The following is a 112,415-nucleotide window of genomic DNA, read 5'->3' as shown; positions in this document are numbered from 1 at the left end:
ATGAATAGTGCGGGGGAGGTCGTCGCCGTGGACATCGAAGTAACGCTCGATCGCGCCGACTGCAGCCTTGCGCAGTTGTTCGCGCAGCGCTGGATAGGCGTAAGGGGTGTTGAGGTGGCGGTCGACCAACTCCAGGGCACTGTCGCGTTCGAGCAGCTCTCCTGCGAGTGCTCGCTTGTGCATCTCGGCGAGTGCGTCGTGGAGCCCCTTCCCGTATCCCAGTGCTTCGTGAATGGGCGGGTTGAACCCGTACATGAAACGCAGCTTGAACTGGTACGGACAATCAAAGAGGTACTTGAGCTCCGAAAACGAGATGGTCACCTGAGGCGTCTCGTGGCGCGGAGTGGGCGTCAACCGTTCGAGGTTAACTGGTAGTCCCTGGTCCGCCGTAGAGACCCAGGATGACCTTGTGAGGTGGTCAAAGAATTCCGAGCGCCGTCTACTCCGCGCTGAATCTCCGGGGGAGAACGTCGCATACAGATACTTCTTTGCGCGGGTGACCGCGACATAGAAGAGGCGGGTTTCCTCAGACAGTCCGCCACGGTAGCGAGAGCCGTGTGGCACTGCCGAGACGGGTACGACGTGAAAAACATTCAACCCGCCAGAAGCGGATGAAGGAAATCGGTTCCGCCGCAAACATGGCACGAATACCGCCGGCCATTGCATCCCCTTCGCCCGATGGACTGTGGAGATGGTCACCGCATCGGGGGCTGCATACCCGTTGTCCTCGTCCGATTCTTCGTAGTAGCTCGGCGCCTGGTACTCGAGAAAGCCGACGAATGATTCGTACTTCGAGCGCGGTGCCGATGAGAAGTAGATTGCCTCGAAATCGGAGATGACTTGGCTGAACTTGCCGAGCTGATACATCACGAGCTCAGCACGCTCAGGCGATCCCGGTATGGAATCTTCGCGAATCCCTAGCGCCTCAAGCACTTCCAGGTAGAGCCGCTGGATGTTGTAGATGCCCCATCGCTCGCCACTATCAAAACGCTTACCTGCGTCTAGCAACGCAGTCGCCTTAGCGAAGCGGTCGAGATACGGCAGGATGTCCGCCTGCTCCCATAGTGCTCTAAGCGACGCGGAGTCGATCTGACCCATCATGTATCGGAACAACCCGACGACCGCGATGATCTCCGGCGCTTCGAAGAGACGCGCGAGGCCCTTGATTAGATACGGAATACCGCGCCGACGGAACTCCTCAACCAAGGGTCCCGCGTCCTTCACTGATCGGAAGAGGACGGCCGCATCGGACCACGACAGACCCCGCGGTGAATCACCCGGATTGTCAATGAACGGAATACCACGCAAGGCTTCAATTCGATCGGTGATCCACACTGCTTCGGCCTCTGGATCCGAAAACTCGAGAGCGAGCAGGTCGTCGCGTTCCCATTGCTGGTGAGAGGCATACACCATCCCCTTGCTGAGCCGTTCGTCGGCAGGGATACGCTCTGCGATGCTCCTGCCGAGCTCGATAATTCCCTTGCTAGACCGAAAGTTATCCGAAAGTTCGATTATCCGCGCTCCCGGATGGCGGTCGGGAAACGTCAGGATGTTGTTGACTTCGCTCCCGCGCCACTGGTAGATCGTTTGATCATCGTCGCCAACGACGCAGAGATTGGCCCCGAATCGCACCAAGGCTGCGACCAGACGTTCCTGCAATGGATTGACATCCTGGTATTCATCAACGACCACGTACTTCACGTCGATCCGGAGGTGTTCGAGAACTGCAGACTCGGCGGGGTCGAGATTCTCGGCGGGGTCGGTTTCAAGGAAGTCAACGGCGGTGGCGATCATGCTGGTGTAGTCAAAGTAGCTGTGTTTGCTCAGCAGCGTGACGTACGACTGCAGGCTCGAACCCACAGCGTCGGGCACTTGCTCGAAGTCGACATCGTCTTCCTGCAGGATCGACAGGACCTGCATGTAGAGCTTCGAGTGGATGTACCGGCGGAGCCGGGGTGTTCCGGTCGAAGAGGTGGTGCAGGTCGTCAGCCCCGATTCGCGGCTGTTGCGGTCGATCAGGAGCCGTTGTGTGATCTCCGTGAGCACGTTGAACTTGAAAGCTTCAGGAACGTAGGTCTGGAGGAGGTCCAGGCCGTAGCCGTGCATGGTGCCAATGTACATCTCGGCGAGACCGATCACCTCGCCATGCTCCTGCTGCACAAGCGAGTAGATGCGGTCCTTGAGCTCTGCAGCAGCTTTTTCGGTGAATGTGAACGCAACGATGTTACGAGGCTCTATGCCGGGTTGGGCGAGAATGTGCGAAATTCTCTGTGAGATGACCTGGGTCTTACCTGAACCAGCGCAAGCAATGAGCTGCAGTGGGAACGTGAGCTCGTCGATTGCTTGCTGTTGTTCTTCGGTGTACTGCGTCATTTCGGATCCGCCACCCAATCGTTCAGCTGACTTCGAAGACCTTCATGACCTCGTCGCCATAGTCGTTGATGACTTTGATCGCGATCTTTCCGGTGGTCGGTCGATCAAAAGGCGTGGAAACCGTGCGATTAAGCGTCGCCCACGCGTCGGGGTTGATGTCGGCTTTGAGCGCGCTCTTGAGCTTCTTGTATGGATTGTTGCCGCCAGTGAAGTAGCAGTGCCGCACGAAGAACGACTCCTCGTTGTAGTCGGTGTCGATCATCCAGAGTGCGATTCGATCAGTTTGGCGGCTACGAACTTCACCCGTGGTTGGGTCATAGACGTCGACTCCACGCAACTCGACTTCGAGCTTGCCGTCGTCAGTGTCCCGGATGTCAATGTCTGGTTCGCCGAAGACGGTGAAGAGGTTGCCGGCTCCAGTCTTTTTAAGGTCCTCGCCCATGAGCAGGTCGGCGTTCATTCGTACTAGCAGTACCTTGATGCGGCCCAGCTTGCGTTCACTTTCGACGTTGGCGAACCCGTCGTCGCCAGCAATGATCGTCACCCCATCGTCTTCAGTCACGCCGGTTGCCTGTGGATCAAAGGCGAACCCAAGGACACACAGCAAATCAACGGATGCGTCGGCGATTGCCTCCTTTGCCGCGCTCTTAACGAAGCCCGGGCTTACTGTGCCATATTGCGGACCAATTGCGACAGCCACCCGATTGGCAGTGTTCAAATCATTCTCATCGTCGTACTTGCGCTCGCCGATGGCTTGCACATAGCTGCCTGCATGGTAGTCGAGAGTCGCGAACTCGATTCGCTCATCGCGTCGCCCGTTCTGAATGCCGGCTCGTTGCAGGTTCAGTAGGATCGACTGCTCGAAGCTTGGTCGCTCGGCGTCGGTGACATCGCCGCGTTCGCTGATTGACTCACGCGCACTGGTCTCTTTCGCGTCGTCGAAGCTCAGCGAACGGTGCGGCGAGAGGCTTTCGACCGTAAACGGCCCTGAAACTCGCACGCTTTTCTTGTCTTCGAACGGCTTGTCGTAGAGGTATTCGAATTCAGCGTGACGCTTGATCGCTGTGTCGATCTCCTCCCGGCTCATTCCTTCCCGGATGTCGGGGTTATTTGTAATTGAGCCCAACGTTATGTGTGGGACGCGTTGGTAAACGAATCCGTGGCGTACGTCGTTCGCTACTGTCACGGATGGCATCGCTTTGCCTGAAAGCTCCTGCTCTTTGCGACGTCCCTCCACCGAGTCCGCTAACAGGAAGAACGGATACTGTGAGCCCATTAGCCGTTGTCGGGCCAGGGCGAGCGCGACCCGCGAAGAATCGATTGTGATCCAGCGTCTGCCCCAGTTTTCACTGACATAGGCAGTCGTACCTGATCCGCAGGTTGGATCCAGTACAAGGTCGCCAGGGTCAGTCGCCATTAATACACAACGCTCAATAACCCGATGGCTTGTCTGCACCACGTATGTGCGGTCGAGAGCCCCTTGAGTGTCAGTCCAAACATTGTCAAGTTCTTCCACCGGATAGTCGTCCGCGAAGAAGACGTAGTTAGGCATCTTTGCAGGAGCCTCGATTCTGTTTGCGGCGATCAGCTTCGAAATTCCAGCTGGATTGGTCTTCCAACTCTTACTTCCCGACGGGTAGAACGTCTTGCCTCCAAACCCAAACTCAAAGACGCACGATTCTGTACGTCCTGCCGAAACTAGGTCGGTAAGGCGATATGTTCGACCGACGCCATCGACGTTTTCAATGTCTTGGAGCTCCGGCCTTGTTAGCTTCCTTCGGGTACCGTCCGATTCCTCGACATTCGTGAATTGTGATCCAACTCCGGAGCGGCGCCGCTTAAAAAGCCTCCGAAATTTGATGTCCTCGACGGAACGTCCGTACCAGAGAACGTGATCGTAAATCGCGGGTACAAGGGTCGTTCTGAGTGGAATTTTCGTTCTGAATGCGAACTGTCCAGCGAAGTTCTGATTACCGAAAACCTCGTCGAGCAGAGCGCGGACAAGGTGCACATTCTCGTCACCGATCTGGACGAAGACGCTTCCGCTTTCGGTTAGAAGGTCGCGCGCAACGACAAGTCGGTCACGCAAATACGAAAGGTAGGAATGGATTCCGAGTTCCCATGTGTCGCGGAATGCCTTTATCTGTTCAGCTTCCCTCGCAACGTCCTCGAGGCGCCCATCTTTCACTGTGCGTTCTCTGGCGGAAGTCTGCCAATTGGAGCCAAAATTAATACCGTACGGCGGGTCGACATAGATCATCTGAACCTTGCCGCGCAGCTGCTCCCGCTCGGCCAACGACCCCATGACCTGAAGCGAGTCGCCGAGGATCATGCGGTTCGCCCAGTTTGCCTCGTGCTGATAGAACTCCACCTGCGAGAGTTCGTCGAGCCCGTCGAAGTCATCGAACAGCGTTAGCTCCGGTTCGCTCTCGCCTTTCTTCGCGGTCTTGCGGAGGTTCTCGATCAACACACGTGGATCGATTTTCTCCTGGATGTAAATCGGTGGAGCGTCCACCACGAGGTCCGCCTTATCTTGCTCATCTTTGCCGCGCCAGACAAGCTGAGGGTCAAGGCTCGTGTCACGTGGGTATAGCAATGGAGGCAAAGAGGAGCCGTTCTCGTCGAAGAACGTACCAGCAGCATCCGCGGTTGGAATGTTTGTGCGCTTCTCGCTGTGGGTAATCGACTCGACCGGAGTCGGGCCAGATGTACTGGGCTTACGCGCCATTAGTGTGCCTCCATTGTGGACAAGACAAAATCTTCGAGCAGATCCGGGTCTCCAATGATGGCTTCATCACGGAGCAAGCTATTGATCGCATCCCGCAGAACGGACTGGGCATTATCGACTTCTGCCCTATGCATTTCGATGTAGCCCCAGCGGCCGAACCCGCGATGGTTGTTGACGGCGACACACCAGCTGTCGCGCGCCGTTCTGGCCTTCTCCTTTGTCGGGCCTGGGCTCTTCTGTGAGCCGGAAACCTCCACGATGAGCGTGCGCACGAAGTCTTCGTGAGGCTGTTGCGGAAGGCGAAGCAGGAAGTCAGGAACATAGGAGTGGCTGCGACCATTGTGCACGTAGGGGATGAGGAACCCAAGCTGATCATTCTTGACGAATGAGGTGATCTTTCCGTCGAAAGCTAACGAGTCGCAAACCTTGGCAACCTTTTCCTCCCACGAGTTTCCATCCTTGCCATCGAGGGTGACCCGGTTGACGTGAGAGTTCTCGACCTCAACGCACTGCTTACGTGTGTCGAAGAGAACGGAGTCGGTGGAGCCAACGGGATCGAACTGTCGCAACATGGGGCGAAGTCGAGGCCGTCGCGCCTCGTGGGCCTCGCGGCGAATGATGGCGTTGTACACCGTTTCGGCCGCCTTCTGCTGGGGTTCTGCCAGGGAGAGGTATCCGATGCTGTAGCCATGTTCGATATCGACACAGTTGTCGAGCCATTGTCTAGAGATACGAACGAGCTGGGGGAACAGCCAGGGTTTACGGTCTTCGCCCGTATTGAAGAAAGTGTGCAGAATACGGTCTGCAATCTCGAACGCGAGCTGCTGCGGACGAGTGGCCAGCAACTCCTCGATGCGTTCAGCTTCGCCAACGATCCCCTCGGACTGCACCCAGCTCGGCACGTTGGACGCGCCGATCTCCATTCGGTCGGAGTCGTCCGGATCGAATTCGAGTGGTTGATCAGGCAACTCCACTCGGTACCCGGTGAGGATCGGGAACTCAATGCGGAGATCGGCGCGCTCTGAAAGAGCTTGGACGCGGAGAGCCGGTTGAGTGGGTTTGGTACCGGTGATTTCACGATCGGAGGGGATGAAGGCGAACGGGATCCCATAAACATTTGCATACTCTGGTTCAAAGAATCCCTCGTCGTTAGCAACATAGAAGCGACGACGGAGCCCGCGGCCAACAACTTGTTCGCAAAGAAGCTGGGAACCGAACGCGCGAATTCCGAGGATGTGGGTGACCGTATTCGCGTCCCAACCCTCGGTGAGCATTGCGACGCTTACGACGGCATGTACGCCCTCGCCGAGCTTGCCTTTCTTTCCCACCGTGTTCATGACCTCGCGCAGAAGATCCTCATCGGTGAGTTTGTCGACATCCGCACCAGGATTCTCGCGACGATACTGCGCCTTGAACGCTTCAATCTCTGAACTGGCCGCGTCCTTGAACTCTTTCTTCATCGCCTCCCCAGACTCGAGTTGCCTCGAGTCGACGATGATGGTCTTCGGTTTGGAGAGCAGTTTTCCGTCGACCACATTGCTGAAGAGCGCCAGCTTTCCTGGAACGTGAACTGTGGTGTCGCCGATGATCTTGTCGTAACCTGCGATCCAGTCGTACATCAGCTTCGAGACGATGGTATTCGGAGCAACGACGATCATGACGGGAGGCGGCTCGCCGAGGTCTCTAAGCTCCTTCTCCCACCGGGAAAAGGACCGCTCGTAGCTGCTGTACAGGCTGCGGAGGGCGCCCTCGAGCGCCGCGGGCATGATCCACGTACCAGGTTCGCCGACAGCAGATGTTGCTCTCTTTGGGAGGTCATCCTTGATCTGGTCCCACAGGTGTAGGTAGCTGACCTGATCGCCCTCGGCATTGTCGTCAACGGGGAGCCGCGGTACTTTGACGATTCCCGATTCGATCGCATCCATGAGGGAAAAATCGCTCACAGTCCATGGGAAGATGAGACCTTCGCCCCAGCCCGAACCCTTGAGATAGAACGGCGTTGCGGAGAGGTCGTAGATCGCCTTGACACCTACGTGCTTACGAATGGCAGCGAGCCCCTTAAACCAGACGCGGGCATCCTCGTTTGCCTCCTTCGATTCCGCGTCGATCTTCTCGTCGAGGTCGCGGGGTTGGTAGCAGTGGTGAGCTTCGTCGTTGAGGACGATGATCTCGCCCTTGCCTGCACCGAGGTTGCGTAGGAGTCTCGAGACGACTGCCTTCTCGGATTCTTTGAAGGGGTCGGCCTTGCCCGCTAGAAGGATCTTGCGTGTAGTTGCGCTGACCCCTTTAATTTCTTTGGCGTCACGCTTGAGGAACTGGTGATAGTTCGCGATGACGATATTGGCCTTGCCGAGCAGGCCACGGAGGTCAGCGGGGATGAGGCCTCGCAGGTCGTAGTAGTTGTCGTCGTCCGACGGTTGCAGCACTTTGAGTCGGTCACGGATGGTGATTCCTGGGGTGACGATCAGGAACCGCCTGACGAAACGACTGTCGTTGGGGCTAGCAATCTTGTTGAGTGTTTGCCATGCGATGAGCATTGCCATGACGATCGTCTTGCCAGACCCGGTAGCCATCTTGAGAGCAATGCGGGGGAGCCCGGAATTGTGCTCGGCGTTTGCACCATCGAGGCGTCGGCGCCAGTTCGCACTCGTGGTTCTTGACGGAATGAAGTCTCTGCGCCCCGCAACTTCAGAGAGAAAGATGGCCGTCTCAGCAGCTTCGCGCTGGGCAAAGAGAATCGGGTTGTCTCGGTCTGGGGCGGACCAATGCTCGAGCAGCTTGCGCGAGATTGGAGTTACCCGCGGGAAGGCCTGCGCGCGCCAATCGGCGACCTCGAGCCGCAACATTTCGACCAGGTCGTTGCGTTCACTTCGTTCTTTGGTGCCCTCGAGGTCGAACTCGAGCTGTTCGTGATTGGCGCCCTTCTTGCCTTTCTTTGCGAGCGGAATCGGCATGAAAAACTCGCTGGGGCGGCGCTTCTCGGCGATCTCGCCCGTCGGCCCTTGCTTTCCAACTACGAAGTGCCGTTTGGGCACCCTGTAGGGCGAATTAAGGATCGGGTTCGCCAACGGGTCTGTCAACGGTGCTCCTGTCTGCGGTCTCTAGCGACTCATTTGCCGGCACTGTGTTGCCGATGGATAGGTTCGCTTGGTCGGCTACTGTCATGTTGCCATGAATGTGAACTTGTACGGGGCGGGGCTGTTGCAGTTGCCTCGCTTTGGGGGCAATTGGTGCGTAGAGCTACGACGCGATCGATACGCCGCGCGCTTCTTGTGTAACACGAGTCAAGTTCAAGAAAGGGAACGGCGTCGCATACGACGGCGCCCATGCATTAGCTTCGCCCGCATATCGCGACGCACTGCGCATTCTGCCAGGCAGGCTCGGTTGACCGAGCGAGCGACTTGAGCGCAGGCGGTTTTGGGTCGACGGCACGATCACAAACGTAGGTATCCGTCACCGAACGGCGCTTGCCCTCCTCAATGGGGGTACTGCCGACGCGGACGTACGCGTTTGGCAGATGACTTCCTGAACGCTGAAGATGACACCGCGCGCGGCCCGGGAAGGTACCTGCCAGAGCGATAGACACAGGGGACCAAAGGGGCCCGGATCATGTGACCCACGCATCTGGCTACGGCCCGCGCATTGACGCCGAGTTTCTGTGGCTGTTCCGCTTCTGAGTGTTCCTGCGTATGTACGGAAGTACAGCGCTCGCCTCGCCTGCCGCATGAGTGTGACTAAAGCCGGAAGTGCTTTGCGTATGCCTCGGGGCGCGAAGAAGGTCCATACAGGTCGCCACGCGCTCACCAAAATCGGAGGACAGCTCCGAATTGATCGCCTGCCCAGTGACTTCGAAACAGGGGAAGGCCACCGCTGACGATCGCCCGACCTTCATCTGCTCGAAGTGGCCAACCACGCTTCCGCCACTACGACAACTCAATGACGCGCGTCGGGATTTTGCGCACGTGCAACGAGATCTATGGAATCCGGGTCAACAACACGTAGGTGATGAGCAACGCACCAGCTCCCATGGTGAGCCAGATTGACCAGTTGACGGCAACGTGCTTCTTCCAGGCGATGTCCGCTGTCGCTGTGATCTGGCGTGACAGTTGGGGCAGCAGATCATCTGTACGCAGGCGCTTCTCTAGGTCAACCGCTTTCCAATGACGGGCATGACCAAAGTAGATGTAGTTGGTCTTCGACAGCTTCTTGGCTCCTTTAGCCTTCAGCCTCGGGGCTACTCCAATTGAAGCTGCCACGATCCCCGCTAATAGACCCAAGCCACCCAAAGTGAAGAGCGCGGTCAGCCACCAGTGATCGAAATGAGAGAACACCTTACCGGTCGACACGAGAATGGCTACAGCGGCTACAGCGGCTGAGTCGATTCCAAAGGCGAACGCCGCTTTGGCGTCGGCCTTGGCTGTCCAGTCCAGTTGAGCATTGTGGACGTGCCAGGCGGCATCAACCGCCTGTGGGCGGCCCTTCTCTTTCACGCTGTCCTTCTCCACGTGGACTTGTAGACCTTCACAGTGTGAGGCCCAGCAAGAGTCGTGTGCGGTCCCGACCACATGTTCTTATTATCAGTACCTCCGAACTTCGACGAATCGGCAAGGCGGCTATACACCGCCTCAGTGATGACGAGCGGGCCGGCTTCAGCGCCGCGCAGTCCACTGAGTTTGGCAGCGATGTTAGGTGCCTCGCCAACAGATATCAGATCATTGTGGTTGTGTTCACCGCTTCTGTTATTGACGCCGGCACGAACGATAAAGGCGGGTCCGACGTCGATTCCAATGCCGTGCTCAAGAATCCAGTAACTTCCGGTATCGCTTCGATGTGCCTGCAATAACGGGTTGATCGCCTTGGCTACCAGCCAGTTGATCTTTAGCGCTGCGTCGGCTGCATCTGTTCGCTTGCTATCACCGATGAAGACCCCCATCACGCGGTCACCGTCAAAGCTCTTGATGCTGCCGCCGCAGTCGCGAATGATGTCGCAAGCCCCACGCAGATACATCCGGATTACTTTGGCGGCGAATTCGGGTTTATAGGCCTTCTGAAGCAGCGTGGAGTCCGCCAGGTCTGCGTATAGATATGCGGCTTCGATCTTGACTGCGCCATTCTTGAGAGCAACGCTGTCGGTCGCAGGAACAACAGTCCCGTTTCGGATGTCCCAGGCTTCGTTCAATACCGCTGCCATGGATTTTTCGATCATCTCTGCAAGCGCGCTCATCGTGGCTCCTTGAATATAGATACTTCACTGCGCTTAAGGCTACTCAGGAGCACTGACGCCAGATTCTCGGTTACCGCACCTTGTCGGCCGTCGCGGTCGAACACAGGCAACTGCCCGGACGTGCACGACGCAATTCGCCTGATCCGGTGCCTGCGGTGCTGCTCGGAAGACTCGCCGTCGATCGCACGGCACAGGGTTCTGGCCTCGGCAGACTCCTCGTGCGCGATGCTCTGCTCTCGACACTCGCGGCGGCGGACCGCGTTGGTGTTCGCCTCCTCATCGTTCACGCGCTCCACGAGAAAGCCGCAGCCTTCTACACGGCACTCGGCTTCAAGCCCTCCCCAACCGACCCGCTCCACCTCTACGTGTTGCTCGACGATATCCGCGCATCCCTCGACGTCTGAGGTGCCGCGCAGTATCGGCGACCCGACGCACCCGCGCCTCGGCATCGCCAGCATGGACGGATGCCCGCCCAAGAGCACCGCTCGGCTTCCACCCCCAACCCACTGGACTGCATGCGGCCGCCGAGGCGAGCACGGCTTGCGGGAGTGGGCGTGTCGATCGGCGGCCTGTTCACTCGTCATTGTGACATCGCCGGTCAGGCGAAACCACAGAGGAGGAATCATGGCAACAATCAGCGTTTTTCAGAGCATCACCCTCGACGGAGTCATGCAGGGTCCCGGGCGGCCCGGCGAGGACACCCGCGGCGGCTTCACCCAGAGCGGCTGGGCCGACGGATACCAAGACGAGGTGTCGATGCAGTTCGCCGGCGAAGGCATGTCCCGCACCGGCGCCCTGTTGTTCGGACACCGCACCTACGACGACCTGCTCCACCACTGGACCACGACACCCGAGCCGAATCCCTTCGCCGACGTGCTGGTCGGCAGCCCGAAATACGTCGTCTCTCGCTCTGCCGACACCGAGCTGACGTACGCGAACTCGACCCTGCTCGCCGGGGATGCCGTCGATCGCGTCCGCACGCTGAAAGGCCAGGTGGATGGCACGCTCATGATCATGGGCAGCGGAGAGCTGATTCGTTCCTTGCACGGTGCAGGGCTGATCGACGAGTACATCCTGCAGATCTTCCCGATCGTGCTCGGCTCCGGAACAACACTCTTCGGCGCAGGCAGCCCCACCAACCTCACGCTCACGCGATCGCTCGCCACGACCACCGGCGTGATCGTCGCCCAATACACGACTCACTGACCGGGGTTGAGGGGGTGCGGCAGACGCGTTCGGTCGTGGCGCACGCGCGACCGCGGCGCATCCGGTGTCGGGTTGGTTTGCTCCCGCCGTAGAGACAGTTCAACCCACGAGAAGCACGAGCTTGCCGCGCACGGTTCCGGCTTCGCCGACGCGGTGGGCTTCGGCCACCTCGGCCAAAGGAAAGGTCTGGCCGACCGTGACGGAGAATCGCCCCGCTTCGACCATGCGAGCGACCTGGGCCAGCGCGTACGTTGCGCGACCGGCGTCGCCGGAACTGAAGCGGATGCCTGTTTGCCGCGCCCCGAGGAAGTCGGCGACCGTAATCACGTGCTCGGGTGCGCCGGCGAGTTCCGCGAGTTCTGGAAGCACGCCGTTTCCGGCAACGTCCAAGGCGAAATCGACCCCCGACGGCATGATTGCGCGGACTCGTTCGGGCATGCCCTCACCGTATGCAACAGGCTCGGCTCCGAGCGAGCGGAGGCTGTCGTGAGTGCGCGGGCTACCCGTGCCGATCACGCGTGCGCCGCGCTCCGCGGCGAGTTGAACAGCAGCACTTCCGACGCTGCCGGACGCCCCATTGATGAGCACGGTGCTGCCCGCTGTGACGCCGAGCTGGTCGAGTGACCGTGCCGCGGTCTCGGCCGCCGCAGGGATCGCTGCAAACCTCGCAAAGTCGAGCGAATTCGTCATGGATGCCCAACCGGACAGCACGGCCAGCTCTGCTTGGGCGGCCCCGTAGGGTGAGACTCCGAAGACCCGGTCGCCCGCCGCGGCGGCGGAGACATCGTCACCGATCTCGCCGACGATGCCTGCGGCCTCGTACCCCAGGGTCTGCGGCAGTTCCTGGTCCAGCAGGCCCTGACGCTTCTTCCAGTCGCTGGCATTGATCCCCGCGGCGCGCACTGTGATGCGTATCTCTCCGCTGCCGGGATGAGGATCGGGGAGACTGACGACCTCGAGAACCTCGCGGCCGCCGAACCGGCTGAACTGTACTGCCGTCATGACGCACGCCTTCCACTTCTTTGGAAGAAGTGGCGGATCGGTCGATGCCGCGTGTGCGCGCGCCCTGCTTGGGTTTGCCGTTGGCATCCGGGGCGCGTTTCTACTCCGATGGGACGATCCTATGCTGGCGTACGCCGTCAATGGCGTGCTCCAGCAGTGCACTTGACGAGGGCTTCCGTAGTGCGCTCACCTCGGCGGTGACCCCGACGGAACTATTTCACCAGTGGCTGCCTCGTCAGGCGATGGCGTCGAAATGGAGCTTGAGACCGAGGGCCTTAGTGACCTTGACGATGGTGGCGAAGCTCGGGTTGCCGTCGGCTGAAAGGGCTTTGTAGAGTCCCTCGCGGCTCATGTTGACGCGACGAGCCAGCTCGCCGAGGTTACCGAAGCGAGCGTCGGGATCGCGAGTGAGAGCATCCGCCACAGTTCTACCGGATGTCTGGGGGCCGAGAAAGACATCCGCCGGCAGTCCGGGCACGGCGAGCACAGATGTGAACACATGCCGAGCTCGGCGCTGATGTCGCCGACATCGAGTGCCTCAGAATCGGCGGATGCCCGCGGGCTGGTTCGGCTGTCGGTGGCCCGTTATAGCCTCGGCATGCGCTCGTGCCGGAGCGGAGAGAGACAATGGAAATACTCGTGGCAACCGCCCGCACTCAAGGTGCGCGTGGGAATGACTATCACTGGTGCATCGAAGGCGAGTTGCTGTGGATTCAAGAGCCGTGCGCCAGCGGACGCCGCAGCCCGGATGAAGGCTGTGGGTGCGGTCGCGGATTTGCGGGAATGAACTCGCATCGCGCCACGACAACCGCCGCGGTGGCGGATCTGCCCGACCTGGACCGCAACGATTTCGTGACCGCATTACGGTCGAGCCTGGGAGATCAAGGCTGGCCAACGTTCTGGACGGAGGAGCTTGCGGACGGCTTGCTCGCCCTCGCAGACCACTGGCCCGTCGGCACGGTGATCGAGCGCCGTCTTGATGAGTTCGGGCCGCGTGAAATCGCGTTGGATGCGTCACCGTGAACGTTTGTTGGTGTGCGTACGACGGCGTGAAGCAGGGGCACTTTAGGGGAATTGGAGGACAATTGTTGAGTATTACTGGCAGTAGTAAGAACTACACTAGGTACATGCGCATTACGTCGAAGGGACAGGTCACGATCCCGCAATGGGTGCGGGAGCGCTACGGTTTCATGCCGGAAACAGACGTCGAGTTCGTCGAGCGGGACGGAGCGGTGACTCTCACGTCGGTGGGTGCTGCTTCGAAACCAGACAGGGCGGATCAGCTTCTCGAGGCCTTGCGTGGTGCAGCGGGGCGATCCCGAGAGCAGTTGTCGACCGACGAGATCATGCGGCTCACGCGCGCGTACGACGACGATGAGTAAGAGTGAAACGGTCGGCTATTTGATCGATTCGAACGTGTTGCTCGACGTCATCACAGACGATCCTGCGTGGTCGGCGTGGTCGACGCTTGCGTTGGCGAACGCCGTTCGGTCCAGTGTCGCGTTCATCAACCCGATCGTGTACTCGGAAGTGTCACTGGCGTTCGATTCGATCGAGGCGTTGGATGCGGCGTTACCTGCTGACTGGATTCGACGCGAGCAGTTGCCCTGGTCTGCCGGATTCCTGGCAGCACGCGCACATCGCGCGTATCGACGGCGCGGTGGCACTCGCGTTTCGACGCTGCCCGATTTCTACATCGGCGCACATGCGGTCGTGCGAAGGCTCACCTTGGTAACCCGCGATGCCCAGCGCTATCGGACGGCATTCCCCGGCCTGGTGGTCGTCGCCCCGGACGGTGTCGACGCTCGATGAAGACGGCTCCTGCTGATGAGCATCCTGAACGGGTACCGCAAACCACCCACACGGGGGATGCTCACCAGTGAGCGCAGGCGAATACGCTCGGATGTGTAGCCGACGCGCTCGCCCTGAGCGCAGCATCCGCAGTTTGCCGTTTGCAATGCTTCGGGCGTCGTCGTGAAGGGTTTGCGATGAAGATGTTCCGGTATCGTGCGCCGTCGATGAAGACCGTGTTGGGCGTGACCGCGGCGAAACGGCGGGTCAAGCGTTCGCTGGGCATCTCGCAGGTGCAGGCGTGGACGAAGCCAAGCCGCATCAAGCAGAAGGCGAAGCAGGAGGTCGGACTGTACTCGCCGGCGGCGCGCGTCGTTCGGGAGACGAGCAAGGGTCGGTTCCCGACGTTCCTGGGGTTGTTCGGCCGCTCGCGGCGCATCCGAAAATAGTGTGTTCGCTCAGGAGCGAAGTTTGGTCTCCATCCCGGGCTGCGATTCCCGCGAGAACCGCGAGCGCACCCAGGATGTTGGTTCTCGACTCGATGCCGGCAGCCTCGCCGAGCGATTCAATCAGTTCCGCAGCCGTCAGAAAAGCACGAGCGTGGGTCGCGCGAGTTGAAACATCTATCGCGGACATGCGTTGCATCCGCGCACTCACGGCGCAGCCTCCCGAATAAGCCGCTTAAGGTCGGCGCCCGCGACGGTTCTTGCATCGGCCAGCCATGAGTCGAGGAGCGGGTCATTCCTGGCAACCATGGCCTCGAGTTCTTTCACAGAGAGGTCGACAAGCTCGACTCGATTACCTGTTGCCCTTTGGACGTGTTCCGTGAGCGCGTCCACGAGTTGCCAACGATCTGCCTGATCGGTGCGGTCGTCCCACACGACGACGAGGTCGACATCGCTTTCGGAATCGGCGTCGCCACGCGCCGTGGACCCGTACAGGGCGACTGTTGCGTGCACGTCGGCCACGTTTCGCGCAGCCTCTCCAATCTCCTCCTCAAGTCGGGCCGGAGCGGCGAGCATGTCTTCGATCGGCTTCCACATCACGTGCGCACGGTTGAGAGAGTACAGGCGTGAGCGGCCTGCGGGAAGGGAGTCAACCAAGCCGATACCCTCGAGGTCTGCGAGCACTCGTTGAGTAGTGGCGTGTGCCACGTCGGAGAGTTGGGCGATGTGTCGCCCGGTGAGTCCCTCGCTCACGCGCGCCAGGCTGCGCAGTACGCAGGCGCGAGGTCGCCCCAGAAGCTCGGCAGCGGGGTGTGACAGATTCATGACTCAATTGTAAGCCATATGGACAGAATATGAGCCATATGGACCAGAAATGAGCCAGCACGACCGTAGTGACGCGCTCTGCTCTCATCACCTATGTCGTCACTGGATGGGCCCGACCTCGTGCGTGTCGGCAAGCTGCCGCACCCAGTCTTCGGCATCGCCGGCATCGGCTAGCGGCCCGGCCACCAGCACACGCTCGCTCACGCCGAGCGCCGCGAGTTCGCTTGGGTCGACCGGATCCGGGCCCACATCGACGGCAATGTCCAACGTGCGTACGTCGCGACCGCGACGCTCGCAGCAGGAGGCGGGCACACGCATCCGCTCGGGGAGGTCAGTCAGGGCAACGTTGAAGCCGTACCATCCGTCACCATATTCGGCGACACGGTCGAGCGCGGCATCGCTCGTGCCGCCGAGGATGAGCGGCACCCGCCCGCGCTGTGGCTTCGGGTAGCTGCGCACGCCGGCGAAGCGCACGGTGTCGCCGGTGTAGCTGGAGGTCTGTGTGCTCCACAGTTCGCGCATCGCCTCGGCATACTCGCGCATCCGGGTCGCGCGGCCGGCGAACGGCACGCCGAGTGCGTCGAACTCCGCGCGGGACCAACCGATGCCGATCCCCAGATCCAGCCGCCCGCGGGAGAGTCGGTCGAGGCTGGCCGCCTGCTTCGCCACGATCAGCGGATTGTGCTCGGCCAGTAGCAGCACCCCAGTCGCCACGCGGATGCTCGTGGTCGCCGCCGCCGCGAACGCGAGCGTTGCGAACGGGTCGAGCCAGTCGGCATCCGTCGGTATGGCGATGCGACCGTCCTGTGCGTACGGGTAGCGTTCGTCCGGCCCGTCGACCATGACGATGTGTTCGCCAGCCCAGAGCCGCGCGAACCCGGCGCGTTCGGCCGCGCGGGCGACGGCGACGATCACGTCGGGGTCGGCGCCCGGGCCGATGCCGAGCGCGTGCAACGAGTAGCGCATGTCGCCATTGTTGCATTGGGGGTGTTGTGTTGCGGGTGTGGTACTGGTGCGAGCCCGGTGAGGTGCGGACATTTGTCGGTATCCCGGCGCGTAGAGCGACAGAAGTCCGCACCTCGGGGGAGAGCGTGAGCGGCGCCACTGCACTCCCACCAGCGGTCAGGCATCGGGTGCAGCAGGAAGCGCATCAACCCTGAACCCTTGCTTCTGCATGACTCGGCTACGTTTCAGGTGCATCTGGTCGAGCATCAGCACCTGCGCGTCACGATAGTCGTGCACGACCGATGCGCCGTCGCCGCCTCGAGTGACCCGTCCGAGTTGCTGCACCACACGGCCCTTGAACGAGATCGGCACGGCGAGAAAGAGCGTGTCAAGGGCAGGCAGGTCGAGCCCCTCCCCGGCGATCTTGTCGATGGCAACAAGGACGAACGGCGATTTGGATGCCGCGGCAAGCGCCGCTCTTGTCTCCGCTCGCTCGAGGCGCGGCATGCGCCCGTGCAAAACGTGAACCGGCTCGATCGACGCCCGCAGCGCGCGTGCGAGCGCATCGACGTGATCGACGCGACTACTGAGCACCAGACAGGTGCGCCCAGCGCGGAAAGCCGCGGTGACATCGGCGACGATCTGCGCGTTGCGCGCGGTATCGGCCACGAGCTCCGTGTAGATCGCCTGAATCGATACGCCGCCGATGCCCGACTCATCCGTTTGAAACTCCGTCTTGTGCACCAGGAGACGATGGGCCGCATCGCCGCCCGACGTCATGCGGCTGAATCTGATCGGACCGCACTGCATGGTGATCAGCCCATCCATCTTGTCCGCTCGATAGGGAGTCGCAGTCAGCCCCAGCCAGTACCGCGCATTGACCAGCCGGATGGCCGCTTCCGTTGCGGGTGCTCCGATCGAATGGCACTCATCGACGATGATCTGCCCATATTCGCTGAGAATGGTGGGGTCTGCCGTGCGGTGGCTGATGCTCTGCAGCAAGACGATGTCGACTGCTCCCTTGCGCTTGCGGCGGCCCGCGCCGAGTTGGCCGATGGCATCCGGAGCAATGCCGAGGTGTTGCGACAACTGCTCGCGCCACTGACTGGCGAGTTCGGCGCGGTTGACAAGCACTGCGGTTGCGACCCCGCGAGCTGCGATGATCGCGCAAGCAGTGACCGTCTTACCGAACCCGGGCTCCGCTGCGATGACCCCGGCGTCGTGCTCTAGCATGTGCGCGACGGCTTCGGATTGCTCGGGCCGCAGTTTGCCCGTGAATGTGAGATTGATTGCCTGCGGGACAGGATGCGCGTCGGCACGTGTAACGGAAAGCCCCGTGCGCGAAAGGAGGACGGATGCCGGCAACCCCGCCGTCGGGATCGAAACCATTTCGGCGAGCCGCAACTCGACGGTTCCAGACAGGCGCGGACGGCGAGATTCGCCGCGCCGCAGCGGCGGTGTCGTCAGTGCACCAGCCGTATCCGCCGGACCGACGCGCATGGTACCGATGCGGCCGACCCGCTCCTCGACATCCGCCGGAGTCAGTGCCTCAACAGTCGAAAGATACGCGAACTGATCATCGTAAATCTGCCAGCTGGTCGGGTCGGCGAAGACGGTCGCGTTCCGTTTGCGGCACGCACCCTGGAGCGGCAGTGCGATGAGATTGCCGAGGCGGAACCGTCCTGGCGCGCGTGTGGGCAGCAGGTCTTGCGACGGAAAGAAGCGGTCGTAACTGCTCAGACTTATCTCATCGCGGGTCGATATCGCCTGCCGCAATAGCGAGGCGCCGAGTGCTCGCGCGACCGAGGCGGGGATCGGCTGGGTGAAGAAGATCCACACGTGTGCGCCGGCGCCGGAACGGGAGATTTCCACGGCACATGGGATTCGACTGCGGTCGCAGGCGCTGGCCTATGCGGCGGCATCTGCCCGCCATCCACCTTCGTCGGGCTCGTTGCTGTCAAAGTCACTGCCGTCAAAGTCGCTGCCGTCAAAATCACAGACCAGTAGCTGGCAGGTGTCGTCTGGGAGCATCGGATACAGTCCGGCATGAAAGTCCGAGCCGTTGCGGAATGATCCTGTGAGCGGTGACCCCGTGGACACTGACCCCGTGAGATGCTGCGCGATGACCTCGTCCGTCAGCGGTAGTAAGTCGCGGTCCGTCGTCGCGTCAGTGTAGAAGCCACCAACGACTGCGGGACTCCACCCTGATTTTCCGGTGCGGGTGCTGGTCCATCGCTTCGCATATGCGTCGGTGCGTCCGGCGAACAGGCGACGGAAGAGCGCGATCTTCTGCGCACCGGACGAGTTTTTGTCGACGGCGCGCGCCGCGTTCGCCGGCGTGGCAGTGGTGTCCGCTTGTGAGGCTTGTGAGGCTTGTGAGGCTTGTGCAGCTTGTGCAGCGGCGGGCACCGCAGCCTCGAGATTCGCCAATTGCGCACGCAAATGCTGCAGTTCGCCTTCGAGACGGTGGATGTCCCCGCGCAATTGTTGCGCCCGATCGGCGTGTGTGAAGTCGTCCATCGACCGCCAGCGTCACATACTCGCCTGAGAATGTGGTGGTGACGCCCGTGAGATTTGCAGATCAATAGAAATTGATTTCTGGTAGCCTCTAGATATTGATTTACAGTATTTACCAAAAAGTGGAGTCAATATGAAGGTCAACGAAATCGTTCGACGGACCCTCGCCGACGCGGCTCTTCGTGGCGATCGCCGCTGGGCAAACCTCGCTGATATCGCACACGCATCCAAATGCTCGGTCGCATCGGCGCATGTGGCGACGCGTCACCTCGTGCAAATCGGCGCGATGCAGACCTACGGTCGGGGAGGCCTCAGTGTGCTCGATCCTGAGCGTGTCACGACAGTTCTCGCGGTCGAACGCAATCTTCGACGGGACACGCTCACGACGACAACACGAGCCGGAGCCGAAGCTCTGATTGCCGGACTCGAAATCTACGCACTTGGCGGCACGACCGCGGCTGTGCACTATCTCGGAGGCCGGAACACCGTTGCCGATCTGGGGCAGCGACTTGTTTACGCGCCCGCGGAAGAGGACCTGAGCGAACTTCCGACTGGCGATGATGTGCGCGTAGTCTCGATGGATGCCGTGGCCCGGTCAGACTGGCGCGACGGATACTCCAGTCTGGCGCAGACATACGCTGACTTGTTTGCACAACCCGGCTGGCAAGCATCCGAATTTCGACGTGCACTCTGGCGAAAGCTGTTCGACATTGACGATTGGTCGCGGGCGGAGCAAGACATTGCCTAGCATTCCGCTGGATGAGGAGGGCCATCTACATGAGCTGATCGATCATCTTGGCCATGAACTTGATCCGTCGATTCTGATCGGCGGGTGGGCCACGTTCGAGCTCGTGGGTGGTGAGATCAGCAAAGACATCGACCTCATCATCTTCTCCGATGAGGTGCGAGGCAAGATCGAGGCGCGAGTGTCGGATCTCAGCAAAAGCGATCACCATCAAGGTCGCAAATGGCGAGGGCTTGTCGATGGGGTCCATGTCGACATCTATCTGCCGTACGAGTCGCAGCTCGGCAATAAGCTTCGTCTTCGCGTTGAGGTACTCGCCGAACACGTCGAGTCTGGGTCGCACAAGGGGTGGAAGCTGCTCACGATTGAGGCCCACACCATCACCAAGATGGCCGCACTTCTCGATCGGCCCGATAGCGAAAAGGGCGGCAAAGACGCGGGTGAGCTTCTTCGCTTGCTGAAGCGCGGGGTTGACCCGAGTGGCGCCTGCGCCATTCTCGCGGCCGCCACGGCAGGACCGTTGGACGTCCTGCCGGGATACGTCGAGACCGCATTCCGATTCATCGCTGAAAAGAGCGGCGCGAACAAAACGGATCGGCGATTTCTCGACCGCCTGCGTCGAGAATGGGGCGATGCCATTCAGCTTGCGGTCGACCCAGCTCGCGCCCATCGAGGCCGGCCAACCCTCACGTGACGGGATGCCGTGACGTGCCCAAAGGTGTGGGAGCGAGCAGCTCACCAAGACGAGGATTTGCCAAACTACGTGGGTGACCCAAACCACTTTGTGAGCGCCGCTTCCAAACCGCTTGGCGCCCCGGCGTTCCCTGAAAGCCGCGCGCCCACCCAGCACACATAGCCGTCTGGGCGAATCAGAACCGCAGACGGTGCCGTGACCGCACCGAGCACGGGGAGCTCCCATTCGCCGTCGTAGTCCACATCGAGCAGGCGCACTCGATCCGCCCATGGCTTGAGGTCGCGATCGAGGCTGTGGGGTTCGCCGAAGTTGAGCAGGAGCGGCCTCGCGTTGCGAAGCAACTCGAACACGCGTCGATGGCCATCGGCGGTGAGAAGGGCGAGGTCGGGCATCCGTCGGCCGATGAGGGGGTGCGCCGCAGCGTCGGCCTCGTCGCCGGATGCTTCGCTCGCCGCGTCGCCTGCGTCGCCCACGCCGTAGCCCGAACCGTCCTCCACCCCAAGGTCGTAGTGGATGCCGAGCCCGGACATCCGCCCGGCGAACACGCGACGCGGTTCATCCAGCGCCAGCAGCTCGCTGATGACGTCGGCGACGGCCTTCGTCCGGTCGTCGGTGCGGCGAAGCGCGACCTGCGCCATCGTGTCGCGCAGCACACCCGCAGCGATCGGATGCCGCTCAGCCTGATAGCTGTCAAGCAGACTGTCGGGCGAGACTCCTTTCACCACCTGCGCGAGCTTCCAGCCGAGGTTGACGGCATCCTGCACGCCGAGGTTCAGACCCTGCCCGCCAACCGGATAGTGGATGTGCGCCGCATCGCCCGCGAGCAAAATGCGACCGGCGCGGTAGGTCTTCGCCTGGCGCGCCGCGTCGGTGAACCGAGAAATCCAGACAGGGTTGCGCGCACCGAAATCGCTGCCCCAAACCTCGACCATCGCCTCGCGCAACTCCTCGAGACCCGGTTCTCGTGACGTGTGAAGCTGCCGCTCGGTGACCAAGACACTCATTCGCTTGCCGTCGTCGATCGGGCTCAACGCGTGGATGCCGAACTCGTCACGACGCAACCCCCACTCGGGGCCGCCGCCCGTGTCCGGCTCGGCGGGCCCAGTCTGGTCGAACTCGACCTCGAACTCGACCTCGGCGAGCAGGTTGCTGACAGACGCAGCCGACCCGCCGAACTCGATGCCCGCGCTCTTGCGCACGAGACTGCGCCCTCCGTCGCAGCCGACGAGATACTGCGCTCGCAGCTGCTCCCCATCAGCCAGGCGGATGCTCACCCCCGCGTCATCCTGCACCACCCCGACGACCTCGTGACCGGGCTCGATCTTCACGCCGAGTTCGTCGAGCCAGTCGGCCATGATCTGCTCGGTGAGCTTCTGCCACAGCCCCAGGCCGTAAGGGTGCGGCGTCGGGAAGTCGCTGATGTCCAGTCGCACCGAATTGAATGCGGCGACCTGCGCGATGGTGCCGGCTGACAGCATCCGCTCGGCGATGCCGCGCTGGTCGAAGACCTCGATCGTGCGGGCGTGCAGACCGCCGGCGCGCGACCCAGCACGCTCTTGGCTTGTGCGTAGCTCGATGATCGGGGCGTCAATTCCGGCCAGTTTGAGTTCGGCCGCCAGCATCATGCCGGTCGGCCCGCCGCCGACGATCACCACGGGGTATTCGGTCATGTGTGGCTCCTCATGCAGTTCTTGCGTTGTGCCTCAGGTAGTAATTTTCGAACCAGACCTGCGATTCTGACAGACGTTGGGGGGCTTGCCGCAAGGCCCCCACCCGGACTTAAACTGGAAGTGGCAGGGATGTCGGCGCCCAGCTGCACAAGACCCACGCGGACATCTTGACACGAGCAAGACCTTATCTCCGTGCACCGTCGTCGGCCATGCACCGTCGTCGGCCGGGCAGCGGCATAAACATCGCTCCGCGGACGCGTTGCGTGGCATAGCGTTGAAACCATGACGACGGTGCGACGCGCTTTCGGCGCCGATGCGAACGATGTGGCCAGGCTGCTGCGCGACTTCAATGCGGAATTCGACGATGTCGTCCCCGAGCGCGGTGAGTTGTCGGCGCGCATGAAAGCGCTCATCGACAGTGGCGAAACCGTCGTGTTGCTTGTCGGGAACGGCCCCGACGGACTCGCCGTGCTGCGCTTTCGGCAGGCGATCTGGGCTGCAGGAGCGGAGAGTCAACTGGCGGAGCTCTACGTCGTGCCGCGCCAGCGGGGGCACGGGTTAGGCCGAGCGCTGATGGATGCTGCAATCGAGCAGGCTCGTGCGCGAGGCGCGGTCTGGATGGATCTTGGTACGAGTGAGGCAGATGTCGCCGCCCGCAAACTCTACGAAAGCGTAGGCTTCACGAATCGAGAGGTCGGGAGCGGCGCGGTTCAGTACTTCTACGGGCGCGAACTGTAGGTTGCGTTCGGCGCGCCGCGAAGCGGTTGGGGTGCGGACATTTGTCGCCTTAATCAGCGAGCAAGCGACCGATGTCCGCACCCCAGCGCTGAGTGAGCGGATGCCGCGCTAGCGCTGAGCGAGCGGATGCCGCGCTATGCCTCGAGAGCGCGAGTCGCGGCATCCACTCGGCTTGTGTTCGCGCTCGCCTGGTGTAAGCGAGCGCGGGCGGCATCCACTGGGGTCGTGTTCTGCTGCTCCCACGCGAGAGCCCGTTCGGCATGTGCAACCGCCTGCGAACGCAGTGCCCGCATCTGGTCGGCGTGCAGCGCGGCCTGCCGCACGGCGACGGCGAACTGGCGTACTCGTTGCCCGTCGTCCGGGTTGCACGTGATCAGTGTCGCGAACGAGTCGCTGGCGATCAGCAAGTAAAGCTCGCGGGTGTCGTGCATGTTCGTCTTCTTTGCCACGCCGCCGACGATCACGCCGACCGGCCCGAAAAGAATCCCGCCCGCAGCGATGCGGGTGAGGGTGGAGCGGCTGCTTGTCGCAAGATTGCCCGCCGTGTCGACTGTCGCGTTCACCGCTGCGGTGAGCGGGAACGCGCCCTGCGGAACCTGGATGTCGCTTTGCGTAACGCGTGCCGAACCGTCCCTTCCGCGGTATTGCGCGACAGCGGCGCTGCCCAGCGTGTGCGCATCGGCGAGCACCTTCTCGGCGGCCTTGAGCCGCGTTGCACGCGAGCGCGATTCGGCGTCGAGCTCTTTCTGTGCGAGCACGAGGCCCGCACGGTATTCAACGACCGCATCGTGCTGTTCGCGTTCCGCGGGCGACATGGCGGCGATGCGGGATTTCTCGCGCCGGCGCATCCGCCACCAGATGATCAGCGTCGTCACGCCGGCCGCGAGCACCAGGAACACGACGATCGCGCCAACAATCGCGCCGGCCGCGCTTGGAGAAGCCGCACTCGCGGCCGCACCGCTCGAGGAAATCTCAGTGCTGAGCCGCACCGGCGGGAGGTAAGAATTCAGGATCAGGTTCGGATCTGGCATGGTATTGCATTCCTTGACGCAAGGCCCCGTTGCATGGGCCGGAAGTTAGTCGCGAATTGCGGCGCGGCATCCGCAGGGTGGCGAACGTTCCAGACTGCAGGGAGCCACTGACATTCGTGCGTACGGCGGACTGCGAATTGCGGACTGCGCGCTGCGGATTGCGCGCTGCGGATTGCGCGCTGCGGATTGCGCGCTGCGGATTGCGGATGCGCGCGCGGATGCGTTCCCTCCGTTCATAGTGCGCGAAATGCTGGATTGACCGGCCAAAACAGCAGATTGCGCACTATGAACGGAGGGGCGCGGGCGCGGGTGGCTGAGGGCGCGTGGAGGTGCGGCGGTGCGCGGCGCATCACGCTGCATTGGTCGAGCAACTGGATGCGCGCGCAACGTCGTCAAGGCGGGCTCCTGCCCCACCATCCCGCTCAGAACGGCAGCAGCCCCGCCAATCCGCTCAGAACAACAGCAGCCCCGCGAGATAGCTGATGCCGAGGGTGCCGATCCCGACGGTCAGCGTGCGGATTAGGGTACCTATCACCGTGATATGGCCGCTGCGCGCGCCGATGATCGACGTGAAGGTGAGCGAGAGCACGACCGCGAGCAGGATCGCCCAGGTCTCGATTTGCACAGGCACCAGCACGGTGATCAGCAGTGGAATGACCGCGCCCACCATGAACGCGATGCTCGCCGAAACGCCCGCCCAGACGGGTGCCGATCGCGACATCACCTCGCGGATGCCGTGCTCGGCTTCGAGCTGTGCCGCGAGAGCGTCGCGCGCGGTGAGCTGCTCGGCGACCAGTGCTGCCACCTCCGGCGAGACCCCGCGCCCCTCGTAGTACCCGGCGAGTTCGCTCATCTCATCCTCGGGGCTCGTTGCGAGTTGTTCCGCTTCTTCCGCGGCCAGACGCAATTGCGCCTCGCGCTCGGCAGCCTCCTCGGACCATTTCGCCCCGCCGAGGCTCAGCCCGCCCGCAATGGCAGCCACGATCGCCGCCGTGATCAGGACCATTTCGCTTGCCCCCGCGCCGGCGAACCCTTCCAAGATTCCTGCGGTCGCGATGATGCCGTCGTTGGTGTCGACCGTCCACGATCGAAGTGAGGACTCGTTGGCGAGCGCAGCGCGCAGGCGGGCGACCGGGTTGGACATGGCTCATGGTCTCATGACTCCGCACGTCGAGGCATGCGGCGACGCCGGCGGGGGCACGTGCGGCCGTGGCTGTCGCATGCCCGACGACAGACCACGCGCGAGCGCACGCTTCCAGCCACCACCGTTTGGATGCCTAGCTACCTCGCCGACTTGACCGGCACCTCGGAAATCGCCACAGCATCCGGGTCGTCGTCTGGGTTCCAGGGCTGCGGCATCCCAATCGGATTCGGGTACGGAAAAAACGTGCCGCACGCGTGTGCGATCGGCGCGATCAGGCGCGCGATGCCGGTGAGACCGGTGTCGTCGAGCGCGCTCCACGGCCGCTGGGCGAGCCGGTTCGTGAGGTGCTCGGCGTTGTCGATGGCCGCCGATCCCGCGGGTGTGATCGCACGATCTGCAGTAAGCAAACCGCGCGCGATCAACTCGTCGGCCTGCGCGTCCCACTCGGCCTCGCTCCAGCCGCGAGCCCGTTTCATCGTCGTCGACTCGATGTCGATGGCGCTCCGCAGCACAATTGCGGCGAGCCCGGCGATGCCTTCGCTCAGCAGTGATGTCACGTGCCCGTCACCGCGATGCTCGCGCAGGATCGTCGCCGCCCGCCACAACTGGCGATACGGGTCGGACTCCTCGGGCAGAGCACGGTTCGCGGCGGCCAGCGGTCGGCCCGCAACATCGATCCGTTGCGCGACCGGTGTGAGGGCGGACGCGGCTTCGGCGACGAGTGACTCGTCCGCGACGACCGACCGTAGCGCTGCGGCTGCGCCGCGGGAGCGGGCATCCAACACCTCGTCGACGGATGCGACGCCCCAGGCGGCGGGCAGCGCACGCCCGACCAGAAACGGGGAGAAGCCGTTGAAGATCGCGACGACGGGTGCAGCGGGCACGGGCCCGAGTGGTGCGGCGCGGCCGGCGAAGTAGCCGTCCCAGTAGCGAGTGAGACCGATGTCAGCGAAGGCCTCGCGAGCGTGTGGTGCGAAATAGCTCACAGCGTGGATCGGCTCGAAGAGCGTCCACATGGCGCGAACGGCGTGCTCTCGTGCGGCGTGTTCTCCAGCGGTCATCGTGCCTCCCTGCCGCCCGAACTGCGGCGCGCAGCGCCACCACGGTCGGGGCGCAGCTCGATGAGTTTGCCTCCGATGCGGGTGCCGGTCAGTCGGGAGAGCACCTCATCCGGCAGATGCGCCGGCAACTCGACGAGCGAGAAGTCCGGGCGGATGTCGATCGCCCCGAAATCCTGCCGGCTCAGCCCGCCCTCGTTCGCGAGTGCGCCGACGATCTGGCGAGGCTCCACCTTCTGGCGCTTGCCGACCGCGATGCGGTACATCGCCATCGGGCCGGATCCCGGGCGCGCGCGCCGCTCCGGCCCCGAACCGCGATCGCTGCGATCGCTGCGATCGCCGCGGTCACTTCGGTCGTTGCGCGCGGCGCGTTCACCCCACGTGCCGCGCTCGCCGCGCTCGCCGCGGCTGTCTCGGTCGCCGCGGCTGTCCCGGTGATCCCGACTGTCGCGCCCACGACTGTCTCTACCTTCTCGGCTATCCCGCCCGGCACGGGCTGGTCGATCGCCGCGTGCCTCCCGGTCGCGTTCGCGCTGCTCCCGTTGTTCGCGCTGCTCGCGGCGCACATCCTCCTCCGACAGCAGCAGGGGAGTGTCACCCTGGGCGACCACGGCCAAGGCTGCGGCGACATCGCCTTCCGGCACGTCGTGGTGTTCGACATAGTGGCCGACGATGTCCCGGAACGCTGCGATGCGTGCTTCTTGCTCCAACGCAGCCGTGATGGCGTCGTCGAAGCGGCTGAGCCGCGTCGCGTTCACATTCTCGACACTGGGCAGCTGCATCTGCGTGAGCGGTTGGCGGGTCGCCTTCTCGATGGCGGTGAGCATCCGTCGTTCGCGGGGGGTGACGAAGCTGATCGCATCGCCGGTGCGCCCGGCACGGCCGGTGCGGCCGATGCGGTGCACGTACGACTCGGTGTCGATCGGAATGTCGAAATTGACCACATGGCTGATGCGGTCGACGTCGAGGCCGCGGGCGGCGACATCCGTTGCGACGAGAATGTCCAGCTTGCCGCTCTTAAGCTGGTTCACGGTGCGTTCGCGTTGCGCCTGAGCGACATCGCCGCTGATCGCCGCCGCCGAATAGCCGCGCGCGCGTAGTTTCTCGGCAAGCGTCTCCGTCTCGCTCTTGGTGCGCACGAAGACGATCATGCCCTCGAAATTCTCCACCTCGAGGATGCGCGTGAGCGCGTCGACCTTCTGCGGATACGACACGATCAGGTAGCGCTGCGTGGTGTTCGCCGAGGTCGTCGTCTTGCGCTTGATCGTGATCTCTTCGGCGTCGTGCAGGTATTTCGCCGAGATGCGGCGGATCTGCGCCGGCATCGTCGCCGAGAACAGGGCTACCTGCTTGTCGTCTGGGGTTCCGGAGAGGATGGTTTCGACATCCTCCGCGAAGCCCATCTTGAGCATCTCGTCGGCCTCGTCGAGCACGAGGTATTTCAGCTCGCTCAGGTCGAGGGTGCCTTTGTCGAGGTGGTCCATGATGCGACCGGGCGTGCCGACCACGACCTGCACGCCGCGCCGCAACGCCGACAACTGGATGCCGTATCCCTGACCCCCGTAGATCGGCAACATGCGCACGCCGTGCAGGTGCGCTGCGTACGACTCGAACGCCTCGCAGACCTGGAGGGCGAGTTCGCGGGTGGGGGAGAGCACGAGCGCCTGCACGCTCTTCTGGGCCGGATCGAGGCGGGAGAGGATCGGCAGGGCGAACGCGGCCGTCTTGCCAGTGCCGGTCTGAGCGAGGCCGATGACGTCGCGGCCGGCCATCAACGGTGGAATCGTCGCAGCCTGGATCGCCGATGGGGTTTCGTAGCCGATGTCCTTCACGGCCTTCAGTACGGCGTCGTCGAGGCCGAGGTCGGAGAACGTGATGTCGGGTTGTGCGTCTGCGGCTGTTGCAGTCGCGGTGTCAGATTCTGGCGGCGTCATACGCTAACGGTAGTCGTTGCCGGCTGTGCACAGCGGGCGAGTGCGGCGATCTCTCCACAGATTGACGGTTCTGGGCTCGAGCAGGTCGGTGTGACCCATAGCGTTGTGACATGATCCTCGATCGACGGTGTATGCATGACTAGACTTAGTCTATTGGAGTTAGTCCAGTCAGTTTCATCCGTATCGCCAATCGGTTCTGCCGGGGATCGTCGTATGCGCACAGTAAATATTCATGACGCGAAGACTCATTTTTCGCGGCTTGTGGACGATGCATCGAGGGGCGAAACTATCGTCATCGCGAAGGCCGGGCGGCCGATTGCCAAACTCACTCGACTGGATGCGCCGGCGAAACCACCACCGCGTCTGGGCTTTCTCGCCGGAATGGCGAGCATCCCTGACGACTTCGACGCGTGGGCGTCCGATGAGATCAGCATGCTTTTCGACGGTTCGGTTGATCCGGAATGAACCTGCTGCTAGACACGCACATCCTGCTATGGGCCGCGTATTCTCCCCATCGGCTGAGCCAGCGCGCGCGGCAGCTGCTTGAAGATGCCGAAAACCGGCTGGTGTTTAGCGCCGCCTCGATATGGGAGGTAGCGATCAAGACGTCGCTGGGCAAGCCAGGATTCTCCGTAGCGCCAGCGGTGCTTCGCCGCGGGCTCGTCGAATCGGGTTACTTCGAACTGGATGTGACGAGCGCACATGCGGCGGCGGTCGTTGACGTGTCGCCAAGCCACACAGACCCTTTCGATCGCATTCTCGTCGCCCAGGCCCGCGTGGAGGGGCTCACCCTGCTCACCTCGGATTTGCGGCTTGTTGCCTATGGCGCCGAGATCATGTTGGTGTGAGAGTGGCTGCCTCGACGGGTGCGGCAGCCGCTGACGGGCTGGGCTTCGATGGGCTGAGCTTGATGGGCTGAGCTTTGACGAGCCGGGCTTCGGCGCGCTGAGCTTCGACGAGCCGAGCTTCGACGTTCTGGGCTTCGGCGTTCCGCAACTACGGCTATTCGATCGGAGCACGCAACATCAGTCGGCCGAACGCGCGACCGTGTTCTGTGGCCTCGCCGTGCCTCCACACGGTCTGCTCGAAGACATCGAGCGGGTCGAGCTGGCGGATCATCTGATGCAGTGAACTCGAAATCATCTCGTCGGTCAGCGGCCCTCCGCCCGGCCCACCCCAACCGAGCACTTCAAGCCCGTACAGGATGCTGCTCGATTCGTACCCGAATCCCGACGGCACCTGCGTTGTGTGCCCGGTTGCCAGATCCAACGCGACGAGCACGGTGATGTCGCGCTCGATGTCGGACCGGGCGCGGCGCAGGATGGCGCCCGCAAGCATCCGTAAGAGCGCGCCCGGGTCGTCGAGCAATTTGCGGGCGGCAGCGGTGGCGTGCAGCACACCCTTGCTCTTGCGCAGCAAGCCGAACCGAACGGCATCTGCGCGCAAATTGGCGATCGGCGGAGTGCGCTCCTCGCGGTTCATCATGCCGATCCAACGGTTCTTCCAACCGAGCTCGCGAATTGCGTCAGAGACAACTGCCGGCGGCAGCCAACCCGCCTGCGTCAACCGGATGCCATCAGCCCCCGCTTTGCGCACAAACCAGAGGAACGGCTCCACCATGGCCGCGGCCGTCGCCGAGTCGATGTTCGCGGGCGCCAGCGCGCCGGAACGGCGCAGCAGACCGCGCAACTCGATGCGCGCCGAAACCGGTATTCGTGTCAGGAGATCGACGATTGCGGCGTCGTCCAGCAGCGGGGGCGTGGCAGCGAGCGCGGCTTCCGCGGCAGTCAGCCCGGCGCTGGCCGATGCAGAGGAGCCGGGGAAAGCATCCGTCGGCAATCCCGACATGCCGAGACCACCGTCGAATCGAATTGCGAGCTCTTGATTGATGTGGTCGAATTCGACTAATTCGGGGTCGAATGGCGTCCAAGCGCCGCTGACCCAGTGGACCCAGTCGGCGATGAAATCGTGCTCCGGATGCTTCGGGTCGGCGAGGATTTCCAGCTTCTCTTCGTAGCCACCGATGCCGCCGGAGTCGTCGAGCGGGCCGCGCCGCTCGCCGCGCAGCAGCAGCGCCTTGGGCGCATCCGGAGCATCCGCGATGCGCTCGACGAGTTCGATCTGATGATTCCAGCCATCGCCGAAGTCGTATTCGTAGTAGAGCGGGCCGTCGAAACCGTCGAAGACCTGGGTGAGGGTCCAGTCGCGTTCGGACAGTTGGCCGTCAACCGGCTCGACGTAGGGCTCGTCGGAGGCCCACACGCGCGGCTTGCGACCGATCCGTGGTAGCTGATTCTGCGGCAGGTACTGCTCATGGTCGGCGAAATTGTGCAGGTGGGAATCGCGCCAGCCGAACGCGAGTTGCAGCACATCGTGCAGTTCGGCGAGGCTCAGCCCGGCGTCGACTTCGAGCAGTCGCCAGATCTCGGGCTCGCTTTCTGCCAGAGAGACGCGCAGTCTCAGCAGTGGGCGCGGCGGGCGGATGGTGCGAGTCGGGTGGGCGGTGCGAGACATCCGTCTATCTTGCCAAAGTCGATCGTGCTTGGCGCGCACGCTGCCGCTCGCTCCCGTTCCCGCTCGGGCTCGTTCCCGCTCACTCCACTTCCCGCTCGCTGCCGCTCCCGCTCGCTTCCGCTCCCGCTCGCTCCACTTTCATAGTGCGCGAAGTGTCGGAATGGTTCGACAATCGAGCACTTCGCGCACTATGAACGAGGGTCTGCATCCGGCCACCGCCCTCAGTCGCGCCAGCCGCGCTCGATGAGTGCGGCGCGCACTCGCCGCACGAGCTCTGCCGGATGATCGAACAGAAGCACCGAAGAAACCTGGATGACGATCCATCCCTCCGCGCGCATCCGTTCGACGCGTTCGATGTCGCGTGCGTACTGAGCGGCATGGTGCTGCCCCTGGTACTCGATTGCAATCTTGAGCGCGGGGTAGGCGAGGTCGACGCACGCAAGAAAATCGCCGTAGCGGTCGTACTGGTCACGATTGAGAACAGGCTCGGGGAGTCCGGCATCCGTGAGTGTCAGGCGGGTCCAGGTCTCCGGACGCGACCACGCGTCTGTGCGGATCAACGGAAGCGCCGCACGCAACGAACGGATGCCCGTGCGCCGGCCCTCCTCGACCGCCGCGCTCAATTGTGCCAGGCTTGCCAACGGCGGCATTCCGGGATTGACGCGGTAAAAGCCCTCCTTCCTCCACACGCGCGCGAAGTAGTCTCCGACAGCGACGAGGTCGTACAGCGGGAGATGGCTGAGCGTCACCCAGGTGAGCGCCGGCGAGGCAACCCTCATGCCGTCGTGCAGCTGCAGGTGCGACGGATCGCCAGCCAGTCGATGCCCATGGACGCCGCGTGCCCGCGGCGCCGAATCACCGTAGAGCACGCTCACGTGAGGCACGGGATCGTGGCCGAACCGCACCGGCGGGCCGTTGTGGTTCTTGCGGCTCTTCCCGGCTGTGTCGATCCCGTCGGCCGTGTCGACCCTGCCGGCCAGATCGATCCCGTCGGCCGTGTCGACCAGATCGATCCCGTCGGCCGTGTCGATCCTGTGCGTGGCACGAAGTGGCGCTCTCCAGATGAGGCCAGCGGTCTCATGACTGAAGAATTCGCACTCGCGCATCCGGTGCGAGTACGCCCGCGCCGGTTTCAGTGCCTCGAGGCGGCGCTCCTCCTCAGGGTCGATGGACGACTTGGTTTGCTCAGCTGTTTTCTCGTGCGTCTCAGACCGTTGCGGCTCCAGTGTGCGGACACCGCGGAATGGCTTGGCGAGATCGCGGCCACGTAGCCGCCCGGGAGTGGTTCCCACCGCACGAGCCGCACCGACCGAGAACGCCTGCCCGAGCTCGGGCGGCAGTTGACCATTTGTGCGCATGCCGACACGATGCCACGGCTCGGCGTCGGCCCGCAGAAGTTATCCACAGGCCCAGACCGTGTGCGCCGGCATGGACCGCGCGCATGCAAGGTTTGCGCCTGGGCAATCAGTTCATAGTGCGCGAAGTGTCGAAATGGTTCGGCAAACGAGCACTTCGCGCACTATGAACGGAGCGCGGCCGGGCGCGGCCAGGCTGGCCTTAGGTGCGGCCTTAGGTGCGGCCTTAGGTGCGGCCTACGCGTGGGCCGCGAGTGCAGCGAGTTTGGCGCGCAACTGCGCATCCGTCGGCTCGACGAAGTGGGTGTTGTCGGGAAACACGATCACGGGGATGCTCGTGCGGCCGCTGATCGCGTGCGCTCGGTCCGCCCCGTCCTCGACGGCTTCCAGGTCGACATAGTCATAGTCGACGCTGAGACCATCCAGCACGGCCTTGGAGCGACGGCAGTCGCCGCACCATGCTGCGCCGAACATGGTGATGCGGTCGAACGACTCGCTCGACGCCGATGGCAGGCCAGACGTAGCGGCAGGTGCAGCCGCAGCACGATCGGCATCGGCAACGGAATCGGATGCAGCAGCCGGAACGGATGCAACGGGGTTGGTCATGTTTCCAGCTTACGAGTCTTTGCAATTTTGCGTCCGGCCGATGCCGTCCGATGCTGCCCGTCGGGCCTACACGGGCGACCCCGAGCAATCCGGTCACCACGGCGCCCGAAACCCACGTAACGTTAAGACGGCGGAGACCGCGACCGACGCACCGCGCCGGGCGGCGGCATCCGTAAGAGAGGTTGGTTTTGAGCGTCGACGAGTGCATCCACGGAATGGTGGGCACCCAGTGTGCCATCTGCTATCCGAAACCGGCTCCGGTTGCTCCACCGAAGGCGCCGGCAAGCCGCACCTCGCGCGCGAACCGCTCGACCGTAACGGCGCGCACGCCCGTCACCCGCCGTGCTGCAGGCGCGCCAGCCAAGGGCACGTCGACCGCCGCTTCACGCGCCGCGGAAGCCGCCCGCACCAAGGACATCGGCGAGCAGCGCATCTACCACGTCACCCACATCAATAATCTGCCGCTGATCCTCGACGCCGGTCGACTGCTCGCGGACGCCTCCGATGACTGGAAGACGCGTCCGGATGTCGACATCTCCTCCGCGGACAACCGCTCGTCTCGCCGCCGCATCCCGGTCGCCGGGCGCAGCGAGCTCACGGTCGCACACTACGTGCCCTTCTTCCTCTCGCCGAACGCATTCGTGTGGGAGAGCATCCGGTCGCAGCACGCGGACCCGCGGTTGTCGAACGAGGCGCGCCGAGCATCCGCCTATGACTTCGTCATCCTCGTGACCACGGTCAAGCAGGTCGCCGGCAGCGAGACGGACGACGCCGACACGCCGACCATCGTGGCAACCGATGGGGATGCCGTCGCCGCCTTGACCAGGTTCGGCGCGGCGCGCGAAACCTGCGCACGCATGTTGCGCACGATGCTGACCGATGATGAGTCTGACGCAACTCTACGCGCGGAATTGCTTGTGCACCAGGCGGTGCCGTTCGACCAGGTCAGCCTCATCGGCGTTGCCAACGACAAGGTGCGTCAATCGGTCAAGACGATCCTCGGAAAAGCCCCGCATCGGCCCAAGGTGGCCGTGTATCCGCCGTGGTTCCAATCAGGAGAGTGACCGGCAGAGCGGCTGTCCAAACAGCAGGCAAAGTTGCGGCGGGCAATATTGCGGTTCAGCGCTCGAGCACGCCGGTGCGGTCTGGGTGTGCTTCGAACCACTCCGCGACGTACCAGCACATCGGTAAGATCCTGTAGGTCGTTGTGGTCTCGATGTCGTTGACGGCGTATTCGACCAATTGCCCGGCGTAGCCGTTGCCGCGCTGTGCCGGCTGCGTGTAGGTGCGGGTCAGGGAGATCGCGTTGTTGTGGATGCGGTAGTCGAGAATGCACACCAACTGCGTGCCAAAGTCCATCGCGTAGCGGCGTGCATCCGGCTCATGTGTGAATTCGGGGTGCATATCTTCAGCGTATGCGCTCATTCCAGTGCGGAACGGATATCGGTGTGGGCAAAGTCCGTTCCCTTGTAGAGGAGTGCCTCGTCACGATCCACCGCGAGCGCGTAGCTGAGGCAATCGCCGAAGTCGAGGCCGGCGGCGTGCCCACTGCCCTTGCCGAAATCACGGTACGCATCTCGCGCGATGCGCGCGTGATTTGCCGTGACCGCTTCAACTTGGATGCCTGCCACTCGGATCAGCTCGTCAACCCGCCTGCTGGCCAGCGGGCTGCGAGCGTGGTCGATCACGACGCCGACCTCGAGGTAGCTGGCAGCGCTCATGGCCACTCGGGCCCGTGAAGCGATCGCCTCGGCGAAAGCTGCGGCGTCCGGCTCGTCGCGGAGGATTGCAACGAGCGCCGATGTATCGACGATCATCGAGGAAGCCCCTCCGCGTCGTACAGCAATTCGCCGTGGTCCAGCGTTCGCGTGGCTGCATCCAAATGTCGTGCACAATCCCGACCGATCTGCAGTAGTCGTGTTCCAACAGACTCAGCGGGCGCCGATCGCAACCGTTCAAGGCTCGCTTGCACCGCCGTCGCAACCGCTCGAGTTTGGCTCTCGCCGGTGAGAGCAGCGAGTTCGCGGACCAGTGCATGCACCGCTTCGTCCTTGATGTTCAACGCCATGGTAGATAATCTACCATGCTTGTCTACCTCTCTACCATCACTTGTCATGCCTCGATCTTGGCATGAAGCGCAGCGTTGGATCGGGCGCGCCTGCAATCCGTGCACAACGTCAATTGAGTGGCGCCTGTGGGGCCAAGGCGGCCTCGGTCGCGCAGGCTGAATCCTGCGCACTCGTAGGATGAGAATCATGCTGAGCCAGCGGCATCCGCAATGAGTCGCCCGACATCGCCGGGCCGGGCCGCGCCACAGCCGGGCCAAAAGCCAGCCGGCCGGAAGACAACACGCGCGAAGGCATCGCAGAACATCGAAGCTGGGCTCGCCGGCGCTAGCGCTGCCGTCAGCGAAGCCCCGCACCGCGACGACCTGCACAGCGCCGACAAGCACAGCGACGACAAGCACAGCGACGACAAGCACAGCGCCGACAAGCACAGCACCGACAAGCACAGCGAAGCCCCGCACAGCGAAGCCCCGCACAGCGACGACAAGCACAGCGACGACCCGCACAGCGCCGGCCGGCACAGCGATGTGCGCGAGGCCGTGCGTGAAGACGTCAGGGCGGCCGCGCGTCGCGCGAACGAGAGCGCAGTGGTGCGCTGGCTGGCGCGCGCCGGACTCGTCTCGAACGGGCTCGTTCACATCATCATCGGCGCGATCGCGATCGGTGTGGCGTTCGGTCTCGCCGGGCACGCAGATCAATCCGGTGCTCTCAGCGCGATCGCGAATACGCCGGGCGGTGTACTGCTGCTCTGGATTGCCGCGGTCTCACTGTTCGGCCTCGCCTTCTGGCAACTGACGGATGCCGCGTGGGTCACCGCCCCGCGCCGACGCACCCTCTTGATGCGAAGGCTCACGGACTTCGGAAAGGCCATCGGATTCGCCGGTGTCGGCTTGGTGACGCTGATCTTCGCACTTGGTGCGCACGAAAGCCCGAATACAGCATCGAAGCTGAGCGCAATGCTGCTGCAGCGCCCCGGTGGGACCGTCGTGCTCATCGGTGTCGCCCTCGTGAGTGGCGGCATCGGAACCGCTCACCTGATCCGGGGCGTGACGCTGCGGTTCCGGGAAGAGAATCAACCCCTCACCGGCGCAGCGCGCGTGATCGTCGCCGCGCTGGGCCTGATCGGCCACGTCGCCAAGGGCGTCGCATTCTTGATCATCGCGGGTCTTGCGCTCGTCGCCGCGCTGTTCACCGATGCCACCAAATTCACCGGGCTCGACGGCGCCCTGCGCTACCTCACCACGCTGCCGTCCGGCGCACTGCTGCTCATTCTCATCGCAATCGGATTCGTTGCATATGGCCTGTATTTGATCGCGCGGGCGCGCTTCCTCCGGCGCTGAACCGCGAGCGGCTGCGTGTCGCGCTGCAACGAACGGATGTTCGTGATCGAATGTCGGTGGTGTGAGGGAAGATTCGAACATGAGTCAAATACGACCACACATCGATGAAATTCTTTCCGCATTCTTCCAAGGGCAGCTCGAGGGCAAGTTCGGGTTGCGTCGACGACGAATCGAGGGTGCGCAGGATCGCCTGCGTGCCTGTCTCGAGTCGGACGGCGAGCGCGTGCTCATACACAGCGATTGCACGCTGTTGGCGGCCGAACGCGAGTTCCATCCGACCGACGCGTTCGTGCGCACGATGCACGCGGACGACTTGATCTGCGCGCTGGGTTCGTTCGTTTCCGACGAGTGGATGCCCGCTGATCCTGTCGACCGGCGCGTTCAACTGCGGATTACGGATGCCTTGGCGGGCTTCATCGTTGGCCGTCGGCTGATCGACGCCCAAGGCATGATGTGCTCACTTCTGGAACTTCGCTCTGGAATCGACAGCAGCCTGCGCGCGCTCAAGCAGCCGGCGTGAGACGGCTGATGGCAATGAGGCCTCTGCCCGCCATGAGACGGCTGGCGGCGATCAGCGTCTGGCGGTGCTCAAGCAGCCGGCGTGACCGAGTCCAGCGACGATTCGATGAGGCCGACGATCTCGGGCGCATCCGGGCGGGTGCGCGGGCTGAACCGGTGCACTTCTCCTGCGGGCGTGATCACGAATTTCTCGAAGTTCCAGGTAATCCGTCCGGTCTTGCCGGCGGCATCCGGGGTCTTGGTCAGCCGCGTGTAGAGCGGATGCTGGTGGCGTCCGTTCACGTGGATTGTCTCGAACATGGGGAAGGTCACCCCCCAGGTCGTCGAGCAGTAAGCCTTGATCGCTTCGGTACTGCTGAGTTCTTGCAGGAACTGGTTGCTGGGGAACCCGAGCACGGTGAAGCCGCGATCGCCATACGTCTTCTGCAGCTCTTCGAGTTGCTCATACTGCGGCGCGAGGCCGCAGCGTGAAGCGACGTTGACAATCAGCAGGACCTCGCCGGCCCACGCGGCCAGGGTGGTGGGGTCTCCATCGATCGTCTTGAGCGGGATGTCTGTGAGCGGCAACTCTCCGGGATTGCGCTGATCGGACGCAGGACTGTTCTCGTCAGAAGCGGGTATGCGGTCATCAGAGTGGGATTCGGCCGGATTCGGGTCGGGATTTGTAAGGGCCATAACCCGAGCGTACGGCGGAATCAACCAGAAGCGCACGAAAACTTTGCCCGTTCCAAGCGAAGTGTGAGGCGAAGATAAGGCATCTGCCCGATCCGCCGGACCCGCCTTAGAAACGAGCATAGAAGACGTAGGAAGCAGGAAGCAGCAGCGCAGGAAGTAGCGGCGCAGGAAATCGCGGAGACAGAGGAATCAGCATCATGTTCATCGACACATACGCGGCACAGCGATTGCACGAGCAGCAGGCAGATCGCGAGGCGTACTACCGGTCGATCGCACAACGCAGCATTGGCGATCCACGAGCGAAGTTCTCGCGCCCTGGGATGGTCGACCGGCTCATCGCACGGGTTCGGGCGCACGGTCGCGCGACGGCATCGGCCGACGCAATTCCAGGAGTGCGGCTGACAGAGCGGTTCGTGCAGGATGCCGCGGTGCGCGAGGCGGATCTTCCGCGAGGGCGCGCAGAAAGCGCGGCGACGCTGTGTGCGCCTGCAGCGGGCGCACGGGTGCAGTCCGGCGAGTGCGTGGTGGTTTGATGGGAGCATGACCGTTGCCCCTGCCTCCATCGACGATCTCGGTGCGTTCATTTCGGCGTCGCCCACGTCCTATCATGCTGCGGCGGAAGTCGGCCGCCGTCTCGACGCCGCTGGATTTGTCGCTTTGGACGAAACTGAGCACTGGGAGTTGGGTGCCGGCGGACACTACGTGCTGCGAGACGGCGCGATCGTTGCATGGCTTCAACCCACTGGTGCGACACCGACCATGCCGTTTCGCATCCTCGGCGCGCACACGGATTCTCCCGCGTTCAAGCTGAAACCGAAGCCGACCATCGGGGCATACGGTTGGTTGCAGGCCGGCGTTGAAGTGTATGGTGGGCCGCTCTTGAACTCCTGGCTTGACCGTGAACTCGAACTTGCCGGGCGCATTGTGACAACGGATGGCGCTACTCGGCTCGTGCGCACGGGCCCCTTCCTGCGCATCCCGCAGCTGGCAATACACCTGGACCGCGAGGCCAACACCGCGCTCACCCTCGACCGTCAACGTCAGCTCACTCCCGTCTTCGGCGTCGGTGATGTCGCCCACGCAGACCTCATCGCCCACCTGGCCGGCCTTGCCGGCGTGGCTGCAGCGGATGTCGCCGGTTACGACCTCCTGACCGCCGACACCCAGGCGCCACGCCGGTTCGGTCTTGACGGCGAGCTGTTCGCGGCGGGCAGGCTCGACAACCTCTCGTCCGTCTATGCCGGTCTTGCGGCTCTGATCGCTTCGGCCGACGCGGGCGCCGAGGCCAGCGCCGGCGTCGGCGCACCGCAGATCAACGTGCTCGCGGCCTTCGACCACGAGGAACTCGGTTCGGAATCACGGTCCGGCGCGAACGGTCCGCTGCTGGAAGACATCCTGACGCGCATTGCTGCGTCGGCCGGTGCAAGCGCTGCCGATCGACTGCGTGCGTTTGCGGCATCCTGGTGTGTGTCTGCGGATGCCGGCCACGCGATCCACCCGAACTATCCCGAGCGACACGACCCAGTGAATCGGCCTATCGCCGGCGGTGGCCCATTGCTGAAGATCAACGCCAACCAACGCTACGCAACGGATGCGCACGGCGCCGCCCTGTGGGCGCGGTTGTGTGGGCGAGCCGGCGTTCCGTATCAGGAGTTCGTGTCGAACAACACGGTGCCGTGCGGCACGACGATCGGCCCCTTGACGGCGACGCGACTCGGGATCCGCACCGTTGATGTCGGCGTTCCGCTGCTGTCGATGCACTCCGCCCGCGAGTTGTGTCACGTCGACGACCCATTGTTCTTGACGGCGGCGATCACCGAGTTCTTCGTGCCGACCGCAACGGGCGTTGCCTGAGCGGAGTTGAGCGGCTCGCTGCGCCACTTCGTGCCCTGTGCGCCAGTTCACGGGGCGCATAGCAGCGGAAGTGGCGCACCTGCAGCGCTAGCCGCGAATCTCGAAATCGATCGTGACGGCGCCGTCCGCGGCACCTTCGTCAGCACCTTCCTCGACCACCTCGACTGCGCGAACGTGCGCCCACGGCGGGCCGGTGCGCATCCATTCGACGAGAGCAGCGACATCCGTTTCAGCACCTTCGAAGAGCGCCTCGACGGCGCCGTCCGGTCGGTTGCGTACCCAGCCGCCGACGTTGTGCGCTTGCGCTTCAATGGCGCACGAGTAACGGAATCCGACGCCCTGAACGCGCCCGTGAACGAGCACCCGTCGTCGAATCATGCAACTATTCTTGCCCCACCGCCGCGCACGCTGGCGCACACGCAACGAAACGTCGAAGATGGGAGAGCACGGTCAGTACGGGCAATGATGCCACGAACGCATGAAGGCAGGGCAGGCGAGCGATGGGCACGCACGAGGTCATCAATCAGGTTCCGCCGCGATCCGGTCTCGACGAGTTCGCGCTGAATGCGCCGCTGGTCGAAGCGGTCGCGCACTACGACGCCGGGTGGGCGATCCCGCAGCTGCACCGCGTCGGGCGCATTGTCGGCACCGCAGAATTCCAGCAGGACGCCGAGCGCGCCAACACGCTGAGGCCGGTGCTGCACACCCATGACCGCTACGGTCACCGCATCGACGAGGTCGAATACGACCCGTCGTATCACCGCATTCTCGCCTCGGCGGTCGCGCACGGTGCGCACACGTCGGCGTGGGCGCAGCCTCGGCCCGGCGCGAACGTAGCGCGGGCTGCCACGTTCATGCTCTACGCGCAGGTTGAGCCGGGGCACGCGTGCCCGGTCTCGATGACGCACGCAGCGGTGCCCGCGCTGCAGACCACTCCGGAACTCGCAGAGCGCTGGCTGCCGCGGCTGCTCAGCCGCGAGTACGATCCGAATCTGCGTGCGGGGGCGTCGTGGGGAACGCCATCCGCTCTGTTCGGAATGGTCATGACCGAGAAGCAGGGCGGGTCGGATGTGCGCGCCGGCACAACCCGTGCGATTCGCGCCAGCAACGCAGACGACAACGGTTGGCGGCTCACCGGCCACAAGTGGTTCTGCAGCGCACCGATGTCCGACGGCTTTCTGGTGCTCGCGCAGGCGCCCGCCGGGCTGAGCTGTTTTCTCGTGCCCCGTGTGCTGGGCGACGGGATGCGAAACGTGTTCCGCATCCAACGGCTCAAGGACAAGCTCGGCAACCGGTCCAATGCATCCTGCGAGGTCGAGTTCGAGGGCACGGTCGGGCAGCTCGTCGGTGAGGAAGGCCGCGGAGTGCGCACGATCATCGAGATGGTGGCCCGCACCCGGCTGGACTGCGTGCTGGGCACAGCCGCCGGAATGCGCCAGGCGGTGGCAGAAGCGACCTGGCACGCCCGGCATCGGCGCGCATTCGGAGCCGAGTTGATCGACCAGCCGGCGATGGCATCCGTTCTGGCCGACCTGGCGCTGGAGTCGGAAGCGGCGACGGCAACAGCGTTGCGCCTGGCACGCGCGCACGACGCGGATGCGAGCGATCAGGAGCGGGCGTTTCGCCGCCTCGCCACGTCGGTGTCGAAGTACTGGATCTGCAAGCGCGGGCCGGAACACGCTTACGAAGCACTCGAATGTCTCGGCGGCAACGGCTATATCGAGGAGTTCCCGCTCGCGCGTCGCTATCGCGAACAGCCGGTGATGGCCATTTGGGAAGGCTCAGGCAACGTGATCGCCCTCGACGTGCTGCGGGCGCTGAACCGCGAGCCCGACACGGCGGATGCGTTCGACCTCGAGGTCTCCCTGGCCGCCGGTGCACATCCGGTGCTTGACGCACACCTGCGGCAGACCCGGCGGATTCTGCACGAGGTCGCCCAAGCGGATGCCGTCGGTGCGGCCCTCGCCGCCCGTCGACTTGTTGAGGCGATGGCCCTCGCACTTCAGGCATCGCTGCTGGTGCGCTCGGCTCCCTCTGCCGTCTCGGACGCATTCATCCACGCACGGCTTGGACCTGATCGTGGCAGGCTCTACGGCACGCTGCCTCTCGGCGTCGATACGTCGGCGATCCTCGCCCGCGCCTGAGCGGCGCCATGTTGGTCGAGTAGCGCCCGAGCGCAGCGAGGACGCGTATCGAGACCGGACTGTGTTCTGCAGATGGCCCTTGGTCTCGATACGCTCGCTCGCTGGCGCTCGCGGGCTACTCGACCAGCGGGGAGGTGCTCGCTCGCTGGCGCTCGCGGGCTACTCGACCACCGAAGAGGTGCTCGCTCGCTGGCGCTCGCGGGCTATTCGACCAACGGGCTTAACGGTCTCGAGTCACTCGACCGGCGAGGTGCGCGCGCGGCGCTCTGCATCGCGGGCGTTCACCCGCGCGTTCTCGGCGCGCACGGCAGCCTGCGTCGCACGTTCCGTGACCAGCCACGCGGGTGGCGCCGCCAGAAGTTCCTGGATTTGTGCGGTGGTCAGCGCATCCGTCACGCCCGCGCGTGCGAGGCCCGACACCGAGACGCCGAGCTTGCGCGCCACGACGTCGCGCGGGTGCGGGCCGTTCAGGCGCAGTTCGATGAGCCAGGCTGGCGGTTCCGCTTGCAATGCCGCGAACGCCGAGCGGCTGATCGGCTCGTTCTGGAAAGCCTCCGGGCAGGCCGGCAGACAAAGCCCCAGCTTCTTGGCTGCTGTCGCCGGCTTCATCAGTTGTGACTGCTGCGGCCGTTTCGTGGCCGGCTGTGCAGCGTTCGGCGTCTCGTTGCTCATCGCTCCAGCGTATCCTGACAGAAGTCACGCAGCAGGCGGGCGCCGCAGACAGGGGAGATGACGATGGCCGCGGATTCACACACCCGACCGAGACGCGAGCCTGTCGAGCCGTTCCGCGTCGGCTATGTGCGCGGTGTCACGCCGGCGAAATGGGCCCGAATCTGGGGGCAGCGCCGGCCCGATCGTCCCCTCGAACTGGTGCGCACCGACACGGACCAGACGGATGTCTTACGCGACGGCCGCGCGCAGATGGCGTTCGTGCGGCTGCCGATCGACCGCGACGGACTCAATGTCATTCCGCTCTACACTGAGCTCGCGGTCGTGGTCGTTCCCAAGGATCACGCCATTGCCGCCGTCGACGAGATCAGTCGTGCCGACCTGCGCGACGAAACGGTGCACGACGCTTCGGGAGACATCGAAGAGACGATCGCAGTCGTCGCGGCCGGCGCCGGTGTCGTGATCGTGCCGCAGTCCATCGCCCGGCTGCACGCCCGGCGTGACGTGACCTATCGTCCGGTGACGGATGCGCCGTCCACCGACATTGCGTTGGCCTGGCCCGCGCACACCGCCGATTTCCACCGTCCGGATGCCGACAGCGTCGCCGTCGACGATTTCATCGGGGTCGTCCGCGGGCGCACCGCGCACAGCTCACGCAGTGTCACAGCCCGGCCGGCCAGCGCGGCGCAGAAAAAGGCGAACGCGAAGGCGGCCAAGGCTGCGAAAGGCGCCGGTGCTGCGAAAGGCGCCGGGCCCACCAAAGGCACCGGGTCTGCGAAAGGCGCCGGTGCGGCGAAAACCGCCAAAGCGGGCAAGCAAAGCGCTGTAGGCAAAGCTGGCAAGAAGAGTTCGGCGGCCAAGCGACCGAAACGAAAGTCATGACGACGATCGCGCTCACTGGTTCCACTGGACACATCGGCGGGATCGTGGCCCGCACACTGGCGTTGGATGCCGCGCATCGAGGTCGACTTGTGGAGGTGGTAGGGCGGCCGTCGCTGCGGCTCGTGGCCCGAGAGTTGTCGCGGGTGCCGCGCTTGGACGGCGTCGAACTGGCTCGAGCGGACTACGCGGATGCCGCCGCCGTTCGGCAGGCGCTCGCCGAGGTCGACATCGTATTCATGGTGTCTGCGACCGAGAGCGCTGATCGATTGGCGGCGCATCGAAGCTTCATTCAGGCTGCCGCGCAAGCCGGCGTGCGGCACCTGGTCTACACTTCCTTCGTCGGCGCGGGCAACGCTGCGGGTTTCACGCTCGCCCACGATCATGGTCTCACCGAGCAGGCGATCCGCGAGAGCGGCATGACATTCACGTTCCTGCGCGACAATTTCTATCTGGATCTCTTGCCGTTCTTCGCGGATGAGGCCGGAGTTATCCGCGGGCCCGCCGGTGAGGGGCGCGCCGCTGCGGTGGCCCGAGCAGACGTCGCGGACGCGGTCGTCGCCATCCTGAACGAACCGGCTGCGCACGAGAATGCCGTGTATGAACTGACGGGGCGCGAGGCGCTTACGTTCGCTGAGCTGGCCTGTCGGGTGAGTGCGGCGACCGGTCGCTCGGTCACGTTCCACAACGAGACCGTGGCTGAGGCGTATGCGTCGAGGCAGGCGACGTATCCGGATGCCGAGCAGTGGCAGTTGGACGCGTGGGTCAGCACCTACACCGCTATCGCCGACGGCGAGCTCGAGCGCGTGACCGGCGATGTCCAGGCGCTCACCGGGCATCAGCCGCGACTGCTCGAGGACGTGCTGTAACCGGTGCCAGTAGAAGAAACGACTGCCGTGGCCGCTGCGGACGACGCTCGCCCGTCGTTGTTGACCATGATCGCGGATGCCGGCGGTGCGGGCACCACGATCGCGCGCGCGCCCGGCGTTGCGACCGCCCCGAGCCCGGATGACGTCTTCGACGCGTTCAGCGCGTGGGTGAGCGCGGGCGGGCTCACGCTGTACCCGGCGCAGGAAGAGGCGCTGATCGGTGTGGTGTCCGGCTCGAACGTGATCCTGAGCACTCCGACCGGCACCGGCAAATCACTCGTGGCGGTTGGAGCGCACGCCGCCGCTCTCGCGGACGGGCGCCGCACGTTCTACACGGCACCGATCAAGGCCCTGGTCTCTGAGAAGTTCTTCGCCCTCGTCGACACGTTCGGAGCCGAGAACGTCGGCATGATGACGGGCGATTCGTCGGTCAATGCGGATGCGCCGATCATCTGCTGCACCGCCGAAATCCTGGCGAATCTCGCCCTGCGAATGGGACCGGCGACCCCGGTCGGTCAAGTTGTCATGGACGAATTCCACTTCTACGGCGACCCCGATCGCGGCTGGGCATGGCAGGTGCCGTTGCTCACCTTGCCGAACGTGCAATTCATTCTGATGTCGGCGACGCTCGGCGACGTGACCGGCCTCGCGAAAGATCTCAGCCGGCGCACCGGGCGGGAGACCGCAGTCGTCACGGGTGTCGAGCGGCCAGTGCCGTTGCACTATTCGTATGCCCTCACGCCCACGCACGAGACCATCGAAGAGCTGCTCGAGACCCACCAAGCGCCGATCTACGTCGTGCACTTCTCACAGTTGGCCGCGCTGGAACGTGCGCAGGCTTTGGCGAGCGCCCGCGTCGCATCCCGAGAGCAACGCGATGAGATCGCCGAAGCGATCGGTGATTTCCGCTTCGCGACCGGTTTCGGCAAGACCCTGTCGCGGCTGCTGCGCCTCGGCATCGGCGTGCACCACGCCGGCATGCTGCCGAAGTACCGCCGCCTCGTCGAGCAGCTGGCTCAACGCGGGCTGCTACGCGTGATCTGCGGCACCGACACGCTCGGCGTCGGCATCAACGTGCCGATTCGCACGGTACTTCTGACCGCGCTGACCAAATATGACGGTGTGCGGATGCGTCAACTCAACGCTCGCGAATTCCATCAGATCGCGGGGCGAGCGGGCCGCGCGGGCTACGACACCGCTGGAACCGTCGTTGCCCAGGCGCCCGAGCATGAGACCGAGAACCTCAAAGCGATAGAGAAGGCCGGCGACGACCCGAAGAAGCGCCGCAAGATCGTGCGCAAGAAGGCGCCGGAAGGGTTCGTCTCGTGGGGCGAGCCGTCGTTCCGCAAGCTCATCGCGGCCGAACCGGAGACGCTGCGCTCCAGCATGCAGATGACCAGCGCAATGCTGATCAACGTGATCGGACGCGGAGGAGACGTGTACGAGCACGTGCATCAGCTCATCTTCGACAACCACGAACCGTGGAAGAATCAGCTCGCACTCGCGCGCCGCGCGCTGGGCATCTACCGCACCCTGGTCGCAGCAGGCATCGTCGAGCAGCTGCCCGCCGCGGGTCTCGATACGGGTCTCGATACGCTCGCTGGCGCTCGCTACTCGACCACCGGTAGCGCTGGGCGAGTAGCGAGTGACGGTAGCGCTGGTCGAGTAGCGAGTGACGGTAGCGCTGGTCGAGTAGCGAGGAACGAGCGTATCGAGACCTCCGCCGCACCCGCCGTCCAGATCCGGCTGACGGTCGACCTGCAACCGAACTTCGCGCTCAACCAACCTTTGTCGCCGTTTGCGCTTGCCGCGTTCGAGTTGCTCGAGCCGGAGACGTCTGCGACAGGCACGACCGGCATCGGCACCGGCAACTACGCGCTTGATCTGATCTCAGTCCTGGAGTCGACACTCGATGATCCGCGCCCGGTGTTGTCCGCGCAACAGTTCTTGGCGCGCGGCGAAGCCGTTGCAGCGATGAAGGCAGAAGGCATCGAGTACGACCAGCGGATGGAACTGCTCGAACAGGTCACTCACCCGCAGCCCCTGGCTGAACTCCTGGCGCAGTCTTTCGAGACGTACAGTGCTCATCAGCCGTGGGTGCGCGACTTCGAGTTGAGCCCGAAATCAGTCGTTCGTGACATGTACGAACGAGCTATGTCGTTTGCGGAATATATCTCGTTCTACAAGCTGCCCCGCTCAGAAGGAGTCGTGCTCCGCTACCTGTCGGATGCCTATCGTGCGGCCAGGCAGACGATTCCGGACGACTTGAAGAACGAGGAACTGCTCGACCTCATCGAGTGGCTCGGCGAGCTCGTGCGACAGGTCGACTCGAGCCTGCTCGATGAGTGGGAAGAACTCATCCACCCCGACGCCCTGCTGCTTGACGCGCACGCACGCGCTCGCGGCGAGACGCCGATCGTGCCGCCCGCGCCGCGCAACGTCACGACGAATCGCCGCGCATTCACGGTGCTGGTGCGCAACGAGTTGTTCCGGCGGGTTCAGCTGGCCGCGCTCGAACACTACGAAGAGCTCGGAGCTCTGCGCGATGACTACCCGGCGGGTGCCTGGGCAAGCGATCTCGACGCATACTTCGCTGAGCATACGCAGATTCTCACCGACGCGGACGCCCGCAACCCGATGATGCTCGTCATCGACGACAGCGCAGCGGCAACCGATCACGTTTGGCGCGTGCGCCAGGTGTTGGCTGATCCGGCGGGCGATCACGACTGGGGGATCGACGCGGTCGTGGATCTGGCCGAATCGGCAGAAGAAGGTACCGCCGTCGTGCGGGTGAGTGGCGTCACCCTGCTCTAGTCCGTTGGCTCGGGTTTTCGCTGGTCGAGTAGCCTGCGAGCGCCAGCGAGTGGGCGTATCGAGACCTCCGTGGCTTGCATTACCAGGTCTCGATACGCGTATTCGCTGCGCTCATGCGCTACTCGACCACCGGTGGTTGCGCTCATGCGCTACTCGACCACCGGTGGTTGCGCTCATGCGCTACTCGACCACCGACGGTGGCGCTCGCTACTCGATTGCCGGCACACATCAGCGCGGGAGGCGAGCGCAGTCGATGCAGAGTTCGGCGGCGGGGCGCGCCCGCAATCGAGCGGCACCGATCGGGTTGCCGCAGCGGGTGCAGCATCCGAAGCTGTTGTCGTCGATGCGTGCGAGCGCTGCGTCGATGGCGGCCCTGTCGATTTCGGCCGACGTCACGAGCCCGTCGAGGCTCGACCACTCCTGCGACATCGTCGGGCCCTCGGGATCGTGTTCGTCATCGGCCGATCCGTCGGAACGCGCCAGTCGCACTTCGGTCATCGAGTCGGTGAGGCGCGCGAGGTGCTGGGCGGCATCCGCTCTGCTTGCCTGCAGGATCGCGCGGAAGCGCCGCAGCTGCGCAGGGGACAATCCGCTCGAATTCATATGATCAGCATGTCAACTCAGCCGATGAAACGTCTGAGGAGCGGCAATTCAGGCGGTCGGCGCTTAGGCTGTGGTGACCAACGGCGCGTCTTCGTCGAGCACCCACTCGTTGAGGGAACCATCGTAGATCGCGACATCGGAATGCCCCAGTCGAACGAAGGCGAGTGCGGCGGCCGCGGCGGCAAGCCCGCCGCTGCAATAGGTGACGATCTTGCGGTCGGGGGCGTAGGCATCCGCTAAGAAGGTACGCAGTCCGTCGAGCGGCAGAAGTTCGTTCGTGTTCCGGTTGATCAGGAACGTTGCGGGTGCGCTGAAACTGCCGGGGATATGCCCGGCGCGAGCTCGATACACGACCTGCCCCGTGAACTCGTGGCGGGGGAGCGCGCAGACAAGCACGGCATCCGCGTCGCCGTCGACAATCGCGCGCACGAATGCTTTGTCGACCCAGAACTGTGGCCGTTCCTCGGCGATGAAAGAGCCGACCTGACGCGGCGCCACATAGCCCAGGTCGATCGGCCGTTGCTCCGCGCGCCACTTGCGGAAGCCGCCGTCGAGCACGGCAACGTTGTCGTGCCCGAACGCGCGGAACAGCCACCAGAGGCGGGCAGCGCAGTGCCCGACGGAATTGTCGTAGACGACGACTCTCGTGTTGTTGTCCACACCGACGGATGCCGCAGCCCAAGCGAATCGCTTTGCCGTCGGCTTGTCGAGCCCCAGCCGGCCGTCTGGATCGCTGAAGTCGGTGAGGAGATCTGCAAACACCGCGCCTGGAACGTGCCCGTGCACCAGGTACTCCTCATCCCCATTGACATAAGCTGGCTTCTCGCCGGGTCCACCGAGTTGCAAAACTGTGGCGTCGATGATGACGAGGTCGTCGGACCCGATGTGATCGGCCAGCCACTGCGTCGACACGGTCGGTCCGACCAGTGCCCGACGGCTGCTCGCCGGCGTGCCGCCGTTGTCGGGCGCGAAGACAGTGGTGATGGTGCTGGTCACGCGCACAACGCTAGACGAGGCTGTGCACGCATGCACTGGTCACCGAAACACGCGGTAATACGCGCGTCAAACCCAGGATGGATAGCCCAGCGCCCGGCGCCCAGCGCCCAGCACCCAGCGCTTGGCGCGCGGGCGCCTCAGCAGTCGGGCACGCTGACGGCCAGGCCGCCCTCGCTCGTCTCTTTGTACTTCGTCGACATGTCGAGCCCGGTGCGCCGCATCGTTTCGATGACCGTGTCGAGCGAAACCAGGTGGGTGCCATCACCGTGCAATGCAAGGCGAGCGGCTGAAACGGCGGTCGAGGAAGCGATGGCGTTGCGTTCGATGCACGGCACTTGCACGAGCCCGCCGACGGGGTCGCAGGTGAGCCCGAGGTGGTGCTCCATCGCGATTTCGGCCGCATTCTCCACCTGCCGCGTCGTTCCACCGAGCACAGCGCACAGCCCGCCCGCCGCCATCGCGCAAGCGGAACCGACCTCGCCCTGACAGCCGGCCTCTGCGCCTGAGATCGACGCATTCGCCTTGAAGAGCGAGCCGATCGCCGTGGCCGTCAGCAGGTAACGGTGAATGCCGTCGCGGGACGCACCGCGCACGAATCGAAGGTAGTAGTGGCCGACCGCCGGAATGATGCCGGCCGCCCCGTTGGTCGGCGCTGTCACAACGCGCCCGCCCGATGCGTTCTCTTCGTTGACGGCAAGCGCGAACGCATGCAACCACTCGATCGACGTGTCGCGGCCCGGGTCAGCCGCGCAGGCCTCCAACTGCTCGCGTACCGCAGCCGCACGACGCTTGACGCCGAGGCCGCCGGGGAGGATGCCGCTGCCGCCCAGTCCAGCGGTGACGCTTGCGGCCATCGCATCCCAGATCGCGTCGAGGCCGCTTGTGATCGCGTCTTTGCCATGCAGCTCCACCTCGTTGCGCAGAGCGATCTGGTCGATGGTCAGGTCGTTTTCGTCGCACAGCTCGAGCAGGTGCGCTGAGGTCGCAAACGGATACGGATGCGCCGCGTTCTCCCCGAGGCGCGACGTCTCGCCGTCACGCTTGATGAATCCGCCGCCGATCGAGTAGTACGTGCGCTCGGCAATCGGCGCCGAGTCGTGGTCGTTCCATGCGGTGAGCGTCAGCGCATTCGGATGACCCGGCAAACGGGTGCGCGGCTCGAACACGATGTCGCCTTGCTCCATGTCGATCGGATGCGTGCCGTTCAGCAGCACTCGCCCGTCGCCTGAGCTTTTCGCGTTCCCTGAGCTTGCCGCGTTCCCTGAGCTTGCCGCGTTCCCTGAGCTTGTCGCGTTCCCTGAGCTTGCCGAAGGGCGACCGTCTCCAAGGGAAGGCCCGCTCTCCGCTGCTCGAGCTGTTCCGGCAGCACTCGCGGAGTCACGTGTCTCCCCGATCCGCGACAACCGCACCACAGGCAGCGTCGCGTTCGATCGGCCCGGCAGACTCGTCCAGGATCCACGAACATGCTCAGGTTCGCATGTTTCGGGGCTAGCGCCGGCGAGCCCGGCGATCACAGCATCCGGAGTTCCGTGGCCGATCCCGGTTGAGCCGAGCGAACCGTAGAGCGTGCAGCGCACACGATTGACAGACTCGAGGACCCCGTCTTCCGCGAGGAAGTCGGCGAATGCCCGTGCGGCCCGCATCGGTCCGACCGTATGCGAACTGGAGGGCCCGATCCCGATTGTGAAAAGGTCGAGGGCTGAGACGTACGCTGTCACACACCCCAGCGTACGGCGGATGCCGCGCAAGAGTCTTGTGATTCGTCGCACGTTCCTGCGTTGTGCTGCTTCGCGCACGCGAGTCGACGTTCCGTCCGCTGGTCGAGTAACGAGCGCCAGCGAGTGTATCGAGACCGGAGAGCCGGACTGCTGGGGGCGGGGTCTCGATACGCCTGCTCGCTGCGCTCGCGGGCTACTCGACCAGCGGGGAGCGCTCGCGGGCTACCCTCCGAGACGGCTGCCCTTCGGCAAGCTCAGGGACCGGGCCTCCTCAGGGCATCGCTCGACCACGGGTCAGGCAGTCGGGCCGTCGTCCTCGCCTACCAACTCGTGTGAACGGACGGCATCCCAGCGGCTGATCCGGAGTTCGCTTTTCTCGCCGAGACGCTGCACGATCGGCACGACGAGCAACTCCGTCAGCATGAGCGCGCCCACCAGGGTGTAAAACGGCGACGGCGCATCCACCGAAATCGGCAAGACGACGTCGGCGGAGCCGGCCGCTGGGGAGAGCCGCTCGTCCGTGACGAGCACGACGGTCGAGCCGTGCAGCTTCGCAAGGGCGGCTAAGCGCACGGCACTGGCCTGATAACGATGGAAGTCGAAAACGAGGCAGACCGACTTCGGGGTCAGGTCGATGAGCTGGCCGAGATCTTCGCCGAACGGGTCAAGTAGCAGCCGCACGTGCTCGCGCACCTGTTCAATGCTGGTTGCCAGGTGCCGGGCGAGCACCCCACTGAACCGTCCTCCGAAGATGACCAACGGCCTGCCTGGCGTCGAGAGCAGCTCAATCGCACGTTCGAGTTCAGTCGGTGGAATCGCCGCAAGCGAGTCGAGTGCCCGGGTCGCCACCGTGCGAGCGCGACGCACCAGCAGCTCCGATTCGGAGCCCGGCTCCGCGTTCCACGGCATCTTCGCCAGCGGTCCGTGGTTATGCAGCCGCAGTTCGTTGCGCAACGCTGCCTGGAACTCGCGAAAGCTCTCGAACCCGAGCGCTACGCAGAAGCGCACGACGCTGGGTGCACTGACGCCGGAGTCGGCGGCAAGGGCCGCGACCGTGCGCAGCCCGGCACTCGGGTAGTCGGCAAGCAGCGCGCGAGCCACCCGTCGTTCAGCAGGACTCAACTCGGTCAGGCGTTCGGCGATAATTTCGGAAACGCGAGACCCGGCATCCGACGCCAGGCCGGTAGCCGCAGCCGCAGCCGCAGCATCTGCGCTCTCCGCGCCGGCGTGCCCAGCATCCGGACCTACAGCATCCGGACCCGCCGGATCTGGACCCGCCGCATCCGTACCCCGAGCAACCGTATCCCGAGCATCCGGACCTGCCGCCGCGATCATGCGCTGCTGCGCCCTGCATCGATCGCGCGCGGCCCGTCGGTGATTGCCCGAGTCTCCGTTTGCAGTGTTCGCAGGTCGATCGCGACGATCGTTTCGGGTGCGAGCGGTTCCCAGCCGACGATGTCAAGGCCGGACGATGCGAAGATGATGGTGCCGTCATCGAGGCGCTTCTGCCGCATCAGGTAATACGCGGTGCGATGATCCATCGGGAGTTCCGTGTCGCTCAGTCCGCTCGCGTCGAATTCTTCGTTCGGGATCTTCGCTCCCTGGCTAGCGTGGATCGCGATCAGATGCGTGGGCGAGAGAAGCAGTGCATTCATGCTCGCGTGCGGGAACAGCGGCCGTAGCTCGTGCACGGCAGAGTGGACGGCATCGACGATGCTCTGCCCGGATGCGATAGCACTGCGGATTACGGCGAAGTAGCGTTCGCTGTCGGTGTCGCCCTTCAGCTGCGCGACGATCTCGGGAGCGATGCGCTCCTCGAGCAGTTCGAGTGGGGCCAGACCTCCGTTGTGGGCGAAGGCGAGTCCATCCTCAATAAACGGATGCGTGTTCTGCGGCTCGCAGGCCATCCCGTCGCTCGCCATGCGCAGGTGGGTGATCTGTGCCCGCGACGCCTGCTTGGTGAGCACATCGGTCAACTGCTCATCGTGGATGCCGGATTCGGGGGAGCGCACGGCTTTCAGCGTCGGCGGTCGGGTGCTGTCGTCCAGACGCGCATTGCCCCAACCGTCCTTGTGGAGCACGGCCATGTCTTGAAACACAGCGCTCTGCGTGCCGCCGAGGATCGACTCCGTCGTGCGGGAATGCGCCGACGCGTATCCGAGAAGTCTGCACATGGGATGCCTTTCCGGCCGGGTCGTCTTGCTCGGCAACACGTTGTAATAAAAGGAACATATCAAGCAAAAATTTTAGAATCGTAATGACGTCGACACAATTATCTGCCACGATATCGCTATGTCGACTCCCGAAGCGCTTCCCGTTCACCCGACCGAGGAAATCGCCGAACTGCGCGATCAGCTGGCAGGCGAAGGCGTCGAACTGGTGATCGGCTCCATCTGCAACTCCGCAGGCATTGCACTGGCGAAGAGCGTTCCGCTGGAACGGCTCGGCACATTTCATGCGGCCGGGCTCGGTGCGTCGCCCACCTGGAACGTCTTCTGCATCGACGGAGTCATCGCGTTCACGGACAACGTCGGCGTCGTCGGCGACCTGCGGTTGCGGCTCGACACGGATGCTCTCCGCGTGCTCGACGACGGCCTTGCCTGGGCTCCGGTCGAGATCTTCGATCAGGACGGCAGCCCGTCGCCGACCTGCTCCCGCGGCCTCCTGCGCGAGGTCCAGTCCCGGCTGGAAGCAGCGGGCATTCAGGCTCGTGTCGGGCATGAGCTGGAATTCACTCTGACCGCGGCCGACGGAGCCCCGTTCTCCCGCGCCCACTGGACCCCATACGGATTCGGCCCCCTCCTGGATCATGAGGCCTATGTTCGCGACCTGCTCGCCGCAGCCGAAGCGGCAGGGCTCGGCATCGAACAGTTTCACGCCGAGTACGCCGCCGGCCAGTTCGAGTTCTCGTTGCCGCCCGCCAGCCCACTCGACGCAGCGGATGCCGTCATGCTGGCCCGCCTGCTCGTCTCGCGGGTCGCGCGCCGGCACGGGCTCCTCGCATCATTCTCGCCGTTCCCGTTCGCCGGCGGTGGCGGAAACGGGGCACATCTGCACTTCTCGTTCGCCCGTGGCGGCACTCCGTTGTTCTCCGGCGGCGACGGCCCGCACGGCATCACCGCCGACGGCGGTGCCGCGATCGGCGGCGTGATCGAGGCGCTTCCGCACATCGAAGCGGTGCTCACCGGGTCCGTCCTTTCTGGCTCGCGCTTGCAGCCTGGTTACTGGTCAGGTGCGTTCGCCTGCTGGGGGATGGAGAACCGGGAAGCCGCGGTTCGGTTCCTCGCCGCGGGCGACGCCAATCCGCGCGGTGCCAACGTTGAGGTCAAGAGCATCGACCCGTCGGCGAACCCCTATCTGTCATCTGCGACCGTGCTCGGGGGCGCACTGCGTGGAATCACTCGCGGTACGCCGCTGCCTCCTGAAATCGAGGTCAACCCGCTCGAGCTGACCGACGCGCAGAAGGCGGCGGCCGGAGTGAGCCAGCTCGCATCCGTTCAGAGCGAGATCATTGACGCGTTTGCGGCATCTCCGCTGGCCGTCGAACTGTTGGGCGCCGACATCGTGGACAACGTGATCGCTGTGCGCCGGCACGAGATCGACGCCTACAGCTCCGCGCCAGCCGAGGTGCTGACCGAGGCATTCCGATTCGCCTGGTCCATCTGATGGGTGTGGCCGACGAGGTTCGCAACCTGATCGAACGGGTTCCGCTCGTCGACCATCACGTGCACGGCGCGTTCCGTCACGACGGCCCGCGCGCACGACTCGAGAACGCGCTCAACGAGGCCAGCACCGATCCGTTGCCCGACTGGATGGCACCGTTCGATACGCAACTCGGCTTCGCGGTGCGCCGTTGGTGCGCGCCGCTGCTCGACCTTCCGAAGCACGCGCAACCGGATGCCTACTGGGCGCGTCGAAACGACCTCGGCGAGACGGAGGTCACGCGGCGTTTCCTCAGTGCGGCGGGTGTCAGCACCTGGATCGTCGATACCGGTTTCGGGGGTGACGAGATTCTCGGGCTCGCCGACATCACGGCACTGTCGGGAGGGGTGCCGAGTCGGGAGATCGTGCGACTGGAGACGATCGCAGAGGCGCTTGTTGTCGCATCCGCTGGTGCAGCCGACTTCCCCGAACGTTACCGAGCGGCGTTGGCCGCGAGGGTGGCAGCGCACGGTGCAATTCCTGGCGCGACCCCCGGCGCCGTCGGCGTCAAGAGCGTGATCGCGTACCGCGCCGGCTTCGACATCGATTGGTCGCGCCCCACCGACGCCGCCGTGCAGCGAGCCGCTGACGGGTGGCATGCTGCCTGGCACGCCGCGTCGGCGGTGTCGGCATCGGGGCAGGCGTCGCCTCGTCTCGTGGACCCGACACTGCTCGCGTTCATCATCTACACAGCGGTCGAACAGTCGCTGCCGTTGCAGTTGCACGTCGGATTCGGCGATCGCGACCTCGACTTGCATCGCACCAATCCGCTTCTCCTGCTCGACTTTCTGCGGATGCCGCAGGTGCAGCGCGTTCCGGTGTTTCTCCTGCACTGCTATCCGTTCGAGCGTGAGGCAGGCTACCTGGCGCAGGCGTTCGCGAACGTCTATCTCGATATCGGGCTCGCTCTGAACTATCTCGGTGCCGCGTCGACGTCACTTGTCGCGCGGTCGTTCGAAATGGCGCCGTTCTCGAAGATCCTCTACTCATCGGATGCCTGGGGCCCCGCAGAACTGCACTACCTCGGCGCTCGGCTGTGGCGGAATGCCATGCAGAAGGTTGTCGGCGACTGGGTCGAAGACGACCAGTGGTCGGCGCCCGACGCACTACGCGTAGTCGAAGCCGTCACAACCGGCAATGCGCGACGGGCCTACGGATTATGAACCGTATCCACGACAGGTTGATGCACCACCTTCTGATCCGCAACACCCTGATCCGCAACACCTTGATCCGCAACACCCTGATCCGCAACCCCCTGATCCGCAACACCCTGATCCACAACACCCAGATCCACAACAATCTCATCCGCAACAACAGAGTAAGGAACGCGCATGGATGATCTGCCCCTGGTGCAGTCGGAGCAAGAACGCTCTGACGCACCGAAGTTGCGCCGCAATCTCAGCATCTGGGAGGCGATCGGCGTCTCGGTGGCGCTCATGGCGCCGTCGATGGCCGTGAACATCAACCCGCAGGGCACCGCTCTGCTGGTCGGGCGAGCTGTGCCGCTCACGTTCGCGCTCGCGACGTTCGGTGTGCTGCTGATTGCATACACCTTCGTGCGACTATGCCAGCGGTTCAACCACTCCGGATCGGTCTACGGCTTCGTCGGTGCGACCCTCGGCCCGCGGGCCGGAGCGTTCAGCGGCTGGGCGATGGCCGGCACCTACATGTTCTTCGGCTGCGTGACGACGATGGCCGCCGGCATCTTCTTGACCAACGAGATCAGCACGCTCGGCATTTGGAGGGGCGCCCCGCTCTGGCTCGGCTTCCTGATCGGCGGGGTGCTGCTGGCGCTCGTCTGGTTCCTCGCGACCCAGCCGGCAAAGGGCGGCACCCGTCTGCTGCTGATCATCGAGTCCGTGACAGTCGCGTTGATTCTGATCGTGACGATCGTGATCCTGGTGAAGTTGCTCAACGGCACTGCACCGCAGGGGCGCAGCTTCGATCTGAGCGTCTTCGCGGTCGCACCCGGCACCGACATTTCGGATGTCTTCCTCGGCGTCGTCTTCGGCTTCCTGTCGTTCGCGGGATTCGAAGCCGCCGCGACGCTCGGTGAGGAGGCCAGGCAACCGCGCAAGGACATTCCGCGTGCGATCCTTGGCACCGCGATCTTCGGCGGCGTCTACTTCGTCGTCGTCACCGCGGTCGAGGTGATGGGTTTCGGGGCCGGACCCGCCGGAATCAAAGCGTTCACCACCTCGGGGTCGCTGGTGGGGGACCTCAGCACCGAATATGTGGCAGCCTGGTTGGGCCATGTGATCACGCTCGGCGCGACGATCAGCGCCGTGGCGTGCGCGCTGGCATCCGTCGTCGGAGCGTCGCGACTGGTGTTTGCGCTGTCGCGGGATGGGCTCGGCCCGGCATCGCTGAAGGCGGTCTCGGTCAAGCACGGCGTGCCCAGCAGGGCGGTCGGAGCGGTGTCGATTGCGATCTACATTGCGATTGCCATCACCTGGTTCGGTGTGCGCGGCAATCCAAGTGACCTGTTCATCGCGTCGGGTACGGCGGGAACGTTGATCCTGTTGGTCGCGTACGTGCTGGCGACGATCGGCGCGATCAAGTTGCTGTTCTTCAGTGGCGAGCGGCATGTGCGCGTGTGGGAGATTGTGATCCCGATTCTGGGCCTGATCGTGCTGGGCTACACGCTGCTGCGAAACATCTATCCCTTCCCGGAGGGTGCGGCGTGGTGGGGTCCTGGGCTGGCGATCGGCTGGCTCGTGGTGAACATCATCGTGGTGCTCGCCCGTCCGGGTGCTGCTCAGCGTGCTGGTGAGTTGCTCACACACTCCGAGGGTCTTGCGGAGGCGCCGCCAGCGAGCGCAGATGTGCGGTAGCCGGCGGTTGATTCTGCTGGCTGATTCGGCTGGCTGACGATGCTAGCTGATTCGGCTGGCTGACGCTGCTGGCTGACGCTGCTGGCTGATTCGGCTGGCTGACGCTGCTGGCTGGCCGGCCTGGGTGTTTGTGGCTGTGTGACTGGTGTTCAGCTTGCTTTGCTGGTGCCTTGCCACCAAGCTCCCTTGCGGTGGAGTCGGATCTGTGCGCGAGAGTCGCCGGCCGGTGGCACGAGCCAATAGACGGAGCCCTCTCGTCGAATCCTCCAGTGCTGATTGTGCAAGAGCATGTGGTGGAAACGGCAGAGCAAAATCCCGTCGGCGATATCCGTTCGGCCGTGGTGTTCGTGCCAGTGGTCGATGTGGTGCGCTTCTGAATAGGAGGGCGGTCGGTCGCAGTCGGGGTGCATGCAGCCGCCGTCTCGGATGGCGAGGGCGACTCTCTGTTTGGCGGTGAAAAGGCGCTGTTCGCGTCCGACATCGAGCGGGCAGCCGTCTTCGTCGACGGTGATGGGGCGTGTGCCTGTGTCGCAGAGCAGCCGTTCAATCGTTTCCGCCGGAACCACCTCGCCGGTGTCCTCGTAGTGTCCGGTACCGATGAGGTTGCCCTCACTGTCGCGCTTGTCAAGGTTTTCCTGGGTGATGACTACTCGTACACCCGGTTGCCTGCTGCCGTAGACCGTGGCAGGGTCGGCGAGTGCTCCGGTGCGCATCGCATCAATGAGTAGGTCGAAGACCAATTGTTCGTCTGTGCGCGGGTCGGTGCGCAGTTTTTCGGCGCGCTCGGCTTCATCCTTGTCGACGAAGCGGGGCCCACCACGGCGTGGCCGCATCCCGGAGTTGACTATCGAGTCCAGCCAGGCACCGGAGTCGTCGTCGAATTCCATCCACAATGTGCGCGCGCCCGCACTGTTCGTGCCCACCCGCGCCTTTCGCGCTTCAAAATGGGCGCGGGCGCGTTCGGCGACACCGACCTGGTCGAGGCGGTCGCGCATCCATCGGGCTCGCTTTGCAAGCTCATCTGCGTTCACGCCGGCCGCGTTGGCCAGGAGCTCTTCCGCAGCCTCGCGCAGCACCTCACTGTCGCAGTCCTCAGTCGGCTGGCCGAGACCGCCTAGCAGTGCGGACGCCCCAGCCGGTGTCAGTGTGTGCTCGGCCACTGCCAGGGTGATCGGATCATGCCACGGCCGTTGCGCGGCCGCGGCCCGTGGCGGCAGACCCGATTCATCGGCCGCACCGTCAGGTGCTGAACCGGTCGCCACGCGCGTCGGTTCTTCCGCACCGGTCGGCCCTTCCGCACCGGTCGGGGCCACGCCGCCGGCTGGGTCGGCGGTTTCGCTTGCTTGAGTCGCGGCATCGGCCTGAGCCATCGCCTCGCCGAGGCGCACCTGCCGCCATGCTTCGGCCCTCGTCGAGCCGGTGACCGATTGCAGCACCCCGGCGGTGGATCGTTGGCCGCGGCGCGCGGCCAAGCCCTGATAGCCGAGCTGCCGGTTGGAGCGTTCCGAGACGATCCCGGCTCCGGCGGTGATCACCAGTTCGAACTGTGCCCGGGCGGTCGCCGCGTCGGCCAGCAGCGCCAACAAGGCGTCGTCATCCAGCCCCGCAAGAAGTCGGGGCAGACCACCCGGCGTGCCGACCGGCTCCAGCGCGGCCAGAGAGTCGGACACCTTCAGGGCGTCTTCTCTGATCTGCTGAGAGATCGACTGCTGGGGGATCGGGACCATGCTTCATGGTACCACAAAATAGTGAGAATGTTCTATATAAATCTGAACATATCCGAATAACATCCGAAGATAAGTACTAACACCCGTGCGAACGTCCAACCCTCGATGTAACGTGCGCAAGGCTAATTGCGGAGCGCGCCGCGACGTCAAGCGAAGAAGCCTTTGACACCGAGTCGACGCACTGCTCAAAGATTCATTCATCGCGTTCGCTTGGTGCGCACGTCATCGCGCCGAGCGCTTCGATCGCCTGCACGGTGACCAGCAGGTCGTCCTCACCCAGAACCCGCAACTGGGCGCAGGCCACTTCACCGGCAAGGTGACCGGTGACCCGGGTGGGACATCCAGCGGGTTGCTCATACCCGTATCATCTCAGTGACTACCGACATTCCGACCGCGAAAATAGGCCAGATCAGATAAGAGTTCTGAACTCTTCTCGCTGTGGAAGCCGACCCCAAATCACTATCTGTGGAGGACAAGTGCAGGCCGCCGGACCCTCGGCCAAAGCGACTGCCGCTTCCGCACACGAAAACTCGCACTTGACAGCGGCCGCTCAACCTGGTTGGTTAGTTACATAAGTAATGAACCAATCAACCGGGAGAATGTCCTGTGATCGAAGAGGGCAAGCCGATTTTCGTTCAGATCGCTGAGCAGATCGAGAACGACATCATCGACGGGCGCCTCGCGGAAGAGACGCAGGTTCCTTCGACGAATGAGTTTGCCGTCTTCCATCGCATCAACCCCGCGACGGCGGGCAAGGGCGTCAATCTCTTGGTCGACGACGGCATTCTCTACAAAAGACGGGGGATCGGCATGTTCGTCCAGAGCGGAGCGCGCGAACGGTTGATCGCCAAACGCACAACGGCTTTTCGGCAGGAATATCTGCAGCCGCTGCTGTTCGAAGCGGCAAAACTCGGGATCGGCGCTGACCAGCTCGCAGACATGATTCAGAAGGACATGATCCAGGCCGATATGACCCAGAAAGGCATGACCCAGAAAGGCATGACCCAGGCCGATATGACCCAGGCCGACATGATCCAGAAAGACATGACCCAGAAGGAGACAGTCGCACCATGACACGCACCATCACCGACACGACGACCGTCGTCGAGGTTTCCGGGCTCACCAAGAGATTCGGGAGTCTGACTGCCATCGATGACGTCAGCTTCACCGTCGAAAAGAACAAGATCTACGGGCTTCTCGGCCGCAACGGCGCCGGCAAGACCACCATCATGCAGCTTCTGAGCGGCCAGGACTTCGCCACGAACGGCGAGGTGCGGGTGTTCGGGCAGCGACCGGCCGAAAATGCGCGCGTGCTTCAGAACATCTCGTTCATCAAGGAAAGCCAGAAGTATCCGGACGATTTCAAACCCAAGCATGTCTTCGCAAGCGCGCCCTGGTTCTTCAAGAACTGGGATGCTGACTTTGCAGCAGCGCTGGTGGACGAATTCGAACTGCCGACCAACCGCAGGATCAAGAAGCTCTCGCGCGGCCAGCTCTCCGCAGTCGGCGTCATCGTGGGGCTCGCGAGCCGCGCGCCGCTCACCTTCTTCGACGAGCCCTATCTGGGGCTGGATGCCGTTGCCCGGCAGATCTTCTACGATCGTCTTCTTGCAGACTACGCTGAGCATCCGCGCACTGTTGTGCTGTCGACCCACCTGATCGACGAGGTCGCGAATCTGCTCGAACACGTGATCGCCATCGACAAGGGCAGAATCATCATCGACCAGGATGCCGAGAGCCTACGCGATTCTGCCACGACCGTCATCGGCCCGCGCACGGACGTCGACACGTTCACCGCGAGGCGCGAGGTCCTGCATCGGGAGGGTGTCGGGAGTTTCGCATCCGTCACCATAGCCGGGCTCACCACGGCAGAACGCGGGGCGGCAAGCGCAGCCGGCCTCGAGGTCGCGCCGGTGTCACTGCAGCAACTCGTCGTGCGCAGGACCCACGGGTCGGGCGCTGAATTCGGAGGATCAAAATGACCATCGTCGCAGCACGAGCGGATGGTGTGATGCCGCTCACCGGCGTAGCGGGAGCGCCGAGGCGCATCTGGAACGTTGTGCGCCTTCAATTCGCCAACCGCTGGAACATGCTGGCTATCCCGTGGCTCATCATCGCGTTTGTCTTCCTGGTGAATTACGCCATCTGGGCGATCATCACTGCCGCGTCGAACGGCGAGGCGTCGCTGGACGGCACGCAATACAGTGGCTCGACCCTGTGGCTGTTCGCGTATCTCATGATTGCCGCGATCCAGGCGATGACCCTGACGTTTCCGTTCGCGCTGGGCTTCTCTGTCACGCGTCGTGACTACTACCTGGGCACCACGCTGGCATTCGTCGTGCAGTCTGCGGCGTTCACCGCTACGTACGTCATCCTGTCGTACATTGAAGACTGGACGAACGGATGGGGCCTCGGCGGTCACATGTTCTCCGCGATCTACTTCGGGCAGGGTCCGCTTGCTCAGCGCATCTTCACGGTGTTCGCCACCTTCTTGATCTGCTTCGCCATCGGCCTGTTCGCGGCCACCGTCTTCGTGCGTTGGAAGTCCAACGGGCTCATCTTGGCGGGTGCGTGCTTGACGATCGTGCTGCTCGCAGGCGCCGCGCTGATCACGTTCACCCAGAGCTGGTTGTCGGTGTGGGCGTGGTTCGGAGATGTCGGCTCAACCGGGGTCGTCGCCTGGATTCTTGTTCCGGCTGCGCTGCTCGGCGTCGCAGGGTTCTACATCTTGCGGCGCGCGACTCCCAAGAGCTGAGTTGCGTGAGGCCGTCATGGCTGCAGGGGCGCTGAGGCCATGACGGCCTCGATTGCTTTCTGGATGCCGCCGTTCCACGGCGCGCCGTGCCCCGGCAGCACCCAGGTCGCTTGAAGGTCTTCGAGACGGCGCAGTGACGCGAGCGCCTGCGCAGGATCATCGGTGAACGGCGCTGGCTGCGGGCCGACCTGCCCGGTGAGAACGTGGCGAGTGGTGAGCCCGTCTCCGACGAAGATCGCGTCGGCGACGGGAACGTGCACGGCGATGCTTCCCGGCGAATGGCCCGGCAGCCCGATGACGCGCGGGGCGCCTGGCAGCTCCTCGAGCACCTGATCGTCGTGCACCGTGACCACCTCTGTCAGGTAGGTCGGGCGCATCCCGCCCTTCCGCATCGCATAAGCCAGGAAGCGGCTTATCGCGCCGAGTTTCCACGGCCCCCACGCTGTCTTGGACTTGACTTCCCCGCGCGCCCGGGCGGCATCCGCTTCGTGAACATAAATCGGCACGCCGTGGTCCCTTCGCAGACGTTCGGCGTACCCGATGTGGTCGCTGTCGCCGTGGGTGAGGATCACAGCGCGGATGTCATCGACCGACCGGCCCATGCCGGCCAGCTCGGTCGTGAGATCGCGCCACTGCCCTGCCAGACCGGCATCGACCAGGAGCACCCCCTCCGGGGTATCGACCAGATACGCGGCGACGATGTCGTTGCCGACGCGGTACAGAGCTGGAGCCAGCTTCATGACGGTGACCTTTCGAACTGCTATCGTGATGCTGATGGCAATGGTAAGTAGCTATCATGGCTACTGTCAATAGCCGATATTTCTTTTTGGACTCAGATCGCGAATGGAGCTGTCTCGAATGCCAACACCCGATCGCACATCACTTGGAGCCATCATCCGAGCCGGTCGCGAGATTCTCGAATCCCAGGGCATTGCCCGTCTTACGATGCAAGCGGTCGCCGAGCGCGTCGGCGTGCGCGCGCCGTCACTCTACAAACGGGTTCGCAATCGTGAGGCACTGATCGGCCTGATCGCGGCTGACGCGGTCGAGGATCTTGGCGAGCAGCTCGATGAGGTAGCTTCGCACAGTGCGGATGCCCGCGGCCGGTTGCGCGAATTGGCATACGCCTTTCGCGCATTCGCTCACGCGAATCCCGCAGGGTTTCGCCTGATCTTCGCGGGCTCCGACGCGACGCGACCGGATCCCGCATTGCTCGCCACGGCGGCCGCCCCATTGCTGCGTGCCACAAGAGAATTGGCCGGCCCGGATGAAGCGCTCGAGGCCGCACGCACGCTGACCGCCTGGGCATCCGGGTTCGTCAGCATGGAGTTGGCGAATGGCTTCCGGTTGGGCGGAGACGTGGAGCGTGCCTTCGAATTCGGAGCGACGCGACTGGTGGACGCGCTCGCGCTGTGACGGGCGGATGCGATCGCTGCGAACCTTTGAGATTGTCGTTAATAAGCAACTTGAGTTGACAACGCGGGAATAAGCAACTTATGTTGCTTACATGACTCCGATTTCACCACCACCGACAGGCGGCGCCGCAGACGGCCTCGCCGCCGTCGTGGCCCTACGCGAACTCGCCGACCGCATGGAAGACGCAGAAGTCGAGCGTGCCATGCGCGCCGGCTGGAGCTGGGGCGAGGTCGCACAGGCGCTGGGTGTGACCCGTCAAGCCGTGCACAAGAAGCACCTGCGTCGCCTGGTCGACGCAGGAATCGAACTCAGGAGACGCCATGCGTGATGACCCGAACCCCGGAACACCGGACAACGAAGCACCGAAGAACGGGCGCGGCAACGATCGCGCGAGCGGCGGCGACGCCGTTGAGGCTCAATTGTTCCGTCGGCTGCACCCTGTATTCATCCGAGCGGTCGACGAGGCGACACGACGCGGCTCCGCAACAGTCGAGGCCGAACACCTGCTGCTCGCAGTCACCCTGGAAGGTCGCGGCGCGGTGTCCGAAGCACTCGGCGAAAGCGGCTTGAACTACGACATGCTCGATGCTGCGTTACGTGATGAGCGCGCGCGCAGCCTTGCCGTCGCCGGTGTGACAGCACCGGATGTGACACTGCTGACGGCGACACCGCGCCGGAATCGGCCGGGCTGGGGTGCATCCGCTCGAGAGGCGTTGCGGCGGGGGCACGCGGGCGCGCAGAGAAATGCGACCGGGCACGGCGCGGTCGGCCACCGGGCATCCGGTCGTGGCGCAGCCGGCCAGGCGACGGCAGGTCACGGCATTGGAGGCCACGATCGACGACGCCGGATGGCCGAGGTCGACATTCTCGTCGGCATCCTGCGAGCAGAGCTCGGCACCGTTCCGCGAGCGCTCGCGTTCGCCGGCGTCGACCGCGACGCACTCATCGACCGCTTGCAGCAGCTCTAGTTGCTGTAGGAGCACACGCTTGACTCAGAGCATCTTTGACACTGGGAGCATGAGATGAACACCGGCCAACCCACCGTCGCTCGATTGGTTCAGGAACCCACCGGCGTTCCCTCCACGCGGGCGATCGCGTTCTGGGCCTGGAACGCGATCGTCGGGTGGGTGGTGTTCGTGTTGATCCAGCTGGCCTGGATGCTGTTCGCTAACGCGTGGACGTCGCCACCGCATCTCGTCGGGCTGGCCGCCACGTTTGTCGTCGCGGTCGTGCATGTCAGCGTGATGCCCCGCTGGAGATATCGCATCCATCGATGGGAGATTACGGACGACGCGGTCTTCGTGCGAAGCGGCTGGCTCACTCAGGAGACCCGCGTTGCGCCGATCGCCCGACTGCAGACCGTGGATTCACGACGCGGAGTTTTGCACCGCATTTACGGGCTGACCACGGTCATCGTCACGACTGCATCGTCGGCGGGTGCACTGAGCATTCACGCGCTGGACGACTCGGTTGCCCGTGAGATCGTCGCGACCCTCGCCGAAGCCGCTCAGCAGAGTAGAGAAGACGCGACATGAGCAGTGACACCCCCATCCCTGAGCTCGCCCCGATCCCTGAGCCCGCCCCCGGTCATGATGCAGCTCCCTGGCACCGACTGAACCCGCGGATGCTGTTGGTGCACCCGATCAGGGAGCTGATCAGATATCTGCCCCTGCTGGTGATCGCGCTTGTGGCAGGCAGCGTCGGCGGTGAACCCTGGTGGACCTACGTGATCTCGGGATTGGGCATTGTCGTCGGCATTCTGCGCTGGTTCACGACGACGTTCCGCATCACCAGCACGCATGTCGAGGTGCGGCGCGGTCTGCTCAACCGCCGCACGCTTTCGGTGCCGCGCGATCGCATCCGCAGCGTCGACGTTGATGCCACCCTGCTGCACAGGCTGTTCGGCGTCGCGATCGTGAAGGTCGGCACCAGCGCCTCCCACGGGCAGGACGGCCTTGATTTCGATGCTGTCGCTGCAACGGACGTTCCCGCGTTGCGGGCGGAGCTGCTGCGGATGTCTGCTTTGCAGTCTGGCGGTACGGATGCCCCGCCCCGGCCCGCCAACCTCAGTCACTGGCGCCTGTCGTGGGCGCGCTACGCGCCGTTCACACTCGTCGGTGTCGGCTCGCTCATTGCCGTCGCAGTCTTTGCGCTGCAGATCCAATTCTTCGACGGCGGGCTGCCGCTGCGCGTGCCCGTCATCCGCGACGGTGTCAACACACTCGCACGCGTTCCGACACTGCCGCTTGTGCTCTGGGGAGCGTTGGTGCTCATTGTCGCGGCATCGGTGGTAGCCCTCGTGCGTTACGTGCTCAGCTATTCCGGCTTCGCCCTGACCCGCTCCGATTCGCGCACCCTGCACATCGGTCACGGCCTGTTGCGCACCCGGCAGGCGACCCTCGACGAACGCCGCTTGCGTGGAGTCTCCATCGGGCAACCGCTGTCGCTGCGGTTGGTTGGCGCCGCATCCGCACATGCGATCATGACCGGGCTCGGCCGGGAGCGCGGAGGGGAGGCGATCATCGAACCGCCCGGGCCGTCGGAGGAGGCCTTCCGGGTCGCCGATGCCGTGCTCGGTACGGATGCCCCGCTTCGCGCCGAACTGGCAGCCCATGGACCCCGCGCCCACTGGCGCCGCTACACGCGCGCAGCGTCGGCGCTGGCGATCCTCGCCGCCGCTGTCGCTGTGGCGCAACTGCTCGGCTACGTGCTGACACCGGTCTGGTGGCTGTTCGTTGTGCTCGCCCCGTTCTTCGCATACCTGGCGGCTGATCGCTTTCGCGGGCTCGGACACGCCGTGCTCCCGGGCTGGCTCGTGACACGCAGCGGTTCGCTCGCCCGCAAACATGTGGTGCTGGAGACCGCCGGCATCATCGGCTGGACGGTTCGTCGCAGCATCTTCCAGCGTCGTGCGGGGCTCGCCACGTTAATCGCGACGACTGCAGCCGGCAAACACAAGTACGAGATCCCCGATCTGCCGATGGATCAGGTATGGCCGCTGATCGAGTCGATCTCGGTCACGCCGGCGGAGCACTGACCCCTTCGCTGAGGTGCGGACTTCGGTCGCCCCCGACCCGGGCGAAGCGACATAAGTCCGCACCTCAGCGAAGGGTTTGGCGAGTCAGCCAGCTGATGCCAGCGTTTGCGCGGCCTGCAGCAACTGGTGGGCTTGCGCGAGTTGAGCGCCCGCGCGCTGCTCGTTGATCTGCTTTCCGCCGAACGCGGCACCGAGCAACTGGCTGCCGATCTGATCGGCGAGCTGATCGCGTTGGCTGCCCAACTGGGCAAGGGCGGCTTCGGTCGCCTGATATTGACCGTCGCTGGCAGTGCTGCCGCTTGCCAGGCCCTTCGTCGAAGCAGCCAGCGTGTCCTCCGCGAACTGGCCGTCTGCGCCGAGCAGTTGCTTGTACGCCTCGCCGAGCTGAAGCACCGAGTTGTGGTGGGCACGCAGTGCCTGCGGCAACGCGTTCGGTGCGGCGATCTCGACCAGCACCCGACCGTCATCTGCGTAGTCGTCGCGCAGCCCGGTCAATGCGAGCGTCGTCGGCCGAACGTCGACCTGGTCAGTCCACACGCTGGTGTTGATGCCACGCGCAGAGATACCCGGTCCCACGTAACCTGCCCAGATGTTCTGCATATCCGGCCAGATCCCGCCGTGGTTCCACGCGAAGCCGTTCGACGTGTACACACACGAGAGGCTGCAGTTCGCCGCGCCACCGCCGATGTACTCGTCTTCTCCAGAGAACAGGGTCAGGCTCGGAGTTCGTGGGGCGTCCGAACTGACGAAGTGCAGGATCTTCTCTTCGACCGGGTCGGCCATGAACGTGGCCACTTTGTCCGTCGCGCCGGTCAGCGGGTTGGCGATCGAAAGCCCGCTGATATCGCGAGCGAGCGTGCGCACCGCCGGGTCGGCCGGGGCCGGATTGCCTTGCAGCCACAGGGCCGGGGCCGGGTCGGAGTGGATCGCGTACGGCGTCGTGTTGGACTTCTGCGTGGCCAACAGGCCGCGCAGGTTGACATTCACCTCCGACCGGGTGGTGTAGCTGCAGTAATTGCCGTTCAGTCCCGTGCAGCCTGCCGGGGTGGCGGCGCTACCTGAGAAGTGGTCGCCCTCGTCGGTGGTCACGGCGAACAAGGTGTTCTTCGGCGTGATTCCGTCGTTGGCGAGTCGGGTCAGGAACTGGCCGAATGCGGTGTTGTAGTCGCTCAACTGCTGCTCGTATGTCTGCGAGCCGGGGCCGAGGTCGCCGGTGCTCGCGCTGGTGTGGTCGCTGTGCAGGTCGGACAGGTACACGTTCGCCACTTGCACTCCGTTCTCCAGCATCTGCGCGGCGTAGCCGAGCGAGTTTGTCGCCGTCTCCGAATCGAAGCCGGGGAACCCGGCGTTGCCCTTCGCATCGGTGATCGGCGTGCCGTTCAGTGCAGTGACCGGCCCTGAGGGACTGATCTGAGGCTGAATCTCGGCATTTCCGAACAGGGCCTTGTAGCCGGTGTAACCCCCGGGCTCGTCTGGAAGTGCGTCTGTCTGACCGTTCGCGCACGTCGAAGACGCCGCAGAACAGTGCACTGCGTAGCCGACGAAATCGGCCGTTGCCTTGGTCGGATTTGCGGTGGCCTCTGCCTGTTGCGGCGAGTTAACACCGAACACGGTCGGGATGTCCGTGGCGATGTTCTCGAGCACCGTGTTGCTCATGCCGATCTCGCCGACGTTGCAGCCGGCACGCGTGTATGGAACCCACGGCGCAGGCACGTTGACATTGCTCGAGTTCGGCACGTTGGAACGGTCCGCCGTGTATTGCAGGTTGTAGTTGGTGTCGGCGTTCGCGCCGGTGTAGTCGTACACCGGGGCTGTCCAATACGCGAACGAAACACCGGGATGCGTGTTGCCGGCCGAGTCGTAGTAGTTGAACGAATTCGACTGCGTGATGGCCGTGCGGTCCGGATACAAGCCGGTCTGGTTCGAGATGAAGTTCGTCGCCGTGTGCACCAGGACATCGTGGGCGTTCGCCATCACCACGCCGTTCTGCTGCAAGAAGTTGTAGAGGTTGGGCATCTGCTCCAGATCGCTTGGGATACCCGCGGCGTCCCTGGTGAGGTGCACATTGTCGAACTGCAGGTTGATCACGTGGGTGATGCCATTGGCGAGCTGGCAGCTGTTCGATTGTTGCGCGCCGACAGAAGCGCTGACGAGCGGATGCTCGGGCGCGGCACTCGCCGGTGGGCCGGCCAATGCCATCCCGCCGACCACGGCCGCGATCGCGGCCACGCCCGTTGTCAATTTTCGCGCGAAGCTGTACATGACAAATCTTCTTTCCTACTGAGGGGTGTTTCCTTCTGAGGGGTGTCGCGTGGGGCAGCCGGCATGTGCCGCCCCACGCGGCGCGTCGTACTGGTTGGTGAGTTCAGTGCTTGCCTGAGATCAGTGCTTGCCCGAGATCAGTGGCCACATCGGCTGCACCTGTGCGGCATCACTTGCAAAGCCCAGCGTGCTCAAGCCGAAGCCCTGCTCGATCGTCGACAGCATCGAATAGTGGTTGTAGGGAGTTGGATCAGAGACGTGAGTCGGCCCGTTCCTGCTGATCACGATCATCGGCACAAGGCCGCCGCCATAGACCCCGCCCGGCCAGTTCGGGCTGATCTCGGGATCGCCGGCAGGAAGCAACGGCGAGTCGCAGCATCCAGCCGCGCTCGCGTACTGGCCGATCGATGCGTTGGCCGCGTCGAAGTCGTTTTCATCCGCAGTCACGAAGATGACACTGTTGCCCGTCCAGGCCTTGCTGCTCATGATGGTTTGAACTGCGGTCTTCAGGAACGAGTCGGCCTTCGCCTTCAGCGCTTGGTCCAACGGGTCGCCGATCGCGTCTGAATACGGACACGGTGTCTCTGGGTGGCCGGGGATTGTCGAGTAGATACCGCCGTGCATGTCATTGCACAGGTTGGGGCTGATCCACACGTACTTTGGAACGTTCTTGCCGTTCAAATCGGACGCCATGTCGGTGTAAGGCTTGATATTCGCGGTGCGCGCAGGATCGAGCCGCACATCCTGGTACAGGATGAACGGGTTGTGCTTGCTGACGTACAAACCGTCGGGAGACTTGTCGGGCAGGTAGCCCGCCGAGGGCATCGAGTCCATGTACGCGGCCCACGGAATGTGGTTCGCCTCCAGCTGGTCGACGATGTTCGTGTGGTCGTACTGGTTGGCAGGAAGCGCGACGCCGTTCTCGGTACTACCGGCTTCCCAGCCGTTGTCGTTGTTGACACCCCAGTTGCTTCCACTGGTCGCAGCGATGTAGTTGGGCTCGCTCGTGTGTGTCACGCCATAGTAGGTTGTCGCGACGTTGTAGGTGTCCGCGAGGGAGTTGAGGAACGGCATGCTCTTCGCGTCGCCGATGGTGCCGTCGGCTGCGTGGTTCTCCTCCATGATGATGAAGACGTGGTTCAAATGCCGCACTGTGCTTTGCGGGTTCGCTGACTGCTGGACGGAGCTCGCCGGCTCGCCGACCGCGGTCGTTGCAGATGCAACAGTAAGACCCACCGCGAGTATCGCCGCTCCGGCGATGAATCGCTTGTTGAGATATTTCATAATTGACAACCTCACTGACGTTCGTTCAACTATCGATACGCAATGGCTGTGTGGGCCGGCAGCACAGTCGTTGTGACTCGTCGGCGCGGTCAGCTCTGGCTCCGCCTTTCGCAATCGACCGTCGTGCAGAACGAGCAAATCGACCGTATACCCGCGTTTGGGGGGCGTGCAAGGGTTTCTCAATGATCGGCTGCGGCACCTTCCGCGCACCGCCTAGCCTTGAGGGGTGAGCAGTCCGTCCCCGATCAAGCCGCGCCTCGGCCGAGACGTGGTCGTGCTCGGCATCGTCGCCTTCTTCGTGATGGTCGGCTTCGGCGTCGTCGTGCCGGTGCTGCCCGTCTTCGTCAAGAGCTTCGGAGTCGGCTACCTCGAGATCGGCGCGGTCGTTTCGGCATTCGCGCTGATGCGTTTGGTGTCGAGCCCGTTCTGCGGCTGGCTGATCAACAAGGGCGGCGAACGCACCATTCTGGCGATCGGCATCGGCATCGTTGCGGTCTCAAGCGCCCTGGTCGGGGTTGCGCAGAATTACCCGCAGGTGCTCATTCTGCGGGGTGCAGGCGGCATCGGTTCCGCCATGTTCTCGGTGTCGGCGATGACACTCCTGCTCGGCTCAACCGTGCCGGAAATCCGCGGCCGCGCCGTCGGCTTCTACCAGGGCGGCTTTCTGATCGGAGGCATGGCCGGGCCGGCGCTCGGCGGTCTTCTGGCACTCGTGTCGTTGCGGGCGCCGTTCTTCTTCTACGCCGGAACCCTGGCGGTCGCCGGGCTGATCGGGCTGTTCATGCTGAAGCCGGCGTCCAAGACCGAAGCGGATGCCGCCGCCGAACCACCGAAACCGTTCCGTGAGGTGTTGCGCGATCGCCGCTACCGCGCCGCGTGCTTGGCCAACTTTGCGCAGGGCTGGGCCGCACTCGGTGTGCGCAGCGCCCTCGTGCCCGTGCTCATCGTCGAAGCGTTGCACTACACCCCGACCTGGACCGGCATAGCCTTCGCAATCGCCGCCGTCGCGCAAACACTCGCGCTCGGGCCGGCGGGCACGTTCGTCGACAAGGTCGGTAGAAAGCCCGCCATCATCGGGGCGTACTCCGTAGGTGCGGTCGCGCTGTTCGCTGTGCCGTTCGCCGGCAATATGTGGCTGCTGATTGCGTTGCTGTGTGTTTATGGAGTCGCCGCAGCGTTCATGGGCACGGCGCCGGCGGCATCCGTCGGCGACGCTGCCGGTGCTCGAAGCGGCACACCGGTCGCCGTGTTCTCGATGTTCTCGGATTTCGGCGCCATCATCGGCCCGATCGTCGCGGGTTGGCTCGTGGATGTCTGGTCGTTCCAGGCAGCGTTCGGCGTGGCAGCCGCGCTCATGCTCATCGCGTCTGCCTACGCACTACGGATGCCGCGCGCCGGCTCTCTCAGGCGAGCGCAGCCGGCGGCGTCGCATCCGGAACCGGCGATAACGCCGGATCTGCAGCATCCGCAGTCGTCGGGCGAGCTTCAGCCTGGGCTTCCAGACGCGCCAGATAGTGCATGACACCGTTCACGTGTTCGGCGGCCTGCGGGTCGTCGTTCTTCAGCAGCCACCAGGCCTGAGCGCCGAGCCGTGCGGCCTCCTGCGGTTGACCGGCGTCGCCGAGACGTCGGAGCGCCTTGATGAAGAGGGAGACGAGATCGCGGTCGGTGCGGGCCTCGCCCATGGCTAGTTCCTTCGGTCAGCGGATGGTCTTGCGCGCCGTGATCTGACCGGTGTCGAAGCCGAGCAGATGCAGCCCGCCGTTGAAGCGGGCGTGCTCGATTTTGATGCAACGGTCCATCACAACGGTGAGACCCTTCTCTTCACCGTAGTACGCGGCATCCTGATTCCAGATTCCGAGTTGCACCCAGATCGTCGGTGAACCGACCGCGACGACTTCGTCGATCACGCTCGGAATGTCGCTGCCGCGACGGAAGACATCCACGATGTCCGGCACCTCAGGGAGCGACGCCAGGCTCGGGTACGCTTTCTGACCGAGGATGGTGTCGGCGTTCGGATTCACGAAATACAAGCGGTAGTCGCTGGATTGCTGCAGATAGGTTTCGACGAAGTAGCTCGCGCGCGAGAAGTTAGCGGATGCGCCGACGATCGCCACGGACTTTGCCGCCCGGAGCAGCTTGAGCCGGGCCTTCGCATCCGGGCCGACCCAGGTGCGTTGGGAGCGCAGCAGCTTCGCCAGCGGTGAATCCGCGGGCACCTCGCAACTCAGGCCATTGGCCAGGTGCACTGTTGCCGAATCGACATCGCTTGACGCGTTCCCCGAGCTTGCGCCGTTCCCTACGCCCGCAGCGTTCCCGGAGCCCGCCGCGTTCCCTCCGCCCGGCGCGTTCCCTGAGCCCGCAGCGTTCCCTGAGCTTGCCGCGTTCCCTGAGCTTGCCGAAGGGTCAAGCGTCGTACTCGTACCGATGTCGGTCATGCCGCTGCCTCCACTGCCTGTGCGAGTGCCTGGTCCAGATCGTAGATGATGTCATCGACATCCTCGATGCCGACGCTGATGCGCACCAGCCCGGGCAGAACGCCGGCATCTTCCAACTGCCGCTCGGTGAGCTGACCGTGCGTTGTCGATGCCGGGTGGATGACGAGTGTCTTCGTGTCGCCGATGTTCGCCAGGTGGCTGGCCAGGTTGAGCGACTCGATGAACCGGCGACCAGCATCGCGCCCGCCCGCAACAGTGAAACTGAACACGGAACCGGCGCCGCCCGGCAGATATTTCTGAGCGCGATCGTGATGCGGATGCGCCGGCAGCCCGGCCCAGAACACCTGGTCGATGCGCGGGTCGGCGTCAAGCCATTCGGCGACAGCGCGCGCGTTGTCGACGTGCGCCTTCATCCGAAAGGGCAGCGTCTCGACACCCTGCGCGAGAAGGAATGCCGAGTGCGGCGCCAGCGTGGGGCCGATGTCGCGGAGCTGCTCGGCGCGCAGCCGGGTGAGGAATGCATACTCGCCGAAATTGTCCGACCAACGCAGGTTGCCGTAGGTGTGCACCGGCTCGGAGAACAGCGGAAACCTGTCACTGTGCCACTCGAACCGGCCGCTTTCAACGACAACACCGCCCATCGTCGTGCCGTGCCCGCCGAGGAACTTCGTGGCGGAGTGGATGACGACGTCGGCACCCCACTCGAACGGACGGTTGAGAAATGGCGTCGCCAGCGTCGAGTCGATGATGAGCGGCAGGCCGGCGGCGTGCGCAACGGCGGCAAGACCCTCGATGTCGGCGATCTCACCGCTCGGGTTACCGATGATCTCGGCGAAGATCAGCTTGGTCTTGTCCGTGATTGCGTCCGCATAATCCTCGGGATCCGCACTGTGTACGAACGTCGTCTCGATGCCGAAGCGGCGCAGCGTCACGTCCAACTGGGTGATCGACCCGCCGTACAGATTCGCGGATGCGACGATGTGGTCGCCTGCACCGGCCAGCGATGCGAACGTGATGTACTGGGCGCTCAATCCCGAGGACGTTGCGACGGCGCCGAGCCCGCCCTCGAGGCTGGCGATGCGCTCCTCGAAGCTCGCAACCGTGGGGTTGGCGAGACGCGAGTAGATGTTTCCGTACTTTTGAAGGGCGAAGCGGGCGGCGGCATCCGCGGTGTCGTCGAAGACGAAGGCTGTGCTCTGGTAGATCGGCAGCGCCCGCGCACCGGTGACCTGGTCGGGGATGTTACCCGCGTGAATCGCACGCGTGCGGAAGCCGTATTCGCGATCTGCCATGCGTGCAACCGTACCGGAGCGCGTGTGCTGAATTTGGTGTGTGCGTAACAGACCGCAACGCGGCGCCTCCGTCGTGCACAACCGCCGCACGCGGCGCCCGGCGTACCTCGCCCTTCACGCAAGACCGGACTTTGTGCGCCAACCCGGATTGACAAGCGGTTGCACGTCCGGGCTAGCGCCAAATCTCCGGGCGATCGTTCGCGCGGTCGGGCTCAGGAGGCCCAGTATCCGACAGCGCAGAGCAGCTGCGTCTCGTCGTCGGCATCGGCCGGCGGATCGATCGCGGGAGGGAACACCCCGAAGGCGCGCCACTCGTCCGCGTGAGCCACGACGTGCTCGTTCATCCCGGCGATGATCTCCGGCGAGAGGTGGAATGGAATGTTGAGGTGCTTTGCAATCAGCCACGCCTGGAACGCGCGATAGAGCGCCAGATGCACAAACCCCTCTTCTGCCGGGTAGCCGCCGTACTGGAAGCGGAATATCGAGCCAGGGGCGACGCCCTCGCGCACGGCGGCTGTCGCGGTGTCGTTCAGCGCGTCGTAGGCGGCGATCGGATCATCGCCGAGCAGGTCGCGGTCACGCAGGTCGTCGCCATCAGCGATCGAGGCGCCGGCGAGGACACCGGGAATCCAGGCCTCGTCGTAGGCATGCGCTCTCAGGATGTCTCGGATAGTGGGGTCGGGAGCGCGCGACCATTCGGCCGGAACGCTCTTGTCAAAGTCGTCAGGCGTGATGCGGTCGATGACGCTGCGAAGAGCGGCATCTGAGGCGAGGAACAGCTGATCAGTTTCCATGTGGGGAGTGTAATCTCTGCGTGCGACATTTCCATTGGCCGCGTGACTGCAAGGCGACCGTGCGGGCCACGTAGGTCTCGACGCCTGCTCGCTGCGCTCGCTGGCTGCCCCTCGAGACGGCCGCGGCCGGCCTCCTCAGGGCATTGCTCGATCAGCGAACCGGGTGGTCAATCCGCGGTTTGCGGTTCACAATTCAGGCTGGAGTGGCACCCCACGACGCCCTGAACGGCGTGCCAGCCGGTGCAACCTGAATCATGCACAGGTCCGCCCGACTACTGTATCGAGGCGGCCACGCATCCACCCAAATCTGGTCCCGCACGCGAGACGGATGCCCGCAGCGGCACCGAACTGGCGATCCACACTTCACGATCGCCCAAGCGTCCCCTCGACAAAGGGCAAGCGTATGCCGAACGTCATGCGTTGACTTTGGCCGACTCCGGCGAGTTGGCCGAGTCGGCCATGACAGCGATCGGCACTGAAGCGGATTCCAGGCTACCGAGGGATGCGCCCTCGATATCGACGTGGGGAATGACGCGTCGAAGCCAGTTCGGGATCCACCACGACGCCCGGCCAAACATCAGCATCACGGCGGGAACCAGCGTCATCCGCACGACGAACGCGTCCACCAGCACTCCGAAGGCCAGGGCGAAGGCGATCGGGCGAAGGCCCTGGGTTCCGCTGAAGATTCCGCTGCCGAACACACTGACCATGATGAGGGCTGCCGCTGCGACGACCTTTGCGCCCTGACTGAAGCCCAGCACGACCGATTGCTGTGGTCCGGCGTTTTTGGCGTCGTGTTGCTCGTGCATTCCGGAGATGAGGAACATCTCATAGTCCATCGACAGCCCGAAGAGCACCGCGATGACAATGATCGGCAGGAGGCTCAGGAGTGGCGCGGCGGGGTCTACTCCGAACACGGTGCCGAGCCAGCCCCACTGATACACGGCAACGGTGCAGCCCAGAGTAGCCCCGAGGCTGAGGAGGAATCCGACGGCCGCTTTGAGTGGGATGAGCACGGAACGGAAGACGACGAGCAAGAGGATGAAGGCGAACCCCGCGACGATGGCGAGGTAGAGCGGGAGGACTCCGAGGAGGTCTTGCGAGATGTCGATCTGCACGGCGGTTTCCCCGGTGACCTGCAGGCTCGGTTGTCCACTGATCGTCGAGGTCGAGAGGTGTCGCAGCGCATTCACGAGTGCCACGGTGGCGTCGTCCGATGGACCGCTCGAAGGGAGGACTGTCAACAGAACGTCGCTGTCATGCGCGGCGACCGGGATGACTCGCGAAACGTCACGGGTGTGCTCCAGCGTGGTCGTCAGTGCGGCGACGCCGCCAGGCGACACCGTCGTGCTGGGAAAGTGCGCCGAGACGAGAATCGGGCCGTTGACTCCCGTGCCGAACCCTTCTGACATGAGCTGGAATTCGGTGCGTTCGGAAGACCCGGAAGGTTGGGTGCCGCCATTGGCCAGCCCCAGTCGCATGCTGAATACCGGCACCGCAAGGATTGCCAACAGCGCGAGCCCCGCGACCGTGAATAAGGCGGGGTGGCGACCGATCGCACGCATCCAACGCTGTGACGCGCGCCCTGTCCGTGGAGTGGTTCCGGTCGCGACTCTGCGGCGGGCGCGTCGACTGAGTGCGAACCTTCCGATGAGATCGAGCAGCGCTGGTGTGAGGGTGAGGGCCACGAGCATGGCGATCGCAACACCCGCCGCCGCGGCGACACCCATGTCCGTCAGGAAATCGATGTTGGCGACCGACAGCCCTACAAGCGCGACGATCACGGTGGCGGCGGCGAAGAACACCGCGGTTCCCGCTGTGCCGGTCGCCCGGACAATAGAGGTGCGTCTGTCCATTCCGGCACGGAGCTGGGTGCTGTGCCGATTGACGATGAAGAGCGAGTAGTCGATGCCGACGGCCAGGGCGAGCAGCTGTGCAAGCGCGGGCGTGATGGAGTTGAGACTGACGAACGCCGTGGCCATCGAGATTCCGGCCAGACTGATGACGAGCCCCAGGAGCGCGGCCAGCAGAGGAAGACCCGCTGCCATGAACGATCCGAACGTGATGAGCAGGATGATCAGCGCCAGAATGATGCCGACCAGCTGGCTGCTCCCGGCCGGCGGCGCCGTCGCATCCGATGTCGCGACCTGCAACTGTGCGCTATTCGCATGCTGTACCGCGTTCGTGATGCCGTTGATCGTCGCGCTGCTGGGCGTGCTCCCGGTCGCAGCCACCGGAATGTAACCGACTCGGCCATCCGGAGAGAGTGTCTTAACTGCGGAAGCGAACGGATCGGGAGCACTCTTCACGCCCGGCAGCGTTTTCAGTGCAGAGCTGAGTTGAGCGATCGTCCTCTGGTCGGCAGCAGTGAGCCGCTGGCCGGATGGCGCCGCAAATGCGACGGTGACGCCGTTGGTGCTCCCGAAGCCGTTGAATTCGTGCTCAACCTGGTGGAGGGTGCGCACCGACTGGAGAGAATTGACCGTGAACGTCGTCGTCATCGGCTGCGAGAGTGCGGATTCGCCGGCGATGGAAACGAACAGAATCACAACCCAAGCCCCGATGACCCACCATTTGTGTCGTGCGCTGAAGCCGCCCAGTCGAGCTAACAATCCAGACATATTCTCTTCCTTCCGTGTTCGCTAACATCCGTGTCCGTCAACAACTGCTTCGAGTGCTGACTCTGCAACCTGGCGTCGTTGTCGTCCATTACGCCGGGGGTCATCGCCCGCGTCGTTGTGCAGATGCAGGCGAGGGTGTGGGAATTCACAGAGCGAGCTTTTCAACGCGGCGCTGGGGGCGCATCCGCCGACCGGCTTGTGATTCACCACCGATCGGCTAGAACATCCGACTCAGCGCATGACCTCACGGGTAATCGCGTCGTGCGCCGATGTGTGAACTACTGATCAATCAACCGATGCGAAGAGGAGCCTCCGATGAGAAGAGGAAACGACACTCAGGCCACACCAACTCAGGCCACAACAGCGTGGTCGCACGGGACCGGCGACGGGAACGTGCCGAGTCGAGCAGGCTGGGCAACGCTCATGATCGTGCTATGCGCGACGTTCGTCACCACGCTCGACTTCTTCATCGTCAATGTTGCAGTGCCGTCCATGACGTCCAGCCTTCATGCCGACCCGGCACAGGTGCAGTGGATCATTGCGGGATTCGCGGTCGCGATCGCCTGCGGCGTCATCACGGCCGGTCGAATGGGCGATCTCTACGGCAGGCGCCGACTGTTCGTCATCGGGCTGGTTGCGTTCGTCGTCACATCGGCGGCCTGCGGGTTATCGCCGAACGCGGACTTGCTTGTCGCTTCCAGCGTATTCCAAGGCGTGGCTGCTGCCGTGATGGCCCCGCAAGTGCTCGCCATCATCGCCGCAACGTACACCGGCAGGGATCGCGTTCACGCCTTCACGGGTTACGGGCTGGCATTGGGCGTTGCCGCCGTTTTCGGCCAGCTGATCGGGGGAGTCCTGATTCAGGCAGACCTGTTCGGCTGGGGATGGCGCAGTTGCTTCCTCGTCAACATTCCGCTCGGCGTTGTCGCGGTCGCGTTCGCCATGCGGGTGATTCGAGAAGGCCGCCCAGTTCTCGTCAGCACTGAACAGCGGTCGCATTTGGACTTCGCGGGAGTCGCCGTCATCGCCGTCGCACTCTTCGCACTGGTGCTGCCGCTGATCAATGGCAGACAGGCTGGGTGGCCGACTTGGACGTGGATCTCACTCACCGTCAGCGGAGCGCTTTTGTGGAGTTTCGTGCTGCTGATGAGACGGAAGGCGGCACTGGGCCGCACGCCGTTGGTCGATCCGGTCCTGTTCGCCGACCGCGCGTTTACAAGCGGATCGGTCGCACTGCTCTTTTCGTGGATCGGACAAGCGTCATTCTTTCTCGTCCTGGCGATCTATCTGCAGGATGGATTGGAGTTCACGGCAATCGGCTCGGGCGAGGTCTTCGCCACGTTGGGGGCTGCGTACCTGATCGCTTTGCTGCTCTCGCCCACGGTGGGGCGACGACTGGGAAAGCAGACGATCGCAGCAGGCGCCGCTCTGATGGCGATCGGCCTCGCAGTACTGCTGTGGTCGACGCACACAGCACCGTTCCCACTCCTGTTCGTGGGTCTGGCAATCGATGGCGCCGGAATGGGATTCGTTCTCGCTCCCATGGTCTCGCTCGTGCTCGCCGAAGTCGAGCCGCACGTGCTCGGATCAGCATCCGGAGTCTTCTCGGCAATCAATCAAGTCGGCGGGGCGCTCGGCGTCACGCTCGTCGGAATCGTTTTCTACGGAACGAGCAACGTGGCCACCGGCTTCGAGCACAGCCTGGAACTGCTCGCGGCGTTCGCGGTTGCTGTCGTATTCTCGATTCAGTTTCTCCCGCACTCGAAACGAGGTGTGTCTGCATGAACGCGGCGTCGGAGCCCCTCGAAGATCCGGATGAATCGGTCGGCAGCCTGCTACGGCTCTGGCGACAACGACGGACCCTCACCCAACTGGAACTGGCAAATCAGGCGGAAGTTTCGACGAGACACCTCAGCTTCGTCGAGACGGGTCGCTCTCAGCCGAGCCGTGCCGTCCTCGCCCGATTGAGCGATGAACTCGACCTCCCTCTTCGGGAACGCAACCAATTGCTGCTGGTGGCCGGCTACGCCCCGGAATACCGCGAAACGCCGATGGCGTCGACCCGGCTTGCTCCGGCACTGACGGCGCTGCGCGCGACACTGGACGCGCACAGCCCCTACCCAGCGGTGCTCATCGATCGGCACTGGAACCTGATCGACGCAAACGCGGCAGTCGCTTTGTTCCTGGAAGGCGTCGCGCCAGACCTGCTTGAACCGCCAGCCAACGTTTTGAAGCTCACACTCGATCCGCGCGGGATGGCACCCCGAATTCCCAACTTCGATGAGTGGTGCGAGCACCTTCTTCACCGGTTGAGTCGCCAGATTGCGGTCTCGGCAGACATCGAACTCGTGCGCCTGCAGAAGGAGCTGCTCGAGATTCCGCATCGGGCCGGAGGAACGGTGCGGCATCGCTCGACAAGTGGTGTGGTCGTGCCCCTGCTCTACCACACAGCCGATCGCGTGCTGTCGTTTATCTCGACCACGATGGTCCTCGGGGCGCCGATCGATGTGACGACAGATGAACTCGCTGTCGAGTGCTTCTACCCGGCCGACACGGATACCGCCGACTACCTTCGCCAGATTGCCCAGGTTGCTCAAACTGCCCAGATTGTCCAGACAGCCCAGTCTGCCCAGACTGTCCAGTCGGAAGGGTCATGACATGGGCACGAGTCGGCATGCCCGAAGCGATGAGCGCGAACTGAAGATTTGCACGATCGAGCCCGAGGATTGGCGGCGAGCACGGTCGCTGAGAATGCGCGCTCTTGCCGACGCGCCGGAGGCGTTCGCGTCCACACTCGAACGAGAAGCAAGCCTCACACCGCAAGAATGGCGTGCCCGCCTCACGCAGAGTCACTGGCTTGTCGCAAGCTGCCAGGGTCAGGACATCGGTCTGGCTGCCGGCATCGTCAGCGATCGAGCCGGAGCGCTTGAGCTTGTCGGTATGTGGGTCGATCCTGCCGCCCGTGGATCGGGGGTGGCGCGCGAGCTCATCTCGTGCGTCGCGTCGTGGGCGGCTGCCTACGGCGCACACGTGCTGACCCTCTGGGTTGTGGAAAGCAACGCGGCCGCAATCGCGGCATACACAAGAACCGGCTTCGAACGCACCGGGGCGCGGGAATTCATCGATGGTGTCGACGGCAACGGTGTCGGCGGCGTCGCACAAATCGAGATGACGAGGCCGGTCAGTCAGGGATGATGACGATGCGCCCAGCGCCCTCATCCGCCGTCCAGGCCTCTACGATCTGTGACAGCGGCAAGGTGCGTGTGGGCACCTCGACGCCGCCCCCGGCGCTCAGCCGAATCTACGTATGAAGCTGATTCAGATCTCCGTCATCGATGCTCGGCCGTCACCCAATCGGAACGCGGTCCAGGAACCCTGTGACGTGTTCGATCCGACCGTCCTCGGTGAAGCTTGCGACGTCGAAACCGATGATCGGTGCATCTTCAGGTGTACTTGTTGCATCAGGACCAAGTGCCCAACGGAACCGCGCATAGGTGTTGTGCGCGTCCGTCTCGCCGAGTTGCCGGAACGTCCAGCCGGGAAACTGGCCGCGCACGGCAGCGACCGTCTGTGCGATGTTCTCGGCCCCAACCGCCGCGACAACTGGATCAACGTATGCGGCATCGGCCGTGAACAACTCCTGTGCCATGCGAGTTCGGGCGTCATCATCTCCCTCGTTCCAAATCGCGAGGTAGGCCTGTAGAGCGGTATCGAATGTTGTCATTTGCTTTGTCCTTTCGATAGTGAACGGTGCGTTGTATAGAGATAGTGCCTCGTGGTCTTCGTGGCCGTCGATTACGTGCCAGGTCATGCGAACTCAATCCGTGTTGCGCAGTTGACCGTCTGTCCGCACAGGCCGCGGATTGCGTTGAAACGGCGGTGGCTAGCACGTCCCACGAAGCGATCCGGCTGCGTAGCACCCGAGTGGTTGGCCGGAAATGGCCGGTTGGCCGATGTGCTCAGCGGGTCGCGGTGGTGAGATGTGTGCGACAGCTTCTTTGGCTTGGTCCGGCTCCCGTCTTCCGCAAGTGGTACGGGGCAGCCGGATTTCAGCGATTTCGAGGGGTGCCAGGTGAATCGTCGTGAATGGCCGCGTTGAGGCTCGCGCTCGGGCAGTAGTGCTCGCCTGGGCGGCGTTTGTGATCGGTATCACCTACGCCGCTATCAGCGTCTATTGGGCAGTCGGCGGCACGTGGCTACTCAGCACCGTCGGTGTCGGATTGGCCCGGGCCGATGCCTCCGGCCAGGTTGCGCTCGTTGTTGCGGTTTGGTTCGCAGTCGTCGTCAAAGGCGTGGCCGCGGTCCTTCCCGTTGTGGCTGTTCAGGCATCGAGAGAGTCACTTGTGCGTAAGGGCGCGCGTGTTCTCACCTGGGCAGAGGCCGCGATCCTGAGCGCATACGGACTCGTCCTGACCGTGGTCGGCGTCTTGGTGCAGCTTAATGTGATCGGTGTTCCTCCGAGCGCCGACCACCTCGCGCTTCGTTGGCACGCCTACCTGTGGGATCCGCGGTTTCTGGTGTGGGGAATCGTCATTGGTGCGGCAATGATCGTGAGTCGCATCGGGTCGAAAGCGCATCGCGCCGGTTTCCCCGATCGTTGATCAGGAAGTGCCGGCTCTGGCCGAATGGTGCCTCGGGTATAGCCGATTGGTCGATGTGCCCGCCCGGCGCCAGCTGTGATCCTGAGGAGAACCTCACGTATGCAAGACGTGTCACGTGAGGTTCCCGGGCCGCTTCAGTCGGCGGCCGCGTGGCAACGCCATCGACGCACTGGAACAGGAGAACGACAATGAACATTCGAGAGGTCGCACGAGAAAACTTGAACCGGTCGGGTGCGCCCACCACATTGGGCTGGCTTCTCACGCTCGCGTGGGGATACGTGGCGGTGAGCGTCGTGACATTCGTTGCGATCGTGCTGACGCGAGGCGATACGTCAGTCGTGAACACGGCGGTCTGGATTCGTGGCACGATCGTGGCGGCGACATCCGTGCTGCTGCTGATTTACGCACTGCAAGCTCGGTCGGGCAGCCCCCGAGGGTTGCTTCGCACCAGGATTGTCTCGGCGATCGTGCTCGTTGCGATCGTGGCCATCCTGGTCATCCCGTTACCTTTCCCGCGGTGGATGAGGCTTGAGCAGGCACTGTGTGGACTCATCCTCTTCGGAATCGTCATCCTCGCGAATCGTAAATCCCTGCGGTCCGCGTTCCGCGCTCTCGAAGCAGCAAGCGCACAATAGACGGTGTGCGTTTTCCGGTGAACGCGGGGGAGACGGGGTCCGCGATCGCAGCGTCACGGCCGCGATCGCGATTGGCCCGCGGGTCGGACCTGTATCCGTTGCTCGCGGTCGGTCCGTACGTGATCCTGGCCGCGGTGGTTGCGTATACCCTCGTGAGCGCACACACCGTCGATGCCGCAGTGATCACCCAACTGGCCACCTGCGCGCTGGCCGCGGCCTGGATGCTGGGAGTGTTCACACTCCGGCCTCGTTGGCAGGATCGCCCGGTCGTGATGGGTGTGTTTGTGGGCGGCTTGATTCTGATCATGGCAGTTCTCGTGCTCCAGGCCCCATGGTTCGGATTCCTTGTGATTGCCGGATATCTGTACGTTTTCGCACTCATTCGCTGGCCGTGGCAGCTCATCGCGATTGTGGCGTTGGGAGTTATCGGCGCCACTGCGCAAACGAGCGGCATCGACAAGAACACGGGGCAAGGTCTGCTTGCCTACCTTGCGGTGATCGTCGTCAACGTCGTGGTGATGGCGGGTTTCTCCTGGATCAACTGGAGCAACCAGGCGCTGGGCCATCAGCGCCAGCTCATGCTCGCAAGCGTGCGCGAGTCGAACCGGCGTCTGGAAATCGCGCTCGCCGAAAACGCTGTCTTGCACGACCAGCTGGTCGAACACGCTCGGCAGGCCGGCGTGCTGGAGGAGCGCCAGCGAATGGCGCGCGAAATCCATGACACGCTCGCGCAAGGACTGATTGGGATCATCACCCAACTCCAGGCTGCAGAACAAGCCGGCTCAGACGCTGCGGCGCGGCGCAAGCATCTGGAAGCGGCGGACCGGCTGGCGAGGGAGAGCCTGACCGACGCACGGCGCTCGGTGCAGGCGCTCCTGCCCGAACCGCTTCGAGCACAACACCTGGATGCTGCGCTTCGGGACGTTTGCGAACAATGGTCCGCGCTGCAACTGACGCCCGTCGAACTGACGATCACCGGCACGGCAACAACACTCGCCCCAAGCACTGAGACTGCGCTGTTGCGAACCGCGCAGGAAGCGCTCGCCAACGTCGCCAAGCATGCCCACGCATCCAGAATCGGTCTGACACTGTCGTATCTCGACCACGAAGTCGTTCTCGACATTCGGGATGACGGCATCGGATTCGACCCCGCCTCGCCTGCCGCCGGGTACGAGTCGAAAGCCGCGCCAGAGCCGAATCTCTACACGCGGGGAGGCTTCGGACTGGGCGCCATGCGTGAGCGGGTGGAGGAACTGGCGGGCGAACTCGACATCGAATCCGCGCCCGGTGAAGGCACTGCCGTCTCCGCGCGCATCCCGCTGGCGGATCAAACAGCATGAGACAGGTGGGAACACAATGAGTGAACCGAGTCAGGCCGCACCGATCCGGCTGTTGCTTGTTGACGACCACCCCGTCGTACGCGACGGCCTGTCTGGCATGTTCGCCTCCGAGCCGGACATCGAGATCGTCGGGCAGGCCGGTAACGGAAGCGACGCCGTGCGAATCGCGACCGACCGTAATCCCGACGTGATTCTGATGGATCTGCGCATGCCCGGCATGAGCGGTGTCGACGCAATCGCCGAACTGTCGCGCCTCAACAATCCCGCACGAATACTGGTGTTGACCACATATGAAACGGATACCGAAATCATCTCCGCGATCGACGCCGGCGCGACCGGCTACCTTCTCAAGGACACGCCTCGTGCCGGCCTCCTGGATGCCGTTCGGGCGGTCGCCCTCGGACGGCCCGCGCTCTCTGCCCAGGCGGCGTCGCGTCTCATCGCCCGTATTCGCAACCCTGGCTCGCAGCTGCTCAGCGACCGCGAACTCCGCGTACTGGAGCTTGTCGCAGCCGGGAACACCAACCGCGAAGCCGCGGCAAAACTCTTCGTCAGTGAAGCGACGATCAAGACCTACCTGCTGAACATCTACGCCAAACTGGGCGTCGGTGACCGAGCCGCAGCCGTTGCCCAGGGATACGATCGCGGACTACTCCATCCGAAGCAGATTTGACCGTGGCCGGCTGTTGCGCGCAGGTCCATGCGCACAGGTCCATGTGCGCGATCTGTTGACCGCACTACCTCCTCGGGTTCACGGAGTTTTGGGCGCGGTGTGCGGATACGGCGCGCCGGTGGCGCAGGTGAGCGAGTTCTTCCGCACGATGCTCGCCTCGGGTGCCAGCATAAGCTCGTTGCGTTCGTACGGGCTGGCATTGTTGCGGTGGTGGCGGTTCCTGGCCGCTGTCGACGTGCCGTGGGAGCGAGCGTCTCATATTGAGGCGCGGGACTTTGTACTGTGGATGCGGCTGGTTGGCCCAGCAGGCAGGTCAGCCGGGTATGCGCCGGCGACGATCAACCACGCTCTGGCGGTTATGAAGACGTTCTACGCCGGCCGCGCCACCGCCGGCGAGGGGCCGCTGGTCAACCCTGTCCCGGATGCCGGGCACCGCGTCGGGCGGCGGCTTCAGGCCCATCACAATCCGATGCACCCGTTCGCGGCCGGGGCGCGGGGGCCGTTGCGGCAGAAGCTGCCCGCGCGGCTGCCGCGAAGTCTGCCGGGCCACTTGTTCGATGCGTTGTTCGCGGTGATGGGCTCGGATCGGGATCGGACGCTGTTGGCGTCTTACGTCTCGACCGGAGCGCGCGCTTCGGAGCTGCTGGGCGTCACGGTGGATCGGGTGGACCCCGGCGAGCAGCGGATCGGGGTGCGCCGCAAGGGCTCGGGCCGGTTGCAGTGGCTGCCGGCGTCGGCCGACGCGTTCGTGTGGTCGCGGCGGTGTATAGCGTCGGACCTTTGTATTCGACAATTGCGGAGCCGGGGTCGATGTGTCCGTGCGGCTTCAGGTCTTGGAGTTGTTCCGTTGAGAGGGCGTAGACGACCGATCCGATTCCGGCGCGGGCTATGACGTTGGTGCACATTAGGCATGGTTGGCAGCTGGTGTACATAGTGAAGGTACGACAAAGTTCAGGCTCGAAGGTCTGGGCTGCCCATCTCGCCAGCTTGAGTTCTGGATGTGCGGTTATGTCCCGCGCGCTGGTAGTGGTATTTCGCTCGCTTCGGATTACGGCTCCGTCCGTATTGACGAGGACAGAACCGAAGGGTGGATCGCCGGCTGCCCTGGAACGCTTGGCAAGTTCGATCGCCTTCAGGAGATATCGTTCGCTCAGAGGATCGGCCGGGTAAATCAAGGATGCCTCATTCATAGGTGGAGAACTCCGTCTGCCACGACGACACCGGAGCCGCTGACCCGAACGTCTGTCCCGTTCACGGTGACGCGGATTCGACTCGGCCGCCCCAGCAAATAGCCCTGCTCAATGATGGCTGTGATTCCGCCGAGGGCTTGTCCTCGTGAGATGAGGAGGGCGACCAGGGGACCTGCTGCAGTACCGGTGGCCGGATCTTCCGAGATGCCCATGATGGGGTTGAAGAACCGAGCGTATGCGAGGGCATCCGCGCTGTTCGGGTCGAGACTGTAGAGGAGGCAACCTTCACCACCGACTTCTTCAAGAATCGCCGTGAGCTTTCTCGCGTCAGGAACCGCGCCGTCAACTGCCGTTTTGTCGATGAGGGGCACGAGGAGGTGGCCGGCACCGGTGGAGACTACTTGGGCATCGAAACCTGCACTGATTGCGGAGCGACCGAGCCCCAGCGAGCCGGCGAGCCGGCTCCGATCGGTGAACTTCTTGCCGAACGTCGGCGCGGATTGTGACATCGAGACCGCGGTCTGGCCGCCTGGTTCCCTGGTTACCTCAACAGGGAGGATCTCATCGCCTATCTGCTGTGCGAATCCTCCGGCTGGGGCTTCATGTCCGAGCTTTGTCTCGATGAGCCACAACCATGTGCCTAAGGCGTTGTGCCCCGCGCCGAAAACTTCGGCACCGTTTGGAGTGAACGATCTGAGCCGCACTGTTGCGGCTGATTCCGTTGGTGTGAGGATGAACGTGGTTTCGGACTGGTTGAACTCCCGAGCAATCGCCCGCATTGTCGCGTCATCGAGATTGTCAGCGTCATCGACCAGCGACACGGGATTACCGCGGAGTGGACCATCCGCAAATACGTCGACGAAGTGAAATGGAATCGTTATTGGCATCGTAATCTCTGTCTTCTTTCTGTAACCGGAGCGCACACACTGCGGTCACTACGACGCTACGGAGCAGCTGGTGCGAAGAAAATAGCCATCTGTTCGAATTCGGGAACCCATACCGCAAAAATTGCGGCACAGTTAGGGGGTGACTGGCCCTCGACTGCAGACTCCCCTCGATTCAACAGATCGTCATATTGTGACGGCGGTTCAAAACGACGGACGCATCTCCCTCACCAACCTGGCAGAGGCCGTGCACCTCGGCATTTCGGCAACCCGGATCCGAATGCAGACATTGGAGCAACGAGGCGTTATCACGTCCTACACCGCCAGAGTCAACGCTGCCCGTCTCGGGCTCGCCCTTCGCGCGGTCGTCAGGCTCAGGGTCGAAGGCGTCCAAGACTCAATGGTGTTCGAGATCCTTGAACGTGAGCATCGGATTGTCCGGTGCCTTCGAGTTACTGGCGAGATCTGTTTTATGCTCGAGATCGTCGCAACCGACATGGCCGAACTGGAACGGATCACACTCCAACTTGCGGAACTCGGCACCGTGACCACCGACCTCATTTACGAGCTGATCCTCGAACGCCCGATCCCGGCTGAGTGAGGTCAAAGCGTCTCGTTAGACGGACGCTGATCGCGGCGTGATCGGCTAGACCGGAGGAGCCGGCAGTCTCTGGCGGCAGATGCACGTATGACCAGAACGATATTAAGCCCGGTGACGGGGGTCCAACTGCAACACTGACGGGATGGATGGAATCAAGATCGGTTACACCCGTGTTGCCACCGACGAACACGACCTCCCGGCGGAACGAAAGGCTCTGTTAGGCCTCGGTGTTGAGCCCAACCGTCTCTTCATCGATCGTGGTCTGACCGATGCGAACCGGCCTCGTCCTGGGCTTCGGGAAGCGATGGCCGCAAGCCGGGCCGATGACATCCTGGTGGTGACCAAGCTTCACCGGCTTGCCCGCTCGATATCCGACGCGGCAGACATCGGCAACACGCTCGCGGCCAAACGGATCTCACTCAGCCTGAGTGGGACGCTCTACGACCCGGCCGACCGAACCGGGCGGATCTTCTTCGACACACTGGAGTTGGCGGCCGAGTTCGAGGGCGACATGATGCGGATGCGCACTCGCGAAGGCCTGGCCCTGGCCAAAGCAAAGGGTCGCCTGCGCGGCGGACAACCTCAGCTCACCGCACTGCAACAACGACACCTTCTCGAGCTTCATGACGCCGGCGAGCACAATCAGGCTGAAATAGCGCACCTGCTCGGCATATCCAGGACAACGGTCTACGGGACCATCCAACGACGCGGGCCGGACACGGTGTCCCCGGCCTCATCTCACTGATCATGACGGCCGTTGGCGATGACCGATCCGCAAGATTTGGACAAGTCGGGTGACGCAGATCGAGACCTTCGGAGATGACGACAGTCTGACAAACGCCCGATCAGACGACACCGATGCCAAGGGACAGCTCACGCCAGGATCAACAACCTTGCAATGAAAAACATCGAGCTTCAGGTTCGGGCAAGAGGATCAACCCAATTGGAATTTGACGTGAACGCCATGAACATTCACCGACGAACGCTCGACCTGGCTTAGTGCAGAAAAAGATCCATGTGCACAGGTCCTGATCAGGGCCCCCTTGTAGCCTGGCCGCAGGCCGCGTGAGGCGGCCCCGGACGACGGATCAGTACCCGGAACGCGACAAGACTGGCCACGGGAGTGACTGAACGTGTCGTGGATCATCCTCATTGCCTCCGGCGTGCTCGAAGCGGTCTGGGCGACCGCACTCGGCAAATCCGAGGGCTTCACCAAGCTCTGGCCATCCGTCGTCTTCGGTGCAGCCCTTATTGTCAGCATGGGCGGTCTTGCAATCGCCATGCGCGAGATTTCAACGGGCACCGCTTACGCAGTCTGGGTCGGCATCGGGGCGTCGTTGACCGTGCTTTACGCGATGATTTTCGGCGGCGAGCCGTTGTCAGTCGTCAAGATTCTGCTGATCCTCGGACTGGTCGGCTGCGTCATCGGCCTCAAGCTCGTCAGCTGAGCACGGGCAGCAGCGCCGTGCCGACCGGCACGCCGAGGCCGGTGCAGGCATCCCAGCCGGGCCTTGCGGCGAATGCACCGTTATTGCCCTGTGTCACGTCGCGAAACCCCGGCGCGACGGTGCCGGCCGGCACGGTGCCGTAAAGCGCCGGTTGCACAAACCCTGGCGGACGCCCGGTTGCTTGCGCGATGCGGGTGATCAGCGCGGCCCAGAGCGGCGCCACCGCGCTGGTGCCGCCGATCACGAGGTCCGTTCCGTCGACCCGCACCTGATAGCCGGTCTGCGGGTCAGCGTTCGCTGAGACGTCGGGAACTCCGCGACCGCCGCCCGTGCTTCCGGCTGGCACGCCGGCATCCGCCTGCCAGGTGGGAAGCGGGAACACGTCGCTGACACCGCCGCCGGTGGCGCCGCGCCCGACCCCATTGTTCCAGACTGTCTCGCTGGTCACGACACTAGTCGTCGCATTCGCCTGCAGTCGCGTGCCGCCGCAGGCCACAGCGTGCGGGCTCGACGCGGGAAAGTCCACGTGTGCGCCGCCGCCAGCCACGCGATCCGTGCTGCCGTCATCGCCCGCAGCGACCGTCACCGTCGCACCGAGCGCGACGGCGTCGACGAACGCCTGGTCGAGTGCGTTGCGGGCTTGCGCGGTCCAGCTGTCTTCGCTTTGGCCCCAGCTGATGCTGATCGCGGTCGGTGTCGGGGTCGCGTGCGCGGCCGTTGCGACGGCATCCACGAAGCCCGCGTCAGTGTTCGGCGCGAAGTAGACCACGATCTTCGCGGCAGGGGCGAGCGCCCCGACGACCTCGATGTCGAGCAGCACCTCGCCGTCCGCCCCGTTCGGGTCACCGCCCGGCACGTTGACCGCGCCGTCAACGCCCACCGCCGTGACCGATGGGGTCGCGATGCCCAGCCCGGCGAAGTACACGTCGAGGTCGGATGCCGCGAACCCGCCGCCCAGCTCGATGATCGCCACCGTGTGGCCGGCTCCGTCCGTGGCTGCCGGAAACGCGTAGATCTCGCCGAGTTGAGGCGGCGTGTAACTGGTCAGGACCGTTGCGGCGGACGCGATTCGAAAGTTCGCGCGTGCTTGCGGGCGGTCGTCGAGGCCCAAAACCGCCGTTACTCGACCAGCCATCGCGGCTGGCACATGCAACGGCCCTGTGCGCTCGCGGTGCGCAATCGCGGCGCCTCTGTGGTCGGGGCTGGACACCCACGAGAGTGAGGTGCCGAATGCGTCCGCGAGCACATCGGCCGGACCCGCAATGCGCAGGTGCCGCGATGCGAGATCGGTCGACACGACGCGCGCACCGATGGCTCGAACGGCATCCTCCACTGTCACGGCATCCGCTGGATCGGCGCCGTAGCGTTCCGCGAACTCCGCAGGGGTCATCCGCTCACCGAAGGAGTTTTCGGCAAGCAAGGCCTCCGGCACCGGCGCCTTCCGACGTAGGATCAGTGTGATCTCGACGTCGCCTGCACCGACGGGCGGTTCGATCGAAACGGTGTGCGGCGCCGGCATCCGCTCGCTGCCCTGCAGTGGCGTTCGGTCCTCATGTTGACTGCTCATACCTCAGGAGTAGCACGGAGCGGCGACAAAGCATGCGAATTTCGTCTACTCGTTCAGACCCAGCTCGGCAGCCACATGTGGATCTGCCAAAACCAGAACGGAATCTGCTGGCCGCTCCAGATCGGATAGAAGAACACGCTCACCAGCGTGGCGACGCCGAGGAACACCGCCACAACGGCGATGCCGCGCACTCTTCGCCACCGTGGATCGCTGCGTTTGCCGAGGATCAGCCCGATCACGAGGGCGAGCGCCATGATCGTGTACGGCTCGAATGCGATCGAATAGAACGTGAAGATCGTTCGGTTGATGTACAGCATCCACGGCAGGTAGCCGGCGGCCAAGCCGGTCAGGATCAGGCCGACCCGCCACTCGCGGTAGCGGATCAGCCGATACACCAGATAGAACACAGCTGCAGCGGCTGCCCACCAGATCAACGGGTTCGCCAGATCGGTGATCGCCGACGAGCAGGCACTGGAGGTGCACCCGTTCTGGCCGATGCTGGATCCTTGGTAGTACATGCTCGTCGGCCGGGTCATGAACAACCAGGTCAGCGGGTTCGACTGGTACGGATGCGAGACGTGCAGGTTGATGCTGTAGTTGTACATCGCTGTCTGGTACTGCCACAGGTTCTGCACCCAGTGCGGCATCCAGCTGAGTGCGCCGGTCCACGCGTTGCCGGTCGTCTGCACGAAATTGCGATAGTAGCCGCCGCTCGTCAGCAGCCAGCCCGACCAGGTGGCGATATAACTGGCCAGCGCGATCGGAACCATCAGCACGAACGTCGCGGGCGCCTGCTTGAGAACGCTCGCGCTGATCCAGAACGGCAGGCCGACGCGGCGGCGATTCAGCGCATCCGTTAGGACGATGTAGACGGCGAAGAACGCGAGAAAGTAGAAGCCGGACCATTTGACGCCCGCATCCAGGCCGAACAGGATGCCTGCGCCGATCAGCCACGGCCGCCACCACAGCGTCGGCCCCCAGCTCGGCTCGATTCCGGATGCGCGTGCTCGCGCCATCCACGCGGCCAACCGCTTCTCCTGCCAGTCGCGATCGAGAAGGATGCAACCGAAGCCGAGCAGCGCCACGAACATGACCGAGTTGTCGAGGATGGCAACGCGGCTCATCACGATGGCGTTGCCGTCGATCGCCATCAGAAAGCCGGCGATCACGGCGATCAGCGTCGAGCGGAACATTTTGCGCGTCAGAAGCATCACAACGACAACGGCGAGGATGCCGACCACCGCGGTGCTGACTCGCCAGCCGAAGCTGTTCTGGGCGCCGAACACGGCCAGACCCAGTGAGATGATCCATTTGCCGAGCGGAGGATGGGCGACGAACTCCGGGTCGCTCGTGAAGATGTTGACGTCGCCGGCGTTGAAATGCTTGTCGGCGCCGGTCGGCCAGGAGCCCTCGTAGCCGAGGTGCATGATCGTCCAGGAGTCCTTTACATAGAAGGTCTCATCGAACACGAGTGAATGCGGGTTGCCGAGGTCCCAGAGCCGCAGGATCGCGGCGAGTATCGCGACCACCAACGGCCCGCCCCAGTACCACAGCCGGCGTCGGGTGGGCGTGCTGACCAGCCGTAGCCACCAATCGTCGAGTCGACTGCCGGTCGGCTCGTCGTCATCGCTCGGTTCCTGGACCGCGCGGGCGCCTGATGCGTGCGCAGCGGGTCGATCGGTCACCTGCCCATGTTAGGGGGTGGATGCGTCCCAACCCTATGAACGAGCTTCGATACCGAGCAGCGGCAGAACGCGCTCCATGATCGAAACGGCGGGCTCCCGCACAACGTAGCGGGTGATTCCGAATTGCTCGGCCTGGCGCGTCAGCTGGGCGGCCATTTCATGAACGGTGCCCACGAGCAGGAATGGAGTCGACGCGAGGTCGCTCGCGGCGGCATCCGTCAGGTCCTTACCCAACTCTGCGAGGGCGTTAGACCTACTATCGGTCTCTGTCACCATTTGGATGAGCGCCTCGATCTCAGGTGCGGTGCCACGCCGCTCGCTCGCCTCGCGAATCACCTCGAGCTGCCCGCGCAGGTCAGCGGGCCCCCAGCGGACCTCGTGACGGTGACCATCCGGCTTCGTGCGCCCGAGCCCGCTGAGCGCGACGACATCAGCACGCTCCGCCGCCACGCGCAGGATCTCGCGATGGCCGCCGCCGACTACGAGTTTGACGCGGTCAGCACCGACCGGAAGGCCCTCGAGCCGTGCATTGACCAATCGCAGGTGACGAGACTCGACGGTGACAGACTCCCCGGAAAGCAAACGCGCAACGGCGTCGACGTAGTAAACCAAACGAGCCGCTCGATCGGTCGGCGATGGCCGCTGCCGCCCCGTCACCTCCCACTCCCGATAAGTGTGCCCGGCGCCGAGCCCGAACAGCACCCGTCCGGGCGCGAGAATGTCGAGAGTCGCTGCATCCGCAGCCGCCTGAACGGGGTCTCTGACGCCGGCCTGCAGCACGTAAGTGCCCAGGTTCAGCGTTTCGGTTACCGCGGCGGCGGCGCCGAGTGCGGGCCACGGAGACGCGCCGTTGCCCGGATGGTCGCTCACCACGAGCGAATGGAAGTTCGCACGCTCGAGCCGACGCGCGAGCGCCAGCCACGAGTCGAGGTCATGCGGCTCAGCCTGCACTCCGATTGTGATTGCTGCCATACGCTCACTGTGATGCACCGGGGCCGCCATCGCTCACACGTTCGCTGACAGCCGATCTCGCGATCAGGCGTCCTGGTGCTGACGGAACCAGCCAACCAAAGCATTCGCGTGACCGTGGCCGATGTTGAACTCTTTCTTGAGATAGGCGACCATCTCCATGTGCTTGAGGTTGCTCACCTTTTCAAGTTCCTGCATCCAGTGCTCGATCGGTTGCCCGTATTTCTGAACGACCGATGGGAAGTACGACGCGGGCCCTGTGACTTTCTCATCCATGCAATCAGTCTGGGCGACCGACGACGATAAAGCGACTCTTTCGGCCGGCGCATACCAGGAGGAGAATCGCACCACGTCGAGGTTCTCGACCGTCCTTGGGTGACGCACGCGTCGCGTGCGTGTGAAGAAGAGAGGTGCCGCGATGGCACAATTCATGGACGTGCACGACGGATTCGTCGGAGTCACGGAGGATCAGTTGGCTGAAGCCCATGCCGCGGACCTTGCGGTGGAAGGTGAGGAGGGCGTGCACTTCGAGCGGGCCTGGCTGGACCCCGAATCGGGCAAAGTCTTCTGCCTTTCGACCGGGCCATCGAAGGACGCGGTCATGCGCGTGCACGAGAAAGCCGGTCACCCGACCGAGCAGGTGTACGAACTCTCCGTCGAGGTGTAAGCACCGCTCCAGCGCAGGCCGGCGGGGCCGGTGGGGCGTGCGGCGCAGACGCGAGCGGCGCACAGGCGCGCGACGGGGCAGACTGGAGCCATGATCATCCTGGCCGCAACCCCGATCGGCAACCTCGGGGATGCATCCGCTCGCCTCGTGCAGGCACTGAGCACCGTGCCGATCGTGGCATCCGAAGACACGCGCGTGACACAGCGGTTGCTCGCCGGGCTGCACATCGACGCGCGGCCGCGGCTGATCAGCATGCACGACCACAATGAACGCGATAAGGCGGCCGAACTGGTTGAGCTCGCGCGGGACGATGACGTCTTGGTGCTCAGTGACGCCGGCATGCCGACCGTCTCCGACCCCGGCTTCCACTTGGTCGAGGCGGCTGCTGCCGCAGGGGTGACCGTGACGGTTTTGCCCGGTCCGTCGGCTGTGCTCGCAGCGCTCGCCGTCTCGGGCCTGCCGACCGACCGTTTCAGCTTCGAGGGCTTTCTCCCCCGCAAGCAAGGCGAGCGGATGTCCACCCTGCGCGCCCTTTCCGGCGAGCGTCGCACGATGGTCTTCTTCGAGTCGCCGAACCGATTGGCCGCGTCGTTGGTCGATCTCGCCGACGCGTTCGGCGCCGATCGTCGCGTCGTCGTCTGCCGTGAACTGACCAAACTGCACGAGGAGGTGCGTCGCGGCACTGCGGCCGAATTGGCCGGATGGGCGGCCGAGGGCGTGCGCGGTGAGATCTGCCTTGTCGTCGACGGTGCACCGGTACGAACGGTCGATCTCGCTGAGGGTGTGAGCGAGGTGCTGCTGCTCACGGCCGCGGGGGAGCGGCTGAAGGATTCCGTTGCATCCGTCGCCGAGGCCACCGGCCTCTCGAAACGCGACCTCTACGAGGCTGCGCTGAAGGCACGTGCCACCCGGCAGCCGAAAGACACCGGTCGCGGAAGCGCCAGCCTCACCGGTCGCTGAGCGGAGCCGAAGCGCGAGCCTGCACTGCCACACGAGCACGCGGTACACAGCGGCCCTTCGGCTCCGCTCAGGGAACGGCAGTGGCCCTTCGGCTCCGCTCAGGGAACGACAGTGGCGCGCGACCTACGTCGATGCGCTCAGGTACGACATCGTCTCCGGACTCAGGTCCAGGTCGGCGGCCAGCGCGGAATCACGGATGCTCTGCGGTCTGCTTGCCCCCGGGATCGGGATGACCAGGTGCGAGAGATGCAGCTCCCAGGCGAGCGCAACCTGCTGTGGGCTGACGCCCAACTCCAACGCGATCTCGCCGAATGCAGCGTTGTGCTTGCCGACCTTGCCTGCGGCCCCGATGCCGCCGAGCGGGCTCCACGGCAGAAACGCCAGGTCCAACTCGATGCACGCCTCGAGTTCCGGTGCGCTGTGCCGCCAGGCGGGGGAGAACCGATTCTGCACTGACACGAACGCGTGAGCGAGAATACGGTGAGCCTCACGGATTTGCGCGACGGTCACGTTGGAGACGCCGACATAGCGCACGATGCCCGCCTCGTAGAGGGCGCGGAGCGCACCCACGGACTCTGCGAACGGCACAGCGGGGTCCGGTTGGTGAAACTGATACAGCCCGATCGTGTCGACACCCAGGCGCTGGGCAGACTCCTTCGCGGCCCGGATGATGTACTCCGGTCGGCCGTCGTTGGCCCACTTGCCCTCATCGCGGTGAATCAGTCCGCCCTTCGTCGCGACGAGCACATGCGAGGTGTCCGACCCGTAGCTGCGCAACGCCTCCGCGATGAGCAGCTCGTTATGGCCGTGACCGTCTTCATCGAGCGTGTATGAATCCGCCGTGTCGATGAACGTGATGCCGACATCAAGTGCCGCGTGGATCGTTGCGATCGAGGTTTCGGGTGACTTGCGGCCCTGAATGGACATCGGCATCCCGCCGAGTCCGATCGCACTGACGTCAAGGTCGCCGATTTTGCGCTGTCTCATGCCCTGAGCATAAGCCGACCGGGTCAGGGCGTGAGTGCGCGCCGGTAGCAGCTCCGTCATACGGAAAGGGGCCGTCCCCGCGCCATTTAGGATGGGAACCATGCGCGCTGGCTCTTCCTTCTACATCACCACGCCAATCTTCTACGTGAATGATGTTCCACACATCGGGCACGCATACACCGAGGTGGCCAGCGATGTGCTCGCGCGGTGGCACCGTCAGTCCGGCGATGACACCTGGTTGTTGACCGGCACGGACGAGCACGGCCAGAAGATCCTGCGCACCGCGACGGCAAACGGCACAACGCCGCGTGCCTGGGCCGACAAGCTCGTCTCCGAAGCGTGGAAGCCGCTGCTGCACACCCTGGACATCGCTAACGATGATTTCATCCGAACGACGGATGCCCGCCACGAAGACGCTGTCAAGCTGTTTCTGCAGCGGCTGCACGACGGCGGGTTCATTTACGATGCCGAATACGAGGGCTTGTATTGCGTCGGCTGCGAGGAGTTCAAGCCAGAAAGTGAGATCCTCGAGGGCACGGGGGAGTACGAGGGTCAAAAGGTCTGCGCCATCCATTCGAAACCGCTCGAGTTGCTGCACGAGAAGAACTACTTCTTCAAGATGAGCGACTTCGGTGAGCGCCTGTTGGCGCTGTATCGCGATCGGCCCGATTTCGTGCAGCCGGAGAGCGCCCGCAACGAGGTCGTGGCATTCGTGTCGCAAGGCCTCAACGACCTGTCGATCTCCCGGTCGAGCTTCGACTGGGGAATCTCGATCCCGTGGGATGACTCGCACGTGCTCTACGTCTGGATCGACGCACTGCTCAACTACATCACCGCCATAGGATACGGCGTCGACGCAGCTGAAAACGACGGCCAATTCGATCGCCGTTGGCCCGCTCTGCACGTCGTGGGCAAAGACATCCTGCGTTTCCATGCAGTGATCTGGCCTGCCATGCTGATGGCGGCGGGCCTTGAGGTGCCGCATAAGGTGTTCGGGCACGGCTGGCTGCTGGTCGGCGGTGAGAAGATGTCCAAATCCAAGCTCACCGGCATCGCACCGAATCAGATCACAGACACGTTCGGTTCGGATGCGTTCCGCTACTACTTTCTGCGGGCGATCAGCTTCGGTCAGGACGGTTCGTTCAGCTGGGAGGACCTCTCGGCCCGCTATCAGTCGGAACTCGCGAACGGCTTCGGCAACCTCGCCTCGCGTGTGATCGCGATGGTCGCACGGTACTTCGACGGAGTCGTGCCCCAGCCCGGCGAGGCACTCGACGCGGAGTTGACAGTGCAGCGCATCGTGGCGGAGGCGGCGATCGCCGCCGATGCCGCAATCGAATCACTGGCCATCCACGACGCGATCGCGGCGATTTGGACGATCGTCGACGAGCTCAACGGTTACATCACGGTGCAGGAGCCGTGGTCGCTCGCGAAAGTCGACGCGCAACGTGACCGACTGGCAACTGTGCTGTACACGGCGACCGAGGGCTTGCGCGCTCTCGCCGTGCTGCTCTCGCCCGTGATTCCGCAGGCCACCCACAAGCTTTGGGCTGCGCTCGGTGTCACGGATGCCCTCGGCGCGTTGACCGAGCAGCCTCTGCGCGAGGCCGGCGTTTGGGGGCAATTGCCCGCAGGAACGCAGATCGGTGCCCTCGAGGCACTGTTCCCCCGGATCGAAGCGACCGTTGCGTAGTCACGCCGCCTGCTGGTCGAGTAGCGTCGACGCTCGCTGGTCGAGTAGCGAGCCGGTCCCTGAGCTTGTCGAAGGGCGAGCGTATCGAGACCCCGGCCAACACGTGGCGAGCGGCTTGCGAGGTCTCGATACGCTCGCTGGCGCTCGCTACTCGACCACCGGGGGCGCGCGATGAGTGATACCGGGCACGTTCGGGAACGCCGTCAGAAAGAGGGGCGGGATCTGTCCTACCCTCCGCTGCCGGAGGCCCTCGTGGTGCCCGTGTACGACAACCACACCCACCTGGAGATCGCTGATGGTGATCAGCCGTTGGACTACAGAACGCAACTGGACCGCGCGTCGAGTGTCGGCATCCGGGGGGTGGTTCAGGTCGGAAACGACGTGCCGACCTCGATCTGGTCGGCGGAGACGGCGGCGATCGAGCCGCGCATGCTGGCGGCCGTAGCCATCCACCCGAATGATGCGCCCGAGTACGAGGCGCGCGGCACCCTCGATGACGGCCTCGCTGTCATCGCAGAGCTGGCCACCCGCCCACGGGTGCGTGCGGTGGGCGAGACCGGGCTCGATTTCTACCGCACCGATGAGGGCGGCCGCGCCGCTCAGTTCCGCTCATTCGAGGCGCATATCGAGATCGCGAAACAGAACGATCTGGCGATGCAGATTCACGATCGGGATGCGCACGCCGACGTGATCGCGACCCTGAAGCGTGTCGGTGCGCCCGAAAAAACGGTCTTTCACTGCTTCTCGGGCGATGCTGCCATGGCGCGAATGTGCGCAGACAACGGCTGGTACATGTCCTTCGCAGGCAACGTGACGTTCAAGAACGCGCAGCCGTTGCGGGACGCGCTTGCGGTCGTGCCGCGTGCCCTGCTGCTGATCGAGACGGATGCGCCGTTCCTCACGCCCACACCGTTCCGCGGGCGACCGAACGCGCCCTACCTGATTCCGCACACACTCCGCGCGATGGCCGCGGTGCTCGGAACGGATGCGTCGATGCTCGCCGCGCAGATCTCCTCGAACACCGAGCTGGTGTACGGCAGGTGGGACGCGGAGCCGCCCGTCGCGACGCCAACCGGCCCGATCGGGCGTGTCGCGTGAGTAGCCCGCAAACGGATGCTGCGCTCCCCGAGCGACGAGCGGGCAGAGGAAGAGGATGAGCACCGTCAGGCTGCTCGGGCCGGCCGAGGTGCGCGATCTTGCCGACCTGCTCGGCGTGACACCCACGAAAAAGCTCGGTCAGAACTTCGTGATCGACGCGAACACCGTTCGCCGCATTGTGCGTGTCGCCGGTGTGCAGCCCGGCGACACGGTGGTGGAGGTCGGCCCCGGCCTGGGCTCGCTGACGCTCGGACTGCTCGAAGCAGATGCCGCGGTCATCGCCGTCGAGATCGACAAACGACTCGCCGCCCAACTGCCCGTCACGGTCGCTGAGCGCTGTTCTGAGGAGCCCCGGTCTGTGAGCTTGTCGATGGGCGACCAGCTCACCGTGATCCGCGCGGACGCGCTCCGGCTGACGGAACTGCCGGGACAGCCCACTCGGCTGGTGGCGAACCTGCCGTACAACATTTCTGTGCCCGTGCTGCTGCATCTACTGGACAGCTTCGCGTCGATCCGTTCCGGCGTCGTCATGGTGCAGTCCGAGGTCGGCCAACGCTTGGCCGCTGTGCCTGGCTCGAAAATCTACGGCGGCCCCAGCGTGAAGGCGGCCTGGTATGGCGCCTGGCGCACGGCAGGCACCGTCAGCCGCCAGGTGTTCTGGCCGGTTCCGAACGTCGACTCGATTCTCGTGGCCTTTCAGCGGCACGAAACCGAGCCGGGCGATGAGCCGTTGCGACGGCGCACCTTCGAACTCGTCGACGCAGCCTTCCAGCAGCGCCGCAAGATGCTTCGGCAATCGTTGTCGGCGCTCGCTGGCTCCTCGACCGAGGCATCCGTTGCTCTCGAGGCGGCCGGCCTCGCGCCGACCGCGCGCGGCGAAGAGTTGACCGTCGAGCAGTTCATGCGCATTGCACGGGCGCTGCCCTCGAGCTAGCGGTACTGCCATCGAGCTGGCCGCGGTGCGCCGGGCGCCCGCGCCTGCGTTAGGTTGGAAACATGACCGTCCAGGCCACCGAAACGATGGTGCAGGTGCGAGCCCCGGGAAAGGTCAACGTTTTCCTCGGGGTCGGCGCCGTGATGGACGACGGCTACCACGAGATCGCCACGGCCTATCAAGCCCTGTCACTGTACGAAGACGTCCGTGCCTTCCCGGCGCCCGATTTCTCCGTCCGGTTCACCGGCCCGATCGATACATCCGCGCTGGCGACGGACGGTTCCAATCTCGCGATCAAGGCCGCACGACTGCTCGCCCGTAAAGCCGATTTCAGAGGTGGGGTGCGCCTGGAGATCGAGAAAAACGTGCCGGTCGCAGGCGGGATGGGCGGCGGTTCCGCCGACGCAGCAGCAACGCTGCTCGCATGCGACGCACTGTGGGGCACCCAGCGCAGTCGCGAGGAACTGCACGCGCTGGCCGCACGCCTCGGGGCAGATGTTCCCTTCGCGCTGGCCGGCGGCACGGCGATCGGCACGGGGCGTGGCGACAGACTCAGTCCTGCCCTCGCGCAGGGAACGTTCCACTGGGTGCTCGTGATCCCGGCCACGCAGCTGAGCACCCCAGATGTCTACCGGGAACTGGATCGTCATCGGCAGCGTCACGTGCGCGACATCTTCCCGGCGGCAACGCGCCCCGTGGTCGATTCCAACGTGCTGCAGGCGTTGCGCGCCGGCGATCCGCGGATGCTCGCGGAGTCGCTTTCGAACGATCTCCAGGCTCCTGCAATCCATCTGAACCCCGACCTCGGCGACATCCTCGAGTTGGGGGAACGTGCCGGGGCTCTCGCTGGGCTGGTGTCAGGGTCGGGGCCGACGGTCGCATTCCTGGCGACAGATCCAGACAGTGCGCTCGATCTGCAGGTTGCGTTGAGCGCGGCAGGACTGCACGCGATCCGAGCAACAGGACCGGTGCACGGTGCACGGGTGATAGCGGAGGTACGAGTCGAATGAATGTGGCGGTGCGGTATTTCGCGGCGGCAGCCGAGGCATCCGGATGCGAGGAAGAGCACGTCGAACTCACCGACGGGGCAACCGTCGGTGAGTTGGCGACGCTCTTGGTCGAGCGTTACGGCGAGCCGATGGGCGCGGTCTTGAAGTCCGGCTCCTTCCTTGTGGACGGAGTCGTGCGACGCGACCAGCAGCATCCGCTTTCCGCAACGGTCGATATTCTGCCGCCGTTCGCGGGCGGCTGATCGTTCGGTGTTGTATCCGGGTGCTACAAGGCCAGGTGCCAGCCCAGCGCGATGTTGAATGCGGTGGCGACCATCAGGTACATCAGCCACAGGCCGGTGACCAAGTGCCAGAACCCGAGCGCGCGCTCACCGAGCTTGTTGCCGATCGACGCGAAGAAGTCACTGAAGTAGATCAGCGCCAGACCGACGAAAAGAAGCCCGACCGGCCAGTCACCTGCGACGAAGAAGATGATGGCTCCGACGACAGACAGGATGAAGAACGCCACGCACATGCCGGCGTTCGGGCGGGCGTCGTTGCCGCGATACCGGTTCCAGCCGAGCGCAAACCAGTGAATTCCATATGCGGTGAACGCCAAAGCTGCCATATACAGCGGGGCGCCCTTGAACACCTGAAACCAGGTGAGGCCGACGAACAGGATGATGCCGGTGACGAATTGGAAGAAGCCGGGGAGCCAGATGCCCCACGTGCCGGTGGCCCGATCGACCTTCTCATCACGTTTCGGCCAGCCGAACAGTTCTTGCGGACCGTAGATGAGATAGCCGGTTCCCAAACCGAAGAAACCGAGGGCGAGTGGAACATACGCTGAAACTGCGAAATTCATAATGCGCCTTCTTTTGAAGTGGCTTATATCAGATTTTCATCGTTTCCCTTAATCGGTGAAAATGCAAGAGACCGTCACGTTTGCTGGAAGATTCCTGTTCGCTATGCGGACATGAGCACGCACGCGGTCAACTCCATGGCAGGCGAAGGGCTTCGAGCACGTCTCCCTCCGCGGCACCGGTGCCCGGGCAGACGAGCACGCCCGCTGCGTCCGCGAGCCCGCGCAGCATGCCGGAGCCGTGCCAACTGGTGGGAACCACCGTGCCTTGAACGTTCGCATACGGCATCAGGCGCACACGGCCACTGCGCTCTATCAACGTCTGGCCGGCGGTGACGTGTTCCTGCTCCGGCTCCGGCAGGTCGAGCAGTCCGGCCACCAGCGGAGGCAGAAGAGTGAACAGGCCCATCATCGCCGCCAGTGGGTTGCCCGGCAAGCCGATCAGATAGCGGCCGTCAGCGAGCTGGGCGAGAAGACTCGGACCGCCGGGTCGCATCGCGATCCCGTCGATCACCATGCGAGCGCCGAGCCGCGCAAGCGCGTCGTGCAGGTGATCGGCATGGGAGTGGCCCGTTCCGCCTGTGGTCACGACAACCTCGCCGCCGGCGGTGCCGGTCGGCCGGTGCGATAGTGCGTCGACCAGAGCATCGAGCCGATCCGGCAGGCGCTGCTCGGAAGTGACGACGACTCCGAACATGCCGAGCAGCGCAGGAAACTGGGGGCCGAACGAGTCGCGCACATGACCCGGGGCGGGGATGCCCGCCGTCACAACCTCGTCGCCGGTGAAGATCAGGCCGGCGCGCACCTGCCGCACGACCTCCAAAGTGTCGTTGCCGCACACCGCTGCGACGGCGATGTGCGCAGGGTTCAACACGATTCCGGCCGGAGCCACCTGTTCGCCCTGCCGTGCTTCTTCGCCCGGTGGACGAATGTGCATGCCGTCCGCTGGTTCTCCGACGGATGCGTTCGGCCCGGGCTCGAGGATGCGTCCCGTCGCGCGGTCCGCGTCTCTGACCGCGCCGTTCTCGCTGCGCAGCACGGCGCGCGCGCCGACGGGAATCAGTCCGCCCGTCACGATGCGGGTCGCCTCGCCGGGCTGTAGAGTGCGCAACGGCGACGGGCCGGACTCGATCAACAGCCATGGTGCATCGCCGGCAACAGCCCAGCCGTCCATCGCGCTTGACGCGTAGTGCGGAACGTCGCAGAGCGCGGTGATTGCGTCGGCAGAACGCCTGCCGATCGCCTGTGCCAGCGGCACGGTCTCCGAACCGAGTGGCGAGGGCAGCCGGTAAGCCAGTGAGCGCGCTGCGTGCCAGTCGGCCGAGCGCATGGGCGCGTCTGGCTCGGCGGGGATTGCGCTGGCAGCGAGTGTGCCGTCGGCGTGCCGGGTCATGGCTACTATTCGTTCGCGTCTGCAGGGTGCGCAGCGGACTGCTCCTCGCGACACACGCGCCCAGCCGTGGCGATCGCTGACTGAACGGCAGACGTTACGTCCGTGCCGGCCGCGCTCGCGAGCCCTGCGGCGTAACCGACAATGAACGTGGTCAACGGTGCGGCAGGACGGGCGACGGCATGAGCGGCCCGGCCGGCGAGGCCGAGCACGGACTGCACGTCCACGGTCAGCCCCTGCACCTCGAGCGCGTCGGTCAGTCGGGCACTCCAGGCTTCCAGCAGTTCGTCGTCATCGTGTCTATCGGGCATGGAGTGCTCCTCGGTCGTGTTCCTGTTGGTCTGTTGTTCCTGTTGGTCTGTCGTTCCTGTTGCTCTGTTGTTCCCGTCGCCCTGGCGTTCGTGTCGCCCCGCGTGTGCAGCGCTATGCCGAATCGCGCGGCGTCCGCCGGCGTATCGATGTCGTCGGTCGATCCGGTCGGCGCCGCAACGGTGACGAGGTTCAGGGCGCCGATCAGCCTGCGCATGGGCAGCCCATCGAGGTCGTTGCGAGTGCGTCGGTCGGCGGCCGCGGTATGCAACGATGACCAGCGGTAGACCGCAGTCAACGGCTGAGTGCGTTCGTCAGCATCGACGAGCATCACGCCGTCTGTGCCGTCCGAAAGCGGGAGTGCCGCAAGCAGCGACGGCACAGCTCGAGCGACCTGCGGCAGGTCGCAGGCAAGAACCAGCAGAAGCGCGGCGGCAGCGTCGGCCTGCCCTTCGGCATGCCGCGCTGCATCGTTCAGTTCCGCGTTGTCTAATGCGGCGATCCCAGCGGCAAGCCCGGCGGCGGGGCCGCCGAACGGCGGATCCTCCCGCGCGAAGACCAGTTGTCCTGGGTCGGCGTGCTCGGGCACGAGCGAGTCGCTGCCGACGATGGCGATTCGACGCGCTCCGGCGTCGATAGCAGCCGCGATCGCACGATCGAGCAGGCTGGTTCCGCGGTAGAGGAGTTGGGCCTTGTCTGCGCCGGCCAAACGGGAAGACCGCCCGCCCGCGAGCACGACCGCATCCATCCGCATGCTTCCACCTTAGTTCTGCGGCGATCCTGCCCGGCCGCGGTCGCCGGCGCCCCCAATCCTCGGTGCTGCCAATCCTCGGTGCGGGCCGGCGCGTGACGAGGTGGGTCATGCGAGATGATGGAGAAGTCGAGATCTTGCCGGGAGAGGGCTACATGACCACCGTTGCTGAGCACCAGGCCGCCGTCGAAGCGCTCCTCGAGCCGCTGGCGCTTGCCTTGCGCGACCCGCAGTCTGCCGAAAAGCTCGAACTGACCGTCGATGGCCTGATCGCGCAACCGCAGCTGTATCGGGACCGCGTTCTGGCGAGAGACGTTGCCGCGGCGCTCGCTCTTCCGCCTTTCGACAACTCGCAGATGGACGGATACGCGGTGCGCGCAGCCGAACTCGCCGGTGCGGCGCCTGAGACGTCGGTGCGTATTCGCGTCGGCATGACGATAGCGGCGGGCGACCCAGTTGGGGTTTTGGCCCCGGGTACTGCCGCGCCGATCATGACCGGTGCCCCGATTCCGGCGGGGGCGGATGCGATCGTCCCCATCGAGAGGAGCGACCCGCCTTACTTCGTTGCAGCCGACGGCAGTTCAGTCGACGGCGCTGCAGCCGACGGCACTGCCGCCGCGAGCACGCAGACCGTCGGCTTCGCAGAACAGCCCACCCCGGGAGCGTTCGTGCGCACCGTGGGCAGTGATCTGCCGGTGGGAGCAACATTGCTGGCTGCGGGTTCGCGTCTCGGTCCCGCGCAGTGGGGCGTGCTCAGCTCGGGCGGGGTCGTCACGGTGCCGGTGCGGCCACGCCTGCGCGTGCTCGTGCTCTCCACCGGCCACGAATTGAAGAAGCCGGGCGAACCACTCGAGTCTGGGCAGATCTACGACGGCAACTCGACCGTACTGGCGGTCGCGCTCGCCGAGTGCGGCGCGACCGTGCGAGCCGCCATGCTCCCCGATAATCCAGCGGATGTCGTCTCCGCGTTGGCAGCCAATGCGGCCGAGACCGACCTCGTCGTCACGACCGGTGGTGTCAGTGCCGGGGCATTCGAGGTCGTACGTGAAGCGCTCGCGCCGGCAGGCGTGGTCTTCGGCCCCGTTGCGATGCAGCCTGGCGGCCCGCAGGGTCTCGGTGTCGCACAGTTCGATGCGGCCAACGGACGCGAGGCGTTCTCGGTGCCGGTCGTTGCATTCCCCGGCAACCCGGTCAGCACGCTGGTGTCCTTTGAGATGTTCTTGAGGCCCGTGCTACGCCGGCTGGCCGGACTGCCCGAGCACCGAACGGTCGCCCGGTTGCCACTTGCGCAAGCGGTCGAGTCGATGGCTGGAAAGCATCAAGTGAGGCGCGGCATCCTGAACGCCTCTGGTGCGGTCGAATTGATCGGCGGCGCCAGTTCGCATCTGCTGCACTCCTACGCACTGTCGAGCGTTCTCGTGCACTTTCCGGTCGGTGTGACGCGCGTGGAAGCGGGCGAGCTCGTTGAAATCTGGAGGATCGATGCCTGAAGAGGCAAGCACTGACGCGCAACGCACAGGAGCGGGGCTCACCCACCTGCGAGCCGACGGCTCCGCCCACATGGTCGACGTGACGGACAAGGCGCCCACCAAACGCACGGCGCGCGCACAGGCCGTCGTAATCACCCGGCCGGATGTCGTCGCAGCAATCTCCGACGGAAGTCTGCCCAAGGGCGAAGCGATCGGCACGGCCCGCATCGCCGGCATCATGGGCGCAAAGCAGACGTCGTCGCTGATCCCGCTGTGCCATCCGCTGCCGCTGACCGAGCTCGCCGTCGACATCCAGCCGCAGGGAGATCACGTTCTGGTCATCGCGACCGCAACAACCGTCGCCGTGACCGGTGTGGAGATGGAAGCGCTGACGGCGGCGAGCATCTCCGCGTTGACCCTCTACGACATGATCAAAGCGGTTGACAACCGTGCCGTCATCACAGACATCATGGTGCTGGAAAAGCAGGGCGGCAAAAGCGGCGATTGGAGTCGCCAGTGAGGATTCAACCGTGAGGATTCAACAGTGGAGGATTCAACCGTGAGGATTCAACAGTGAGCGCCGGTACCGGGCACTGGCAGGCGGTCGTCATCGTCGCATCCACGCGGGCGGCGGCCGGTGTCTACGAGGATCGCACCGGTCCGGTGATCACCGCATGGCTGCGTGAACGTGGCTGGAACGTGGAGAATCCGATCGTCGTTGCGGATGGCCGCGCCGTGGCCGATGCGCTCGAAACGGCCGTGGCCGCCCGCCCAGCGCTGATCATCACCACCGGCGGCACCGGAATCTCACCGACCGACAGCACTCCTGAGGCGACAGCGCCGCTGCTGCAGCGCGAGATCCCCGGGTTCATGGAGGAACTGCGTCGCCGGGGTGCGGCAGTGACGCCGACCGCGATCCTGACGCGAGGGCACGCAGGCATCGCCGGCAGGAGCTTCGTCGTCAACCTGCCCGGGTCGAGCGGTGGCGTGCGGGACGGCCTTGACGTGCTCGACGGCATCCTGGATCACGTGCTAGACCAGCTCGGCGGCGGTCACGCCGGTCACGGGCGCTGATTATCTCAGCGCGGGAGTGTCATTTCTACCGGCTGGAGTGTCAACGCGTTCGGGCGCCGATCCTGCGGCGCCGCGAGATCCACGCGATCCCGGCAGCGACCAACCCGATCACGGCCGCGATCAGCACAATGTAGAAAGCGACGCTGAGGAAGCCTTCCGCCGAGTTGTGCGGATCCAGGAACGGGTAGGGGTACCAGTAGGCCTGGTGGCGGATCGGGTCTTCGGTCACTGGCGCACGCAGCATGGTGTACGCCACCCAGACCAGAGGGAAGATCAAGATCTTCAGCACGGCGCCGCCCCGCAGCGGGCTGCGGCCCGGGGCCAGCAGCCAGTCCAGCAGCAGATAGATCGGCGCAATCACGTGCAGAATCTCGTTCGACCACTGCACCGTCACACCCTGCGGCAGTTCGATGCCGCGCAGCAGCAGGTTGTACACGATGCCGGTCACGACCATATAGGTGACGACGGATGCCCGCACCAGCGTGAACCATTTCGGGTCAGCGCCCCTGCTGGTCACCAGGATCACGGCTCCGATCAGGAGCACGATAGCGGCCAGCGCGTTCGAGTCAATGGTGAAGAAGCTGAAGTAGTTGGTGATTTGTGTCGTCAAGTCGGTGACCCCGCTGCCCAGCCAGAAGCTGATGCTCGTACTGAGCTGTGCGATGATCGCAGCAATGATTGCGATCCCGGCGATCGCTCGGAGGAGCGCGAAAACGATCCTCATGCGGCATCCGCCCAGTGCGCCGGACGGTCAGCCCAGAACGGTAGTCGCGTTGCGGCGTCGCCGATCGCCGCATTCACCTGGAATTGCGTCAGATACAGGGTCTCGGAAAGGTTTGAGCCGCCGACGCGAGCGTCTCTGAAATCCGCGCCGAGCACATCCGCTCTGCTGAGATCCGTATCACGCAGGTCAGTCGCGATGAATAGCGCGCCACGGAGGTTCGCACCGCGCAGATCGATGCCCCGAGCAGAGGCCCCGATGAGGTCTGCACCGGGATGGAACTTCTTCGGCACCGGAGGTGTGCCGACGCTGTGAGCGCCGGCACGTACGAGTTCGCTACCCCGCGCGAGGACGGCGTTGACGCTCTGCCGGTGCGCAGCCACGTCAAGGGCGAGGATTGATTCTGCCGAGCCCGTGGTCAGCAGTTCGGTCGCGGTTCGCACCCGGTCGAGCTCGTCGTAAAGGGGCGCCGCCTGCGGTGCCGCCCGCGCGGCCTCGAGATACCAGAGCATCTCGTGCAACTGTCGCATGACCGGGAACACCGCGAACATAGGCCCGCGGGTCTCTGCCGCATCGCGCCAGTTGCGACCGCCGAACGTTGTCTGAGTGACTTTCTGACCGGCTCCGAAGCAGTCGAAGGTGGTGCAGCCCTTGAATCCGCGTTCCCGCAGGTTCGGGTGGATGCCGCAACGAAAGTCATCCTGCAGGTTCACGCACGGCTCGCCCGCGGGCTTGTCGTAGCCGAAGTCGGCCGATTTCGCGTAGGCCAGGGCAACACAACACAACCCAACGCACTGTGAGCAGTCTGCTTTCAACGTGCGACGACGATCTTCGTGGAGCGAGGGCGGCGTATGCGACATGTGCCCAATTCTGCCGGTTGCAGCCCGTCAGTGCGAGGAGCGGCCGGCTTCAGCGCGTCTCGGTGGTCGAGTAGCGAGGAACGAGCGTATCGAGACCTGGTAACGGGTCTCGATACGCCTGCTCGCTGCGCTCGCGGGCTACTCGACCAACGAGCTTGGTGGTCGAGTAGCGAGCGCCAGCGAGTGTATCGAGACCTCACACCACGGGTCGCGGGGTCTTGATACGCCTGCTCGCTGCGCTCGCGGGCTACTCGACCGACGAGGTGTGCTCGCGCGCTACTCGACCGACGAGGTGTGCTCGCGCGCTACTCGACCGACGGGGTGCGCACGGCGGGGGCTTCGACGAACCGGTAGTACTCGATGCCGAGGTCGGCGAATTCGGGGGTGTTCGTGGCGCCGACATGGTCGACGACGAAACCCGCCGTGGTGGGTGCTGCGACGAAGCCGGCCGTGCGACCCTCGTGCAGCGACAAATACTGCTCTTCGGTGAGATCGACCGTTGGGGCAGCCAGTGCCGTGTCGATGTTGATACGACGCGCGGCATCCCGCCAGTCGGCCGCCACTCGCATCGGCAGCGCCTCGGCAGCGTCGCCGCTGCCATAGCCGAGGGCGAGCCACTCCTGCCCGCCGACTTCGACGTCGTCTGCCTGCGCCTGCCACAAACCAGCGGCCAGCCAGGCGGGCAGCGCGGCCGTGTACAGATTGCCGAGATCGCGCATCAGGTCGGAGCCGAGCCCGAGCTTGTCGTCGACGAGACGCTTCCAGGCCTCGGTGCGCACCAGGTACTGACGCAGCTTCCGAGAAAGCGGGAACACCTCACCGGTGTCTTCGCCGATGTGCGCGTCATCGTGACGGAACGGCGACGGTGCCAGCAACTCGGCGATCAGGCCGTCCGCATCCACGCCGGCGTCTGCGCAGTAGCCGCGCAGCGTGGCCTGACCTGCTTCGCCGTCGGCGGCGAGCGCAAACAGATAGGACATCACCCAGCCGGTTGCGGGCATCCGGTGATAAGGCCGGTGCATGAATACCGCATCGACCTCGTCGAAATAGTCGACGGCGCGACCGGGGCGCTTGCCGAGCATCATCGCCATGGCATGGTGGGTCGCATCGATGTAGCAGCTGGTCGAATAGCGGCCGTTGAAGACCGGTAGATCCTGCATCTGGCCGTCGTCGCGCGGCGGCTGGCGGAAGCGGGCGAACGGTTTGCGGAAGTCGACCACCCGGTAGTCGGAATCACTGCCGGCACCCGCCAGATCGATCTCAAGCAGTTTCGCGTCACCTTCGACGAGCATCGCAACGGCGCCAGCACCCTGCGTCGGTTCGCCGCTCGACCCGATCGCATACTCTGCGACGTCGGCGCCGACCACGATGGCCTGCCGGCCCACCCCGTCCGTGGCAAGATAGCGCAGCGCGCCCTTCAGCCCGTAAACGCCGCCCAAGCAGGCCTGTTTGAACTCGGGCACCTCGCAGTCCCTGCCGAGTTCGGGCATGCCGTTCGCACGCAGTGCATCGTTGATCATGCCCTTGATGATTACCGCGCCTGCGGAGTTGTCACTAGAGGACTCCGTACCAAGCGCAAGGAAGCCGACCCGGCGCGGGTCGACGTCGTAGTCGCGGATCAGGCGCCAGACGGCGTTCGCCGCCATCGTGTAAACGCTCTGGTGGGGGCCGCGCATGCGGAACGAGCGTCCAACGACGCTGCGCACCTTGTTCCACGGCTCGTCATTCCAGCGACACCAGTCCTCCAACTGCACCCGATAAGAAGGGAGGTACAGCGACAGCCCACTAATTCCTGATGTCAACGGTTATCATTCCCGGTCTCGTGCTGGGATGCCCCCACAACGGGAGCCCAATTGCTTGGCCAATTTTAGCAATCGATCAGCGCGCCCTTTGACGTCGCCGTGGTTTCGCGGCACTGATCATCGAGATTCCGCCGTGCCGCGCACCGGTCGCTAGAATTCACCGTAGGCGATCGGAGCACCTCTGTGGTCAAAACCATCGGCGGTGAGACCACCGCACACGCGCGTGCGCACAGCAATATCGCCCTGATCAAGTACTGGGGCAAGCGGGAGCGCGCCCTGAACCTCCCCGCCGTCGGGTCGATCTCGATCACGTTGGATGCGCTCAGCACCGACACGTGGGTCACGTTCGATGCGGGCGTGCCCGATCCGCGCATGCGCCGCGCCGACACGTTCATTCTCAACGGTCAGCCCGGCGAGGTCGGCGTTGACAGCAGGGTTTGGCGTGTGCTCGAGCGCGTGCGCGAACGCGCTGGACTGAACGCCAGCGCGTCGGTCAGCTCGTCGAACGACTTTCCGACGGGGGCAGGGTTGGCCTCGTCGGCATCCGGATTTGCGGCACTCGCCGTGGCCGCGTCGCACGCGGCCGGCCTGGAGTTGCACGACCGCGAACTGTCGATCCTCGCACGACAGGGGTCGGGGTCGGCGGCTCGATCGATCTTCGGCGGCTACGTCGAAATGCACGTCGGAAGCGCGGCAGACGGCTCCGATGCTTTCGCAGAACCCCTGCTGGATGCTGAAACCTGGCCGCTGAGCGTCGTCGTCGCAATTACAGACCACGCGGCAAAATCCGTGTCATCGGGCGCCGGCATGGGTGCGAGCTCTGCGACGTCGCCGTTCTTCGGCGCATGGGTCGAGCGTGCAGAAGACGATCTGGCCGGCATGCGCGCTGCGATCGCGGCTCGCGACTTCGGCGCGCTCGGCGAGCTCTCCGAGTACAGCTGCCTCAAGTTGCACGCACTCATGTTGACGACGCGCCCTGCACTCATCTACTGGAACGCCGCCACCGTTGCGGCCATGCACACCGTGCGACGGCTGCGCGCAGACGGGGTGCCGACCTACTTCACGATCGACGCAGGGCCACAGGTCAAGGCGGTCTGCGCTCCAGCGGATGCCGCGACCGTCGCCGCAGCGCTCGCGGCAGTTCCCGGTGTTGCTGACGTGCGCGTCAGCGGGCTGGGCGGCGCCGCCCAGCTGGTGGAGACATGATGACGGCCGCGACCGCAAGCGCCAGCGGCAGCGGCAGCGCCAGCGGCAGGATCACGGCATCGGCGCCGGGCAAGCTCTTTCTGCTCGGTGAATACGCCGTCTTGCATGGCGCGCCGGCGCTGTTGACGGCCGTTGATCGGCGGGCGCACGTGACTGTGACCACGGCGGATGCTGCGCCCAGCGGGGCCGCGGAACCCGAGCGTTGGCGAGTCATCGCCCCAGCAATCGGCATCGCCGGGTGTGTCTTGGAAGCCGACGGGTCGCTGCCGATCGCCCTGGACGCGGCCACCCGCGAGCGGTTGCGCGTCTTCGACGCGGTGAGACGCACTGCCGCAGCAATGGCGGTCGAGTCTCCGACCGGGTTGACGGTGACCATTGACACCGCAGCGTTCTGGCATCGGAGCCACAAGCTCGGTCTCGGCTCGAGCGCCGCTGTTGCCGCAGCGTTGACGACGGCGCTGGCTGCTGCTCACCGGTTGCGCCTGACTCCGAGCGAGCTTCTCGACTGCGCGACGACCAGCCACCGCGCGGCGCAGGGCGGCGCAGGCAGCGGCGGCGACGTCGCGGCCAGTTGCAGCGGGGGGTTGATCACATTCACCGGCACGTCGGGAGCAGCTCCTGGCGCGGAGGTGATCCGGCAACGGTGGCCGGACGACCTCGAACTGCGAGTGGTGACGACCGGAACCGGCAGTAGCAGCACCGAGCTGGTTGGACGGGTCGCGGAATACGGTCGCCGTGATCCAGCCGGCCACGCCGCCGACCTTGACCGGCTGGCCGGTCTGGCGGGCCAAGCTGCTGCGGCGCTGTCCTCGGCTGACGCATTTCTCACGCTCGCCGATCGGTATTGCGATGCTCTGATCGCGCTCGACTCGCATGCCGACGCTGGGATCATCACGGACGAGCACCTCCGGCTGCGCAGCCTGGTCGCCGCGAGCGGTGGCGTGTTCAAGACGTCTGGTGCCGGTGGCGGCGACGTCGGGCTGGTCTTCGCCAGCAGGGGCGTGAATGCGACGGCCGTCGCATCCGCTCTTCGGGAGGCGGGGATTCAGACGGTCCCGCTCGGATTCGGTGCGCCCGGAGTGCGGGTCGAGCAGTCGCCACGTGCGGACGCGCCCGCCGCCGGCTCGTTCGGCCGCGGCCGCCGCAGTGAAACGGAGGGCGCATTGTGACTGACTCCCGCATCCCGAAGTTCTACCAACTCAGCGTCGCGGAGCGGTGGCGCGTGCTCCATGAGCGCGGGATCGTCAACGACGCGGACTTCGAGGCATTGGCCGATGGCAGCTATCGACTCGACACGGAACAGGCCGATCGCCTGACCGAGAACGTCATCGGCGTGTTCTCGATGCCGCTTGGGCTCGGCCTGAACTTTCAAATCAACGGGCGGGACTACCTGGTGCCCATGGTGGTCGAGGAACCCTCGATCATTGCCGCGGTCAGTTCGGCGGCACGACTCGTTCGGCGGGCAGGCGGATTCACCAGCATCGCGCAGACACCGATGATCCTCGGGCAGGTTCAAGTGTTGAGCGTGCCCGACCCCGCGGCGGCGCGGGAGCGGCTGCTCGAACGTGCAGGCGAGATTCTCGAGCTGGCGAACCGGCAGCATCCGAACATGGTGGCACGCGGTGGAGGCGCAACCGGCATCGAGGTGCTTCTCCATGGCGCAACCGCGCATGACGGCGAATTGCTCGTCGTGCACCTGATCGTCGACAGTCGTGACGCGATGGGCGCCAACTTGGTCAACACCATGTGCGAGGCCGTCGCGCCGCTGATCGAGCAGATCAGCGGCGGGCGGGTGTTTCTGCGGATCCTGTCGAACCTTGCCGACCGTGCACTGGTGCACGCCCGAGCGGTCATTCCGGCCCAGCGATTGGAATCGGGCCAGTTCACCGGCGAACAGGTGCGCGACGGGGTTGTGCGGGCGAATGAGTTCGCCGCGATGGACCGCTATCGTGCCACCACCCACAACAAGGGCATCATGAACGGCATCGACGCCGTTGCGATCGCCACCGGCAACGATTGGCGCGCGATCGAGGCGTCCGCTCACGCATATGCGGCGCGGGGCGGGGTCTATGCGCCGCTGACCGCGTGGCAGACGGATGCCGATGGCAACCTCGTCGGGGAGCTCACGATTCCTTTGAAGGTCGGCACCGTCGGCGGGCAGGTCGAGTCGAATCCGGTCGTGCGGATCGCGAATTCGATCCTCGGGGTTGAGACTGCGGCGGAGCTCGCTGAGGTGATGGCCGCCGTCGGGCTGGCGCAGAATCTGGCGGCGCTCAAGGCGCTGTCGACCGAGGGGATCCAGCCTGGGCACATGCGGTTGCACGCGCGCAGTGTCGCGGTCGCAGCCGGTGCGACGGGAGCCCTATTCGACACGGTGGTTGACCGGCTGGTCGCCGGCGGTGACATCAAGGTGTGGAAGGCGCGGCGCATCCTCGAGGGGGTGCAGGTTGAGCGGGCGCGTGCCGAGGCGGCGAGTGCGAGTGAGAAGGGCCAGTCGGCAACGCGCGATGCGGGGTCATCGGCATCCGTTGCCGAGGTGACCGAATCGGCTTCTGGTGACGCGGAATCGGTCGCCGGCGAGACGGCAGCATCCGATCCGGGCGCGAGCGCTGCAGCAATGTCCGCAGCTGTCATGCACTCCGGTTTCGGCAAGATCATTCTGTTCGGCGAGCATGCCGTGGTCTACGGTGCGCACGCGGTTGCAGCGCCGATCGCCCTGGGGATCCACGCGCGCGCGGTGCGGCAGCGAGGCGTGGTCGAATTGTCTTTCCCCCAGGAGGAGCCCGGCTCACCGACTCCTGCCGTAGCGGAGCTGTCCTCTCGGGTACTCGCACTGGTCGCGCAGCAGTTGGGTGTTGGAGGCGAGGGCATCCGGGTCGAGGTATTCGCAGATCTGCCGCGCGCGAGCGGGCTTGGCGCATCCGCAGCGCAGGCGGTCGCGCTGATCCGCGCCGTCGCCGACTGCTGCGGAATTCCCATCGACGACGCCGCCGTGAACGCGATCGCCTTCGAGTGCGAAAGGATCGTGCATGGCACGCCATCCGGCATCGACAATACGGTCGCGACCTTCGGCAAGCCGATTCTGTTTCGGCGAGCGGATGCCGAGCGCGCGCCGCAGATCGTGCCGGTGGTGCCACCGCATCCGATTCCGGTGATCATCGGGCTGAGCGGCGTGCGTTCGCTGACGTCGCGCACC

At 64.3% G+C, this 112,415-nt stretch carries 109 protein-coding genes, 2 pseudogenes and 1 riboswitch (2 of these 112 running past the window's edge); of the genes and pseudogenes, 57 read left to right on the top strand and 54 right to left on the bottom strand.

The features are described 5' to 3' along the window. The 5 genes from QU604_RS16100 to QU604_RS16080 all read right to left on the bottom strand — a co-directional run. Positions 1 to 2,373: the 5' portion of an ATP-dependent helicase gene (locus QU604_RS16100; protein ID WP_308465631.1), read on the bottom strand. It extends 420 nt beyond the left edge of the window; the window shows 2,373 of its 2,793 coding nt (coding positions 1-2,373); its start codon is at positions 2,371 to 2,373; its stop codon lies off the left edge, out of view. Positions 2,374 to 2,395: 22 nt separating this feature from the next. Then, positions 2,396 to 5,101: a site-specific DNA-methyltransferase gene (locus tag QU604_RS16095; protein ID WP_308465630.1), complete on the bottom strand. Its 2,706-nt coding sequence runs from the start codon at positions 5,099 to 5,101 to the stop codon at positions 2,396 to 2,398. Continuing rightward, complete coding sequence (locus QU604_RS16090) at positions 5,101 to 8,181, bottom strand: BPTD_3080 family restriction endonuclease (RefSeq protein ID WP_409349974.1); 3,081 nt, start codon at positions 8,179 to 8,181, stop codon at positions 5,101 to 5,103. The genes QU604_RS16095 and QU604_RS16090 overlap by 1 nt, the downstream gene beginning before the upstream one ends. 894 nt (positions 8,182 to 9,075) lie before the next feature. Next, complete coding sequence (locus tag QU604_RS16085) at positions 9,076 to 9,591, bottom strand: Pycsar system effector family protein (RefSeq protein WP_308465628.1); 516 nt, start codon at positions 9,589 to 9,591, stop codon at positions 9,076 to 9,078. Beyond that, complete coding sequence (locus tag QU604_RS16080) at positions 9,588 to 10,325, bottom strand: adenylate/guanylate cyclase domain-containing protein (protein ID WP_308465627.1); 738 nt, start codon at positions 10,323 to 10,325, stop codon at positions 9,588 to 9,590. The genes QU604_RS16085 and QU604_RS16080 overlap by 4 nt, the downstream gene beginning before the upstream one ends. Positions 10,326 to 10,471: 146 nt before the next feature. Between QU604_RS16080 and QU604_RS16075 the strand changes: the two genes are divergently transcribed. Further along, a complete protein-coding gene (locus QU604_RS16075) occupies positions 10,472 to 10,729 on the top strand; it encodes a GNAT family N-acetyltransferase (protein ID WP_308465626.1) in 258 nt (85 codons plus the stop codon). A gap of 220 nt (positions 10,730 to 10,949) precedes the next feature. Next, complete coding sequence (locus tag QU604_RS16070) at positions 10,950 to 11,531, top strand: dihydrofolate reductase family protein (protein ID WP_308465625.1); 582 nt, start codon at positions 10,950 to 10,952, stop codon at positions 11,529 to 11,531. Between the two features lie 99 nt (positions 11,532 to 11,630). On the opposite strand, the gene QU604_RS16065 is transcribed toward QU604_RS16070, so the two are convergent. Beyond that, positions 11,631 to 12,533 (bottom strand): NADP-dependent oxidoreductase, encoded by a 903-nt coding sequence (locus tag QU604_RS16065; protein ID WP_308465624.1) that lies wholly within the window; start codon positions 12,531 to 12,533, stop codon positions 11,631 to 11,633. Between the two features lie 235 nt (positions 12,534 to 12,768). Continuing rightward, positions 12,769 to 13,032 (bottom strand): addiction module antidote protein, encoded by a 264-nt coding sequence (locus QU604_RS16060; protein WP_308465623.1) that lies wholly within the window; start codon positions 13,030 to 13,032, stop codon positions 12,769 to 12,771. A 128-nt stretch (positions 13,033 to 13,160) separates the two neighbouring features. Here QU604_RS16060 and QU604_RS22335 point away from each other — a divergent pair, with 128 nt between their 5' ends. From QU604_RS22335 to QU604_RS16040, 4 genes are all read left to right on the top strand, one after another. Further along, on the top strand, positions 13,161 to 13,556 hold the full coding sequence (locus QU604_RS22335) for a DUF7715 family protein (protein ID WP_457852538.1): 396 nt from the start codon (positions 13,161 to 13,163) through the stop codon (positions 13,554 to 13,556). A 104-nt stretch (positions 13,557 to 13,660) separates the two neighbouring features. Continuing rightward, positions 13,661 to 13,915 (top strand): AbrB/MazE/SpoVT family DNA-binding domain-containing protein, encoded by a 255-nt coding sequence (locus tag QU604_RS16050; protein ID WP_308465621.1) that lies wholly within the window; start codon positions 13,661 to 13,663, stop codon positions 13,913 to 13,915. Continuing rightward, positions 13,908 to 14,345: a type II toxin-antitoxin system VapC family toxin gene (locus QU604_RS16045; RefSeq protein WP_308465620.1), complete on the top strand. Its 438-nt coding sequence runs from the start codon at positions 13,908 to 13,910 to the stop codon at positions 14,343 to 14,345. The genes QU604_RS16050 and QU604_RS16045 overlap by 8 nt, the downstream gene beginning before the upstream one ends. A 176-nt stretch (positions 14,346 to 14,521) precedes the next feature. Continuing rightward, positions 14,522 to 14,773, top strand: a complete 252-nt coding sequence (locus QU604_RS16040; RefSeq protein WP_308465619.1) for a hypothetical protein — start codon at positions 14,522 to 14,524, stop codon at positions 14,771 to 14,773. 204 nt (positions 14,774 to 14,977) lie between these two features. Here QU604_RS16040 and QU604_RS16035 read toward each other — a convergent pair whose 3' ends face one another. The 4 genes and pseudogenes from QU604_RS16035 to QU604_RS22220 form a co-directional block, all read right to left on the bottom strand. Further along, entirely contained in the window at positions 14,978 to 15,595 is a 618-nt protein-coding gene (locus tag QU604_RS16035; RefSeq protein WP_308465618.1) for a nucleotidyltransferase domain-containing protein, read from the bottom strand. A gap of 99 nt (positions 15,596 to 15,694) precedes the next feature. Continuing rightward, positions 15,695 to 16,561 carry a TIGR03619 family F420-dependent LLM class oxidoreductase gene (locus QU604_RS16030; RefSeq protein ID WP_308465617.1) on the bottom strand — a complete coding sequence of 289 codons (867 nt, stop codon included), beginning with the start codon at positions 16,559 to 16,561 and terminating at the stop codon, positions 15,695 to 15,697. Positions 16,562 to 16,717: 156 nt separating this feature from the next. Beyond that, on the bottom strand, positions 16,718 to 17,320 hold the full coding sequence (locus QU604_RS22225; protein ID WP_409350036.1) for a DEAD/DEAH box helicase: 603 nt from the start codon (positions 17,318 to 17,320) through the stop codon (positions 16,718 to 16,720). Positions 17,321 to 17,389: 69 nt separating this feature from the next. Beyond that, positions 17,390 to 19,060 (bottom strand): annotated as a pseudogene (locus tag QU604_RS22220) (TOTE conflict system archaeo-eukaryotic primase domain-containing protein); the annotation flags it as partial. 130 nt (positions 19,061 to 19,190) lie between these two features. Between QU604_RS22220 and QU604_RS16015 the strand changes: the two are divergent. Further along, positions 19,191 to 19,805 (top strand): hypothetical protein, encoded by a 615-nt coding sequence (locus QU604_RS16015; RefSeq protein WP_308465614.1) that lies wholly within the window; start codon positions 19,191 to 19,193, stop codon positions 19,803 to 19,805. Between the two features lie 25 nt (positions 19,806 to 19,830). Here QU604_RS16015 and QU604_RS16010 read toward each other — a convergent pair whose 3' ends face one another. Continuing rightward, a complete protein-coding gene (locus QU604_RS16010; RefSeq protein ID WP_308465613.1) occupies positions 19,831 to 20,472 on the bottom strand; it encodes a hypothetical protein in 642 nt (213 codons plus the stop codon). An 89-nt stretch (positions 20,473 to 20,561) separates the two neighbouring features. Next, entirely contained in the window at positions 20,562 to 22,166 is a 1,605-nt protein-coding gene (locus QU604_RS16005; protein WP_308465612.1) for an FAD-dependent monooxygenase, read from the bottom strand. Positions 22,167 to 22,448: 282 nt separating this feature from the next. Here QU604_RS16005 and QU604_RS16000 point away from each other — a divergent pair, with 282 nt between their 5' ends. Further along, positions 22,449 to 22,904, top strand: a complete 456-nt coding sequence (locus QU604_RS16000; RefSeq protein WP_308465611.1) for a GNAT family N-acetyltransferase — start codon at positions 22,449 to 22,451, stop codon at positions 22,902 to 22,904. Positions 22,905 to 23,038: 134 nt separating this feature from the next. Here the strand turns inward: QU604_RS16000 and QU604_RS15995 are convergent, their stop codons facing one another. The 4 genes from QU604_RS15995 to QU604_RS15980 form a co-directional block, all read right to left on the bottom strand. Continuing rightward, positions 23,039 to 23,935 carry a hypothetical protein gene (locus QU604_RS15995; protein WP_308465610.1) on the bottom strand — a complete coding sequence of 299 codons (897 nt, stop codon included), beginning with the start codon at positions 23,933 to 23,935 and terminating at the stop codon, positions 23,039 to 23,041. A 451-nt stretch (positions 23,936 to 24,386) separates the two neighbouring features. Further along, positions 24,387 to 25,079: a VIT1/CCC1 transporter family protein gene (locus QU604_RS15990; RefSeq protein ID WP_308465609.1), complete on the bottom strand. Its 693-nt coding sequence runs from the start codon at positions 25,077 to 25,079 to the stop codon at positions 24,387 to 24,389. Between the two features lie 137 nt (positions 25,080 to 25,216). Further along, positions 25,217 to 26,140 carry an SCO6745 family protein gene (locus QU604_RS15985; RefSeq protein WP_308465608.1) on the bottom strand — a complete coding sequence of 308 codons (924 nt, stop codon included), beginning with the start codon at positions 26,138 to 26,140 and terminating at the stop codon, positions 25,217 to 25,219. Further along, positions 26,137 to 28,071 (bottom strand): DEAD/DEAH box helicase, encoded by a 1,935-nt coding sequence (locus QU604_RS15980; protein WP_308465607.1) that lies wholly within the window; start codon positions 28,069 to 28,071, stop codon positions 26,137 to 26,139. The genes QU604_RS15985 and QU604_RS15980 overlap by 4 nt, the downstream gene beginning before the upstream one ends. Before the next feature lie 213 nt (positions 28,072 to 28,284). Between QU604_RS15980 and QU604_RS15975 the strand changes: the two genes are divergently transcribed. Further along, positions 28,285 to 28,536 (top strand): type II toxin-antitoxin system Phd/YefM family antitoxin, encoded by a 252-nt coding sequence (locus QU604_RS15975; RefSeq protein ID WP_308465606.1) that lies wholly within the window; start codon positions 28,285 to 28,287, stop codon positions 28,534 to 28,536. Beyond that, a complete protein-coding gene (locus QU604_RS15970; protein ID WP_308465605.1) occupies positions 28,533 to 28,919 on the top strand; it encodes a type II toxin-antitoxin system VapC family toxin in 387 nt (128 codons plus the stop codon). The genes QU604_RS15975 and QU604_RS15970 overlap by 4 nt, the downstream gene beginning before the upstream one ends. Before the next feature lie 154 nt (positions 28,920 to 29,073). Here QU604_RS15970 and QU604_RS15965 read toward each other — a convergent pair whose 3' ends face one another. The 3 genes from QU604_RS15965 to QU604_RS15955 all read right to left on the bottom strand — a co-directional run bounded on the left by QU604_RS15965 (position 29,074) and on the right by QU604_RS15955 (position 32,546). Then, entirely contained in the window at positions 29,074 to 30,585 is a 1,512-nt protein-coding gene (locus QU604_RS15965; RefSeq protein ID WP_308465604.1) for a plasmid pRiA4b ORF-3 family protein, read from the bottom strand. 221 nt (positions 30,586 to 30,806) lie between these two features. Next, entirely contained in the window at positions 30,807 to 31,943 is a 1,137-nt protein-coding gene (locus tag QU604_RS15960; protein ID WP_308465603.1) for a putative endonuclease domain-containing protein, read from the bottom strand. Between the two features lie 234 nt (positions 31,944 to 32,177). Next, a complete protein-coding gene (locus tag QU604_RS15955) occupies positions 32,178 to 32,546 on the bottom strand; it encodes a glutaredoxin family protein (protein WP_308465602.1) in 369 nt (122 codons plus the stop codon). Between the two features lie 188 nt (positions 32,547 to 32,734). Between QU604_RS15955 and QU604_RS15950 the strand changes: the two genes are divergently transcribed. After that, positions 32,735 to 33,610 carry a DUF4433 domain-containing protein gene (locus tag QU604_RS15950; RefSeq protein ID WP_308465601.1) on the top strand — a complete coding sequence of 292 codons (876 nt, stop codon included), beginning with the start codon at positions 32,735 to 32,737 and terminating at the stop codon, positions 33,608 to 33,610. 55 nt (positions 33,611 to 33,665) lie between these two features. On the opposite strand, the gene QU604_RS15945 is transcribed toward QU604_RS15950, so the two are convergent. The 3 genes from QU604_RS15945 to QU604_RS15935 are packed head-to-tail and all read right to left on the bottom strand — an operon-like array spanning position 33,666 to position 34,614. Next, positions 33,666 to 33,950 carry a GNAT family N-acetyltransferase gene (locus QU604_RS15945; protein WP_308465600.1) on the bottom strand — a complete coding sequence of 95 codons (285 nt, stop codon included), beginning with the start codon at positions 33,948 to 33,950 and terminating at the stop codon, positions 33,666 to 33,668. 17 nt (positions 33,951 to 33,967) lie between these two features. Then, a complete protein-coding gene (locus tag QU604_RS15940; protein ID WP_308465599.1) occupies positions 33,968 to 34,363 on the bottom strand; it encodes a type II toxin-antitoxin system VapC family toxin in 396 nt (131 codons plus the stop codon). Next, positions 34,360 to 34,614 (bottom strand): type II toxin-antitoxin system VapB family antitoxin, encoded by a 255-nt coding sequence (locus QU604_RS15935; protein ID WP_308465598.1) that lies wholly within the window; start codon positions 34,612 to 34,614, stop codon positions 34,360 to 34,362. Before QU604_RS15935 ends, QU604_RS15940 begins: the two co-directional genes overlap by 4 nt. Before the next feature lie 210 nt (positions 34,615 to 34,824). On the opposite strand from QU604_RS15935, the gene QU604_RS15930 reads away from it, so the two are divergent. Beyond that, complete coding sequence (locus tag QU604_RS15930; protein ID WP_308465597.1) at positions 34,825 to 35,952, top strand: DUF1206 domain-containing protein; 1,128 nt, start codon at positions 34,825 to 34,827, stop codon at positions 35,950 to 35,952. Positions 35,953 to 36,031: 79 nt separating this feature from the next. Beyond that, the gene (locus tag QU604_RS15925) at positions 36,032 to 36,472 is read left to right on the top strand and encodes a hypothetical protein (protein WP_308465596.1); all 441 of its coding nucleotides are present in this window, start codon (positions 36,032 to 36,034) and stop codon (positions 36,470 to 36,472) included. A 68-nt stretch (positions 36,473 to 36,540) separates the two neighbouring features. On the opposite strand, the gene QU604_RS15920 is transcribed toward QU604_RS15925, so the two are convergent. Next, a complete protein-coding gene (locus QU604_RS15920) occupies positions 36,541 to 37,038 on the bottom strand; it encodes a glutathione peroxidase (protein ID WP_308468945.1) in 498 nt (165 codons plus the stop codon). 305 nt (positions 37,039 to 37,343) lie between these two features. On the opposite strand from QU604_RS15920, the gene QU604_RS15915 reads away from it, so the two are divergent. After that, positions 37,344 to 37,679, top strand: a complete 336-nt coding sequence (locus tag QU604_RS15915) for a hypothetical protein (protein ID WP_308465595.1) — start codon at positions 37,344 to 37,346, stop codon at positions 37,677 to 37,679. Positions 37,680 to 37,686: 7 nt separating this feature from the next. Continuing rightward, a complete protein-coding gene (locus QU604_RS15910; protein WP_308465594.1) occupies positions 37,687 to 39,000 on the top strand; it encodes a M18 family aminopeptidase in 1,314 nt (437 codons plus the stop codon). An 87-nt stretch (positions 39,001 to 39,087) separates the two neighbouring features. On the opposite strand, the gene QU604_RS15905 is transcribed toward QU604_RS15910, so the two are convergent. Next, on the bottom strand, positions 39,088 to 39,378 hold the full coding sequence (locus QU604_RS15905; protein WP_308465593.1) for an acylphosphatase: 291 nt from the start codon (positions 39,376 to 39,378) through the stop codon (positions 39,088 to 39,090). A gap of 122 nt (positions 39,379 to 39,500) precedes the next feature. Here QU604_RS15905 and QU604_RS15900 point away from each other — a divergent pair, with 122 nt between their 5' ends. Then, on the top strand, positions 39,501 to 41,144 hold the full coding sequence (locus tag QU604_RS15900) for an acyl-CoA dehydrogenase family protein (protein WP_308465592.1): 1,644 nt from the start codon (positions 39,501 to 39,503) through the stop codon (positions 41,142 to 41,144). Between the two features lie 234 nt (positions 41,145 to 41,378). Here the strand turns inward: QU604_RS15900 and QU604_RS15895 are convergent, their stop codons facing one another. Continuing rightward, complete coding sequence (locus QU604_RS15895) at positions 41,379 to 41,753, bottom strand: DUF5997 family protein (protein ID WP_308468944.1); 375 nt, start codon at positions 41,751 to 41,753, stop codon at positions 41,379 to 41,381. A 126-nt stretch (positions 41,754 to 41,879) separates the two neighbouring features. Here QU604_RS15895 and QU604_RS15890 point away from each other — a divergent pair, with 126 nt between their 5' ends. The 3 genes from QU604_RS15890 (at position 41,880) to QU604_RS15880 (ending at position 46,375) form a co-directional block, all read left to right on the top strand. Continuing rightward, the gene (locus QU604_RS15890; RefSeq protein WP_308465591.1) at positions 41,880 to 42,695 is read left to right on the top strand and encodes a LysR substrate-binding domain-containing protein; all 816 of its coding nucleotides are present in this window, start codon (positions 41,880 to 41,882) and stop codon (positions 42,693 to 42,695) included. After that, entirely contained in the window at positions 42,692 to 43,561 is an 870-nt protein-coding gene (locus QU604_RS15885) for an NmrA family NAD(P)-binding protein (RefSeq protein ID WP_308465590.1), read from the top strand. The genes QU604_RS15890 and QU604_RS15885 overlap by 4 nt, the downstream gene beginning before the upstream one ends. Before the next feature lie 66 nt (positions 43,562 to 43,627). After that, positions 43,628 to 46,375 carry a DEAD/DEAH box helicase gene (locus tag QU604_RS15880; RefSeq protein WP_308468943.1) on the top strand — a complete coding sequence of 916 codons (2,748 nt, stop codon included), beginning with the start codon at positions 43,628 to 43,630 and terminating at the stop codon, positions 46,373 to 46,375. A gap of 228 nt (positions 46,376 to 46,603) precedes the next feature. On the opposite strand, the gene QU604_RS15875 is transcribed toward QU604_RS15880, so the two are convergent. The 5 genes from QU604_RS15875 to QU604_RS15855 all read right to left on the bottom strand — a co-directional run bounded on the left by QU604_RS15875 (position 46,604) and on the right by QU604_RS15855 (position 51,866). Continuing rightward, on the bottom strand, positions 46,604 to 46,978 hold the full coding sequence (locus QU604_RS15875) for a TraR/DksA family transcriptional regulator (protein WP_308465589.1): 375 nt from the start codon (positions 46,976 to 46,978) through the stop codon (positions 46,604 to 46,606). Between the two features lie 63 nt (positions 46,979 to 47,041). Beyond that, complete coding sequence (locus QU604_RS15870; protein ID WP_308465588.1) at positions 47,042 to 47,974, bottom strand: sulfurtransferase; 933 nt, start codon at positions 47,972 to 47,974, stop codon at positions 47,042 to 47,044. Positions 47,975 to 48,111: 137 nt separating this feature from the next. Then, entirely contained in the window at positions 48,112 to 49,692 is a 1,581-nt protein-coding gene (locus tag QU604_RS15865) for an L-serine ammonia-lyase (RefSeq protein WP_308465587.1), read from the bottom strand. A gap of 294 nt (positions 49,693 to 49,986) precedes the next feature. Beyond that, positions 49,987 to 51,027: a MurR/RpiR family transcriptional regulator gene (locus tag QU604_RS15860; protein WP_308465586.1), complete on the bottom strand. Its 1,041-nt coding sequence runs from the start codon at positions 51,025 to 51,027 to the stop codon at positions 49,987 to 49,989. After that, on the bottom strand, positions 51,024 to 51,866 hold the full coding sequence (locus QU604_RS15855) for a class II glutamine amidotransferase (RefSeq protein WP_308465585.1): 843 nt from the start codon (positions 51,864 to 51,866) through the stop codon (positions 51,024 to 51,026). The genes QU604_RS15860 and QU604_RS15855 overlap by 4 nt, the downstream gene beginning before the upstream one ends. 118 nt (positions 51,867 to 51,984) lie before the next feature. Here QU604_RS15855 and QU604_RS15850 point away from each other — a divergent pair, with 118 nt between their 5' ends. The 4 genes from QU604_RS15850 to QU604_RS15835 are packed head-to-tail and all read left to right on the top strand — an operon-like array spanning position 51,985 to position 56,228. Beyond that, on the top strand, positions 51,985 to 53,358 hold the full coding sequence (locus QU604_RS15850) for a type I glutamate--ammonia ligase (RefSeq protein WP_308465584.1): 1,374 nt from the start codon (positions 51,985 to 51,987) through the stop codon (positions 53,356 to 53,358). Further along, positions 53,358 to 54,557 carry an amidohydrolase family protein gene (locus QU604_RS15845; RefSeq protein WP_409349973.1) on the top strand — a complete coding sequence of 400 codons (1,200 nt, stop codon included), beginning with the start codon at positions 53,358 to 53,360 and terminating at the stop codon, positions 54,555 to 54,557. Before QU604_RS15850 ends, QU604_RS15845 begins: the two co-directional genes overlap by 1 nt. Beyond that, positions 54,554 to 54,733, top strand: coding sequence for a hypothetical protein (locus tag QU604_RS15840; protein WP_308465582.1), 180 nt, complete (start codon positions 54,554 to 54,556; stop codon positions 54,731 to 54,733). Before QU604_RS15845 ends, QU604_RS15840 begins: the two co-directional genes overlap by 4 nt. Next, complete coding sequence (locus QU604_RS15835) at positions 54,726 to 56,228, top strand: APC family permease (protein WP_308465581.1); 1,503 nt, start codon at positions 54,726 to 54,728, stop codon at positions 56,226 to 56,228. The genes QU604_RS15840 and QU604_RS15835 overlap by 8 nt, the downstream gene beginning before the upstream one ends. 149 nt (positions 56,229 to 56,377) lie before the next feature. On the opposite strand, the gene QU604_RS15830 is transcribed toward QU604_RS15835, so the two are convergent. Further along, positions 56,378 to 57,955 carry a DUF222 domain-containing protein gene (locus tag QU604_RS15830; RefSeq protein ID WP_308465580.1) on the bottom strand — a complete coding sequence of 526 codons (1,578 nt, stop codon included), beginning with the start codon at positions 57,953 to 57,955 and terminating at the stop codon, positions 56,378 to 56,380. Between the two features lie 606 nt (positions 57,956 to 58,561). On the opposite strand from QU604_RS15830, the gene QU604_RS15825 reads away from it, so the two are divergent. From QU604_RS15825 to QU604_RS15815, 3 genes are read left to right on the top strand one after another with little or no spacing between them, the layout of a single operon-like run. After that, entirely contained in the window at positions 58,562 to 59,029 is a 468-nt protein-coding gene (locus QU604_RS15825; RefSeq protein ID WP_308465579.1) for a GntR family transcriptional regulator, read from the top strand. Further along, positions 59,026 to 59,937 carry an ABC transporter ATP-binding protein gene (locus QU604_RS15820; protein WP_308465578.1) on the top strand — a complete coding sequence of 304 codons (912 nt, stop codon included), beginning with the start codon at positions 59,026 to 59,028 and terminating at the stop codon, positions 59,935 to 59,937. The genes QU604_RS15825 and QU604_RS15820 overlap by 4 nt, the downstream gene beginning before the upstream one ends. Next, entirely contained in the window at positions 59,934 to 60,710 is a 777-nt protein-coding gene (locus QU604_RS15815) for a hypothetical protein (RefSeq protein WP_308465577.1), read from the top strand. Before QU604_RS15820 ends, QU604_RS15815 begins: the two co-directional genes overlap by 4 nt. A gap of 14 nt (positions 60,711 to 60,724) precedes the next feature. Here the strand turns inward: QU604_RS15815 and QU604_RS15810 are convergent, their stop codons facing one another. Next, a complete protein-coding gene (locus QU604_RS15810) occupies positions 60,725 to 61,450 on the bottom strand; it encodes an MBL fold metallo-hydrolase (RefSeq protein ID WP_308465576.1) in 726 nt (241 codons plus the stop codon). Between the two features lie 118 nt (positions 61,451 to 61,568). Here QU604_RS15810 and QU604_RS15805 point away from each other — a divergent pair, with 118 nt between their 5' ends. The 5 genes from QU604_RS15805 to QU604_RS15785 all read left to right on the top strand — a co-directional run bounded on the left by QU604_RS15805 (position 61,569) and on the right by QU604_RS15785 (position 65,163). Beyond that, positions 61,569 to 62,126: a TetR/AcrR family transcriptional regulator gene (locus tag QU604_RS15805; protein ID WP_308465575.1), complete on the top strand. Its 558-nt coding sequence runs from the start codon at positions 61,569 to 61,571 to the stop codon at positions 62,124 to 62,126. Between the two features lie 91 nt (positions 62,127 to 62,217). Further along, positions 62,218 to 62,454 (top strand): hypothetical protein, encoded by a 237-nt coding sequence (locus tag QU604_RS15800; protein ID WP_308465574.1) that lies wholly within the window; start codon positions 62,218 to 62,220, stop codon positions 62,452 to 62,454. After that, positions 62,447 to 63,094, top strand: a complete 648-nt coding sequence (locus tag QU604_RS15795) for a Clp protease N-terminal domain-containing protein (protein ID WP_308465573.1) — start codon at positions 62,447 to 62,449, stop codon at positions 63,092 to 63,094. The genes QU604_RS15800 and QU604_RS15795 overlap by 8 nt, the downstream gene beginning before the upstream one ends. Positions 63,095 to 63,148: 54 nt before the next feature. Next, a complete protein-coding gene (locus tag QU604_RS15790; RefSeq protein ID WP_308465572.1) occupies positions 63,149 to 63,661 on the top strand; it encodes a PH domain-containing protein in 513 nt (170 codons plus the stop codon). Then, entirely contained in the window at positions 63,658 to 65,163 is a 1,506-nt protein-coding gene (locus tag QU604_RS15785; RefSeq protein WP_308465571.1) for a PH domain-containing protein, read from the top strand. The genes QU604_RS15790 and QU604_RS15785 overlap by 4 nt, the downstream gene beginning before the upstream one ends. Before the next feature lie 84 nt (positions 65,164 to 65,247). On the opposite strand, the gene QU604_RS15780 is transcribed toward QU604_RS15785, so the two are convergent. Both QU604_RS15780 and QU604_RS15775 read right to left on the bottom strand, forming a co-directional pair. Further along, positions 65,248 to 67,425 (bottom strand): alkaline phosphatase family protein, encoded by a 2,178-nt coding sequence (locus tag QU604_RS15780; RefSeq protein ID WP_308465570.1) that lies wholly within the window; start codon positions 67,423 to 67,425, stop codon positions 65,248 to 65,250. Between the two features lie 120 nt (positions 67,426 to 67,545). Further along, entirely contained in the window at positions 67,546 to 68,709 is a 1,164-nt protein-coding gene (locus QU604_RS15775; RefSeq protein WP_308465569.1) for an alkaline phosphatase family protein, read from the bottom strand. A 226-nt stretch (positions 68,710 to 68,935) separates the two neighbouring features. Here QU604_RS15775 and QU604_RS15770 point away from each other — a divergent pair, with 226 nt between their 5' ends. Continuing rightward, complete coding sequence (locus QU604_RS15770) at positions 68,936 to 70,231, top strand: MFS transporter (RefSeq protein ID WP_308465568.1); 1,296 nt, start codon at positions 68,936 to 68,938, stop codon at positions 70,229 to 70,231. Continuing rightward, entirely contained in the window at positions 70,224 to 70,400 is a 177-nt protein-coding gene (locus QU604_RS15765; protein WP_308465567.1) for a hypothetical protein, read from the top strand. The genes QU604_RS15770 and QU604_RS15765 overlap by 8 nt, the downstream gene beginning before the upstream one ends. Positions 70,401 to 70,409: 9 nt before the next feature. On the opposite strand, the gene QU604_RS15760 is transcribed toward QU604_RS15765, so the two are convergent. From QU604_RS15760 to QU604_RS15745, 4 genes are all read right to left on the bottom strand, one after another. Further along, the gene (locus QU604_RS15760) at positions 70,410 to 70,940 is read right to left on the bottom strand and encodes a CoA-binding protein (RefSeq protein WP_409350035.1); all 531 of its coding nucleotides are present in this window, start codon (positions 70,938 to 70,940) and stop codon (positions 70,410 to 70,412) included. Between the two features lie 203 nt (positions 70,941 to 71,143). After that, entirely contained in the window at positions 71,144 to 72,439 is a 1,296-nt protein-coding gene (locus QU604_RS15755; RefSeq protein WP_308465566.1) for an O-acetylhomoserine aminocarboxypropyltransferase/cysteine synthase family protein, read from the bottom strand. Positions 72,440 to 72,651: 212 nt separating this feature from the next. After that, the gene (locus QU604_RS15750) at positions 72,652 to 73,233 is read right to left on the bottom strand and encodes a hypothetical protein (protein WP_308465565.1); all 582 of its coding nucleotides are present in this window, start codon (positions 73,231 to 73,233) and stop codon (positions 72,652 to 72,654) included. Positions 73,234 to 73,646: 413 nt separating this feature from the next. Continuing rightward, complete coding sequence (locus QU604_RS15745) at positions 73,647 to 75,854, bottom strand: MMPL family transporter (RefSeq protein WP_308465564.1); 2,208 nt, start codon at positions 75,852 to 75,854, stop codon at positions 73,647 to 73,649. 315 nt (positions 75,855 to 76,169) lie between these two features. Here QU604_RS15745 and QU604_RS15740 point away from each other — a divergent pair, with 315 nt between their 5' ends. Genes QU604_RS15740 through QU604_RS15730 form a run of 3 tightly spaced genes read left to right on the top strand, consistent with a single transcriptional unit; the run spans position 76,170 to position 79,049 of the window. Continuing rightward, on the top strand, positions 76,170 to 77,639 hold the full coding sequence (locus QU604_RS15740) for an MFS transporter (RefSeq protein WP_308465563.1): 1,470 nt from the start codon (positions 76,170 to 76,172) through the stop codon (positions 77,637 to 77,639). Next, entirely contained in the window at positions 77,636 to 78,511 is an 876-nt protein-coding gene (locus QU604_RS15735; protein ID WP_308465562.1) for a helix-turn-helix domain-containing protein, read from the top strand. Before QU604_RS15740 ends, QU604_RS15735 begins: the two co-directional genes overlap by 4 nt. Before the next feature lies 1 nt (position 78,512). After that, the gene (locus tag QU604_RS15730; RefSeq protein ID WP_308465561.1) at positions 78,513 to 79,049 is read left to right on the top strand and encodes a GNAT family N-acetyltransferase; all 537 of its coding nucleotides are present in this window, start codon (positions 78,513 to 78,515) and stop codon (positions 79,047 to 79,049) included. A gap of 151 nt (positions 79,050 to 79,200) precedes the next feature. Here the strand turns inward: QU604_RS15730 and QU604_RS15725 are convergent, their stop codons facing one another. Next, on the bottom strand, positions 79,201 to 79,578 hold the full coding sequence (locus QU604_RS15725; RefSeq protein ID WP_308465560.1) for a nuclear transport factor 2 family protein: 378 nt from the start codon (positions 79,576 to 79,578) through the stop codon (positions 79,201 to 79,203). 358 nt (positions 79,579 to 79,936) lie between these two features. Between QU604_RS15725 and QU604_RS15720 the strand changes: the two genes are divergently transcribed. The 5 genes from QU604_RS15720 (at position 79,937) to QU604_RS15700 (ending at position 83,995) form a co-directional block, all read left to right on the top strand. Then, positions 79,937 to 80,455 carry a DUF3995 domain-containing protein gene (locus QU604_RS15720; protein ID WP_308465559.1) on the top strand — a complete coding sequence of 173 codons (519 nt, stop codon included), beginning with the start codon at positions 79,937 to 79,939 and terminating at the stop codon, positions 80,453 to 80,455. Between the two features lie 188 nt (positions 80,456 to 80,643). Next, positions 80,644 to 81,090, top strand: a complete 447-nt coding sequence (locus QU604_RS15715; protein WP_308465558.1) for a hypothetical protein — start codon at positions 80,644 to 80,646, stop codon at positions 81,088 to 81,090. A gap of 5 nt (positions 81,091 to 81,095) precedes the next feature. After that, entirely contained in the window at positions 81,096 to 82,430 is a 1,335-nt protein-coding gene (locus QU604_RS15710) for a sensor histidine kinase (RefSeq protein WP_308465557.1), read from the top strand. A 16-nt stretch (positions 82,431 to 82,446) separates the two neighbouring features. Further along, positions 82,447 to 83,103 (top strand): response regulator, encoded by a 657-nt coding sequence (locus QU604_RS15705; protein ID WP_308465556.1) that lies wholly within the window; start codon positions 82,447 to 82,449, stop codon positions 83,101 to 83,103. A gap of 127 nt (positions 83,104 to 83,230) precedes the next feature. Then, positions 83,231 to 83,995, top strand: coding sequence for a site-specific integrase (locus QU604_RS15700; protein ID WP_308465555.1), 765 nt, complete (start codon positions 83,231 to 83,233; stop codon positions 83,993 to 83,995). Positions 83,996 to 84,005: 10 nt separating this feature from the next. On the opposite strand, the pseudogene QU604_RS22215 reads toward QU604_RS15700, so the two are convergent. After that, a pseudogene (locus QU604_RS22215) lies at positions 84,006 to 84,293 on the bottom strand (nucleoside deaminase); the annotation flags it as partial. Further along, the gene (locus tag QU604_RS15695; RefSeq protein WP_308465554.1) at positions 84,290 to 85,180 is read right to left on the bottom strand and encodes a PhzF family protein; all 891 of its coding nucleotides are present in this window, start codon (positions 85,178 to 85,180) and stop codon (positions 84,290 to 84,292) included. The pseudogene QU604_RS22215 and the gene QU604_RS15695, both read right to left, overlap by 4 nt. A 139-nt stretch (positions 85,181 to 85,319) precedes the next feature. Here QU604_RS15695 and QU604_RS15690 point away from each other — a divergent pair, with 139 nt between their 5' ends. The 3 genes from QU604_RS15690 (at position 85,320) to QU604_RS15680 (ending at position 87,226) form a co-directional block, all read left to right on the top strand. Further along, positions 85,320 to 85,778: an Lrp/AsnC family transcriptional regulator gene (locus tag QU604_RS15690; RefSeq protein ID WP_308465553.1), complete on the top strand. Its 459-nt coding sequence runs from the start codon at positions 85,320 to 85,322 to the stop codon at positions 85,776 to 85,778. 142 nt (positions 85,779 to 85,920) lie between these two features. Continuing rightward, entirely contained in the window at positions 85,921 to 86,523 is a 603-nt protein-coding gene (locus QU604_RS15685) for a recombinase family protein (RefSeq protein WP_308465552.1), read from the top strand. Between the two features lie 310 nt (positions 86,524 to 86,833). Further along, positions 86,834 to 86,898, top strand: a riboswitch (guanidine-III (ykkC-III) riboswitch). Between the two features lie 13 nt (positions 86,899 to 86,911). Next, entirely contained in the window at positions 86,912 to 87,226 is a 315-nt protein-coding gene (locus QU604_RS15680) for a DMT family transporter (protein WP_308465551.1), read from the top strand. Here QU604_RS15680 and QU604_RS15675 read toward each other — a convergent pair. From QU604_RS15675 to QU604_RS15660, 4 genes are all read right to left on the bottom strand, one after another. Next, complete coding sequence (locus QU604_RS15675; RefSeq protein ID WP_308465550.1) at positions 87,219 to 88,793, bottom strand: S53 family peptidase; 1,575 nt, start codon at positions 88,791 to 88,793, stop codon at positions 87,219 to 87,221. The genes QU604_RS15680 and QU604_RS15675 overlap by 8 nt on opposite strands. 53 nt (positions 88,794 to 88,846) lie before the next feature. Further along, entirely contained in the window at positions 88,847 to 90,478 is a 1,632-nt protein-coding gene (locus QU604_RS15670; RefSeq protein ID WP_308465549.1) for a dolichyl-phosphate-mannose--protein mannosyltransferase, read from the bottom strand. A 33-nt stretch (positions 90,479 to 90,511) separates the two neighbouring features. Continuing rightward, positions 90,512 to 91,450 carry an LLM class flavin-dependent oxidoreductase gene (locus QU604_RS15665; protein ID WP_308465548.1) on the bottom strand — a complete coding sequence of 313 codons (939 nt, stop codon included), beginning with the start codon at positions 91,448 to 91,450 and terminating at the stop codon, positions 90,512 to 90,514. A gap of 63 nt (positions 91,451 to 91,513) precedes the next feature. Next, positions 91,514 to 91,723 carry a DUF4287 domain-containing protein gene (locus QU604_RS15660; RefSeq protein ID WP_308465547.1) on the bottom strand — a complete coding sequence of 70 codons (210 nt, stop codon included), beginning with the start codon at positions 91,721 to 91,723 and terminating at the stop codon, positions 91,514 to 91,516. A 142-nt stretch (positions 91,724 to 91,865) separates the two neighbouring features. Here QU604_RS15660 and QU604_RS15655 point away from each other — a divergent pair, with 142 nt between their 5' ends. Both QU604_RS15655 and rsmI read left to right on the top strand, forming a co-directional pair. Next, a complete protein-coding gene (locus QU604_RS15655; RefSeq protein ID WP_308465546.1) occupies positions 91,866 to 92,114 on the top strand; it encodes an SCO4226 family nickel-binding protein in 249 nt (82 codons plus the stop codon). 90 nt (positions 92,115 to 92,204) lie between these two features. After that, positions 92,205 to 93,074: a 16S rRNA (cytidine(1402)-2'-O)-methyltransferase gene (gene rsmI, locus QU604_RS15650; protein ID WP_308465545.1), complete on the top strand. Its 870-nt coding sequence runs from the start codon at positions 92,205 to 92,207 to the stop codon at positions 93,072 to 93,074. 123 nt (positions 93,075 to 93,197) lie between these two features. Here the strand turns inward: rsmI and QU604_RS15645 are convergent, their stop codons facing one another. Then, entirely contained in the window at positions 93,198 to 94,061 is an 864-nt protein-coding gene (locus tag QU604_RS15645) for an aldo/keto reductase (protein ID WP_308465544.1), read from the bottom strand. 100 nt (positions 94,062 to 94,161) lie between these two features. On the opposite strand from QU604_RS15645, the gene metG reads away from it, so the two are divergent. The 5 genes from metG to QU604_RS15620 all read left to right on the top strand — a co-directional run bounded on the left by metG (position 94,162) and on the right by QU604_RS15620 (position 99,038). After that, positions 94,162 to 95,754: a methionine--tRNA ligase gene (metG, locus tag QU604_RS15640; RefSeq protein ID WP_308465543.1), complete on the top strand. Its 1,593-nt coding sequence runs from the start codon at positions 94,162 to 94,164 to the stop codon at positions 95,752 to 95,754. Between the two features lie 171 nt (positions 95,755 to 95,925). Further along, on the top strand, positions 95,926 to 96,852 hold the full coding sequence (locus QU604_RS15635; RefSeq protein WP_308465542.1) for a TatD family hydrolase: 927 nt from the start codon (positions 95,926 to 95,928) through the stop codon (positions 96,850 to 96,852). A 55-nt stretch (positions 96,853 to 96,907) separates the two neighbouring features. Further along, positions 96,908 to 97,786, top strand: coding sequence for a 16S rRNA (adenine(1518)-N(6)/adenine(1519)-N(6))-dimethyltransferase RsmA (rsmA, locus tag QU604_RS15630; RefSeq protein WP_308465541.1), 879 nt, complete (start codon positions 96,908 to 96,910; stop codon positions 97,784 to 97,786). Between the two features lie 62 nt (positions 97,787 to 97,848). Then, positions 97,849 to 98,796: a 4-(cytidine 5'-diphospho)-2-C-methyl-D-erythritol kinase gene (locus tag QU604_RS15625; RefSeq protein WP_308465540.1), complete on the top strand. Its 948-nt coding sequence runs from the start codon at positions 97,849 to 97,851 to the stop codon at positions 98,794 to 98,796. Then, complete coding sequence (locus QU604_RS15620) at positions 98,793 to 99,038, top strand: MoaD/ThiS family protein (RefSeq protein ID WP_308465539.1); 246 nt, start codon at positions 98,793 to 98,795, stop codon at positions 99,036 to 99,038. The genes QU604_RS15625 and QU604_RS15620 overlap by 4 nt, the downstream gene beginning before the upstream one ends. A 23-nt stretch (positions 99,039 to 99,061) precedes the next feature. Here QU604_RS15620 and QU604_RS15615 read toward each other — a convergent pair whose 3' ends face one another. The 4 genes from QU604_RS15615 to QU604_RS15600 form a co-directional block, all read right to left on the bottom strand. After that, positions 99,062 to 99,640 carry a hypothetical protein gene (locus tag QU604_RS15615; protein ID WP_308465538.1) on the bottom strand — a complete coding sequence of 193 codons (579 nt, stop codon included), beginning with the start codon at positions 99,638 to 99,640 and terminating at the stop codon, positions 99,062 to 99,064. 127 nt (positions 99,641 to 99,767) lie between these two features. Further along, positions 99,768 to 101,030 (bottom strand): molybdopterin molybdotransferase MoeA, encoded by a 1,263-nt coding sequence (locus tag QU604_RS15610; RefSeq protein WP_308465537.1) that lies wholly within the window; start codon positions 101,028 to 101,030, stop codon positions 99,768 to 99,770. Between the two features lie 5 nt (positions 101,031 to 101,035). Continuing rightward, positions 101,036 to 101,338, bottom strand: a complete 303-nt coding sequence (locus tag QU604_RS15605) for a DUF6457 domain-containing protein (protein WP_308465536.1) — start codon at positions 101,336 to 101,338, stop codon at positions 101,036 to 101,038. Next, positions 101,284 to 102,090 (bottom strand): NTP transferase domain-containing protein, encoded by an 807-nt coding sequence (locus QU604_RS15600; protein ID WP_308465535.1) that lies wholly within the window; start codon positions 102,088 to 102,090, stop codon positions 101,284 to 101,286. The genes QU604_RS15605 and QU604_RS15600 overlap by 55 nt, the downstream gene beginning before the upstream one ends. Positions 102,091 to 102,197: 107 nt before the next feature. On the opposite strand from QU604_RS15600, the gene QU604_RS15595 reads away from it, so the two are divergent. From QU604_RS15595 to QU604_RS15585, 3 genes are read left to right on the top strand one after another with little or no spacing between them, the layout of a single operon-like run. Continuing rightward, positions 102,198 to 103,577 (top strand): molybdopterin molybdotransferase MoeA, encoded by a 1,380-nt coding sequence (locus tag QU604_RS15595; protein ID WP_308465534.1) that lies wholly within the window; start codon positions 102,198 to 102,200, stop codon positions 103,575 to 103,577. Then, the gene (gene moaC, locus QU604_RS15590; protein WP_308465533.1) at positions 103,570 to 104,076 is read left to right on the top strand and encodes a cyclic pyranopterin monophosphate synthase MoaC; all 507 of its coding nucleotides are present in this window, start codon (positions 103,570 to 103,572) and stop codon (positions 104,074 to 104,076) included. The genes QU604_RS15595 and moaC overlap by 8 nt, the downstream gene beginning before the upstream one ends. 53 nt (positions 104,077 to 104,129) lie before the next feature. Next, entirely contained in the window at positions 104,130 to 104,630 is a 501-nt protein-coding gene (locus tag QU604_RS15585) for a MogA/MoaB family molybdenum cofactor biosynthesis protein (RefSeq protein WP_308465532.1), read from the top strand. A gap of 40 nt (positions 104,631 to 104,670) precedes the next feature. Here QU604_RS15585 and QU604_RS15580 read toward each other — a convergent pair whose 3' ends face one another. The 3 genes from QU604_RS15580 to QU604_RS15570 all read right to left on the bottom strand — a co-directional run bounded on the left by QU604_RS15580 (position 104,671) and on the right by QU604_RS15570 (position 108,013). Further along, on the bottom strand, positions 104,671 to 105,354 hold the full coding sequence (locus QU604_RS15580) for a Pr6Pr family membrane protein (protein WP_308465531.1): 684 nt from the start codon (positions 105,352 to 105,354) through the stop codon (positions 104,671 to 104,673). After that, the gene (locus QU604_RS15575) at positions 105,351 to 106,211 is read right to left on the bottom strand and encodes a pentapeptide repeat-containing protein (RefSeq protein ID WP_308465530.1); all 861 of its coding nucleotides are present in this window, start codon (positions 106,209 to 106,211) and stop codon (positions 105,351 to 105,353) included. Before QU604_RS15575 ends, QU604_RS15580 begins: the two co-directional genes overlap by 4 nt. Before the next feature lie 305 nt (positions 106,212 to 106,516). Continuing rightward, entirely contained in the window at positions 106,517 to 108,013 is a 1,497-nt protein-coding gene (locus tag QU604_RS15570) for a hydroxymethylglutaryl-CoA synthase (protein WP_308465529.1), read from the bottom strand. 183 nt (positions 108,014 to 108,196) lie between these two features. Here QU604_RS15570 and mvaD point away from each other — a divergent pair, with 183 nt between their 5' ends. The 3 genes in view from mvaD to QU604_RS15555 are tightly spaced (each overlapping or abutting the next) and all read left to right on the top strand, a layout consistent with a single transcriptional unit that may run on beyond the window. After that, positions 108,197 to 109,219 carry a diphosphomevalonate decarboxylase gene (gene mvaD / locus QU604_RS15565; RefSeq protein WP_308465528.1) on the top strand — a complete coding sequence of 341 codons (1,023 nt, stop codon included), beginning with the start codon at positions 108,197 to 108,199 and terminating at the stop codon, positions 109,217 to 109,219. Next, entirely contained in the window at positions 109,216 to 110,388 is a 1,173-nt protein-coding gene (locus tag QU604_RS15560; protein ID WP_308465527.1) for a mevalonate kinase family protein, read from the top strand. The genes mvaD and QU604_RS15560 overlap by 4 nt, the downstream gene beginning before the upstream one ends. Then, positions 110,385 to 112,415, top strand: partial view of a hydroxymethylglutaryl-CoA reductase, degradative gene (locus QU604_RS15555; RefSeq protein WP_308465526.1) — the 5' portion only. The gene runs 354 nt beyond the window's last position; 2,031 of the gene's 2,385 nt are visible here — the first part of the coding sequence; the start codon lies at positions 110,385 to 110,387; its stop codon lies off the right edge, out of view. The genes QU604_RS15560 and QU604_RS15555 overlap by 4 nt, the downstream gene beginning before the upstream one ends.

It is taken from the genome of Rathayibacter sp. SW19, assembly GCF_030866825.1.
GTDB lineage: Bacteria > Actinomycetota > Actinomycetes > Actinomycetales > Microbacteriaceae > Rathayibacter_A > Rathayibacter_A soli.
Note: the sequence above shows the minus strand (reverse complement) of the source record. Positions and strands in the feature narration are given on the sequence as shown.

Coding starts and splice junctions, on each gene's coding strand:
- QU604_RS15890 (WP_308465591.1), top strand. CDS start 41,880: ATGGCCGCGGATTCACACACCCGACCGAGACGCGAGCCTGTCGAGCCG.
- QU604_RS22335 (WP_457852538.1), top strand. CDS start 13,161: ATGGAAATACTCGTGGCAACCGCCCGCACTCAAGGTGCGCGTGGGAAT.
- QU604_RS15830 (WP_308465580.1), bottom strand. CDS start 57,955: ATGGTCCCGATCCCCCAGCAGTCGATCTCTCAGCAGATCAGAGAAGAC.
- QU604_RS15600 (WP_308465535.1), bottom strand. CDS start 102,090: ATGCGGATGGATGCGGTCGTGCTCGCGGGCGGGCGGTCTTCCCGTTTG.
- QU604_RS15980 (WP_308465607.1), bottom strand. CDS start 28,071: ATGACGCCGCCAGAATCTGACACCGCGACTGCAACAGCCGCAGACGCA.
- QU604_RS15960 (WP_308465603.1), bottom strand. CDS start 31,943: ATGCGCACAAATGGTCAACTGCCGCCCGAGCTCGGGCAGGCGTTCTCG.
- QU604_RS16010 (WP_308465613.1), bottom strand. CDS start 20,472: ATGGGCGCGAGCTGGGTCGACCGCAAGCTGAATGGCATCGCCCCATTC.
- QU604_RS15675 (WP_308465550.1), bottom strand. CDS start 88,793: ATGAGCAGTCAACATGAGGACCGAACGCCACTGCAGGGCAGCGAGCGG.
- QU604_RS15730 (WP_308465561.1), top strand. CDS start 78,513: ATGGGCACGAGTCGGCATGCCCGAAGCGATGAGCGCGAACTGAAGATT.
- QU604_RS15795 (WP_308465573.1), top strand. CDS start 62,447: ATGCGTGATGACCCGAACCCCGGAACACCGGACAACGAAGCACCGAAG.
- metG (WP_308465543.1), top strand. CDS start 94,162: ATGCGCGCTGGCTCTTCCTTCTACATCACCACGCCAATCTTCTACGTG.
- QU604_RS15625 (WP_308465540.1), top strand. CDS start 97,849: ATGACCGTCCAGGCCACCGAAACGATGGTGCAGGTGCGAGCCCCGGGA.
- QU604_RS15580 (WP_308465531.1), bottom strand. CDS start 105,354: ATGAGGATCGTTTTCGCGCTCCTCCGAGCGATCGCCGGGATCGCAATC.
- QU604_RS15620 (WP_308465539.1), top strand. CDS start 98,793: ATGAATGTGGCGGTGCGGTATTTCGCGGCGGCAGCCGAGGCATCCGGA.
- QU604_RS16045 (WP_308465620.1), top strand. CDS start 13,908: ATGAGTAAGAGTGAAACGGTCGGCTATTTGATCGATTCGAACGTGTTG.
- QU604_RS15800 (WP_308465574.1), top strand. CDS start 62,218: ATGACTCCGATTTCACCACCACCGACAGGCGGCGCCGCAGACGGCCTC.
- QU604_RS15820 (WP_308465578.1), top strand. CDS start 59,026: ATGACACGCACCATCACCGACACGACGACCGTCGTCGAGGTTTCCGGG.
- QU604_RS15975 (WP_308465606.1), top strand. CDS start 28,285: ATGCGCACAGTAAATATTCATGACGCGAAGACTCATTTTTCGCGGCTT.
- QU604_RS15815 (WP_308465577.1), top strand. CDS start 59,934: ATGACCATCGTCGCAGCACGAGCGGATGGTGTGATGCCGCTCACCGGC.
- QU604_RS15910 (WP_308465594.1), top strand. CDS start 37,687: ATGACCGTTGCCCCTGCCTCCATCGACGATCTCGGTGCGTTCATTTCG.
- QU604_RS15845 (WP_409349973.1), top strand. CDS start 53,358: ATGGGTGTGGCCGACGAGGTTCGCAACCTGATCGAACGGGTTCCGCTC.
- QU604_RS16050 (WP_308465621.1), top strand. CDS start 13,661: ATGCGCATTACGTCGAAGGGACAGGTCACGATCCCGCAATGGGTGCGG.
- QU604_RS15995 (WP_308465610.1), bottom strand. CDS start 23,935: ATGCCAGATCCGAACCTGATCCTGAATTCTTACCTCCCGCCGGTGCGG.
- QU604_RS16095 (WP_308465630.1), bottom strand. CDS start 5,101: ATGGCGCGTAAGCCCAGTACATCTGGCCCGACTCCGGTCGAGTCGATT.
- QU604_RS16035 (WP_308465618.1), bottom strand. CDS start 15,595: ATGAATCTGTCACACCCCGCTGCCGAGCTTCTGGGGCGACCTCGCGCC.
- QU604_RS16070 (WP_308465625.1), top strand. CDS start 10,950: ATGGCAACAATCAGCGTTTTTCAGAGCATCACCCTCGACGGAGTCATG.
- QU604_RS15915 (WP_308465595.1), top strand. CDS start 37,344: ATGTTCATCGACACATACGCGGCACAGCGATTGCACGAGCAGCAGGCA.
- QU604_RS15595 (WP_308465534.1), top strand. CDS start 102,198: ATGCGAGATGATGGAGAAGTCGAGATCTTGCCGGGAGAGGGCTACATG.
- QU604_RS15740 (WP_308465563.1), top strand. CDS start 76,170: ATGAGAAGAGGAAACGACACTCAGGCCACACCAACTCAGGCCACAACA.
- QU604_RS15635 (WP_308465542.1), top strand. CDS start 95,926: ATGAGTGATACCGGGCACGTTCGGGAACGCCGTCAGAAAGAGGGGCGG.
- QU604_RS15695 (WP_308465554.1), bottom strand. CDS start 85,180: ATGCCAATAACGATTCCATTTCACTTCGTCGACGTATTTGCGGATGGT.
- QU604_RS15660 (WP_308465547.1), bottom strand. CDS start 91,723: ATGGATGAGAAAGTCACAGGGCCCGCGTCGTACTTCCCATCGGTCGTT.
- QU604_RS15575 (WP_308465530.1), bottom strand. CDS start 106,211: ATGTCGCATACGCCGCCCTCGCTCCACGAAGATCGTCGTCGCACGTTG.
- QU604_RS15925 (WP_308465596.1), top strand. CDS start 36,032: ATGAGTCAAATACGACCACACATCGATGAAATTCTTTCCGCATTCTTC.
- QU604_RS15840 (WP_308465582.1), top strand. CDS start 54,554: ATGAACCGTATCCACGACAGGTTGATGCACCACCTTCTGATCCGCAAC.
- QU604_RS15560 (WP_308465527.1), top strand. CDS start 109,216: ATGATGACGGCCGCGACCGCAAGCGCCAGCGGCAGCGGCAGCGCCAGC.
- QU604_RS15835 (WP_308465581.1), top strand. CDS start 54,726: ATGGATGATCTGCCCCTGGTGCAGTCGGAGCAAGAACGCTCTGACGCA.
- QU604_RS15850 (WP_308465584.1), top strand. CDS start 51,985: ATGTCGACTCCCGAAGCGCTTCCCGTTCACCCGACCGAGGAAATCGCC.
- QU604_RS15645 (WP_308465544.1), bottom strand. CDS start 94,061: ATGAGACAGCGCAAAATCGGCGACCTTGACGTCAGTGCGATCGGACTC.
- QU604_RS15885 (WP_308465590.1), top strand. CDS start 42,692: ATGACGACGATCGCGCTCACTGGTTCCACTGGACACATCGGCGGGATC.
- QU604_RS16065 (WP_308465624.1), bottom strand. CDS start 12,533: ATGACGGCAGTACAGTTCAGCCGGTTCGGCGGCCGCGAGGTTCTCGAG.
- QU604_RS15725 (WP_308465560.1), bottom strand. CDS start 79,578: ATGACAACATTCGATACCGCTCTACAGGCCTACCTCGCGATTTGGAAC.
- QU604_RS15905 (WP_308465593.1), bottom strand. CDS start 39,378: ATGATTCGACGACGGGTGCTCGTTCACGGGCGCGTTCAGGGCGTCGGA.
- QU604_RS15610 (WP_308465537.1), bottom strand. CDS start 101,030: ATGACCCGGCACGCCGACGGCACACTCGCTGCCAGCGCAATCCCCGCC.
- QU604_RS15750 (WP_308465565.1), bottom strand. CDS start 73,233: ATGGAAACTGATCAGCTGTTCCTCGCCTCAGATGCCGCTCTTCGCAGC.
- QU604_RS15705 (WP_308465556.1), top strand. CDS start 82,447: ATGAGTGAACCGAGTCAGGCCGCACCGATCCGGCTGTTGCTTGTTGAC.
- QU604_RS15935 (WP_308465598.1), bottom strand. CDS start 34,614: ATGGCGTTGAACATCAAGGACGAAGCGGTGCATGCACTGGTCCGCGAA.
- rsmI (WP_308465545.1), top strand. CDS start 92,205: ATGATCATCCTGGCCGCAACCCCGATCGGCAACCTCGGGGATGCATCC.
- QU604_RS15685 (WP_308465552.1), top strand. CDS start 85,921: ATGGATGGAATCAAGATCGGTTACACCCGTGTTGCCACCGACGAACAC.
- QU604_RS15990 (WP_308465609.1), bottom strand. CDS start 25,079: ATGTCCAACCCGGTCGCCCGCCTGCGCGCTGCGCTCGCCAACGAGTCC.
- QU604_RS16030 (WP_308465617.1), bottom strand. CDS start 16,561: ATGCGCTACTCGTTGCACGCGCTCGGCATCGGCCCGGGCGCCGACCCC.
- QU604_RS15940 (WP_308465599.1), bottom strand. CDS start 34,363: ATGATCGTCGATACATCGGCGCTCGTTGCAATCCTCCGCGACGAGCCG.
- QU604_RS15875 (WP_308465589.1), bottom strand. CDS start 46,978: ATGAATTCGAGCGGATTGTCCCCTGCGCAGCTGCGGCGCTTCCGCGCG.
- QU604_RS15615 (WP_308465538.1), bottom strand. CDS start 99,640: ATGAATTTCGCAGTTTCAGCGTATGTTCCACTCGCCCTCGGTTTCTTC.
- QU604_RS16080 (WP_308465627.1), bottom strand. CDS start 10,325: ATGAGCGCGCTTGCAGAGATGATCGAAAAATCCATGGCAGCGGTATTG.
- QU604_RS15655 (WP_308465546.1), top strand. CDS start 91,866: ATGGCACAATTCATGGACGTGCACGACGGATTCGTCGGAGTCACGGAG.
- QU604_RS15810 (WP_308465576.1), bottom strand. CDS start 61,450: ATGAAGCTGGCTCCAGCTCTGTACCGCGTCGGCAACGACATCGTCGCC.
- QU604_RS15900 (WP_308465592.1), top strand. CDS start 39,501: ATGGGCACGCACGAGGTCATCAATCAGGTTCCGCCGCGATCCGGTCTC.
- QU604_RS16015 (WP_308465614.1), top strand. CDS start 19,191: ATGAAGGTCAACGAAATCGTTCGACGGACCCTCGCCGACGCGGCTCTT.
- QU604_RS15930 (WP_308465597.1), top strand. CDS start 34,825: ATGAGTCGCCCGACATCGCCGGGCCGGGCCGCGCCACAGCCGGGCCAA.
- QU604_RS16005 (WP_308465612.1), bottom strand. CDS start 22,166: ATGACCGAATACCCCGTGGTGATCGTCGGCGGCGGGCCGACCGGCATG.
- QU604_RS15665 (WP_308465548.1), bottom strand. CDS start 91,450: ATGGCAGCAATCACAATCGGAGTGCAGGCTGAGCCGCATGACCTCGAC.
- QU604_RS15970 (WP_308465605.1), top strand. CDS start 28,533: ATGAACCTGCTGCTAGACACGCACATCCTGCTATGGGCCGCGTATTCT.
- QU604_RS15775 (WP_308465569.1), bottom strand. CDS start 68,709: ATGAAATATCTCAACAAGCGATTCATCGCCGGAGCGGCGATACTCGCG.
- QU604_RS15785 (WP_308465571.1), top strand. CDS start 63,658: ATGAGCAGTGACACCCCCATCCCTGAGCTCGCCCCGATCCCTGAGCCC.
- QU604_RS15965 (WP_308465604.1), bottom strand. CDS start 30,585: ATGTCTCGCACCGCCCACCCGACTCGCACCATCCGCCCGCCGCGCCCA.
- QU604_RS16000 (WP_308465611.1), top strand. CDS start 22,449: ATGACGACGGTGCGACGCGCTTTCGGCGCCGATGCGAACGATGTGGCC.
- QU604_RS15790 (WP_308465572.1), top strand. CDS start 63,149: ATGAACACCGGCCAACCCACCGTCGCTCGATTGGTTCAGGAACCCACC.
- QU604_RS15880 (WP_308468943.1), top strand. CDS start 43,628: ATGATCGCGGATGCCGGCGGTGCGGGCACCACGATCGCGCGCGCGCCC.
- QU604_RS15735 (WP_308465562.1), top strand. CDS start 77,636: ATGAACGCGGCGTCGGAGCCCCTCGAAGATCCGGATGAATCGGTCGGC.
- QU604_RS15605 (WP_308465536.1), bottom strand. CDS start 101,338: ATGCCCGATAGACACGATGACGACGAACTGCTGGAAGCCTGGAGTGCC.
- QU604_RS15805 (WP_308465575.1), top strand. CDS start 61,569: ATGCCAACACCCGATCGCACATCACTTGGAGCCATCATCCGAGCCGGT.
- QU604_RS15755 (WP_308465566.1), bottom strand. CDS start 72,439: ATGGCAGATCGCGAATACGGCTTCCGCACGCGTGCGATTCACGCGGGT.
- QU604_RS15860 (WP_308465586.1), bottom strand. CDS start 51,027: ATGATCGCGGCGGCAGGTCCGGATGCTCGGGATACGGTTGCTCGGGGT.
- QU604_RS15855 (WP_308465585.1), bottom strand. CDS start 51,866: ATGTGCAGACTTCTCGGATACGCGTCGGCGCATTCCCGCACGACGGAG.
- rsmA (WP_308465541.1), top strand. CDS start 96,908: ATGAGCACCGTCAGGCTGCTCGGGCCGGCCGAGGTGCGCGATCTTGCC.
- QU604_RS22225 (WP_409350036.1), bottom strand. CDS start 17,320: ATGACGTCGGGCGGCGATGCGGCCCATCGTCTCCTGGTGCACAAGACG.
- QU604_RS15945 (WP_308465600.1), bottom strand. CDS start 33,950: ATGCACCCCGAATTCACACATGAGCCGGATGCACGCCGCTACGCGATG.
- QU604_RS16040 (WP_308465619.1), top strand. CDS start 14,522: ATGAAGATGTTCCGGTATCGTGCGCCGTCGATGAAGACCGTGTTGGGC.
- moaC (WP_308465533.1), top strand. CDS start 103,570: ATGCCTGAAGAGGCAAGCACTGACGCGCAACGCACAGGAGCGGGGCTC.
- QU604_RS15895 (WP_308468944.1), bottom strand. CDS start 41,753: ATGAAGCCGGCGACAGCAGCCAAGAAGCTGGGGCTTTGTCTGCCGGCC.
- QU604_RS15780 (WP_308465570.1), bottom strand. CDS start 67,425: ATGTACAGCTTCGCGCGAAAATTGACAACGGGCGTGGCCGCGATCGCG.
- QU604_RS15955 (WP_308465602.1), bottom strand. CDS start 32,546: ATGACCAACCCCGTTGCATCCGTTCCGGCTGCTGCATCCGATTCCGTT.
- QU604_RS15985 (WP_308465608.1), bottom strand. CDS start 26,140: ATGACCGCTGGAGAACACGCCGCACGAGAGCACGCCGTTCGCGCCATG.
- QU604_RS15745 (WP_308465564.1), bottom strand. CDS start 75,854: ATGTCTGGATTGTTAGCTCGACTGGGCGGCTTCAGCGCACGACACAAA.
- QU604_RS15715 (WP_308465558.1), top strand. CDS start 80,644: ATGAACATTCGAGAGGTCGCACGAGAAAACTTGAACCGGTCGGGTGCG.